Genomic DNA, 115,343 nt, shown 5'->3' with positions numbered 1-115,343 from the left:
ATTTCTCTGGGTCATAGCCGCATCGGTATCATTACGGGTCCACTCCATCTCACCACCTCGCGCGCACGCCTGGCCGGGTACCGCGAGGCGCTTGAGCGCGCGGGCATCCCGATTGATCCCGCCCTGATCTGCGAGGGCAACTATCTGCTGGGCGACGGCATACAGCAGACATATGCCCTGCTCGATCAGCCAGAGCCACCCACGGCAATCTTCGCGGGGAATGACGCACAGGCCGCAGGAGTCTACCAGGCCCTCTACCAGCGCAACATTCACATCCCCGATGCCATGAGTGTGATCGGTTTCGATGACGTGACGTATAGCGCCCAGATGTCTCCGCCCCTGACGACCATTCGCCAGCCGCTGGCCGAGATGGGTAAGATGGCGGCTACTATGCTGCTACGCCTCATCGCCGGGCAGCAGCTTGAATCCAACCATGTCGAACTTTCAACCTCGCTCGTTGTCAGAGCATCCTGCGCGCCCCCGCGCCCAGGGCCGCTCACGGAAAAGTAACACTGGTCAAAAGATAGCAAGGAGGCTATTTTGATGAGCACTGCAATCACGCGCCTGGCGCGAGTTTCTGGCCTTGTCGCCTCATTTCTGGCGCTCCTCGTCGTACTGAGCGCCTGCTTCGAGGCCAGCAACGCAGTCAGCGCGCCACCAGTCTGGAAAAACCAGCGTACCCAGCTCTTTTCTATTGACTATATGAACAACTGGAATATCTCAACCAAGGACCTCTACCTCGGGGCCAGCTCACCCCAACTCGAAATGCTCCAGGGGACGCTCTTCACGAGCGTTGAGGGCCCAGCAGCCTCACTCCACGTCTTGTATGCCGCACGCCCAGACAATACCGTATCCTCACGCGATCTCATGCTTAAATTCTTTCTTGGCTCTTCACAGCACCCCCTGCAAGCCTCCAGCCTGAGCACCATCACCCTCAATGGCGAACGCTGGTACCAGGGGTCAATGGAGAAGCAAGTCAAGCAGAGCGACGGCTCAACCCTCACGGTCAAAGAAACGGTACTCGGCATCAATCACACCATCAGCACCAACAAAGCAGAACTCTATTTCATCATCTACCAGGACGCCACCAGCAGCTACGCAAAAACGTCCCACGATTACTTTGAGCGCATGGTAAAGTCCTTTCGCTTCTCGTCCTAACCCAGAGGCACCACGTTGACAGGCACCAATTCCCGTTGCCCACCTATGCAGGAGGGCAAGGAAGTGCTTCTTTGCCGTAATTACTCATCAAATGAGCATAATCGGCACGCCGTGAACGTGGCGTCTATGCTGGAAAAATGTGGCTTTTTTAAGCAGTGACGCTTACCTCTTGCTTCATTCCCGCCTCGTAATGACCTGCCAGGTAACAGGCAAACTCGGGATGTGAGCCTCGCGTCGATGTGGGAAAGTGGAGGCAAACATAAAGGCCAGGGCCGGGATCAGGTGTGCGCCACGCTTAAACATGCTTTTGGCGGCGGCAATGGCGGCATACGAGCAGGATGAACTTGTGGCGCCAAAGCCTGCCGCCAGCGCGATCTCTCTCATGCCTGCGTGCCCAAGACCTTACTCATACCTGCACGGCTCACATAGGTCTATCATACCCGAGACCAGAAAGCCCAGCATCAGGCAGGCTCCATAAGACCTGCCAGGCCATTCCCACGGCGGTCAGCAACGCCTGGCCAGGTATTGTTAGAATTGACATATCTCTCCCCCACTTTCACCATACAAATTAGCGTTGTAGGGCCATGCTGGCATAGACTGAAGGCCGATATCCCCACACGAGGTCAGTCGCTTCGCTCGCAGTCCATGCCAGCATGGACTCTACTTCAGTGGTAAGGCTTTGCCGCGATTGGCAAAGGACTGCTTCTGGACGGGATAGCCCGCCTCGGACAGCTTCGCCTCAGCCTCCGCCAACGATAAGGTCTCAGCGTCATAGGCCAGGTATACCGTCTTTGTTGGCAGGTCGACGTTCACACTTTCGACACCAACTAGATCGCTCAAGGTCTTCGTGATGGTCTGCACACAGTGATTGCAACTCATCGCCGGAATAGATAAGGTTGTCTCTTTCGCTATCGCCATAGATCACACTCTCATTTCTTGCTAAAAGGCATCTATACCCTTACCCCTTGGGGAGGGGTGTACAATATGCAAAGTATATGCCCTCGTGGAAACATATGTCAAGAAGATATGGAATGATTCTTCATCATATGACGTATTCTCCTGTAGAGAAATCAGTCACAGTAGCGTGCTTCTACTATATTCTCTTGCAGATAGCGTATGGCTTGCAAGCAAGAAAGATTTTGAGGGAAACGACGATGAAATCTACTTTTACCAGAGTTTATCTCCTTGCTGGCCTCATCGTTTCGTTGCTTACCGGGTGCGAAGGAACATGGCAGGCTGGAGAGGCAACAAGCCCAAATGTTTTGCATATCGTCCGCACTAACCCGTTACCAATACCAGGTCATCATTTAGCGCCTCTCAACATGGTTATCCACGATGCGACACAAATACAAAATCTTTACGATGCTGCTCATACTCTGAAAAAGATTCCGTCGGGCGCGATATTTTCCTGTCCTGCTGATTTTGGTTTAGCATACCATTTAGATTTTTTGCGCGCCAATACATTGATCCAGCATATGGATCTCAATGCGATGGGGTGCCAGTTTCTGACAATCGCGCCTCACGATACACGTTATACAACGCCTTCATTCCGAGCGCTACTCGCTAAGATACTCAATCTTCCGTCGCTTCTCCCACCAGATAAACCTTAATGGTTTAATTTTGCAATGTCGTACAAATCTCCAGTTTTCTGAGATCTAAGAGAGAGAAAGAGGAAGATTCTGATCTACCTGGCCGAGAGGGAGACCCAGGCAGCCTCAGCCAGGGGTTCACGCGCCTCCTGCATTTCGCTGGCGACGCGCTCCCTGAGCCAGCGGCGCGTGAAATCACGGCTGGGGCCGATGACGAGCGGGAAGTAAACCTGCTGAGGGAGGCGCTTGATTGCGCCCGCTTCAATAAAGGGAGCAAGCTATTGGAAGAATTGCGCGGGAAAGTTCTCCTCTGGAAGCATGACCTTGATCTTCTGGCGTAGCACTTTGACGTACACATCCAGGTGCTCAGTATCGCTCGCCTCCATAACATACTGTCCTAAATCAGGATGTTGCTCAAACCATCGCAGATAAGCATAAACCAGGCCCATAATGCCCTGGTGCGGATCACTGGTGGCAATGGCGGCAAAGAAGGCTTCGTGAAGGGATGTGCGTCCCTCCAGGTACAGAGCGCGCGCCAGTATATCTTTATTCTCAAAGTGATGGTAGATGCTCCCCATGCTGGCTCCTGAGCGATGGCGAATATCCTCCATCGTTGTCTCAGTGAGACCTTTTGCCAGAAAGAGAGTAAGCGCAGCACCAAGAATACTCTGCCGCCTGGACTCGGTCATCACGCTACGCTCAAAACTATCATCCATCACAAAATCTCCTTTTTCTCTAATCTGTCTGTGAACACAATTATAGCACCTCTTGACTAGAATGATATTCTCGTCAAGGCAAGATACAACTTTATCAATGATAGGCGCTGTCAGCGACAACCCTTCTAGAAAGCGAAAGGCATGGTGGCACAAAGCATTGCGAGGCAGGAGGAGAAGCGGGTTCCACGTAGAAACAGGCCCGTTTCGCCACGCTATAAATGGATTGCGTTAACAAATACGACCCTGGGCGTGCTCATGGCGACAATCGACTCCAGCATTGTCCTGATCTCACTCCCGGTCATCTTTAAAGGTATTCATATTGATCCCCTGGCACCTGGGGAGACTGGCTACTTCCTCTGGATGCTGATGGGCTATATGGTCGTGACAGCCACGCTCCTGGTCACGTTCGGGCGCATCTCTGATATGTTTGGGCGTGTCAGGTTCTATAACCTGGGTTTTCTTATCTTTACGATTGGCAGCATCTTGCTCTGGCTGACTCCAGGTACGGGGAATGCCGGGGCATTAGAACTGATTCTCTTCCGCTTCGTGCAGGGCATTGGCGGTGGCTTTCTCCTCTCCAATAGCGCGGCGATCATTACCGATGCCTTTCCCGAGCACCAGCGCGGCTTTGCCCTGGGCATCAACCAGATTGCCGCCATTCTCGGCTCAGTCATCGGGCTAATTCTGGGCGGTATCCTGTCATATTTTGACTGGCGCCTGGTCTTCCTGGTGAGCGTGCCTGTTGGTATTGTTGGTACGATCTGGGCCTATACCATGCTCCGTGAGACCGTGACGCCCCGCAAACGCCAGCGCATCGACTGGTTGGGAAATATCACTTTTGCGGTTGGGGCGACGGTCCTCTTAATCGGTATTACCTATGGCATCGAGCCCTACGGTGGCTCGCCAACGGGCTGGGGCAATCCCCTGGTGCTGGGCGCGCTCGTCCTGGGCGTGCTCCTGCTCGCGGCCTTTGTCTGGATCGAGTTGCGTGTCCCCGATCCTATGTTCCGCCTGGACCTCTTTAAGATTCGCATGTTCGCGGCGGGAAACGCGAGCAGCTTCCTGGCCAGTATCGCGCGTGGTGGTTTGCAATTCATGCTTATCATCTGGCTGCAAGGTATCTGGCTGCCGCTGCATGGCTACGACTACGAGGTCGCGCCCCTCTGGGCTGGCATCTATATGATCCCGCTGATGATCGGCTTTCTCTTGATGGGGCCGTTAAGCGGCTGGCTCTCGGATCGCTTTGGCGCACGCCCCTTCTCGACATTGGGCATGCTCATTCAAGCCCTGGGCTTCTTCCTGCTGACCATTCTACCACTGAACTTTGACTACATCTGGTTCGCCCTGATCCTGTTTATGTTGGGCATCGGGCAGGGAATGTTCTCTTCGCCCAATACGTCGTCCATCATGGGCAGCGTACCACGCGAGCAGCGCGGAGTCGCCTCTGGCATGCGCTCGACCTTCCAGAACTCAGGCTCGATTGTGAGCATCGGCATCTTCTTCAGCCTGATTATACTGGGCCTGGCCTCCTCCCTGCCGACGACGCTACTACGCGGCCTGACAGCGGCGGGTGTTCCAGCGAGCGTGGCGGACCGAATCGCGCACCTGCCACCAACGTCAGCGCTCTTCGCGGCCTTCCTGGGCTATAACCCTATGGCACAACTGGTGCCGGGGAAGGTACTCAACGCCCTGCCTGCCGCCGATAAGGCCAACCTGCTGGGCCATTCCTTCTTCCCCAACCTGATTTCATCGCCCTTTGCGGTTGGCCTGCACAGCGTCTTCTACCTGTCAGCCGCCATGTGCCTGGTCGCGGCCCTCGCCTCCGTGCTGCGCGGCAAGCAACGGCTCGCTCGCCCGGTCGAAGTAAGCCAGGAAGAGGCAGAAGCCAAGATTCACGCCACAGCAGACGCAGACTAAAATAGAAAGAGAAAAACATGACAAACATAACGCTAAAAGATGAAAAAACCGCCCTCCTGATCATGGACTATCAGAATGACATCCTGGCCAACCTGGGCGAGAGGAAGGCCCCCCTCCTTGACCGGGCCACAGGCGTACTGCAAGCGGCACGCGAGGCCCATCTCCCCATTATCCACGTGGTTGTCCGCTTCCGCGAGGGCTATCCAGAAGCCAGCCCACGCAATCGCGGCTTCTCGGCTATTCGCCAGACGGGCCGCCTACTTGAGGGAACCCCTGGCGCGGAGATTCATGAGCGAGTTGCGCCCCTCTCCGGCGAGAGCGTCGTCACCAAGCGGCGGGTAGGCGCGTTTAGCACTACAGACCTCGAAGTCATCCTGCGCTCGCTGGGCGTCACACGCCTGATCTTGCTGGGTGTTGCCACAAGCGGCGTCGTTCTCTCGACCGTGCGCTGGGCTGCTGACATGGACTATGAACTGGTCGTCGTCGAAGACTGCTGCGCCGATGGCGACGAAGAGGTCCATCGCGTCCTGACCCAGAAGGTATTTCCCCGCCAGGCCAGCGTCATCTCCTCCCAGGAGGTGCTCGCCGCCCTGTAGGGTCCATGCTAGCATGGACTTAAAATCGCGCCCCCGTGAGATGCAATCCATAAGGCAGACATCTCACAGGGGTTGCATTAGAGTTCTTGCCAGCATGAACCCTACAAGTGACGCCGTCAAGCCACAATTCCCATATACTGTCCCCCCATTAGCTCATGTATACTAGCCAACAGTATTCTACCGCAAAGACATCAATATACTGATGAACCAGGGAGGGAAATAAGTATGGACGGCCCCGGCGCAAGCGTGCTCCCACGCGAATCATTGACCCAGGAGCAGACAGAAGAGCTAGATGCATGGCTACATTCCATCGCACGCGAAATAGAAGTAAAAGGCAAACTCTTCAATACACGGGAGCGAACACTCTGGCTCAAACCCGATATTTTTCCTGAAGAAGTTTCTTTTTGCATAATCAAGTAGCGAACCCAGGGAGATTTCCTTTCCTAAAAGGGCGCTTTCTGTGCCACGTTTTGGTGCCTCATCCGATATGCTCTATGAGATCTCAAACGAACGAAAGGGGCACACCATGCACCAGGGCCATGCCACTGAAGAACAGGACGCGATACATATCGCGCTCTATGATCGCCATATCTCCGCGCTCCTGCCCTACCTGGCCCGGCTTATAACGAGCCGCCAGGATGTTGAGGATGTACTTTTTGACGTCTTTGCCGCGGCCCTGACAAGCCAAGCCTTCGCGCGCCTCACCGATGAGCAGCAGCGTGCCTGGCTCTACCGCGTCGCGCGCAACAAAGCTATCGATCACTATCGCCACCACACCGCCCTGACGATTGTCCCCCTGGAGGAGACGCGGGACAACCGGGACGAGGAACCAACACCCGAACAGCGCTTCCTACGCCAGGAGCGCCATGTCCTCCTGCGCGAGGCTATCGCGCAACTCTCTCCCCTCCAGCAACAACTCATTCATCTACGCTATCAAGAAAGCATGCGCTTGGTTGATATCGCAGCCCGCTTACAGAAACCTGATGGGACGGTACGCAAGATGCTGGCACGCACCCTCAAGCAGTTACGCATGCTCTATGAACGCCAGGAGAAAGGAGACAACCATGAAGCCATTTGAGGACATCCTGCCAGAAGAAGAGGGGAACGACCTTGTAGGCCTGCTCCAGCAAGATCCCCACACGTCCCTCAACCTCACCCCTGCCGAACAGGAACAGATCACCCAACGCGTACGCGAGCGCCTACTGCAAGTATCGCCTGATGCCCTTCCCGCCAGGGAATATGAGCCAGGCCAGATCCTCATGGCGCCTGTTTTACGCACACCAGCCACGCGCCGCCAGCGCCTCGTGCGATTAGTCAGCAGCCTCGTCGCTATCTTAGTGGTAGGTGTGATCATTACATCAGCGCTCTTGCTCTTCGTCCCGCAAAAAATAATTGTGAGCGGCCCAGCAATTGGCCCGGTCAGAGCACCCGGCACCACATCTGTCCAGGCTGGCGGCTTCGAGATGACGCTCGGTATCACCCCAGGCCCCTACTTTATCGGCGAAATGCTTGAGGTCAACATCACGCTTACCAATCACACTTCAAAGGTACAATGGGTAGCCTCGCCCTTCGGCATCAATCCCTGTGGATATGCGACTGGTATTGATATGCAAGAAGATTTAAAACCCGCCTTTGAACTTCCACTTACAGGTCATAGCTGTCCAGCAAACTTTGGGCAGCCTTTGCAGATTTCACCAACGCAAACACTGAGCACGCAAAAATACTTCGTCTTGCAGTGGAGTGGTTCCATTACCTTGACGAGCGCAATAAGGTTTCTCGAACCTAACAAGGATCAGTGGTATCAGCCCATGAAAAGCCCCCTTGAGGGACACTGGCCAACATTGCACATTCATGTCGCTTCCCAGGTTCCCCAGGATCGCCAGCTTACAGCTCATGTCATGGACAATTCTATCACTGTCGATGCCCCAACGCAGGTACACTTGCAATACCTCTTCGGCGTTTCCTGCACCAACGGACCCGGCTCCGGCTCCGAAGAGACTGGTAATTATGGCTGGCAACCTCTCAAGAGCAGCACCGTCAACCGGCCCGCCTGCTCCATGAAACATATTACCTGGAGCTATGCCATTGGTGCCCCCGGCTACGCCATCGCCTCTGGCAAAGCACAGTTAGATGCTTAGAGCAACCTATCCAGGCCACGCGTGATCTCGGCGAGCGGTTCGCGTTGGCTCTGGTAGAGCACGTAGTAGCTGGAACGTTCCGGGCGCACAAAGCCCGCGTCCTGCAAGAGCTTCAGGTGTTTTGAGATACCGGCCTCGGTCAGATTCAAGATGCCTGCAAGCTCTCGCGTGGAGCGTGGGCGCTGGCTGAGCAATTGCAGGATTTGCAGGCGCGTCATATCGCCTGCCGCACGCAGCAACTTGAGGAGGCGCTCCGGTGGCACTGGCGCGCTCCCCTCCTCCTGGAATTGCTGAATTGAGTAGACAAGGGCGACCAGCATATCAGTTTACCTTATCCTATGCAAAGAAGACAATATTTATGTGAGTAGATCAATAAAGGATGGAATCTATGCAGAGCATTGATACAACACAACAGACTTTTTCGCCTCAGGCAATTATTGAGGAGCTGCTGAAGCAGATGGGAGAGATATATGTCTTCCCTGATGTGGTGTCAGAGGTTGCGGCCGCGCTCCGCCAGAATCTCGCCACGGGGGCCTATGCGGATATGCGCGATGGCGAGCTCTTCGCGCAGACGATCACGGCACATCTGCGCGAGGTCACGCATGATAAGCATCTATGTCTCTTCTACCAGGCGGAGGGAGTTCCCCAGCACATCGACGAGCATGAAGACTATACGCTGGAGGAGATTGAGCGCATCCGCCAGAAGAGTAAAGAGAACTATGGCTTAAAGAAGGTCGAGATTCTAGATGGTAACATTGGCTATCTACAATTCAATAAATTTGTGCATCCCCACTTCGCGGGCGAGAGCATGAATGCCGCGCTGACCTTCCTCGCGTATACACGCGCCATGATCATTGACCTACGCACCAATGGCGGGGGCGATTCGTTGATGGTCCAGTTCCTCTGTAGCTATTTCTTCGATGCCTTCGCCTCCGAAAACATCCAGCTCAATGGGCTGTATGATCGCAGAAAAGACCTGCTACGGCAGTCCTGGGCCCTCTCCTATGTTCCAGGCAAGCGCTACCTGGACCGCCCCCTCTATATCCTGACGAGCCAGCGCACCTTCTCCGGGGCGGAAGAGTTTACCTATAACCTGTAACAGTTGAAGCGTGCCACTGTGATTGGTGAGACCACGGGCGGAGGGGCGCACGCGGGCCTGCGCTATCCTATCTCTAGCCACTTCGAGGCCTTCATCCCCAATATGCGCGCCATCAATCCAACCAGCAAAACCAACTGGGAAGGCGTCGGTGTGCAACCTGACGTGCCAGTGGCCCAGGCCGATGCCCTGGAGATCGCCTACCAGCGCGCACTCGTCGAAGCCAAAGCATAAGCCATTGGATGAAAAGGAGCGAGGCTGGGCCCCGCTCCTTTTCATCCAATGTATTGAATATTTCTTCTATTGCTTTACAAAACCCTCAATGTGGCATACACTATATAAGCACCGTACGAATTCATAATTTCTTCCACATATATACGCGTCTCTCTGTCTATTACTGCGTAAATATCGGCTTCACAAGAAGGAGATTCTTTCTATGCAGAATGACATCCGAGAACAGAGCGCTACTATCCTGCTCCGATTAATGTAGGAAAACGTATGCAAGCATCGCCTTCCAGATCTTTCGTTGTTGCTGCTTCACTCGTAGGTGCCTCAAGACCGGTTGGTCTTTTTGGTCTTACCCCGCGTCCACAGCCAAGTTTACGCCATCGTCCGAGCCAGTACCGGTGGCGACTTGATCTATGAGCCCGATCAAGCGTAGGGCTTCCCACAGCACATTCTGAGCGGCATTGTGATCCCGATCTTGCGGAAATTGAGAGTACGGACATGAGGGATTCTGACAAGTAAACACCCGGTCTTTGAGCGTCATGTCTTCCCATGTCCACCCGCAGCAGTGACAGGTTTTGACTTCCAGGAAAGAAGCGGCCCACCTTGATCATCTGTCCCCCGCGTTGCGCGACCTTGGCCTCCAGCAGACGCCTGAGCGCGCCCAGCGAGGCATCAGAGAAGGAGCGAGCCAGGCGTCGGTTCTTGAGGAGTCCCTTGAGGTTCAAGGTTTCCACTCCCACGATCCCATAACTGTCCGCCAGTCGGGTGGTCAGTTTCTGGAGCGCATCTTCGCGTAGACAGGCAATGCGGTAGTGCAGGCGTGCGACCTGCCTGCGGGCTTGCTCCCGGTTGTTTGATCCTGGTTTGCGGCGATGCAGGCGCTTGTTCGCCCGGCGCAGTTTCCCCAGAGCCGTTTTGAGGAAGGCTTGGTTCTCGACTCCCTCTCCCGTACTCAAGGTCGCCAGGTGGTTGAGCCCCACATCGATGCCCACCGCCGCCGATTTCTTCACCGGGATCTCATCAGGCATCTCCACCTGGATCGAGACAAACCACCAGTCCGCGGTTTTGGTGATCCGAGCACTGGTGACCTTGCCAGCAAAGCGGAGATTCTCGGCCATATTCACCCATCCGAGCTTGGGAACCCACATGCGATGATCCCCAAGTTCAAACTGATCGTTGGCGAGATAGAAGCTGGGTTTACTGCGCTTCTTGCTTTTCAACTTCGGGTGACAGGCTTTGCCTTCAAAAAAGGCTGTAAAGGCTTTTCCCAGGTCCAGGAACGGCTGATCCGAGGCGTTCTTGGTGACCTCCCAGGTCCAAGGGAATTGCTCACGCCGGATTTCATTGAAGTGCTTCTTGAGTTTCAAGGCGGTCGGTTTCTCCCCCGCCTCATACTGCCGATTCCATTCGGCCAGCGCCCAATTCCACACGAATCGTGCAACCCCTGCTGCTTTCGCCAAGTAGACGTGTTGTTCTTTGGTTGGATGCAGGCGTATTTTATGCGCACGAATCATGTGTTCACTCCACTTATTCTACACTAAACTATCTCATGCCCTTTTTATTATAGAACACTTATTCTTCTTTGTCAAGGAAAAAGCTTTGTCTGCTCCTTGATACCCTCTCAATACATTTTCTTCGCTTTTGGTCAACTGTTAAATTCTCTTTGCTCGCCCCAGGATGCCGATTACCTCATGCAAAGACTTTATTACCTTTCAGCCCTATCAGCCAAAGTATCCCTGGCCAATTGAGAATCTGTTGGCGCCTGGTCTGACGCTGCTCACAGGAGCGCCACGCTCGGGGAAGACCTCTCTGGCCTATCAGCTCATGCAGCATGTGGCGCACGGCACCCACGCCTTTGGCCAGTCTGAGCAATTTCATACACGCCAGCACTCCGTCCTCTACCTCGCCCTGGATACGCCTACTACAGGCCTCGTTCAGCTCCATGAGCGCTATAGCGCGAGCCATTCTGGCCAATCACCCAGCGAACGCTGTCACCTGACCAATACCTGGTCGCCCCTGACCGAACGCGAGGGGCTTCAGGACCTGGAGACCTGGCTCTCCGTGCATATGGATGCTCGCCTGCTCGTCATCGATAACCTGGCGGCCCTCCGTACGCTCTTCAAGGGCAACGATCGCGAGCTACTGGGCATCCTGCGTCGCCTGGCTGAGCGTCTGCAGATCGGTATTCTACTCCTACATACCTGCACATCCTCCTCGCCCCTGGTGGCCCACGTGGATCACCATCTACATCTCAAGCGCTTAAAGACACCATCCTATTATCGCCTCGATGTCCTCGGAACACTGCTCAAACCCGCCTCGCACCTGCTCTACTGCCCAGTTGATGCCATGCAATTCCAACTCGCTGAGCCGGAAGATACCTTCGCCATCGAGACCCTCAACGCGCCCAAGGCCCTCTCGCCTGAGCGCCTCACCATTCTACGCCTCTTCCACGAACAGGCAACACCACTTACCCCCGCGCAGATCACCTCGACCCTCGCCATGAGTCCCGTAAATGTCCGCCAGTTACTGCACTCTATGACCAGTAGCTATATGCTGACCTCACCCTCGTATGGCCACTACGCTCTCGCGCCCTCTATCGTCCCGCTCCTGCCTGAACTCCTGGAGCACCACGTCACCATAGGCAAAAAAGCCAACGCTCACACTTCTCCTGCTGCGGATACGACTCCGGAACCTTTCAGCACCGCACCTGATGCTTTGACTTCGCTCACAGACATACACGCCAATACGATACATCACACTTCTACAGCCTTCCCAAACAAGCAGAGCGCGAGTAAGGTGTCTCCTCCACAGCCGCCAATCATCACAAACACACAACATAACCCACCAGCCTCCCCCTCTCACTTTGGCTTCATCCAGCTCAATCGTGCTCAGCGTCGCGCGCTCAAGCACTGGGGCTAAAAAGGTGCATACAAAAGAGAACTAGCTCACAGTCAGGGACTCGATTTTCTGTTACCCTGTCATTAGTAGAGATTGTTATGAATACTTTCTAAACCCATCTAAGGGCAGGAAAGGATACAACGCTAATGGAAGATCGAGATGTTGCCAGGCGGCTCACCTCACTGCAAGCCAGAATGAACCGGATCGAAAACCTCATGCAGCAGTTGCTGCTCACCCTGACGAGTTCTCATGCCCATATGGAACAAACACAGCTCCTGCGCAACATACTGCAGGAACTACGCAGCGACCCAACTCCACACACACCGGAGGTTGGTCTTCCAACAAACAGTCCATCACAGGAACGGCCAGAGCTTGTTGCTATTCGCCAGGCCTTACTGGCAGGCCAAAGGTTGAAAGCCATTCAGCTCTATCGCAGTTTGTATGGTGTCAGTTTACAAGAGGCCCAGAACGCCATTGACACCATGTAGAGTTGGTCAGTACATCCTTTCTGGCAACGCTCTGCGTGATAACATACAATAAAAGAAATACATCACGTTCGCTTAGAGAAAGGATGCACTCATGGACCCTGCGATCAAGAAACAGGTGTTGCGCCTGTTTACGTACGGACTCTACGCGGTATCCTGCGCCGAGGGGGACGAGGTCAATGCCTTTACGGCCAACTGGCTCTCCCAGGTCTCGTTCGAGCCACCACTCGTCGCCGTTTCTATCGAGAAAGATGCCAAGTCCCTACCCATGATCCAGCGCAGCCAGAAGTTCGCCATCAATGTGCTACGCACGGGGCAGCGTGAGCTTGCCGGGACACTCGGCAAGTCTGGTTTTAAGTATCCCGATAAGCTCCAGGGCATCAGCCATGAGCTACGCCCCGATGGCTACGTGGTCCTGCACGACGCCCTGGGCTGGGTTGGCTGCGAGGTGCGCAATAGCATGGACGCCGGGGACTCCATTCTCGTCCTGGCGGAGGTAGTCGACGTTGGCTTGATCGTCGAGGGCCAGCCCCTCAGCATGGCCGAGGCCGGCTTCCGCCACGCAGGATAAAGTGTCTGTTGAATGGGCATGTGGCAGGGACATTCGCCCCTGCCACATGCCCATTCAACAGAACTCTTGCACAGTGCAAGGCAATATGGAATAATTAGCGCTTAAGAGCAATGAAATTATAATAGCTGTTATCTTATAAGGAGCCCCTGCATGCAACAAGGGAGCAGCATCACGCAAGCTGATGAGAAGAGCTGCACCTTCTGTCATAGCGCGGCTATCGCGCCATATATTCTGAAGGAATCGCAAAACTTTCGTATCGTTACCGATCACGCCCCCCTTGTCGAGGGCCACCTGCTCATCATACCGAAAGAGCACTATCGCTGCTATGGCGACGTGCCCGCCGCGTTGGATGAGGAGCTTTTCACACTGAAGGACGAGGTCAAACGCTTCTTCGAGCGCTTCTATGCCCCCATCATCTACTGGGAACACGGCATCTTCCGTCAAACGGTCTTCCATGCCCACCTGCACTGCTTCCCCTTTGGCGAGATCGTTTACGACCTCTCACAAGATATGCACGTACAGGTCGTTAAGCAGCAGGACGATATTCGCCAGTGGTTTCATCACCAGGGGCACTACTTCTACCTGGAAGACACGCATCACGCTATGCTCTTCCCACCAGAGCTTGAGCCTTATACGCGTATTATTCAGGATGTCCTGCGTCCAGGCGCCCTTGGCCGCAATGGACACACACAGTGGCGGTCCGTTCCCCAGCGCATCGAAGAGGGGAAGACCCTTATTCGCTCAACAATCGAGCGCTGGCAGATATTTCAGCAGCAAGAACAGGAGGCAGGGTATGCCAATTGAACCACTCAAAAACGGCCTGGTCGCATGCGACGAGATCACGCTTCACTATGTCGAATGGGGCAAGGAGGGGACGCCTATCATCTGCCTCCACGGCCTGACCGCCAATGCCTACTGCTTTCAAGCCTTCGCCGATGCCTTCGCCTCCAATCATCGCGTGATCGCCTATGATCTGCGCGGACGTGGCGACAGCGACAAACCTTCTACTGGCTATAGCGTCCCTATTCACGCGCGGGACCTCGCGGCGTTCATCGACGCCCTTCAGCTTGAGCAGCCCATCATCATTGGGCACTCGCTGGGCGCACTCATCGCCCTCTACTTCGCAGCCCATTACCCCGATAAGCTGAGCAAGCTTGTGCTTATCGACGCGGGCGCTCCCCTGCCCTGGAGCGGGCAGGATGATATGCCCACCTGGCTTACCGCCGCCATTTCACGCCTGGGCGTTACCCTTCCCTCCTACCAGGATTACCTGGCCCGTCTCAAGCAGGCCCCCTACCTCGCTCCCTACTGGAACCAGTACATCGATCTCTATTTCGAGCACGATGTACGTATTGAGCAGGATGGCTCCGTCATCTCTAAGGCCTTTGCCCACGGCATCCTGGAGGAGGGCCTGAACTATCCCCAGGCCCAACCCGAGGCCCAGTGGGAACAGGTGCAGGCGCCAACCCTCTTATTACGTGCCGGGCAGGGCCTCTTCAGCGAGAGCGACCAGCTGCTCTCCCAGGAGGATGCTAAACGCATCCATCACACTATCGCCAACTGCGCCTATCGCGACCTCCCCAACCTCAACCACTACACCATCATCTTTGGCGTCGATCCCGTCCCCGCCCAGGAGATCCAAAGCTTTATCGAAGGCTAAGAAAAAAACCAAACAAATTGTAGGGTCCATGCTAGCATGGACCCTACAGTCTCTTTTAGTCTCCTTTTATCCACTCATATCACAGCTATCCGCCAGGCACAAAGTAGAGTATACTATCAGCGAACAACACCTGCAAATACGGTATGAGGTAAACGTCCATGTCTCTCAAGATGTCCCTGCTTCGCGCCCTCCTTCCGCCCTTTATCCTGAGCACCATACTGACGCTCGTATTTACCCTCTTCCATCAGCTTACACTGCTATGTTATATAGCGAGCGCTTATGCAATATTGCTGGTAATAGCTATGGCTTTCCGTACGCTTACTATAGGAAAATCTATGCACGAGGCCCAGAAAAAAGGGGAAGATACAAGTGGTTTTATATATGTAGCCGCGCTATTCCTCCCACTTATAACGTGGCTTTTCTTTCTATCAAATCTCATATCTCTCCCTGACAAGATAGAAAATAGCCACTCGCCAATATTTAGCATTATTTTCACTATCCAGACCTACTTAACGCTTATTTTAGGTCCCCCAACTGAAGTCGCTTTAACCCTGTCTTTGCTGGGAAGAACAAAACTGGTTACCAAATATTTCGCATTCTTCGGGATACCCGCCTCCACAGCAGAGCCATCTGACGCTGAAGAGGCTCTCCAGCCCGGTAGGGACCAGCTTTAGCGCGTCCGAACGCCATTCATGGCAGTGCGGCGCAAGCCGGTTCTCCGAAGAGATTGCGTTCATCTCATGATAATGCCAATCCTAACGTTTGGGGCTGCGCCTGCATGCGATTAATCGCCTTTGGACGCGCTAAAGCTGGTCCCTACCGACTTTTGGAGCAGATTCGCGCGATGGGGTTGATTAATTTAAATCGGCGCCGTAACCCTTTAAAGGGGACACGGCACGGCACCCAGTGAAGGGGGCTAGGCTGCAGGGCGCATTCGCCTCGCAAGCCAGTTTTGTGATACATTAGTACACGGTGGCGAGAGGATTATCCTGCTCGTTTTCAGAACCTACGCTTTTATTTTGAAAGGAAGATTCGATGGAGATTCGTAAAGTAGGTGTCATTGGGTGTGGCCTTATGGGGAGCGGGATCGCGCAGACGTGCGCCCAGGCTGGCTATGAAACAATCGTGCGCGAGGTCGCGCAGGACTTTCTCGATAAAGGTATGGCACGTATCCAGGGTGCCTGGGATATGATGCTTCAAAAGGGCAAGATCAACGAGGAGCAAGCTCGCGACTATAAGAATCACCTGCGCGGCACCCTCGATACCAAAGACCTGGCCGACTGCGATCTCGTCATCGAGGCGGTCATCGAGAATATGGAGGAGAAGCTCCGCCTCTTCCCAGCCCTCGATAACGCCCTCAAGCCCGAGGCCCTGATCCTCAGCAACACCTCCTCGCTCAACATCACGCAGATGGGCGCCGTCACCAAGCGCGCCGACAAGGTCTGTGGCCTGCACTTCTTTAATCCCGCACCCGTCATGAAGCTCGTCGAGATCGTGCGCACAATTTCTACCTCCGACGAGACCGTTGAGACGGTGCGCGCCTTCGCCAAGTCGCTGGGCAAGACACCGGTCGTGGCCAAAGATACGGCAGGCTTTATCGTCAACTTCCTGCTCATCCCCTACCTCCTCGCCGCCATCCGCATGTACGAGAATGGGCTGGCAAGCAAAGAGGATATCGATACGGCTATGAAGCTGGGTTGTGGCTATCCTATGGGTCCGCTGACCCTACTCGACTATGTGGGTCTCGATACCACACTCTGGGCCGCTGAGGCGCTCTATGAAGAATTTAAAGAGCCGCTCTACGCGCCATCCCCCCTCCTGCGCCGCATGGTCAACTCCGGTATGCTTGGCCGCAAGAGCGGGCGCGGCTTCTACGAATACTAACCCTCATCAAAATAAAAAAGTCCGGCTTCCCCACGAGGGGGAAGTCGGCCCTCCTAAGCATCGCAGCTAGAGGCACCTCTATTTTACCACGTCCATAAGCTCCGCTCCAACACCATTGAAACCATCACCAAACCTGTGGCATTCCTTTTGTGAGGAGGGAGGCAGGGAGCATGCTTGCATGCATGCTCCATCTGTTTTTACTTCCTTGACATGCGCCTGACTATTCTGCTATACTTCAGCTATGAAAACGGTGATGACAGCAAAACTCAAGCTTCATACGACACCAGCGCAGTTTCAGCTCTTGCGCGCGACCCAGCTTGCCTATCGCGATGCGCTCAATTCCGTGAGTCGCTATGCTTTCGAGCATGGCAAGATAAGCAATGCTGTTCGCTTGCAAGAGGGAACCTATGATGAGATCCGCACTCGTTTTCATCTGCCCTCCCAAATGACCTGTTCCGTTCCTCGCCAGGTAGGAGCCACCTACAAGGCCCTCTGGACGAAGGTCAAGCAGAATGCGCAGGCCCGGCTGGCTGGAAAGACCAGGAAGCGCTACAAAGGGTTGGATCAGCCTCCCACCTTTGTGTCTCCCACCCTGACCTACCAGTACGGCAAGGACTATAGCTTCAAGAAAGGGCAACAGGTCAGCATCTTGACGCTTGCGGGACGGGTCGTGCTTCCCTATACCGGCTATGACGAGCATACCGCCCTCATCCAGAAGGGGGCCGAGATTGGCTCGGCCAAGCTCTGGTATGACAAGCCCAGGAAACAGTTCTATGTGCTCGTCTCCCTGAAGCAAGCGATTGCAGACCCAACCCCAGAGACTCACAAGCAGGTGGTGGGAATGGATGTTGGGATGCGCTACCTGGCCGTCACCTCAACGGCGACCGGAGAGACGACCTTCCATTCGGGCAAACGCCTGGTGGCCAGGTCGCATCATTACGCCCGACTGAGAAAGCGTCTTCAGCACAAAGGCACTCGTTCCGCCACGCGCAAACTCATGCAAATCAGCGGACGAGAGAGACGGTTAAAGCAAGACGCCAATCATGTCGTTTCCAAATGCATTGTGCACACCCATCCTGGCAGTCTGATTGGCTTGGAGGATCTGACCCACATCCGTGAGAGGACTAGGCGCAAACATGGCAAGAAGGCCTCTCGCAAGCAGCGCAAAGCCAACACCGCGCACTCCAAATGGTCGTTTGCCGAGCTGCATGCCATGATCGCCTACAAAGCGCTGCTTCACAAAAGCATGGCCATCAAAGTGGATGCCCACTACACGAGCAAAGCCTGCCCCCGGTGTGGGCATACCTGTGATGCCAATCGACCCAACAAAGGCTTGTTGTTTGTCTGTCAGAACTGTCAGTATACGCTGCATGCTGATCTGGTGGGTGCCAGGAACCTTGCCATGCGGACGTTGCTCATTCGACAGGATTGGGTGAGCACGGGGCTCTTGTCAGTTGCCCCTGATGTGTCGGATCGTGAAGCCAAAGCAGCACGCCTTCGCCGGTATGCCGAATTGCGGTGGAATCCAGATACAAGCTCCCGTGCTTTCGCCGGGGCATCTGACATCTCCCAAACATACCACGCTTTAAAAAAGCGGGTGTTGTCGGCATGCTTTTCGCGTATACCGGCAACACCCGCTTTTTTACAAGAAATACCATAAAAATAAGGGATGCAAGAGCTGCTTACATCCCTTAGGGCCTGGCCTCGTTACCTAGCCATTGGCAGGTAAAGGTCTTCTGCCGCGAGAAACGACCTTGCGGCGCTCACCCACAAACTTCTGCGGGATGGGTGACACTTCTTCGTGATGGAACGAACCACTGGCATCGGTATTGATACCAGGATAGTTCGGGCCATAGTTGTAGTGTCCCGTCTGCGCAGGAGAGAGCTGCCCACGTCCAAACAGGGGGGTCCCGTTTAAGGACGGTAGCACGGGTTCAACCGCGTCGTCATATAGATCATCGGGAACCACATCGAGACCTCGATCCAGCAAGGTATCCTCGCTGACATTCAGGCGTACAATGCTTCCTTTGATGATCTCCTCAACAGCCTCATGAGGCACATAGAGCACTTTAGCGAACACATCTCCACGTTCGGCCAGAATATAGCGACCAAAACGCGCCTTGACGGTGCCAAGCCACTGCCCGTTCTTGTCCAGGACTTCCTGGCCAAGCTGGAAACGAGCGTTGGGATTGAAGACCTTGTAGCGCTCCTTGGGTGCCGCCATAGGATCTTCCAGGGCCCAGCCCATGATACCGACGATGATAAATGGTGCGCCGATATAGGTGAGCAAGGCACTATCAGGAAGGCCCAGCAATCCAGCGACTGTGACAAGAATCGCTGCACTCAGAATGAGTGGCCACAGGCTTGGATTGGGCAGGTGGATGTGATGCTCTTCTTCCGCGCTCTCAACCTCCGCCTCCTCAATGGCTGCGGAATGCTGCTTCAGCTCATCTGCTGTGAGACTAGCACTGTGAAGAGAACTATCCATAAGCTCCACTTTCCTCAAAGAATTTTCTACCGCCGCCTCACCAGCCCCAGGCAAGCCTGCGCTTACTCGTAGACGCATACGCGTCCATGCTGGATCTGCCGCGACAGGATATAATCCGTGAGGACGAAAAATTCCCTAGTGCATCTACCCTTGACCTCTTCGGTTCCTGCCGGGTATACTCCACTTAAGAAGAATGGTTTTGAGCGGCCTGGCGCCAGGGCGCAGGCGTGTTCTCACCACGCTCTCAAGGAAGATGCAACTAGAACTGTCCTATAGGTAAGCATAGCACAACTCTCCAGATTTGACCAGATCGAATACAATCGTCTCCTCATGCCTACCTGTTATATACACTTATGCAAGTATGGTAATATCCGAAGGTTAAAAGGCGGGAAATCACTATGTTCACTGAGAAGCAACGCGACCACGTACGTAATTACGTCGTGGAAATGGCGCAGGTGACCCGCGAGTCACAGGGGGCGCATTGAGCGCCGCAAACCCTGGCAGGCTGCATACTGGATCAGTGAGATTCGTAATCACGCGCTTGCCCTTGCGTGCATTCGCCTGGGAGAGAGCGCGGCCCACGGACGCGGCATTGATAAGCTTCCCGCAGTCGTCACCAAGCCGTTCGCAGATACGCTGGTGCGCTCACTCGATGAGCAAGAGTTACGTCGGGCTCTCGCGGCAGCGACAATGTGCCTGATCGCTGAAATAGAGCAATGGGACACTACGCTCTGCGCTCGTCTTCAACCACTCCTGCAAGAGTTTGGCACTCCCCAGGTCAAGGTTTAAGAGCAGGGGACTTTTGTGTAATGTACATAGCTAAAATTAGCACCCTAGTTGTAAAAGAGTAGTTCGATCTGCTATCATCAGGTGAATGTGTCTTTTAGAAGGGCTGGTGAAGTGTGCAGGATTTAGAGCAACATTTAAAGCATTATTTTGGCTACGAGGCGTTCCTCCCCGGGCAGCGCGAGGTGATTGAGCAGGCGCTCTCAGGGCGAGACGCCTTCGCCTTGATGCCAACAGGCGCGGGCAAATCCCTCATCTATCAACTCTCGGGACTCTTACTCAATGGAGTCAGTATCATTATCTCGCCCCTGATCGCGCTCATGCAGGACCAGGTCGACCGCCTGAAGACCAATGGTATTCCTGCGACCTTCCTCAATAGCGCCTTGAGCGCGAGCGAACGCTCACAGCGCGAGCGCGAGATCCTTCAGGGCAAGCTCAAACTCGTCTATGTCGCGCCCGAGCGCCTCCTGACCCAGACCTTTCTGATCTTCCTCGACGAAGTGCAGGAGCGCGTCGGCCTGGGCCTGATCGCCGTCGACGAGGCTCACTGTGTTAGCGAGTGGGGACATGACTTCCGCCCGGAGTATCGTCAGTTGGGGCGTTTACGTGTACGCTATCCCCATGTCCCGGCAATGGCCCTGACCGCAACCGCGACCGAGCGTGTACAAGAGGATATTCTCACACAGCTCAAACTGAACGATCCTTATGTGGAGGTCGCCAGCTATAACCGCCCCAACCTCTACTACGAGGTGCGCCAGAAGCATCAAAATACTTATAGCGAACTGGTCCAGTTTCTGCGTGAGCAGTCCGACGCACCAGTGATTATCTACTGCCAGAGCCGCAAAAACGTCGATACCATCGCTGATTCGCTGCAACACCACGGCATTCGTGCCCTCCCCTATCACGCGGGCCTGAGCACCGATGAGCGCACGCGCAACCAGGATAGCTTTATCCACGACGATGTCCCCGTGCTGGTGGCGACCATCGCCTTTGGCATGGGCATCGCCAAGCCGGATGTGCGCGCCGTCATTCACTACGATATGCCCAAGAGCCTGGAGGGCTACTACCAGGAGTCAGGGCGTGCCGGACGCGATGGCCTGGAGGCACGCTGCATCCTCTTCTACCAGCATGGCGACCGAATGAAGTACGAATTTATCCTTGCCCAGAAAGAGGATGAGCACGAGCTTTTGAAGGCCCGCCAGCAGATTCAGCAGGTCATCACCTATAGCGAGAGTACCGACTGCCGCCGCAAGGCCCTGCTGGCCTATTTTGGCGAGAATTTTACCGAGGAGAACTGCGGCAACTGCGATAACTGCCTGCGCCCGGTCACTCTAGAGGATCGCACCATCGACGCACAGAAGTTCCTCTCTTGCGTCTCCCGCACCCAGCAGCGTTACGGCATGCGCTATATCATTGAGATCCTGCGTGGCGCGAACACCAAGAAAATTCGCGAGATGGGCCACGACCAGCTCACCACCTATGGCATCGGTAGGGACCTGAGCGCCGACGAATGGACGCGCCTGGGACGCGCACTCCTGCAACAGGAACTCATTAGTGAGACCCAGGATGGCTATCCCGTGCTCAAGCTCAACAGGCTCTCCGCCGAGATCCTGCGCCGCCAGCGCACGGTCGAGATACCCGCTATAGCCAGCGAACAGCGCCAGGGCAGCAAACGCAACGCGCCCCAGGTCGAACTCAAGCCCGAAGAGTGGGGCCTCTACCATCACCTGCGCGAGCTGCGTAAGCGCCTGGCCGACGAGTACAACATCGCCCCCTATATCATCTTCTCCGATAACAGCCTGCAAGTCATGGCTCAGCAGCGTCCACAAACACAGAAACAGTTCGCCGCCATCCCTGGGGTAGGCGACCGCAAGCTGGAAGCTTTCTTCTCGCCCTTCACACGCGCCATTGAGGATTACTGCGATCAACATAACATGGAGGTGGGCCTGGAGATCGTCGAGGAGCCCAAGCCCGCCAGGGAAGAAGCGCCCGTCGTCCGCAAGCGCAACGCCCTGGATAGCCACCGCGCCTCCCTGGAGCTCTACCGCCAGGGATATGGCATCGAAGAGATCGCCCAGCAGCGCGGCATCTCTACCAGCACGATCATCAACCACCTATCGGCCCTGATCGAGGCAGGCGAAGAGGTCGACGTCTCGCCCCTCATTCAAGCCGGACACTACGAAGACATCGTCAACATCTACCAGCAGGTCGGCATGGAGGTCCTCAAGCCCGCCAAAGAACTACTGGGCGACGCCTATAGCTACGAAGAGCTACGCCTCGTGCGCGCCCTTATCCGCCGCGAACAAGAAACCCTCCAGAACACCTCAACACCATAGGATAAAAACACCATCGTGGTAGGGGTATCTAGTGATGGACTGGCGAGGCCAGTCCATCACTAGATACCCCTACCCCCCTGAGCACCGCAGGCGCGAAGGCGCTCCTCAGCGCCCCTTCTTTATTGACAGATAGCTATATACTAAGAAGCATCAGACTCAGCAATAGATTAAAAGGGGAAACAAACGCATGGCAGCGAAACTTAATCAAATTATCGCCGTTGAAAAAGGCACGAAAAGTCGCACCTTTCAGGAGTTGACGGAGGCACACCACGCACTCCAGAAGCCAACCCTGCTCTCTGGCATCTCCAGAACCTACCGTCCTAAGGATGAGGAGGGTGAACAGCTTCCACCGGAGTCGACCCGTGTGCAAGTCAAGGCCGAGGACATCATCCGCAAAACCATCGAAACGCTCACCAAGCTCTTCGACGTCACCGCGACCAAAGACTGGGCTAACTGCGTTGCCAAGGCAGATGTCGTTGTTGATGGCCAGGTCCTCCTCGCGCAGGTTCCCGCGACCTACCTGCTCTTCCTGGAGAAGCAATTGGTGGACCTGCATACCTTTGTCAAAAAACTGCCCGTTCTGGACGCCTCCGAGAGCTGGAACTTTGATGCCTCCGCCGACAACTGGGCGACCGAACCAGTTCAGACCACCAGGACCAAGAAGGTGCCACGCAACCACGTCAAAGCCGAGGCCACGGAGAAGCATCCCGCGCAGGTCGAGGTCTACTATGAGGACATCATCGTGGGCTACTGGCGCACCGTCAAGTTCTCTGGGTCGCTACCTGCCCGGCGCGTCAACGAACTGCTTGCCCGCGTCGAAAAGCTCCAGGAGGCAGTCAAATTCGCGCGTGAAGAGGCTAACAGCATCGAGGTCAGCGAGCAGAAACTCGGCGAGAAGGTCTTTAACTACCTCTTCGCCTGATTCGTCTTATTTACTCATGAAAAGGCAATCGTGAACGCCGCTTCGCAGCGGCTAGCTTCGCTCACACGATTGAAATGAAGGCTTGCATTTTCGCGCCCCTTGCATTAGACTGGGAGGCGGAGTACAGACTGAGACTGAAGTTCATATTGATAGATGCAGACGTCACAGGGCAGGTTCGAATCCTGCACCCGCCATATCGGGGCGGGGTAGCCCAGCGGCAGAGGCAGCGTCGGCGTCGCCCCAGAATGAGATTCTCACTCCAGCCTCAGTATTCATCGCCGAACCTCAAGTCAAGGGTTGAGGCCGCTAATCGTCGGATGCCCGTGCAATTCTGGCCCGCTCCGCCATATCTTCACATGGGGCGGTAGTTTAATAGTAAAACACGACGATCTTAAACTGAGCCTGCAACTTAAACGTATTGGGGTGCGCAATTGGGCGATACACGCGGGACCCAGGATCGGCTACTTCCTGGGTCCCAACCCTTTTTGGCCTCTCCATCGTACGCGTTCCTCTGGCTTCCCAGGCGCTTTTATGCGGGGTAACCCGATCTTGAAAACTTCGCGTTTTTCGGGTTTGACGGTAGTTCTGACGGTAGTTGGAAAATGTTACGAATTGCCTTGTTTTACACGACTACTGCGCTTCACCAAGCACACTCTTCCACCCACTCATTGCCTCTTCATGCATCGCGGGCAACACATGAGCATAGATATCAAGCGTTATCCGGCTCGAACTATGTCCGAGGATTTCGTGGATCACTTTAAAGTGCACCCCCATGCTCAGCATGATCGTGGCGGCGCTATGCCTGAGGTCGTGAAAACGGATATGGGGAAGGTCGGCCTTTTTTAGCAGTCGAGCAAAGAGTCGCGAGAGATACCGCGGATCAAGATAATCACCACGCTGATTACAAAAAACCAGATCACGCTCCTCCCAGTTATTTGCAACCTTCGATCGCTGCTCTACCTGTTGCAGACGATGCTGCCTCAATTTGTCCAGTGCAAAAGGAGGGAGCGAGATCAGCCATCTTCCTTTCGCCGTTTTCGGCTCAGTCTCTATATACCCACGTCCCTCGATATAACTGACAGTGCGCCGGACACGAACGTACTGCTGCTCAAAATGAATATCTGACCAGCGCAATCCAAGTAGCTCGCCTTTGCGCATACCAGTGATAATAGCAAGGAGGAAGAGAGCTTCCAGGCGATGGCCTTGCAGCGATGCTAAAAATGCTTGCGCTTGAGTCAGCGTCAGCGGCGTGATGTCGTATTTTTCCGCCTTTGGGGGCATCACGACATCGCACACATTACGCGCTACCAGATTCCAGCGAACCGCATCTTCTAGGGCCTGGTGGAGCACATTATGAATGGAGATGATCGTTCGAGCGTGGAGTCCATCTTCTAGCTTCTGGTTGTGAAACCGCTGCACGTGCTGAGGAGTCAATTTTTGCAGCGGTATTCTTCCTAACGCTGGAATGATGTACGTATTCATCAGTTTTCGATACTTGAGATGGCTGCTCACCTTGATCACAGGTGGTCTATGTACTTCTTCTAACCACTGCGTCAAGTATGCTCCGAGCAGTTGTTGGGAAGCAGTAATGAGTGTGCCTCGTTGCTGTTCGAGAAGCGCGAGTTTCATTTTCGCTTACACTTCTTTGCGGGTCTTACCGTAGAAATTTTTCCGCGACGGGGGTTGCAGTCGGCTGGTTCCTCTCCACACCGGCTCTGAGCTTCCCATCACGCAAAAAAGGCGGTGAGGATCTCATCCAGGTGTTTGCCGTTCACCCTTGCCAGCACATTGCAGTATGTCATTTGGCACGGTATTGTCTTGCGGTGCAGCTTAAAGTGCTCGGCAAACTGCACGGCTCGATGACGAACCCATTGCGTTGCTCCACTCAACGACGTTTGCCCTGCCAATTTCGCCAGAACGACCAGGCAGAGGATGAGCGCCAAGGAGTAGCGTTTCCCTTGTCCCCGCCGTGGATCAGGTAGCTTTTGCAGAGCTTCGTACAGCGATGCAACGACCACTGGGGCAAGGGCAGTTTCCCCACCCGGTGGCACCGTCAGTGTGGTATAGTCCATGAGCGTTTTCCTCGTAGATCTTGTTTTTTTCTACGTCGGCAAACCTGATCTGAACCGGCTTATCTTTCTCACAAAATGCCCATCATCATGTCCATTGCGTTTTTCGCCCCGCGTATCAATTGGCTCGCTCTGTGTCGCATTTTTGCGATAATTACAGATGCCTCGCCGTAACATGCTTGACGTCTGTGAGAAGTCGCAACGTGAGCAAAAAAGTGGTGTAATCTCCCCTAAAAAGTCAGAAGAAAGCCTCTTGACTTTCACCCTACCTGAACGTTGTATGCTGGTGACAAGAGTTGTTCACCTCTCTGCAAATGAGCAGGATGGAAACGTTCTGACAGAAGAAGATGTCCTTGCGTCGGTCGTTTTTTTGCTGGCTTGTGGCTGAAATGTGTTGGTCGTTTGTGTTGGAGAGACAAAAAAGGAGAAACCGAAATGGGAAAACTTGATGGAAAGGTCGCGATCGTGACCGGAGCGGGACGAGGGATAGGGCGCGCGATTGCGGAGGCATACATACAAGAAGGAGCATCAGTGACCGTCACGGCTGCGCGTGAACAGGCCGAACTCGATCAACTCGCGAAGCTGGATGGGTCTGAACGGGTGTTGGCACTGCTCGCAGATGTGACGAATCCAGAAACATGTGAGCAGATCGTGGACCAGACCACGAAGCGGTTTGGGCACGTCGATATTCTGGTCAATAACGCCGGTCGAGGTATGAAGTATGTCAGTGCTTCTTTTCTGACGGAGCCCACTCGCTTTTGGGAGGTTGAGCCTTCGGTTTGGCGTATGATTGTAGAAACAAATGTCGATGGGCCATTCTATATGGCTCGTGCAGTGGTGACACGTTGGCTTCAACAGCAGCGCGAGGGGAGCATCATTAACATCGGGGTGAGCTATGAAACGATGAAGCGGCGCGGGTTTTCTCCCTATGGGCCGTCGAAGGCTGCGCTCGAGGCAGCCTCGGCCATCTGGGCACAGGAGCTGAGCGAGGCGCGTATTCGGGTCAATATTCTGCTGCCGGGTGGCGCAACCAATACGGGGATGGTCCCCGCCCAGACGCCAGCGGATCTCCAGGCACGTTTGCTCCAGCCGGAGATCATACAGGCTCCGGCGGTGTTTCTCGCCTCCGACGCTTCGCGAGAGCTGACTGGTCATCGCTTGATTGCGACGGAATGGAGTGCGGAGCGTCAAGAGGGCAGAGCTATTGTGGAGGGAATTGGCTAACTCTTCCGAGAAAATGAGCAAGTACAGCAGGAAGAGATGAGATGTTAAAGATTCGCGATTTTGCCAGGCTCGCCGGGGTATCGATGACCACCCTGCGCTACTACGATGAGATCGGGCTCCTCAAGCCGATCTCTGTCGATCCTGAGACCGGATATCGGTTCTATACGATGGATCAGTTACCGCACCTGCATCGTATTCTGGCGTTCAAAGAGCTCGGACTGGGACTCACACAGATCGCCGAGATTCTGGACGAAAGCGTTTCTCCTCTCGCATTGCAAGGGATGCTGCGGCTCAGACAGGCACAACTCCAGCAGCAGATCCAGGCGGAACAGGAGCAACTCGTGCGCATCGAAGCGCGCCTGCGCGCCCTTGAGCAAGGCAGTTCTCTGCCGGTCTATGACGTCGTGCTCAAAGCGGTCAGGCCAATTACAGGGGTCTCACTGCACCCGACGAGGGGTGATCTGGCGGATCAAGCGTGCTGGATCGACAGCATGCTGAAGCGCTATGGAGTCAAACCCATCGATCATCTGCTCGTCGTTCATACGGAGCGTGATGACGAATGCACTCCAGGTTCCGTGGATATTGTCGCACCTGTTGATGGCAGAGACGCCGATCGGCTTTCCACACGCAGTGAGGGACGGCTGACACGGTGTGAGTTGCCAGCTTTTCCCCACATGGCCAGTACGCTCTATCATGGACATCCAGCGCTCGCGCTCCCGGCCTATCAAGCGCTGGGAACCTGGATGGAAAACAATGCCTACACCATCGTTGGACCACGCCGCAAGATTCGCCTGCGTCGGGAAGAGAATCTTGACGACGCGCTCACCGAGATCCAGTTTCCGGTCGAGAAAGCGCTATGAGCTGTCGTGCGGGATGGGACGTTCGAGCTACAGAAAGGAGAGAAGAGCCACTTTTTTGCTCACGTTGTGACTTTCCACAGACGTCAAGCATGTTACGGCGAGGCGTCTGTAATTATCGCAAAAATATGACACAGAGCGATCCAATTGACCCCTTAGGCTCCCCTCTGTCTGTCAAAATCGGCCCCCCAAAAATCTCCAGTCACAAGACCACCTCTGGAGGTTCGTCATGGCCAGAAAGCAAGCTCGCCCGAAAGCCGAGCCGCGTGTTACCCTTTCTCCACTCCAGGTTATCTGCCAAGCATGTGGATGTTGGATGAGGATGGGGCACCATAGCCACCGAACTGTCACCACGTTACAAGGCGTGACGAGGTTAACCCTCAAAGTGTATCGCTGCCGCAAGACGGAGTGCGCGCGCTTCCATCAGCCAACGCGACCAGAAGAGGAAGGCGGATGGGCTTTGCTTCATGGAGAATTTGGTCTCGATGTGATCGCCTTGGTGGGAGCACTGCGCTACCAGCAGCAGCGCAGTATTCCGCAGATCCACGAAGAATTGCAGCGACGGGGACTCCACATGGCTGAGCGTACTGTCACAAACCAGCTTTATCGCTATGAAGAGCTGCTTACGCTGCATCTGGCCGATGAAACGCGGCTGCGGCAGCGATTGAAAGAACACAAGCAGGTGATCCTGGCGCTCGATGGGCTACAGCCCGATGTAGGGCACGAGGTCTTGTGGGTGCTGCGCGATTGCTGTTCGGGAGAAGTGTTGGTAGCACGGAGTTTGCTCGGAGCGACAGAGAAGGATCTCGGTCCGCTCTTGGAGGAAGCAGCGCGGGTGTGCCAGACGCTCTCGATCCCAATCAAGGGAGTGATCACCGATGGGCAGCGCTCGGTTCGCAAGGCCGTGGCGAGCGCCTTGCCAGGTATTCCTCACCAACTCTGCCATTTTCATTACCTGCGTGAGGCAGCCAAGCCGATTGCTGCCGCCGATCTGCATGCCAAGAAAGAACTGAAAAAACGGGTGCGTGGGGTGCGCCCAATCGAGCGGGCGTTGGAAAAACGCACCGATGAGGAAGCCGAAGCGATCCGTGGCTATTGCTTGGCGGTCAGAAGTGCCCTCACTGATGATGGACGACCACCTTTGGATGCCGATGGATTACAGCTCAAAAAACGTCTCCAGGACATTTCCGACTCCATCGCTCGTGTGGAGCAAAAAAGGAAGCTCCCCGGCGAACTGAGCTGTCTTCGACAACTCGTGCAAGCAGGATTAACGGCGACAGAGTACCTCTGGCCAGCCATCGAGCACGCCTATGCGTGGGTCCATCAAGCCGCGCACCTGCTTGCCAATGCCGACCAACACGATGTGGATGCCTTGAAACAGAAGTATCAACAACTCTTGTCTACGATGGCGCAACAGCACGAGCAGCTCGGAACTCTGGCCCCTGCGGTTGAGCACTTCCAGAAAGTCACGACCAGCTATTGGGATGGTCTCTTTCAGTGCTATCAGGTGAAAGACCTGCCTCGTACCAACAATGACCTGGAACATTTCTTTGGCACTGCCCGCCATGCTGAGCGGCGCGCCACCGGACGCAAGCGGGCCTCACCAACGCTCGTCGTGCGTGGCTCAGTGCGTGTGGTTGCCGCAGGTGCCAGCCGCATCCTCTCCATTTCGGCAGCGGATCTTCGCCCCTCCAACGTGACCGCTTGGCGGGCACTTCGCCAAACCCTGGACTATCGACAGGAGGGTCGTCGTCGCCAACTCCGCTTCCGTCGTGATCCACAGACCTATCTCGCCTCGCTGGAAGAGCGTCTCTGCAGATCAGGTTTGCCGTCGTAGAAAAAAACAATGAAGAGAATAAACAAGCTCACTTTTACAGCGAACATTGTGTTTGGGGTGGGAATGGTTTCTGGAGTTATTGGCCTGTTCTACGTTCCTTACAGCAGGATATTTATGTCCATTGCAATAGCCTATTTCATTATTAGTGGTCTCATCCCCTTGCTTGGTAAGATCTTGTTCGGGAAAAAAGGGGAGCCAATAGTGTGAAGTACTAAGTACCAAAGCTTCATCAATGAATCGAGAAAGATTTTTCGACCAATGACGACAAAGAAAGTAGTTGATCTGCTGGAATGGCTTCTTCTTTTCCTGATTTCTACAGCAGTATTTTGCCTGCTTCCTGGATTTTTTACAATAAGCCCATCTATTCCTATGTCTCCATCGTATGTGTGCTCATAGCGATTCCTGTTGCACTTCTTGTGCGTATTTTGGAAAAGCGCATCATTCAAGCCTTCTCTCTATCCCTCGTGATCGTGGTAGTATTTGCGGTTGTTAGCACTCTGATGTGGAAGGATTCCCCACAATTAAGAGAAGCAGGTAGTGCGACATTTTGTGGTCTCCTCTCATAAAGACCCTCCTTCCTGTATCCGCTGCCATAACTCACGGGACTCCTGGCTGTGGTACAACTGCATGAAATCAAAGACCGAGCCGCCATGCTGCCAGACATGACAGTACCAGCGACACATATCCGAGGCCTTAGGCTCCTAGTACTGGTTCAGCATGTTGCCACCGGAGACCTCGCTCCAGCGTTTGATTCTGCTGGCCCATGCGCGTTGGGTCATCGAGCAGTTTTACGAAGATGCCAAACAGGAATGTGGCCTGGATCACTACCAGGGACGGAGTTGGAAAGGACTGCATCGACATCTGGCCCTCGTCATGCTGGCCTACAGTTTCCTCATGCTTTATCGATTCACACTGCCTCTGCCCGCTGGAGAGGCCTTTCCCCCCCTCCGTGACGCGAAGCTCGCTGCCTTCCGTGCATCGCCAGGTGCTGCTCTGGCTCTTCCAGGATCTCGTCTTCTGGCTGCTCCACACTCAGCAGATCGAGGCCTTCCGTCCCAGAAGAAACTAACAAAGTAGTACAAGAGCGCCGGTCAAGAAAGGTGAAGGGTGGATAGACAGATGGGAGAAAGCATGATACTCAGAAGAAAAACTGTGAAGAGATTCTCTTCTGAGGAAACGGTCATTCCCAAGTGCTTGCTTCGTGGAAAATCGAAGCCGCAAGCTGTGAACAGTACTGAGCTATCTCTCCAGGAGAATAAGGTCTTCCCTGTTCAAGCCACCAGGTAATTGCATCGACAAACAACGAGGCCAGCAGTGTTGGCAGAAATCCATTCACAAACACACGACGATCAGCTATGGGTTGCTTGTTTGGAACAAGTGTATGTTCCTTGACCAATTCAGCTAAAGAGGCTCGCATCTTCATGGCAAACCAGGGACTCCCTTTTCCCCCAAGCAGCACACGATAGAGTTGTTCGTATTCCGCCACATGCTCGAAGAGATTTACCCATTGTTGCGGAGGGCGTTCTGGGCCGAAGTTACCCAATGCGCTCATCAAAATGTGCATCTCATCCTCGAAGATCTGCTCGACCAGATCATATTTATCTTGATAATTGCGATAAAACGCTGTCCGACTCACCATGGCCCGCTGGATAATCTCGCTCACAGTGAGCGCGTCAAAGCCTCGCTCCTCGATCAAATCAAGCAACGCCTCCCGCAACAGTTTTTTCATGCGTCTCACGCGTAAGTTCTCCGTGTTTTGGGTCATTTTATGCTCATTTGTTCCATTCAGAACAAATCCTCTCGATTGTGACTTGTTTCTTCATACTCTGCTGACTATACTTGCGAAAAGACAGGATATTCCGTCTGGAACAGTATGTTCCGAGTAGTAAGTCCTGTCAAGAGGCAAATCTGAGCCGTCTATGGGGCAATGAGAGAGTCGCATGGATGGTACTGTCACAAGCCAAAATCACAGAAAAAGATACAGGAGATGACTCATGCGTATTGTAAAAGTTCGCCAATTTGGCCTCCCCGAAGTGTTACGCCTTGAAGAGAGCGAAGAGCCGCAGGCTGGCCCCCACCAGGTCGTGATCGTCGTAGAGGCGGCAGGTGTCTCTTTTGGAGATACATCCATCCGCGCGGGAAAGTACCCCTTCCCGCTCCCCTTTGCACCCGGATGGGCGGTGGGTGGTCAGATCAGATCAGTCGGACCAGACGGTGACCTGACACTCGTGGGAAAGCCCGTGGTGGCGCTCACCAAGGCGGGTGGTGGTTATGGAGAGCAAGTGGTTACTGATGTGACCAACGTTTTCTCTCTTCCAAAGGATCTGTCTGTTGAACAGGCGTTGGGCGTGTTCCTGGCAGGAGGAACTGCCATCTCCATCCTGAAAACGGTGCAGATCGAACCCGGTGAAACCGTTTTGATCACGGCAGCAGCGGGCAACACTGGTTCGCAATTGGTCCAACTGGCGAAAGCAGCGGGCGCAGGCACCGTGATTGGTGCAGCGGGGGGGAAAGAGAAACTCGCGGTCGTTTCTCGACTTGGGGCCGATGTGGTTATCGACTACGGTGAGAATGACTGGGTGGAGCAGGTGCGAAACGTCACAGGAGGCAGAGGGGCCGATGTGGTCATTGACGCAGTGGGAGGGACCATTGGTCGTCAAGCCTTTGAGGTGACAACGAACGGGAGTGGTCGGTTGGTGGTGTACGGCTCTTCCTCTGGCACCGAGGCGACGATCTGCCTGCATGACTTGGCGATGCGAGGCATTACGGTGATTGGCGCCCTTGGGATGGCGATGGCCAGGACAGAACAGGAAACACGCGCTCACATGGAGACCGCATTGCAAGAGGCAGCAGCTGGGCGACTGGTAGCCGTGATTGGGCAGAGATACCCGCTGGAGCGTGCCGCTGATGCCCATGCAGCCATTGAAGCGCGACAGGCGATTGGCATGGTGCTGCTCATCCCTTAATGCGCGAGGGCAGCAGACCTGTATGGAGTTGCGAGTCTGCTGCCACATTTCGCAATGCGTGTCACATCAGCCTGTCAATGCTTTGAAGAAGTCGGCGCCTCATGCAACGCGAAACATCAGACGGGAACACTTCTCATTTCTCTCTGACCATCGAACAAGAACTGGCCGAGCAGGCATGCGCTCATGGCCCAGGCAACGTTTGCCATCCTTGAAAAAGATGCGCAAAGGAGCACACCATGCGTCCCTCACCATGGCACCCTCCGGTTACCCCAACGCCTTTGGAGCAAACCATTATCACATGCATCAAACGAGCGAAATTGTTTGTCTTTCTCCGGCATCACCGTTCTGACGCTTTTCAAGAAAAACTGGCCACACTCTATGCACCAGGTTTCCGAGGTCAGCCACCCATCGCTCCAGCATAACTGGCACTGGCAACCATCGTGTAAGCCTACACAGGTGTCTCAGATGATGAGGTCATTGAGGCGACGCTCATGGATCGGCGGTGGCAGCTTGTCCTGGATTGCGTCGATACGGAAGAGGCACCTTTTAGCAAAGGAACACTGGTAGCGTTCCGCAAGCGGCTGATTGAGGGGCAGATGGACTGACGGCTCATCGAACGAACGATAGAGATTGCAAATCAAAGCCAGGCATTTGGGTCACGGCCATTGCGTACTGCATTGGATAGCAGTCCATTGTGGGGAGCTGGACGAGTTGAGGATACATGTAATCTGGTGGGTCACCCGCTCAAAAAGGTCATGCGCGTGGTGGCTGAGCAACAGGAGCGAGCTCCGGTCGAAGTAGCGAAAGAGGCAGGAGCAGAGTTGATTTGTGGGAGCAGTCTGAAGGAGCGTTGGATCGCGATTGGGATCAACAAATCCAGAAAGATGAGGCGTTGGCACTGGTCTTGAACGTGTTACAAGCCGTGGAAACCTGGGTGCAGACCCTGCAACAGGAAGATGCGCAACTGGCTCAGTCATCTCTTTCAGTTGCACAACAGGTCAAGGCGCAAGATGTAGAAGTCGATGAGAATGGAAAGGCAAGCCTAATCAAGGGGGTGGCGAAAGACCGGCGCATCAGCATAGAAGATGAGCAGATGCAGCATGGACGTAAAAGTCGCAGTGTGCGGGTAGATGGCTACAAGCGCCATGTGCTCCACGATCTGGACACGGGTCTCATCCGTGCGGCAGGTTTGACGCCAGCGAATATGCCGGAAGCCAGTGTGACGGAAGCGATCAGCGTCGATCTGGATCGACAAGAGGTCTTTTTGAAGGAACTGCACATCGATCGGGCGTATTTGAGTAGCCATTTGGTGCGTGAGCGCAGCGACGATCTGGAAGTGTACTGGAAAGCCTGGCCGGTTCGCGAAACCAAACGTTTTCCCAAGCAGGCGTTTACCCTGGACTGGGAGCAGCAGATCATCAGGTGTCCTGCGGAACAAGAGAGGAACTCCCCACGCGATGCGCAACGAGCTGTACATTCCAAGCAAAATGGCTCAGGAGGGCTCTTCAGTCGGCTTACTCTAAAAAGAACAAAATGACCTTCGCCCTCTGATCCATTCAGCGGGCGAGAACCTCTGATCAAAAATCTCAGCGTGCTCGTGCCTCCTTTGTCAATTCGCCACTAAAAAAGAGGGGACTCCAGCGACAGTAACACGCAGTCGTGGTGGTCCGAACCCAGCATTGCGTGCAAGTCGGTCACGCCAGTTCCAGCGGTGACGGGACCGGACGGCACGCGGTGGGCGGGGGGAAGGCAAAACCTCTTGCTGGGTCTTCTCTAAGGGAAGAACTTCAACGTATTGACGACGCCAATGGGCTGTCCAGGTGCGGCGAAGCGTGCGACCGGCCACATCCACCCACTGCATCGATCCAAGGACGACGGGTTTTCGTTCCACTGAGGAGGATACAGGTAAGAGGCGACGGACGGCACTGACACGACGAGCCCGGTTGCCTTTGGCTCCTGGTGCTAGACACTGTTCTCTGAGAGCACAGGGCTGACAATCAGTCTGGTATGCCAGATAGACAGCACGCTTCAGTAAAGGCATTCTCTTGACGTACTTCACTCAACCACAGGCTGGCTCCTGCTGGACAACGTAGCTTCCCGTCCTCTTGCAACACAAATTCCTCGCCGGCAATTTGATTGCGTGCTCGCCCCACATCTCCAGCCAATTGCCACGGACCATACTCTTCTGGTGTGGGTTCTGGAGTTGGCAAAAGGAGTGTTGCTTCTTTGAGTGGTGCCCATTCGATCTCTCGTGACGACTCCCCACGGCTACAAGCCGGGGGCTTCTGGAATGACGCGGCTGTGTCGTCCCACAGCCTTTAAACCTTCATCTAAAATATTTTTGCTGCCATTGTGATCGCGATCGATCACGAGTCCACAGTTGGGACATTCGTAGATCCGTACGCAGAGCGGCATCTCTTGCACATGCCCGCAGCAGGAACATCGCTGACTGGTGTAGGCTGGGTTGACTTTGACCACTGTGCGGCCAGCTTCTTCCGCTTTGCTGCACAGAAACGCAAAGAACTGCGACCACGCTGCATCTGCGATGGATGCGGACAGTTTCGGATTCTTGACCATGTTGCGCACGATCAGCGCCTCTACGGCGATCAGGTTGCAGGTGTTGACAATCTTGCGCGAGTGCTGGTGCGCAAAGTTCTTGCGGCGATGCTTTGTCCGTTCGTGGACGCGTGCCACGCGTTTCTTGAGCTTCTTTCGTTCTTGCGATTGTTTCGGGGCTTTGTCTCGCTTGCGTTGTGCCTTCGCCAGGTTCTTTTCTTCTTGCCTGATGAAGCGTGGATTCTCAAGAGACGTGCCATCGGAGAGATAGGCAAAGGTTTTGAGCCCGACATCGATGCCGACTTCTTTGTCTGATTGAGGGACGTTTCCCTTTGGCACATCTTCACACGAGATCGAGACAAACCATTTGCCTGTAGGCGTCCGCTTCACAATCGCTGTTTTTGGCGTTCCGGCGAGGGGCCGATGCATCACCATTTTCACCTGGCCCAATTTGGCGAGCACGAGCGTTCCCCGGTTCTTTTGAGCGCTCGCTGCAACGTCGAAACTATTGCCGTATTGCTTGAACGTCATGCTATCATAGCGAACATGAGACTTGTATCTGGGATAGCCTGGCTTCTCTCCACTCGCACATCTCTGGAAAAATCGATCAAAGGCAAGATCCACGCGTTTGACCGCATCTTGGAGAACTTGGGAAGGCACCTCAGCCAGATCGGGACGCATGTGTCTGCACTCGGGCAATTCGGCGCACTGATGGGAAAAGCCGATCGATTTCCCCGCCATTCTATAGGCATCCCGGCGTTCTTGCAAGGCGGCGTTGTACGTCTCACACAGCAGTTGTAGCCAGTGGGTGAGGGTCGTCTCTTGCTTTTTTGTCGGATAGATCCGGTAGTGAAAGGTCTTGTGAGACATGGTTTTGTTGCTCAATAGACTGCTTGATGACGCTCAAGGAAGCACCACCTGATGTGCTGACACAAGAGGAATTCGTCCACAACGTGGGCAATGCTCGCTTGAGTTGCGGGAACTCCTGTCGCAAGCATCGAGAGGAACGATCTTTGATGCGTTTCACCAGCCGATGGATCCCAAACTGGAGGTCCATATTGACCCGCGAGATGCACATGATCTGGCATCACCTCTCGCTCTGCTTGAAGCTCTTCGCAGACCTGGCAAATGATCTGCTTGAAGCGGGTTTCGATGGTCCCGACAAGCAGTGTGCGTCGATAGTTGGGACACCAGACCACATGAGAATGGCACGCAAAAACCACGTTCCGATTGCTTCGATGCTCTTGAACATGAGTTCCAGTGTACAGCACTTTTGTATCTCCTGTCAAGAGGAGAATACCCCAACGCGTTGCTCTTCTTCCCCTCTCCAAAAAGGAACGCGTCTTTCATCCCCATGGCTGAAGCCAGGGGCTTTCAGACGCGGTTATGGGTAATTGATCTCCCTGCATCAGCTTTCCAAGCGAGAGACGGAGGTTCCACACCCATTGACACACAATTTGCCAGAGTTCCTGACCACACGGTGTGTACGAGCACCAGCGATCGAGATCTTCTTCAATATCTTCGTCGCCGAGGACAGCTTCAAAGGCCCCACGTCCGTGATACAAGTCGAAGGCATCCTCGACCAGGAACCCCTCGATGGGCAGCGTGGTGATGAAGAGCTCATACACCCATTCGCTCACTCTCTTGCCTACTGTGACTTTTTTGTCAGGCGGAGGGGCAGCATGTCGAGCCACAATCACACGTACCTGGGGTGCGCCCTCGTCAAGGGGAAGCCAGCCTCCATCAAACAACTCAACGACGTCACCAATATTCGTCGCAGTCACACGTGCGCTCGGTGGATGGGCGAGCACACGCTGGAGCTGCGGACGCTCTAGCATTCGATACGTTCGCCCTCGCGTGATCAGGTAGACTCCGGCCTCAATGAGTTGGGCAATTACAACTGCATCGCCGTATTGTCCATCGAGACGAACTAAAGCTGTCTCTGTTGTCAGTGCGAAGTGTGCTAAGTAGGTCTTGATGGATTGAAGCGCCGAAGCCAGTTCACCCTGATAGTCGCCATTGCCTTGCCCCCATACGTGCCGATCCATTGACGAGTATGCATCTGAAGGGCAGCGGTACGTGTGCGTACAACCTCACCCCGCTTGCGTCCCTTGTAGCCTGGCGCACAGACCGCATCGAGACGACGGCGTGCGGCAGGAAGCGTTGGACCGCAGGGTAATGCGCGTTGTCGTGCTGCTTGGCGTGTAGCATCCACATCAAAGACAATGTAACGACGTCCCTGTCGATCGAAGAGGCCACCAATGGTTTCCGAGGTCCATCCTTCGGCAAAGCTGAGCTGCCCGAAAAGCGTGCGAAAGGCTTCTAAGCAAGGGTGATCCACGTCGGCGAGGAAACGGCTCAAACTAGAGCGATGGGGAAGCTTGGCACGCCCAAAGAGGGCCATGAACGCTGCCCCAAAGGGAGCTAAGCGTTCAAAGAAATCAGCCAGTGTCCTTTCTCCGCTGATAGCATAGCCGATGAGAAGCGCAAGAAAATCAATGGGCTCATAGGTGCCGAAGTGGCCACGCACCAGGCGAATCTGGTGCGTGAAGGACTCCAGAAATCCTTTTGTGGTGAGGTGCTGGGAGAGGATAGCGACTTCGGCGAACCAGGGAGGGACCGAATTGCTCAGAAGCACACTGCACGCCCCCTCGCCGACGTCGAGTCGGCGAGGGGGCGTGCAGTGTGCTTCTGAGAGCTTCACCTGGATTCAATTCGACCCAGTGGATTGGGACTTTCCATCAAAGCCTTGCGCGAGGCCTTCCAACTGGAATCCTCGGGGTAGAGCGCGGTGCGCAAGTAGGCCCAGGTAAGCTGCTGGATCAGGGCGACGCGTTCAGGGTTCTCGTCCATCGTTTCCGTGACGTTGTACCCGGTAATTCCGCCAAGCGAGTGCTCTGCTCCGAACAGCGTCAGGAGGCTCTTGCCACCTGGACTCAAGAAGTACGGGTCAGTAAACCAGTCCGGTCCCCGCACGGACAGGGGGGACTGGTCGTGATCTCCCGCGATCACGAGGGTCGGCGTGTTCATGTCCGCGAAGCTCGGATTCATAAACGAGAAGTGCTCGGCTGCAAACGGAGTCAGGTCAGCTCCGCCCAGGCCAGGCGTGGCAAGCAGCACACCCGCTTTGATCCGCGAGTCGGACAGGTCCTCTCCCGTTCCGCCCTCGGGACCCTTGACTCGCGCGCCCAGCAGCATGCTCGCCGTCTGGCCGCCCCAGGAGTGTCCGGCGGCGGCAATGCGGCTTCGATCGAGGCGACCACTGAGGCCGGGAACGGACGCTTCAAGCTGATCAAGCTGATCGAGAATGCGCTTCATGTCCTCGATGCGGAAACGCCAGATCAGCGGGGTACGGGGATCGTCAGGAGGAAGGCTCAGCGTCCTGGAGTCGAGATGGGTGGGTTGCATGACCACAAAGCCGTGAGCAGCCCAGAAGTCGACCAACGGGCTGTAGCTGTCCAACGACAAGCCAAAGCCGTGCGAGAAAACAATCAGGGGCAATTCGCGCCCAATCGCGGGCGCAGACACGCGCACGTGCAGATCCTCACCACGGCCTGGGGATGAGAGCACTATCGGCTTCACCGAGACGACTGAAGTGGGCGCGTTGATGGATACGTCTGTCATCGCCATGTCTAATTCGTTCATAGAAAGATCTTCCTTCTAGCTCTTTCTCATATGGTATGATATAATATTAGCGGAGCAATGCTCCGCTAATATTATATGGAACATTGTTCCGTTTGTCAAGCGATTGTTTTGAGGGAGGGAATGAAGCGATGACCACCGTCGACGAGGGAGCGGGGCAACCAGTCCGAAAGATTCGGGCCGACGCGCAGCGCAACGAGCAGGCGTTGCTCGCCGCCGCCGCTCAAGCTAGCGAGATCAGCGCCGATATTGATGCCCTCGAATTGATGTATGGCATCGGCAACCTCTGCGTTGGTGCCGACAACGACCCGCGCTACAATGCCCGCCGCATGGTTGAGCTGCTCATCGCGGGACTCCTCCAATCGCGCTCGACTTGATACTGCTGATCCAGAGAAGAAGCATCTGCAATACCTCGATACGGTTGGTCAACGCGCGTCACAGCGCCGGAGTTGTTGAGCGTGGCTGTCGTTTGGCTCATTTTCTGCCGAAAGGGGCTTTTATGGGTCATGAGTCAAAACTGAGGATTGGCTTTGCTTCATGGCCTCTCTACCCACTTGCCATCCCTCAATGTCTCTGGGTTGGAAGCCGAGGACTGGTAAAGGTCGCCGCTGCTTCCCTGACAATGATTGGCGGCAGAAGTGGGCTCCGGGACCATATCTTCGCCAGATTGACGCAGATCATCGCCCATTTTCGCTGATCTGCCGTGATTTTCAGCGGGATATCGATCATTTTCTGTGCTCGCCAAATTCGGCGGGGTTATGAGTCAATTTAGGATTTGGGCGAAGTTATGCGCCGGAAAATCTATTGTTGGCTCATCCATTCAAGCTCACTAAACTGGCGAGATTATGAGTCAGAACCGGCGAATTTATGAATCTTACGCAACCTTGCTGATGAGTAATGTGGTATACTAAAAAGTTGAACATTTTTTCGCTTTTTTAGAGCTTTTTTGAGGATTCAAAAACCATTCTATGATCATTTTTCCAGACCTTCCTCACGTCGAAGTAGAAGGAGTAGAAATAGCTGAGGAGATCACCCTGACCTTACGGACGACCTCCCCAACTGCTCCTTGCCCCTCATGTGGGACCGTATCTTCGCGCATCCAAAGTCTCTATTCACGTGCACTCCGTGATCTTCCTTCGGTTGGACGTCCGCTTCGTCTCATTCTGCATGTGCGTCGTTTCTTTTGCAAAAAGAATACCTGTGCGCAAAAGATCTTCGTTGAACGGCTTCCAGAGCTTTGTCACCCTCACGCTCAGCGCACCAAACGGCTCCAAAAGGCCCTCTGTGAGCTCGGACTCAAAATCGGGGGCCAAGCCGGAGCGGATGTGGGAAGTGAGTTGGGCATCAGCGGAAGTCGCGATACCATCTTGCGTCTGGTTCGCCAATCACACCCGTCAGCTCAATCAGCCCCACACGTTATTGGGCTGGACGACTGGGCACGCAGGCGCAGGCTGCGCTATGGAACCCTGATCTGTGATCTGGAATTGGGCCTGCCCATTGACCTGCTTCCCGACCGCTCGGTCAAAACGGTCTCCACCTGGCTGCTCAAGCATCCCTCCATCAAGGTGGTTAGCCGCGATGGGTCCTCGGAATATGCGTCAGCTATTCAAAAAGGGGCCCCCCAAGCTGTACAGGTAAGTGACCGCTGGCATTTGGTGAAGAATCTAGCTGCATGTGTCTCAGTGCAATTGACCCAAAGCCTGACGCAACTGCGTCGTGCTGAGCAGACAGAAGCCAAGACCCTCGACGGGCAGCAACCCTCACCTGAACGTCAAAGTCATCCCAGGACACGCGCTGAGAAACGAGCACAACACGCTCGTCAAGCGGAGCGAACAGCTCGTTACGAGCAGATGATGGCACTGCAACAGCAAGGGATGAAAAGCATTGAGATTGCGGCTCACATGGGTATGGCACCACGAACCGTTCGGGAGTGGCTTGATCGCGGAGATATTCCTTATTCCGGTTCTCGCAAGCCTCGAACACGTCTCATCGATCCCTACAAGACCTATCTCCTGGAACGCTGGCAACAAGGGTGCCGCCAGGGAGTACAACTGGAAAGAGAACTGAGAGCAAAAGGGTATAAAGGATCACCACGAGCCATCTATCGCTACCTGGAGACGGTAGATGCGTTGAGCTTTTCTGCCCGCAAAAGCGGTTCCCAATTAGCGACGAAACCACTCAATCCCCTCTTGACTCTCTCGGCACCACAGGCCACCTGGCTCTTTTTCCGCAAACATGAGGATTTGAAGGAAGAAGAACGGGAGACCCTTCAACAGTTAAGGCAGATGAGCCCACACCTTGAGACCGCCTACCAACTGGTAGAGATGTTTCTTCACATGGTCCGTGAGCGTACAGGAGAACAGCTTGACGCCTGGCTGGCAGCGGTGAAAGCCAGCCATCTTGAAGCGTTTGAGTCCTTTGTGACGGGTGTGCAACAAGACAAAGATGCCGTTCTTGCGGGATTGACGTTACCTTGGAGCAATGGTCCTTTGGAAGGAAATGTGAATCGGCTTAAGCTCATCAAAAGAAGTATGTATGGTCGCGCCGAAATCGATCTGCTCAAGCTTCGTGTGCTCCATCACAGCAAAAAGAGTCAGGAGAGAAAAAGGAAGCAAAAACAACAAGTGGCTCATTTGAAGAAACCGAAGAGTATGAAAAATGGCGTAATTTCCCAGCATACCACAACTGCGATCAGCAAGGTTGCGTAAGAATCAAGTTATGGTCTTTCTGACAAGTATCCTGATGGGCAAGCTATTCGGAGGTAGCTTGCCCATCAGGATACTCCTTGTAAAAGCAACCAGTTTCATGCTGGGATTTACAGTGAGAGCGCGCGTCAGCGAAACAGTCTTTTGCTGACTTGACGCGTCGAACCGCCCTTATTCGCCATGAGCTTCTTCGCTGAGATCTTTAAACGTATCCCACTCAGTCAGGCGCTTCTCATACTCAGCATGGACCATGTCATGTGCGCCCCTCCCGAAGAAGATCCGTAGTGGAGGCTGCTCCATATCGACCAGTTTCAGCACGACCTGCCCGGTGGCCTCTGGATTGCCGCGAAGGGATGTCCCTCTGCGAGCACGATTGGCTTCCCGTACATGTTCATAGGCCTGCAGTTCTCGGGCAAACTTGGCGGAAGGGCCAGCCCAGTCCGTGGCATAGCCAATTGGCTCGATCAGAGTCACCTTGATACCCAGCGGCTGCACTTCCTGGTTGAGCGCCTGGCTAAACCCTTCAAGCCCCCATTTGCTCGCGTGGTACATGCCGATATTGGCGAAGGCATTGACTCCACCAATACTGGAAACCTGGATGATGTGTCCGCTGCCCTGCTCGCGCAAGTACGGGAGCGCCGCCTGCGTCACCCACAATGTGCCAAACAGGTTCGTCTCTAACTGGTCACGCGCCTCCTGCTCGCTGATCTCTTCTACTGCGCCAAACAGACCATAGCCCGCATTATTGATAATGACATCGAGACGACCAAAGTGATCGTGTGCCCGTTTTACCGTCCTCTCCACGGCAGCTTTCTCGGTCACATCCAGAGCCAGCGTCAGAACGTTCTTGCCATATTTTTCGTTGAGATCTTGCAGTCCCTCCACGTTACGCGCGGTTGCCGCGACCATATCGCCGCGTTCGAGTGCCGCCTCGGCCCAGATACGTCCGAACCCCTTCGAGGTCCCAGTAATAAACCATGTTTTCGTCATAAAACCTTCTTTGCAATGTGTTACTTCAACTCTTTGGCGATTTCCCGATTGCGAGCAGCGATCTGCGCTGACAATTCCGTATCGCCTTTCATCTGTGCATCCCAGTATGCCACCTTACCATCCAGAAAACGTTGCCGTATTTCAAGTTGGCGGATCTCTTCCGCCACTTTTTCGGCGTGTGTCTGGAACAGCGCTTTTTGCTCTGCGGCCGCTTCACGACCATATTCTCGTAACCGTAGATACCGCCGCATATCGTCGAGGGAAAGGCCACTGGCACGCAGACAGGCAAGTGTCTCCACGACCTGTACTGTCTCCGCACTATAGCGTCGATGACCGCTGCTCTCATTGCGTGGAATCGGTTGGATGAGCCCGATCTTCTCATAGTAGCGCAGCGTATATTCGCTCATGCCGCTTCGGGCGGCCATTTGCTGAATGGTTAAAGTTGCTTCTGGTTCTGTTGCAGTAGTAATATCACGTGACATGGCTCTAGTATAAAATACTTAGAGTGCTCTAAGTCAAGAGGTTATAGATCCTCTTTCTAAGTTGGTGTCGCCTGGTATCGAAGTTTGACCCAATTTACCATTAAATCCCAGTATGAAACTGATTGTTTTTACAACGATAGAGATACTGAGCAATGAGATGGTTGTGGAAATGCGAGCGAAAGGCCAGATTGATCTGAATGTTTCAAAGTGAATTTACAACCATCAGGAACTATGATCCGCTCCTGAGGCGGGGTCTCTGGCATTGCATGGTTGTGCTGCTCAAGATTGGGGGCAAATTGCCCACCCAGAGGAAAAAATCTGCTCACTTTCCGGCTCATGGCCAACTTTGGTGAAAGCCCTTCAATAAAAGAGACTAAAACTCATTAGTTTACGCTGCAGAGAGCAGAGGCTTTTCTTCCGATAACCTCATGATTCACCAAACCTGGCCATGAGCCACTTTCCAGGGCATTTCTTCTGGAAGTCTCAGAATAGATGACTTTCATCCGGGGTGGTGCACCTTCGATGCATGCCCTCTTACCAGCTGCACAGGCCATCAAATGGTTCATGGATTTGAGCCTGGCTGGTCTCTCGCGCAGCTCGCAAGCGCTTTCAGGAAAACGCCACATATGGCCGCTTTCCGTATGAATGGACCGGAATGCAACGCGAAACCCTCGTGTTGTATTCCGGTCCATTCATACCGTGCGAGCATCGCCCAACATACTCAGAGCTCTCGCGACCACCGCACGGATGTCAGCATCAGCATCGTCTAGCACGGCGATCAGAGGATCGACAGCACGGGGGTCGCCCAAGATGCCCAGTGCTATCACTGCCGTCTTACGAATCCACTTCTCCGCATCGCCGAGCAAGGCAATCAGAGGATCAATAGCCCGAGCATCGCCCAACATACTCAGGGATATGGCTGCCTCCACACGGACCGCCATCACCACATCGCCCAGTTCGGTGATCAGGGGATCAACGGCTCGGACATCGTCTAACCTACCCAGTGCCGTGGCCGCCACCTTACGAACATGCCAATCCGCATCATCTAGTGCGGCGATGAGAGGACCAACCGCGCGAGCATCTTTCAACGCCCCCAGGGCTCTTACTACCTCTAAACGGACCGATTCTTTCTCATCGCCGAGCACGGTAATCAAGGCATCAACGGCGTGGACATCACCCAACCTACCCAGGGTATTGGCCACCGCTGCACGAACATGCCAATCCGCATCATCTAGTGCGGCGATCAGGGGATTGATAGCGCGGGCATCACCCACTCTCCCCAGGATTCTGGCGACTTCCTCACGGACGGATCGGGTCTGGTCGTGGAGGGCGGTGATCAGGTGAGGAAGAGCTTGCTTGCGATCCAACCGCGCCAGCGCGTAGAGCGCGCGCAAGCGGAGACGGGAAACATGGTGGGTCAGCAGCGGTATCAGCGCGGGAATCGCTCGCGAATCACCCAGATCGCTCAAAGCCTGGATGGCGGCTTTGCACACCTGATACTCAGGATCGTTGAGCAGTGCAAGCAAGGAGGCAAAGGCTTGCCCTCGCTCGTTGCGGCGACGCATGATGCTGATGATTGTTTGCCGGCGCACCAGGCTGTCCGGATCTGCCAGCCTGGCAAGCAGGGTCTGGAAGGGAACGGGGGATGGCTTCATAGAATGTTTGGTATTCCTATTCTCAACAAATTTCCCTGACGTATTCTCTCCTACAGCACCCTTTCTGGCAAGAAAAGAGGACTATCATATGGTCCAGCTTTCTTTTCTCATCGGCAATGACAGATCCGGTTCGATAGGGCCGTAATCCCATATCGACTCGAATGGCTCTGTGAGCCATATTGTGGCAGCAGAACTGTCCACCGAAGAGGCAAACGGGTGCATCAGGACGTGCATACTGATCTTGAGAATCGTTTTATCTCATGTGCGTTCGGACCAGGCCAGGACTGCTTTTGTACAACAGCCACGACTCAAAATGGTCTGTGAATCATAATATGCCGATACGCTTGTGAAGTATGAATTGGCCCGAACTGCCAATATATGGCTAAGTTTTCACCATGCCACCAGGTTACTAGATCTCGCGATCATAGTGGAGTGTGGTCCCCTCAACGCGCACGTTGTAGTACACCCAGCGCTCGTTATCCAGGCCCACTTCTGCGCGGTCTGCCTGTGTCTGCCCAATTGCAACCAAAGCGAACGCCAGAGCGCCCAGTGGCATCGTTGCGACCATGGGGATCGTGGCAAAGGATTGCTCATCAGTAGTGGATCCAAACAGGCGCACCTCATAGGTTGGCTTCATATGTGGTCTCTTCCCCATGTTTCTCGCCTTCTTATATCATATGCTCCTTCGTGCGCTATCCTTTGATATCTTTGAGCTTCTTCTTCACCTGGTCGCGGCTCACCTGGACATAACGAATAGTGGTCGCGATGGCAGGGGTCCCGCTTTTTGTCACGTGGCCCAGGTAGTAGGTTATCTCTTCGAGCGACCACCCGGCCGCACGGGCGCGATGGGCAAAGTCATAGCGCAAATCATGAAAGGTGACATCGGCGATGAGTTCGTACTCGGCCGCGCGTGCCAAGGATTTGAGTTGCTGCCACCACTGATGGATGCCGTCCTCGCTCCAGCGCCAGCCGTCAACCTCTCCAGTTCCAAGGCGTTTCTTCGCACGCTGGCTGGTAAAGACATAGGCACTCGCTTTACGCATCCCCTGCTCCAGGTATTCATGGAGGGGGCGACGAGCACCGTTGGTCAAATCGATAGTACGTATCTTACCGCCTTTATGCCCAACTGTGATGACCCCTGCCTTCCCGGTCACATGCACCTGGTTGAGCAGAAGCCAGGACACATCACTGACCCGGCAGCCTGACCAGTACCCTAATGCGAAGACGGCCCGTCCTCGCAGATCGGCCTCGCGCTCGATGAGATTGGCCAGGACATAGCGCTGATCGTCGGATAACTCGCGTGGCGCAAGCAGCGCCTGCACAGGAATGGCGATATGGCGCGTGGGATTGCGGTCAAGCAACTGCTTCTCTTCTTGTAACCAGGTGCAGAAGCCAGAGAGGGCCGCTTTGGCCTGCTTTTTCGCGCTGGAGCTGGACAGCGTGGCTAGAAAAAACTCAATGGAGGTCCGGGTGATCTCCTGCGGGTGGAACTGCGCATAGTTGCCTGGACGTTGGGCAAGCCAGGCCACGTACTTGCGCAGAATGCGGGTGTAGGCATCGATCGTCGAGGGATCGCGACTGGCCAGCACCTCCTGCTGGTAGGCGGTGATCCAGTGGTGAGCATCCTGGCCGGGAAAAGGGCGAATTACGGATAAGTTCTCTGCCATTCCTGGTTTCCTTTCATTGCGGAGGCTGCTGCTGTGTGAGCTTAGACACAACTGATGTGGTCACAAGAGACCGCGGCGTGGGTGACACGAGTATCACTTTTGCTCGTCTCCCACAAAGGGAAATTCTCCGATGGTGAAGAACCCATCATCCTGCATTGTCTTCTGCTCAGCTTTTTTCACCGTGTTCGTAGTTGTATCGTAGTCCTCATCTGGGAGAAGGATGTAGTTCTCCTCCGCGCTACAATCTAAATTAGCCATGAGTGCGTTCGTGTTGCCGTATCGGAGGTGAAGACCAGTACTGGTTTCTTTGAGCTCCCACGAGTTCCAAAATTCGATGCTTGTGCACAGTTGGCGCTCCCTCTCATTCCAGACCCATTTTCCCGCTAGGTCATAGGCGAGTCCGACGATCAACAGTCGGGGCTTCTCGTTCACCTGGCGGACAATCCCACCACGTTCCTCAATGGCGGCTTTAGCCCCGTCACTGACCAAGCCCACCAGCAACCAGTAGTGTGCTCTTGGTGTGCTCATATGATGGTTCCCTCGCTTTTCAAAAAAGGAATCACGAGCTTATCTCCCTAACATTCTCTCTGGCGAACGCTCACCTGCTTTGCAGGAGATTTTGGAGTGCTTCTGCTTCAAGCGATGACTAGCAGCGAGATGCTCGTGTGGCTTCTTGCTCTTGCTAATGGCTGCGCTGTTCCTGGTGACCGTTTCCGTCAAGAAAAGGATGACCTCATTACCACGTCTCAGCCAGGGTCTCTCTCGCAAAAAAGTTATGCCGTGAGTTTTTGGCGCTGATTGTGTGAGTAGGTGATAACGATCGGGCCACCCTCACGCTCACTATGAAGATAAGGCCCGTGACCACTTTCTTCAAACTCACCACATAACTACTATTATGCCGTGAGTTTTTCTAAGGTTGAGTATACTCGCTTTGAGCTTGCTTGTCTAGCACTTCATACCAATGTGTGACGTCTTAGCAGGATCTCTGGCCAAAGTGTTTTTTGCTCATGTAGAGTGGGATTCTTCCTCTCTGCCTGAGCGCCAGTTTAGGAGGGAGTCTCATTCTACATGAGCACAGGCCGCAAGTGGCCTGAAACCCTGTATAGATAGTCCTTCGCTACGGAAGCCACTATTCATAAATAGTGGCTTCCGTAGCGAAGGGCCTTGTTAACAAGATCAATTCTATTCCCTAAACGGCCAATTTGGGAACCGATCTCAGGGTATTCACCTCGATCCCATAGCTCGTAGGAGGTTGGCATAATTGTTCCGTGTTTCTTGGGTGAGCTGATGGTCGGGACCCAGGCTCTGTTCCCTGATCCGCAACGCTCGCTGGTAGAGGGGCTCCGCCTTGGCATACTTGCCCTGCTCTCGATACAGGATCGCCAATCCATTGAGGGGATATGCCACATCAGGATGGTCGGGACCCAGGCTCTGTTCCCTGATCCGCAATGCTCGCTGGAAGAGGGGCTCCGCCTCGGCATACTTGCCCTGCTCTTGATACAGGATCGCCAGGTTATTGAGAGGATGTGCCACATCAGGATGGTCGGGACCCAGGCTCTGTTCCCAGATCCGCAATGCTCGCTGGTAGAGGGGCTCCGCCTCGGCATACTTGCCCTGCGTAGAAGCATCCACCGCAACCAGGCTCATCAGATGAGCAGCCTCCTCCTGCTGCTCAGCCAGGACTGCCTCATCTAACCAGAACAACACATGTGGTTGCCAGAGTGCATATTGTAAATGTGATTACTTGATGGCGGCAAAATTTGATAATTATCTGGCATAATACCAGCATTGCCTTTTTCTTCCCTTAGTGATGGAGAGAGCTTTGCCGGCTGATCTAAGCTCTCTTCATGGAAGAGAGCTGTTTATGATATACGTCATAGAATTATCAAAAAAACTACGCCATCAAGTAATCACATTTACAAAATGTAATGACCCCTATTTGGCCAAATTTTACGTTGGTACGGTTTTATAGAAAACTCTCTCCTATGCGCTGAAAGAAACCCACAACTCGTTTCACCTTGCTAGAGCCTACGTGTGGCTTCATTGCATCCGTGAGCTGCTTAATAATCGTTGCCATGTCTTCAATCTTGAGATTCGGCCCTTCAAAAAGATCAATCAGAGCATATCCCATCCAGAGGGTAAAAATCCCATTAAGTCCCGCATTGATACCACTGCCAGTCACCCAGCCAACGACAGGAATTTTCGCCAAGATCCAGGTAAAAAGCTTAGAGCCTGTCCAATAAGCTCCCGCCCCGGCGATAACGCTCAAGGCAACCTTTTTGGATACTTCTCCATTGAATACACCCTGGCCTGCTTTCCGAGCAACGGCTATCATCATGGTTGACCACACACCAGCAATTACCAATGTGTCTGCACCAGGGATCGGAGAGATAGCCAACGGTCCCGCCGCAGATGCAGCCGCAGCAGCAGTACGTAGAATAGTATCGTAATCCTTATCAGCCATAATTTCTCCCTGCCGTTCTCAATCACCCTAAATTTTTGTCGCGTGGCAAAAGCTCCGCCCCTGTTTTGTGACCTCGGTGCAGGTTGGCTGCACAGCCAACCTGCACCGAGGTCGCTTCTACTCATGCTCTTCCATAATAAATTCGCCTAATTTATCGAGGCCCATACCGACCACATTTAAGGGTCCGTGCGCATGATCTCTGACCAACCCGCTGCCGGGAATCTCAAAGGTATCCATCGTATTCGCTGCCAAATCAGCGAGATGCTCAGATCCATTGCTCACGCCATTGCCAACAATGCGCAAGAGCCCGCCAACGACAAAGCGTCCGAACTTAAACGCACCTTCCAGTAATTCTTCATCCATGACGATGTCCTCTTTTCTGGCTCAAGATTACCCGACAAGGGATGTCAATGTCACCACAAGTTCCTGTCAACAAATTGACAAACCCTACCAATGGCGATCATAGTGATGTTTGCAGCCACTTCTCGAACATGTGTAACCACTGCCATAAAAACTGGGACAGCTACAATCGGCACATTTTCCCGCCCCTGGATACTCCGGCGGAGCGGAGGTCCTCTGGGTGAACGCAGCATTCACGATCTGCAAATGCTGCATTTTCCTGGCTGTGTTCTCTCTGCTTGCTTGCTTTTCGCGAATTGTTTCCGTTATCATCAACAATTTGCTCCTGTTCCGACGAATCTTGTCATTTTTCTAATAGCAGTGATAAACTCAAATGCACAACTCTTTGAGCGTCTTCAGCGCCTACTTCTCCAGGAGACCCTGAGCCTCTATCCAACATGTATCAACCAGCTTCTCTTCGCATTCCGTATTGTTTACTTGCTCACCCATTTAATACCTCTCCCGCACTTTGTGTGAAAGCTCTAGCATATGTAAAGAAGCCAGGGTCATGGTGAGACGCGCGCAACAGGCTTTCCCTTTTGGCTGTTTGCCACAACCGGTTCAGAATCACACAAAGTGCAGGAGAGCCATTAAATTCTAAAATTTACATGAAGACAGATCGCTACGTTAATCATCATGATCATCATCGTTGTGGATGGTTTCGATAATCTCTCCAACTGCTGCGCTCACTGCAGTCGATACCGTGGACTTTACTGTCCTCACCACTCCTTTACCTATTTTCTCTCCATCTGCTTCAACAACACCCACTACTACTTCCACCAAACCTCTAAGAATCCCAGTAGCACCCATAAGTCACCTCTCTTGCTTAATTCGAATCGCCTGTATAACGATCCATTAGGTCTCCAACTTCGTGTCCTATAACCGCAGATAGTACACCGCCAAAGACTGCTTTACCCAGATCCATAGCCCATCCTCCAGCAGTTTTTTCTGTTTTTTTGTAGTTGCACGAAGAACACTGGTACGTTTTTGTGCCAATACTTTCGTGAACTAGCTCTAAAGCACCATGACCACGAGAACATTAAAAGCTGCTCAGATGTACCTTCTTGAAAACATAGACTATTCAAGAATAGCCACATTTTCCTTATCGAATCTGTTGTTCAGTCGTTGGGTCAAGATCTGGAATCATCATTAGATCTGTGGATCCTGGGTTCCAGCGGGCCTCAATCCAGGTAATCAGATGTGCTAGTGTATCGAGTTGGGCCACTTCTCCCGACTGAACGTGTTCGATTTTAATGTGGTGTTTGCCTCCCTCTCGTCGCCAGCAGCGGATCAAGAAAGATGTGTACTGCCCGGACATGTCACCCTCCAGGACCTCACAATGTTTCTTTGTTCTGGTATAAGAATAGCTGGCTTTTCTTGGGTCTGACTTACCAGGAAGCACATTTTTCGGAGAAATTTTCACAGCGGAAACAGCAGGGAGCGAAGTACGTATACGTACTTCGCTCCCTACGGAGATGAGGGACGCTACGGTTCGATCAACCCGTGTGCGATGGCCCAGGTTCGGACCTGCTCTCGTGTTTTCAGGCGTAATTTCCCCAGAATGTTGGTCACATGGGTATCAACCGTGCGAGGAGAGAGGGTGAGGCGCTCGGCGATCTCGCGATTGGTCAGCCTTTGCGCCAACAAGCTAGCCACTTGGCGCTCACGCGGGCTGAGGGACCCAGGTTCAGGCAACGTGGCGACCTTTGAGGGCAACTCCTGTGGTATTTCAGGCGCCCAAGTTTCTTGCTGGTCCTGCTGCTTTTCCGGATCAGGGCTGGCTTTATCATCCGCTTCCATAAGCACATCTGGCAGTAATTGCGTGAGAAGGAGCGATTGCCCGGCCTGCCATACGTGCTCCCAGCTCACTTCATCCATGCAGGCTTGCGCGCGCTCCAGGTGCTGATCGTAGCGGGATCGATTACAGGGCGGCAGGATCGCCCCCGTCTCCTCGCGCAATGCGGCAGCAGCCCCGAAGAGCCGAGCAGCCTGTAGTGGATTATCCTGTGCTGCTGCGAGAGCAGCTAGTCCCTCCAGCGCCTCGGCCTGGATCGCTCGGTCATGCACCTGATATCCGAGTCGCAGCCCCTGCTCATAGTGCGTTCTGGCCTCCAGAAAGCGCTCTTGGACTGCGTGCAGCGTTCCCAGAGCGATCAGCACCGCTGCCTCTTCCTGCCTCCACCCTACCTTACGTTGCAATCTCAGGCTCTGCTGATAGCACTCCTGCGCTTCCTGATAGTTGGATTGTCCATAGGCGCAGAGCCCCAGCAGATACAGCTCCTCGGCCAGGCCCCACTCATCCTTGAGTTCCTGGCTGAGCGAGAGCGTCTCCTGAAGGACCTGCCTCGCGCGTTCGTACTGCCCCTGCCGCTGCGCCAGTCTGGCCAAGTTTTGCAGACCATCGAGGATGCCCATCTTATGGTGTTTCTGTCGCAACTGGGCCACAGACTCCTCAAACAGGACCGTCGCCTGAGCGAACTCACCTTGCATCATCAGCAGAATCGCCAAGTTATTGAGGATCCCGGCAGCATTGTTCAGGTCGCCAGCTTTGCGGAAGAGCGCCAGACTCTCTTCGGTCAGGGGGGTTGCCTCTCGATAGCGGCCCTGATCTTTGAGGAGCATTCCCAGGTTGTTGAGGACTGTGGCGGTTCTCCAGTCATCACCGGATTGCCGGCTGAGGGCTAAGGCTTCTCCGTAGAGAGCTAGCGCGCGCTCGTGTTCACCCTGGTAGTGCGCCACCATCCCCAGGTTACTGAGGACCGCAGCTGCGAATAGCTTCTCGCCAGTCGCCCGGTAGAGAGTCAGCGCTTCCTCATAGAAGGCTACTGCCTGGTCAACATCGCCGAGCAAGTAGGTAAGGATGCCAGCACCATTCAATGCTTTGGCCCGGGCCGAAGCGCTGATGGACCCGGCCTCGCTTTGCCCTGCCAGCGCGCGCTTGAGCACATCGAGGCCCTCGCTGAGGTAGCCCCGTTGGTGCCAAAAGCGCCACAACGCCCCGGCAAGCCGCACTTCATACGCAGCGGCCTTCCGCTCGTTCGCTCGGCGCAGGGCGGCCAGCAGGTTCTCGTGCTCAGCCTCCAGTCGATTGAGCCATGTCTCCTGGTCCGTCCCGAACAACGCCGGCTCGGCGGTCTCAGCTAACTGAAGGTAGCAGGCAGCATGACGCAGGCAGAGGGCCTTCCACTCTCCTGCCGCTCGACATTTCTTTTCGCTATACTGCCTTATCACCTCCAGGAGTCGATAGCGTTTGGACGAGTTCTGGCACGGCGAGGTTTCCACCATGCTTGCGTCCACCAGCTCTGAAAGCCACCCCAGTACCTTGCGTTGCCCACCTGGCTTCTCGACACAGACCTGTTCGGCCTCCTCAAGCATCCACCCTCCGGCAAAGACAGAGAGGCGTCGAAATAAGACTTGCTCGGCGGGCGAGAGCAGACTATGGCTCCAATCGATGGCCATCTGAAGCGTCTGGTGAGGCGAGAGCGTCGCACCTTTTGCGGGCGCTAGTGCGGCAAAACAATCATCCAGACGCACAGCAATCTGATCTACTGAAGCGACCTGTACCCGCCTGGCAGCCAGCTCGATTGCCAGGGCAATACCATCGAGACGATGACAGATAGCGACAATGGCCGGAGCATTCTGAGAGGTCAGGTGAAAGGTCTGGCCCATGGCACCAGCTCGCTCCAGGAAAAACTGGATCGCATCATAAGTCGGCAACTCCTCTAGGGGAGGGAGCCGCTCGGGGTCGGGCGTGCTCAACAGAGGAATGCGCCAAATAGTTTCGTTCAGAGTCTTGAGGGGCCTGCGACTGGTCGCCAGCACAGTCAGCCGAGGGCAGCTTTCGAGTAGGGTTGTGATCAACTGGGCGCAGGTTTGGACCTGATGCTCACAGTTGTCCAGCAGCAGCAGCATATGCTTGCTCTGGAGCTCATTGACCAGTGTCTCGATGAGGGGTTGCCCAGGGTGTTCCTGGATGCCCAGGGCAATCGCAACAGCCTGCGGGACTAGGTGCGAATCTGTCACAGGGGCTAATGCAACCAGCCAAACCCCATCTGAATAGGTGGTCATGCAGGTCTGAGCCACCTGCTCGGCCAGGCGCGTCTTGCCGCAGCCACCAGGCCCGGTCAGCGTTAACAGGCGGGTGGTTGAGAGCAGCACCTCCACTGCTTCGATCTCCTTTTGCCGCCCGATGAAAGGCGCTGCATGGGAGGACAGATTGGTACGCTGCTTATCCAGCACGATGGCAGGCGAAGGCTGCTGCATGGGGATTTTTCTGTCTATCACCAAACTCGGGTCTGGAGCTATGCGTCCGGTACCAATATCGTTATAGAGCGTTGTGGTTAATGGATCAGGAGCCCATTCATCTTTCGCGAGAGCCTCCTTCAACTGCTGATAGCTGCGTCTGGCCTGGTAGCGCTGGCCGGACACAGCATACAGGCGCATCAGCTCCCGCTGCATATCTTCCTGAAACGGGTCACGTACTACCAGACGTTCAAGCACTTGAATGGCTAAAAGAATTTCTCTGCGTGCTAAGTGCAATTGTGCCATTTCTCTCAGCATATCCAGGTGCAGCAAACGAAGCCGATCACGGTGACTGGCAATCCAGTCTACGTAGACGTCCTGGGGAAGCAGATCATCTGTATAGAGAGCGAGTGCGTCAGTGTAGTGGGCAGGGTCTTTGGTCTTGCGCGCCTCCTTGCATCGAGCCTCGAAGGTGGTAGCATCTACCCAGAGATGGTCGGGGGAGCGCAGGACCAAATGGTCATCCTGCCATTGCAGATAGGCCGATTCTGCACCACTGGTCAGACCTGGCTCGAGTACTCGCCGGGTATCAAAGAGTATACGATGCAAGTTATTCATGGCCTTGCCATGCTCCGCTTCTGGCCAGAGCGCCTCCATCACCTGTTCACTATGACGGCGATGTCCTGGGCTCAGTGCCAGCAATTGGAGCAAGGCTCTGACCTTGCGCTGCGACTGCCACACTTGATCCGCAATCATCTGTGAGTGAACGGAGACCCTAAAGCCTCCCAATAACCAGATTTGCAACCCCGTTCTTACCTGAACCCCAGAAATACTCTTATCAGCATCAATGTGGCTGGCATGAATATCACCCATAGTGGTGTGAATATCGTCCGCGTCATCGTTCTTTGAAGTCACAGTCCCCTCCTAATGATGACTTCGTTATGGTGAGTGTGTCTTCATGCTTATTTGTCTTTATAGACGCACGGATGAGAAGATTTTGGGAGTGCAAGATCCAGTAATATGTAAAACGCTACGAATTGCAAAGTAGCGAACAATACGTGTGAATGTGCTGTAAAAAAACAAGAGAGAAAACGCATCCAGCTAAGCTTGATATAGAGGAAGGCCCAGGATACATGTAAAATCGCTCGTAGTGATAGATTTTTACATGTATCCTGGGCCTTCCTCACATAGTGTATAATGGAGAAAGCAGAAAAAAGATGCTACTCGATCTAGGAAATCGAGCAGCCTCTCTTGAGTAGTCTCAGCTACTTAGGCGCTCCGCTTTTTTCCAGCGTCGGAGCGTTTCTTGCGCCAGGTGCCATCATTGTTGCGAGCGCGGGGGAGCTTCCCGTTGTTCACATATGGCCCTTGACGTGGACCAGCTCGCCGATCAGCCGTATCGCGCGAGCTTTTATTTTTGCCTTGTGTCATCTTCTTCTTCACCTCCTTTCATATATTGCTGTTTCGAGTATACCCAATCAGCCAGTGTTATTCAAGACCAAATGGGACCGAATTCTCAACATGTTGTGTCGGTGAATAAATTGTCACACAACATATTGTGGTTTGGGGATCGAGTGTTACCTCATCTATACCTATTCTTTTTGCCGGTTCTGGGCCTACCTCTATCACGCGGATCTGGGTATCGGCTGCTTGTTCGCCTGCAATGGGCAGGAAACTTGCCACAAGGCATCCATATCCCTTTGTCTAAAGCGCGGAGCCGCAAGTGGGTCCAGGTAATCAGACAGGTAAGCGGCACGGGAGTCTCTTAGCAGCAGTTGATCAGGAAGAATACCTAGCTGGTTCGGTAGTGTTGCAAAAAATTTAAAACTCAGCAAATTGAAGTACACACGAACATATCTCGCTGGGAAAAGATGCAGAACATGCACTTTTTCTCCGTGGAAATAATTCTTGTGCCGTAAGTACCCGATCCATTTTCTCAGCTCAAAATTTTTTGCAACACTACCTGCATCTCTGGCATATGATAGAGATGTATTTACGAAAGAAAGTACCGATCAGCCATGTCACCACATGCATATAGCTAGCGTTAAGCACAACGCTGGAGCATCCTCTTCTACACCTGTTTTCTCTCTGCTTTTTGCGCTCACCTTAGCTCATTTCAATTTCCACTCATTGGCAACAAGTTGCCATTTTTCCTCAGAACGCTTTGCCTCCTGTCCCCATCTCAAAGCAAGGGCTGCGTCGCCCGAACATCCCATCTCGCTTCCCTCTCTCTTCCCTCCTCCCTCTCACTGGAAACCACGTTTCCACCCCCAACCAGCCCCTCATCTGCTCTTCTTCCACACACGCTTCCCTTTCCCGCAAAAACACGCGCTCTTGCATCCCCATCTGCTTCGCGACCCGCAAAAAAAGAGCGGGTCGCAACGACTCACTCTTTCGACGAAACCATGGATTCAAAAGCCCTATCTGCTCGTGGGTAATGATAAGTAGTATAGATCACTTCCATGCGCTTGTCAGGGTCTCACGCCACAACTTGTTGCTGTACATCTAGAAGTAGACATCTTGCTTGAGCTATCTACTTCTAGATGCGCAGGGGTGTCTACTGGAGTGAAGCCCTGATATACAGTCTGAGAATTGACTCTGGGATGACCCGGCTACGACTTGAGGAAACCAGCCGGGTCATAAGGATCGAACCTCATACACCAGCCGCAAGGTAGCGGGTATGGCCTAATTTATCGCTCGATAGATGACATATCAATTATTAATATATTCCATGTTGCAAAAACGTCGTAATCCGATGTATAATCATACTCATCCATATAGATATCTATCGTTTTAAGATTGGAGAGTACAGACTGTGACCAATAATGACAATCAAAATGACAATCTGAATCCTTATTCTCAACCAGTATCACCATACACTAATCCACAGGGACAGGAACAGGGACAGGGACAGCAACCACCATCGAACCCTGGACAGCAGCCGTGGGGACAGCAACCACCATCGAACCCTGGACAGCAACCGTGGGGACAGCAACCACCATCGAACCCTGGACAGCAGCCGTGGGGACAGCAACCACCAGTATATCCTGGGCAGCAACCACCATCGAACCCTGGACAGCAGCCGTGGGGACAGCAACCACCAGTATATCCTGGGCAGCAACTACCAGGATATCCTGGGCAGCAACCACAGCCACCACAAAAGTCCGGACCTTGGGCGTGGTATAAGCGGCAGCGAGGGATTGGTAAACTCGGTATTGGCTGTGGCGCACTGCTCGTGCTCATGATGGCTTGTGGTTTGTGTAGCACGATGGTAAACACCGCGACGCAAACAACTGCTACAAGTAGCACCACACAAACAACATCGACACAGGCACCAGTCACACCGACGCCAACACAAAAGCCTAAGCCAACACCTACACCTAAACCAACACAATCTCCGGCACAGATCAAGGCTGCCTATAAAGCGAAGACAGCCAATACAACCGTCACCAATATTGATAAGATGGGGAACGGCTATAAGGATAAGGACCTACATTTTACAGCCGTTATCGATAACTTCGTCAAAGATTCAGATGGTAACACGGCTGGGGCCAATGTGAGCGATACCGACTCTGGCTCCAGTTCAGTTATCCAGATTGGGTTTGCCCCTGGAACCGATCTGACAAAAATCAATCAAGGAGATACCGTTGAAGTGTGGGGACGGGATATAGGTGTCTCATCTGGAAAGAACGCTTTTGGTGGGGATGTCCAAGAGGCAGGAGTGGCAGTCGCGTTCATCACCGACCAAACCACAGGCTATCAAAAGTAACAGACATTCACAACACCCAAAGCCCCGCCCCTTGATTTTATGGGGCGGGTCTGTTTTTTTGCATGAGGCAAGCAGGGAGTCTGCCCACAGGAAAACCTGCGCATCTGAAATGAGACTGGGAAAGCCGATTACTGCTCACCCTTCTCATTCTAGATGCGCAGATGATCGACTGGCGTGAAACCTAGTAAATAGGGCAAAATCCGCAACACTTTTGAGGCGACCGTGAAAGAATCAACGCGAATTGTAGGAATTCGCCATCCTGGATCTGGAGAAACGGCTCCTCATCTGAGGTTTCGGCGTAAAATGTTGTAAATAACTTGAAGAGAGAATGTATAAACAGAAATATGGTGGAGATGGGAAAAGAGGTGTGAATGTGAAACGAAAAACCTGTTCCATTCGTGAAAAAAGCACGCCTTTAGCGACCACAATGGAAAGGACCACGACGCACAATGCAAGCACCTGATGCTCCCTCCTCCCAGGAGGAGGACCCTCCACCTATCAAGACCATCCTCATCATCGAGGACGATCCTGATATTGGCGGGATTCTCGTGCAGTTCTTCAAAGATGAGTTCCCCTGTCAGGTGATCCTCGTTGGTGATGGATTTGCCGCCCTCAAAATCACGCGCACGCTTGTTCCCGATGTCATTCTTCTCGACTATCTTCTGCCCGGCATGGATGGATTGGAATGCGTTGACGCACTTCGAATCTCCAAAGGCCTTGAGCAGACGCCTATCCTGCTGATGAGTGCTAGTCTTCCGAAGCGGGCCAGAGAGCGCAAAGATCTCATCTTTGTTGAAAAACCGTTTGAGTTAGATCGCTTGCTTCGTCAGGTACAGGAACTCTTCGCGTAAGTGCCAGCTGCCTTTGAGCCTTGCTTCCACGCTTGATTTTTGCTACAGTGATGTAGGTATATGCGCAAGAGTGATTTGACAAGAGAAGCGTCCCCGGCATTCTGTGAATGCCGGGGACGCTTCTCTTTGAATGATTGCTCCACGAGCCTCACGTTATTTACAGAAATTTCTGCTGGCACCTCAGATGAGAAGCGGCTTCTCTAGATGCTACATGTTAAATTCCTACAATTCGCGCTGATTATTTCACGTTCGCCTCAAAATTGTTGCGGATTTCACCTTATTTACTAAAACCCTGGCAAGCTTAGCGGAAAACATCAGGACTTCTTTACGACTTGCTCGCCCTTAGCGGAATCTATCGGGGAAATTATGTCGGGACCCCATTATAGATCAAACTATTTCTGTGTGCCCCACCTCTGGTGGTTCCGCTTCGGCTCACTTCGCCTGCCAGACCTGAACTGTATGATCCAGACTTCCTGATGCGATCATCTTCCCATTGGGTGACCACGCGACACATAACACCGCATCATCTGGAGAATGGCCACGGTAGACAAAGACGTTGCCTCCGGTCTTTGCATCCCAAAGCTGAACAGTTGAATCGGGATACGCACCTGCTGAGGCAATCCGTTTGCCATCGGGTGACCAGGCTACACCCCATACTCCGCTGGAATGCTTGCTGTAAGTAAGATGCGTCTGGCCTGTAGCCACATCCCAGACACGAGCTGTGTAATTATCGCTTCCTGAAACAATCTGCTTTCCATCGGGCGACCAGGCAACGCTTTTGACAATATCATGCTCACCATAACCTGTATGAATCAGATGTTTGTTTCCACTCGCCGCATTCCATATCTGCACCTGCTTATTATTGTCACTAGAAACAATCCACTTGTCATCGGGCGACCACGCCAGGGCATTGATGTCCCTGTTATGCCCATGATATGTCAGCAACGTTTTCCCTGTCCGGGCATTCCAGACGCGTATCACTTGCTGATTATTGTCACTCCCTACTGAAGCAATACGAGACCCATCATGCGACCAGGCTAGAGAAGAAACAAATCCGTCACTTGAAGGGGCATACGTAAATGTATGATGTGCAGTGGCCGCATTCACAATTTGCACTGTTTCCCCGTCTCCGAATGCAATACGAGATCCATCGGGTGACCAGGCAACCGAATCTACATAAGGTGAAAGCTTAGCTTTGGCCTGAGAGATCACAATGTTTTTACCCGTGATCGCGTCCCAGGTCTGGGCGGTACCGTCGCTACTGCCAGAGACGATCCGCTTGCCATTCGGGGACCATGCTACCCCATTGACAGAACTCGTATGTCCCCGATAGACCACGAAGACGGTCGTGCCATTCTTGTTGGAAACCGAGGCATTGATAACCGGGACATCAGAGTCTGAGGCAGTTGGGTCACTGCATGAGGTCCAGACTACCCCTCCTCCAGTCAGGGCCAGGCCTGTCAATCCCAGCTTTATCAAGGCGCTCCGCCGGGAAATATGTCCTCTCCCGGCTCTCTGTTCTGCTGCTTTGTTCCCATCTTCGTGTGAGTGTAAGTCCACTGATCGGGTCCTTTCATCTGTGTAATTCCCTACTTTTTGATGTTGTGCCAGTTCTTGTGCGGGACTGGATTGAGAACACCATGCTGTATTGTTTAGCTCTTGTTCTAGTTTAGCCGTTCTCTGGGGAGAATCAGATAGCAATACGGTATCATTTATGTATCAAAAAAGCTGAGGGAAGAACGTAGAAAATCGTGTTCACTTTTCGAGATGTAGTTGGTAAATGGCACGAAAACCGCAAAATTTTTGAGGTGAAATTGGCAAAATCAGCGCGAAAAGTCGAAATTGACCATCCAGAACCTGGAGAAGGCGCTTTGAAAGCGAATTGTTTCGCGTCGTTTTTGTTCATTTGAGAGAATAGTATGGAGTGCATTACGTTCAAAACTATCACCAGCCCATACATACCAGGGCGCTGATGGTGCAATAGGGCTTCCTGACTCGCATTGCCTCCTCATTTTGTGCTGATTTCGCGCTGATTTTGCCAATTTCACCTCAAAATGTGTGCTGATTTCACACTTATTACCAGGAGCTTGTGGGGCGTGAGGTCCCGCCGGAGGCATGCCGGGCTTGCGACACTGCCGCCCTCCGGAGTGCTGGCGTCAAGCACCTGCTGTCCGAAGGATCGGAGCGTAGCGGAGACTCTTGCGCCAGGTGATAGACTGCGCGGACCAACGCGGGCGGGCGGAGCAGCGAAGCTGCGTCTGCCCGTGTCCGCGTTGAGGTCGCTTGCAGGCGTATCACCTGGCGCAAGAGCAGCAGGTGTAGCCAGCGCTCCGGGCAATGCCGCAATAGCATCTACAAAAAGAGATATTTCCGCTTTCCGTATCCTCTCAAAGAATGCAAAGATGTGGGCTTGTGATATCTTGTGCAGAGACACAATATGTTTTGTTAAAAGCTTGACAGGACAACAGGACGGTAGTATACTACATCACAGTAAAGCACAGCGTTTCTTGGCGTATCCAAGACCCAATGGAGGGAACTGACGGTGCTGTACAACACCATTGAATAAGAATATGGAGATTTTTGTCCACGCATGGAAGCCACTTTAACTGTTGTAGACAAGCCGTCTACAGATAGTGCCCATCTAACCGACACCTACACTATTGCGGGGCTGATTGGGGTCCTACCAGAAATTCACTTTTATCAGCTTCTTCATCAAGAGAATATTGTCGAGACACGCCCCATCGAGGAACTCCGTAAGTTATGGCTGACGAGTCAGGAGCATTTTTCTCAATCGTCTCATGCTTTGTCCAGTACGTCTATCACCTTTCTGCCAAAGTCCCTGGAAAAGCGAGAGATGGAACTGCGGCGAGGACGTACCTATACGCAGTACTTTTCAGAGTATCGGTTCTGCCTTGCTCCGGTCCGCCAGCTTATTACCCCACAATGGTATGTTAACCTGGATTATCTCCAGACGCTTCAACCCATTGTCCCAGCACCAGGTCAGTTTCAGCAGGCACTTGACTTTGCTTGTGACGAGGGAACGTCGGAACTGGCTGAGCCAAGTATGAGCAATGTTGCTGGTTCACCTTCCCTGGCCTTCCGGACACCACTTTTCCGTGACCTCGCATTTACCTTTTCTCCTCTTCTCCCCCTCAAGGCCCAGCGCATCGATTCACGTAGATTTGCGGTGACTACCCATGTCGAGGTTGAGTTGAAGCCCAACTACCTGCATGTTGCGAAGATCGGTTCACGCCTCCTCATTTTGAACGGCGTCCATCGCTCCCTTGCCTTTATGCAGGCAGGGTGGGAAGCTATACCGTGCCTCGTTCGCGATTTCCCGAACGTTCGTAGCCTCGCCGAGGTTGGTTTTCTGCCGAACCAGCGGTAGTGTTGCAAAAAATTTTGAGCTGAGAAAATGGATCGGGTACTTACGGCACAAGAATTATTTCCACGGAGAAAAAGTGCATGTTCTGCATCTTTTCCCAGCGAGATATGTTCGTGTGTACTTCAATTTGCTGAGTTTTAAATTTTTTGCAACACTACCTAGAATAGTGTACGGTACCCCTGAGGAACGAATTGCGTCCTCAGCTTTCCCATGATCGCAGAGTAATGGACTGAACGATTGAGGGTCCGCCCCTATTTCAGATTGTTTGACGAGGTGACGTATACCGGCTTTTTTACTTTCCTGCGCCCATAGCCCCTCGGTTTCTAAGAGATGCTCTTCGACCGGCGTAATGAGATAAACGCTCTCGATTCCCTGCAGCGCCTGCGCAACGCTTGCTTGCTTCGTCATATCACCTAAAAAAGCTTCCACCCCCTGAGCCTGGAGTTCCGCGGCATCAACCGGTTTACGCACGAAGGCACGTACTGAAACCTGCCTTGCCAGAAGCTCTTTGATGACGGCCTTCCCAACAGCACTTGTCGCACCTGTCACAAGAATCATCGCTCCTATTCCTCCTCCACTTCATCATGAACGCGCAACACAATCTTGCCTCTTGTATGTCCCTTTGTTCCCTGCTCGTATGCTTCACGGGCCTGGGCCAGAGGGAACACCGTGTCAATGATAGGCTTCATCTGCCCAGCATCGATCAATTTGCCAATCCGGATCAGTTGTTCGCGGCTGGGCTCAACAATAAACCAGACGCAATGGACACCATACGCCTGTGCCTGCTCAGTCGAAGGAGGTGTGGCAATCGCGACAAGCACACCACCCTTCTTGAGCACTGACCAGGAGCGCTCCTGCGTATCTCCACCAATCGTATCCAAGACAATATCAGCGTCATGGACGACGTCCTCAAAGCGTGCGTTGGTGTAGTCAATGATCTCGTCTGCACCCAGTTCGCGCAAGAAGTCGTGATTGCGTGGAGATGCGGTTGCAATAACATGTGCCCCGGCCCAGTGGGCCAACTGCACAGCAAAGACTCCAACGCCTCCCGCCGCACCATGAATCAGGACAGTTTGCCCCGCAGACAGTTTGGCGTGATCAAAGAAAGCCTGCCACGCGGTCAGGGCTGCCAACGGCACGGATGCAGCCTGTCTATGGTCGAGGGAGCGCGGCTTGGGGGCAAGTTCGCTGGGGAGAGCAATTATATATTCCGCCGCTGAGCCATCCCGCTCAAAGGCCGTAAGGGCATAGACCTCAGATCCGACGTTGATATCAGTGACGCCAGGACCAACTTCTTCTACCACACCAGACATGTCATGTCCGGGAACAGGGAGAGCGCGTTTTTGCCCTGCGTTTGTTTGATAGGTTGGCTCCCAGGTTAACTCTGGTGCCATAACTCCTGCCGCATAGACGCGGACCAGTACTTCTCCCTGTGCGGGATGTGGTTTTGGGGCTTCCTCGTACACGAGTGTTTCTGGACCACCACGGCCATGAATATGGATCGCTTTCATTTTATCTCATGCTCCTTTTCTTTTACATGTGTGTTTATAGTATTGGAGTTTAGATAAAATCGGTAAGAATTGGCTTGTAGAGCCGTTTTATACCACCTTGTCATAAAATAGGCCAAGCCGCTTCTGGCCTGGCTCCATACGAATTTTATCTAAACCCCAATGTGTTAATATTACATATATATTTTGTTTAAGGTAATTTTTGTAAGACGGACGCTAAGTTTTTTGGTAGAGAGAGCTCCACTATTCGGTGGTTGAGCACAACTGCCTATTGCGGAGATGACTGTCAAAAAGACCATAAAATGGGACTCCGTCAGGTTTGGTGATCTCTGACCGCTTGCTGGCTGAATCAAGAAACATTCCCAAAGTGCAAAAATGAGGTATACATTAGCCGAGAATGCTTTAACTGTAAATACGATAATTAGATAGAGGCAAAAATCGTACAATTATCTGCGGTAATACCGCCTTCGTCTTTTTCTGCCATCGCTGCTCAAAGCCCTTTGGAGGTCAGTAAAGCTACATTGGCGCGGCCGAAGAGTTCCTTGCTTTACCTCAGATAATTGTCGAAATTACCTCATGGAATTTCAATATTTACACCTTCCTTGACAATAAAAATGAGAGTATCTACCTGAAAACTTATCAAATTTTGTATAGTGCTCCTTAAATAGTAAAATGGTTAGAATAGTATAAATGACTATCCTAACCATTTTGGCGATTACTGTTCCTTGTCTTATCCTCTTGGTCCTGGTGGTGGGCATGTCCCTGTTTCAATCCAAGACGTTAAATCTTTAAGATGAGCATCCCACGCTTTGCCGATAGTGGCATAAGCCTCCCATCCTTCTCCCTCACCAATACCGCTATGGGTAAATGTTAACAGCGTACCATCTTTTTCTGCCCTTAATTCAAAGGTAAGGGTTGTCGGGGTAGGAGAAAATGCTCCTTCCCAAGTAAAACTGAACAACTGAGACGGCTCCACTTCTTTTACTTTTCCATGTTCTCCCATACCAGGCGCCCAATTTGTACGAATTGTTCCGCCGGGTTTCAATTCAATGTCAGCTTCTTGCACAAACCAGCGTTCTAATTCTTGCTTTTCGGTAAGCGCTTTAAAGACTCGTTCTGGTGTCGCTTTAATAAATTGTTCTTTTTTAATTGTTTTTGTCTCCATTTGTGCTCTTTCCTTCTCGATGAAGCGTTTCAGCAATGTGTTTTATCTTTTGTAGCCGTTCATCCCAGAGCGTTGCAGCCCGTGACAGTTCCTGGACTGCAGCACTGAGTCCTTCTGGCGAGAGGCTAAAACGTACCTCTTTGCCCGTTTTGCGCTCTTTGACGAGACCTGCCCTTTTCAGAACAGCGATGTGTTTACTCACTGCTTGGCGGCTAAACGGCACTTCATCCGCCAGCTTGCTTGCAGTCGCTTCACCTTTGAGAAGCAAAACCTCGATGAGCTTCCGTCGGCTCGGTTCAGCAATGGCAAACCAGAGCTCTTCATTAAAAGGGGCAGGTGATGACATAGCTACGCCTTTGTTGGGATATTCTGGGCACAACGCTGCAACTTGGACAGAAAGTCCTCCCAGCCAGGGGTATGGTTGGCAATCAGAGTGGCCTTCTGTTCTGCCGTAATCTCCAGTTTCTCGAAACCACTTTCTGTTAAGCATACCTTTGTCTCCGCACCATCCTCTGTCAGCCTGAACGCAACCAGGGTTTGCTGCTGGGTTGGTTTGGTTTCCTCATCGGGTGCGACCCACAGAAATGAGAAAAGATGCGGCTTCTCTACCTCGACAATTTCCAGGGGGGCTTCAACGTCCTCGCCCCAACTCAGTTTGCCTTTTCCACCTCGTCGCACGTCTATTTCGACCTGACTGCCAAACCACTGGCGAATGTATTCAGGCTTTGTGATGACTTCCCATACGGTTGCTATCGGTGCCTGAATGCTGATTTCTCGCTCAATCTTCTCGGTCATCGAAATTCTCCTGACGTCATGTCACGTAACCAACTATTTCATAGTAGAGCACATATATGCAACCTTTGGTTGCATATGATACTCTTATTGTAATGAGAAAGAAGAACGTTGTCAAGAGGAGAGCAGGCTGTTTTCAAAAGTGGACAACGTCAGGTTGAACGTGCTTGCTCAAGAGGACTATGCCCTCACCAAAGACGAGTTAGCGGCGCTTTCTCCCTATCAGAGACAACACGTGAAGCGTTTTAGACATTACGAGCTTGATCTTCAGACGATCCCTCAACCCATAACTGATGACTTACTCTTCGAGATTGTTCTTCCAAATAATCCTCTGCCACAGCTGCTTGGTATGGAAGCAACCTGTACGGATAGGTAGGGACTTACGTCCTTTCCCCCGTCCAAACGCAGCAGGCGAGTTTCCCCGCACTGCGCTTTCCAGTACTCGACATGACCTATTCGGCCCTTGCGTATGAGGTGGTGGATTTGGGTTGCCCCCGTGAAGCGCACCAGTTTGAGCACAGCACAACCTGTTGCATGGCATCCCCCACTCTGCTGGAGAACATGATGCCACTACTCCAACCGTCATCTGCTTTCCTCACTGCATCCATTCTTCCTCTCGTCAAGCATCTTTCCCTGGCGGACCTTCACCATGTCCTCGCCATTACAGCGTGGCGTTCGGTTACTATGCCGCCTCCGCCCTCTCTGCCGCACGCTAGCATTCTCGCGTCTCTGTCGAGTAAAGCGGTTTGAGAGTTCCCCCATTCCAAGTAAAGAAGTTCTAGTGACCCTTAGCTCGCCTCCTATACGCCGGGCGGACTTCGGAGCAATTCCAGCCATAATTTACACATAGCCGGACAGCCGCCATCCCATTTTGGGTCGGGTGTGTCAGCCATTTCACCCGTCTTATCTAACGACGCTTCGGACGAAGGTTTCTCTCGTCGGCATAGGTCACAGGGTTCGGTCTTGGGTCCTTTCGGCTAGGATCACAAGCTCCTTTGTCAGCGGGCTTCACACCTAAAGCCTTGCTGAGGCTTTACGCATGCCGCTCAACCCTTATGCCATTACTCAAGCATATCTCTTTTGAGAAACTCCTTTACCCGTGAAAGGGCGCACGTAAATACGATAATTAGATAGAGACAAAATGGCTCATGCGCACTTTGTGTGGGAAGCTCAGAAGTGATACAATACAGGAAGTTTTCTTGCCGTTTTCTTCCTCTACATGAAAGTACCAATGAATTCCCTAGCAAGCATATTGTTCCCAAATAGCCCCAATGTGGTTATCGAAGAGATAACTCGTGAGGGCAACGTACTCATCTTTTCCATTCGATCAACCAAGAGAGCTGTTCCATGCCCTGTGTGCGCCTCTCCATCAACACGGCTGCATGGTTCCTACGTTCGCAAGCCTGCGGATCTTCCTTGCCTGGAATACACCGTCCGGTTGCATCTGCGTGTCCGTCGGTTCTTGTGCCAGAAGCCGACGTGTCAACGCCAAACGTTTGCTCTCGCCATTCCCAGATCTAGTCGAGGCTCACTCACGGCGAACCATCCGCCAAACGAAGCTGCTGCGTGCGTTGGCTTTTGCCTTAGGTGGCAAGCCTGCATCCCGTGTGGCTGAATCCTTTGCATGTTCTGCCAGCCGTGATACCTTGTTACGTTTGCTCCGTCGCTCCCCTTTACCTGCTGCCCCGGTTCCTCGGGTCCTTGGTCTCGATGACTGGGCCTGGCGCAAGGGACGCCACTATGGAACCATTCTCTGTGATCTGGAGCGACATACCCCCGTTGACCTTCTTCCCGATCGGGAAGCTGATACCGTGGTTGCCTGGCTCAAGGCCCATCCTGGAGTGAAGATCATCAGCCGAGATCGGTCTACTGAGTATGCTGATGCCGCCCGCCGAGGCGCTCCTCAAGCGCTTCAGGTGGCAGATCGCTTTCATCTGATCCGCGAACCTGGGCGATGACCTCGAAGCTCTCCTCAAGCACTACCGCGATTGTTTTCACTTCAGAGATGAAGAGGGAACTTCACCATTGCTCGTCCAAGCCCAAGAAGATCTTCCATTGCCTCAAGACATCCGTCCTGTTCCGGCGAAGCAAGCAGAAAAGGTCCGTTTGGCTCACCGAGAAGAGCGACGCCAGCGCTATGAGCAGGCCGTTGCTCTCAAGGCGCAAGGACTCACGATCGGGGAGATTGCATCTCGTTTGCACGTGAGTCGAAGCACCATCGAGCGATTTCTTGCCGCTGCGTCTTTTCCTGAAAAGAAACGCAGAAGAAAAGAAAAGACCAAGTTGGACCCGTATCGCGTCTCTCTGTTTGAGCGCTGGCAGGCAGGATGTCACAATGCCGCACACCTGCATCAAGAGATCGCTGGGCGTGGCTATCAGGGTTCCTATGCATCCGTTTCTGCCTACATCAGATGCTTACGCAAAGGGGCCAGCTTGCCAGAAACACCGATACCACCGTCTGTTCGGCAGCTTTCGCGGCACTCACGTCCACTTTTTGTTTCTGCGCCATCCAACGGATTTGAAGCCAGAGGAACAGAAAGATCTCGGCGAGATCCTTCAGCGCCATACTGACCTGGCAGCATTGTATCAGCTCGTACAACAGTTTCGAGCATTGATGCATGCTCGTTGCCCGGAGCAGCTCGACGATTGGGTACAACAGGTCGCGAAGACCTCGTTCCCCGAGCTTCACCATTTTGTCAGTGGGTTGCGTAAAGACTGGGATGCCGTCAGAGCCGCCTTTACAGTCGAGTGGAGCAATGGAATGGTTGAGGGGCAGGTGAATCGACTCAAGCTCCTCAAGCGACAAATGTACGGGCGTGCCAACTTTGATCTGCTCCGTCTACGGGTGCTCCATCGTGATGAAATTTCCCACACAAAGTGCGCATGAGCCAAAACTACGCCATTTAGTCATCACATTTACACCCAGAGGTGTGTTGTTTGAAGCAATAAAATGCGTTTTCACAATCGCATCACTTTTCGTCTGACGGCGGCGCACCGCTTCCCAAGCGGTGTCATTTTCTGCCCAATAACTTTTCGCATCAACGGAGAAACGACCGTTTGCGCCATTTTGAGGTAGAACTAGGAAGGCCGTAAAAATCTGTCACGAGGTATCTTTGTTCTCAATGGAGCTTATTTCTTCAAATCCTCAAGAGTATTGAGCACCACATCAATCTCTTCGATGGTATTGTAGAAATGTGGTGAAATGCGCACAGCACCGGCACGTGCCACTACATAAATTTGCTGGGCAGCTAGCCCACTCGCTATCTGCTGGTTCGTCATATTCCGGTACTCAGGATGTGGCAGAAAGCACACGATCCCTGAACGCTCACCCTTGCCCTGTGGCGAGATGATCGGGTAGCCGAGTCGCTCCAGCCCTGCCAGAAGGCGGCCGGTAATGCCCAGGACTCGCGCCTCAACTGCTTGCATTCCACCATTAAGGCTCTCGAAGACCTCCAATGCAACATCCAGTCCTACGATAGGGAAAGCGTTGGGCCAACTGTACTCTAAACAGGCTGCCCCTGCTTTCAATGGCTGTTGATAATTGAAGTAGTCAAATGGTTCCTCCATGCTGTACCAGCTCTTGCGCCTCATATGCAGCTGCGGGAAGAGATTGTCGGAGACGTAGAGGATACCGGTGGTGCGTGGACTGAGCAGCCACTTGTGCGCTGCCGCAGCGACATAATCAACGTCCAGTGCCTGCACATTCACCTCCAATGCACCCAGAGCTTGTATCGCATCAATACCGCACAGAATGCCACGCTCATGGCAATATGCAGCGATAGGAGCAATATCGTTGCGGAATCCTGTTGAGAACTCGACAAGGCTCAGACTGACGAGCCGTGTGCGTGAAGTAATACTGGCAAAAATATCTTCGGCGACAATGTGGTGGTTGCGAGCAGGTACAGTGTGGACCTGTACACCCAATTCTTGCAGATTCAACCACGGGTGGACATTGCTGGGAAACTCGTCCTCCGCGATAATAATCGTATCGCCTGCTTGCCAGTCCAGGCAGTGGGCAATCAGCATCAGCCCATCGGTGGTGCTAGCAGTAAATGCAACCTGGTCAGGCCTGGTACTGATCAGGTTGGCGAGGCGACTATGGGCCGTATGTATGTGCTCCATCTATTGACCTCGTGAGAGAGAGCTAAAGTTTGAGCGGATCGAGCCGATTAAAGGAGGCATGGGAGCACCAAAGAAAGCCGATTGGCGAGAAGAGAGGCGCAAACGCGCCTGGGAACTGAAACGACAAGGATGGAAACAAAAAGATATCGCAGGAGCTCTGGGGGTCACGGAGGGAGCGGTGAGCCAGTGGATGACAAGTGGAAGAGAAGGAGGGGAAGAAGCGCTTAAAGCGCATCCGGCGAAAGGAGCCACGCCCCGCTTGACGGCAGAGCAGCAAGCCCAAATCCCAGCCGTGCTGGCGAAAGGAGCGTCAGCCTATGGATTTTGCGGGGATATCTGGAATAGCCGGAGACTGGCGGTGGCGATCAAACGAGAGTTTGGAGTGAGCTATCACCCCGATCATTGTGGGTATCTGGTACGTAAGCTGGGTTACAGCATGCAGAAACCGGTCGAACGAGCCACCCAACGCGATGAGCAAGCGATCAAGTGCTGGAAAACGCAGCGCTGGCCCCATCTAAAAAAAAGCCGAGCAGGAACGCCGCACGATAGTCTTTGTCGATGAAGCGGGCTTTTATCTGTTGCCGATGGTCGTGCGAACCTATGCTCTGCGAGGGCAGACACCAGTGCTGCGTGTGAGGCTGACGCGCGATCATCTCTCCGCCATTGGAGGGATCACAAAGACCGGACGGCTCTTCATGCAGATGCAAGAGCGGGCATACAACGCCGAGGATGTCGTGCGTTTTTTGCGGATGTTGTTGCGCAAGATCTCGGGCCCACTCCTGGTCATTTGGGATGGATCTCCCATCCACCGCGCAGAGGTGGTCAAGCAGTTTCTTTCAAGTCCGATGGGCAAACGGGTGCATCTGGAACGCTTGCCTGGCTACGCCCCTGAGGTGAATCCGCAGGAACAGGTGTGGAACCTGCTCAAACGTCGCGAACTCAAGAATCTGTGTTGTCGGGATCTGGCTCACCTGCGTCAGGAACTCGTGCGTGCCAAAGAGCGTCTTCGCCATCGACGAACCATTCTTCAACACTGCTTTGCCTATGCTCTTGATGAGGTTTAGTTGTTTCTCACGAGGTCAATAGTGTGTATCATGAATGTTGGAGTTGACCCAGTTTGGTGTAGCCGACGAGGGAAAAGGAGAAGAAGAACGGAGTTCTTGTTCTCTCATCTATTTTCTGCAAAGGTCTATCTTCTAAGGTCTATCTTCTTCAGAAAAGCCTCCCTTTGGCATTGCAAATGGTAGACCTTTCTGAAGAAGAAGACGTTTCGAGATGATAGAGATCTTTCAGCAGCCGGTAAACCTTTCATGCCCACAGGAATGGTAGACCCTTCGGCAAAAGGTAGACCTTTCACAGGCACGTTGACGCAGCGTTTCGGGATTCGTTTGCCCGGTTGCACATGCTTTCCAGTCTCATCATCAAAAGGACCATGACGTTGCTCGTCGGAGAAGGGAATGAAAATGGTTCATGCACTTAGCGGGCTCCCCATTTTCATAGAAGTGCGTTTGAGCCTTCTTCAGAGAGAACTGCACAAAAGAGAAATCAACAGATATCACCTAACCGCTGATTAAAAGCCGTTTCAGGCCTATTTATTTGACGGTAGTTCTGACGGTAGTTGTGCCGTATTACCGCGAAAAAGTGCGAATATCGGCGACCAATGTCTTCGCGCTCACTCCGCCTGGGGAGCCATTTCCTACCTCGAAATAGGCGTTAAGGGAAGGCGGTCGATGGATCGGCTACTTCCTGGGTCCCAACCCTTAAAGTCGCCTGTAAAATCCCTTCACGAGAGTGTCCTTCACGAGAGTGTCTAAGACATAATGGTTCTTTCGCTGCTGGTGCTGCTATGGTTGACTCAGGTCGAGCGGGAAAAGCCCCTATCGGGCGTCAACAAAGTGGCAATGAAAGAGGCCCTGGATTACTTCGTCAGCGAGGAAAGTGCAAAAAGGTTAGGGCGGCGGCTATCGTCTCCGTCCTCGTTGCCATCTGCACCAGTGGGAGTGTGCTCTTGTCACTCGTCGGGTACGCGCTTGGTGGTCCCCATGCCTATGCCATGCTTATGATGGCAAACAGTCTGGGCAACTTGATCATGACACTCGTATAGGCCTTACAAGGTGAGAAGAAAGATCCCTCCGTATACGGACTAATCGGATGGTCCGCCGGGAAGGAGAACTGCTCCAATTAATGTAGTAAAACGTATGCACGCATAGCTCTACTACACCTTTTGTTGTTCCTGTTTCATCCGTAGGAGCCGCCAAGACCGACGCCTTTTTGGTCTTACCCCGCGTCCGCAGGCAAGTTTACGTCCTCGTCTGAGCCAATACCGGTGACGACTTGATCAATCAGCCCGATCACGTGGAGGGCTTCCCGCAGGATATTCTGGCCAGCATTCTGATCACGATCTTGCGGGAACTGATAATAGGGGCATACCGCATTCTGGCAGCGGAAGACGCGGTCTCCGAGCGTCATTGTTTCCCACTTCCAGCCACAACAGTGGCAGGTCTTACTCGAAGGAAAGAAACGCCCCACCTTGACCACCTGTCCACCACGCTGCGTCACCTTTGAGTCGAGCAGGGAGAACAGTTTGCCCAGTGCGGCATCTGAGAACGCACGCGACACACGCCGATTCTTGATCAGCCCCTTGATGTTGAGGTCTTCAATCCCAATCATCCCGTAGCAGTTCGCAAGCCTGGTGGTCAACTTGTGGAGCACATCATCTCTCATGCAGGTGATTCGGTAGTGCAGGCGGGCCACCTCTCGGCGTGCTTTTTCCCGATTGTTCGATCCAAGCTTCCTGCGATGCAGCCGTTTGTTCGCCCGGCGAAGTTTCCCCAGAGCCGTTTTGAGGAAGGCTTGGTTCTCGACTCCCTCTCCCGTACTCAAGGTTGCCAGTCGGTTCAGTCCTACATCCATACCGATAGCCCCTGGTCTCTTCACCGCGACAGCATCAGGCATTTCGACCTGGATGGACACAAACCACCAATCCGCCGACTTCGTGATCCGCGCTCCGGTCACCTTGCCGGTAAAACGCAGCTTCTCCGCCATATTCACCCATCCGAGCTTGGGAATCCACAGACGATGATCGCCCAGTTCCAATTGATCATTGGCAAGGTAGAAGCTCGGTTTACTTCGTTTTTTGCTCTTGAAGCGTGGGCGGTGCGCACGACCTGCAAAGAAGGCTGTGAACGCCTTGCCCAAGTCCAGAAATGGCTGATCAGAGGCGTTCTTGGTCACTTCCCAGGTCCAAGGAAAGTGCTCCCGCCTGATCTCGTTGAATTGCTTCTTGAGCTTCAAGGCGGTGGGTTTCTCCCCGGCTTCATATTGGCGGTTCCACTCAGCCAATGCCCAGTTCCAGACAAAGCGTGCGGTCCCGGCGGCTTTGGCAAAGTACACCACCTGCTCCGCTGTAGGATGGAGTCTGATCTTATGCGCCTTGATCATCCCTCACATCCTTTCACAGAACTGCTGCTCGAAGAAGGTTGTTGCTTAAAACATATGTTCCATAACTACATCTTAACCTATTTTCCTCGCTTTTTCAATACTGTTGAAACCTCTTTTTAGTCGGTTGAGAGATCCCATTGAATGCCTGCAAAGTTTGCACCCGATTGCAGGGTAAGGTCCATGACGATCAGCCAGGGGATGCCGCGCAGGTCGGCTTCCTGGAAGTCCGCACCTCTCACAGTGACCTGTTCCAGATTGGTTCCCTGCAAGAGGGCTTGGGTGAGCGTTGCGTCGTTGAGGTTAGCCCCGCTCAGATTGGCTTCACGCAGGTTGGCATTGCCCAGGTAAGCGTTGCTCAGGTCAGCCCCGCTCAGGTCAGCCTGGTTCAGCTGGGTATAGTCCAGCTTGGCCCGGTTCAGCACGACGTTGGTCAGCCGGGCTTCGCTCAAGTCGGCTTCGCTCAAGACGGCTCCGCCCAGGTCTGCTCCGTCCAGGTTGGCTCGGGTCAAGCTGGACAGGTTCAGCCGGGCCCGGTTCAGCGAGGCATTGGTCAGCTGGGCCTGGTTCAGCTTGGCCCGACGCAATTTGGCATCACACAGCTTAGCCTTGCTCAAGTCCGCGCCGCTTAGGTCAGCGTCACTCAGGTCGGCATACTCCAGAATGGCCCCACTTAGCGAGGCACTGGTCAGCCGGGCCTGGTTCAGCTTGACCCAGCGCAGGTCTGCCCCACTCAGGTTGGCCTCGCTCAGATTCGCTCTCATCAGCTTGGCACTGATCAGGTTGGCTCCGCTCAGGTCTGCCCCGCTCAGATCAGCATCACTCAGATCGACCATCACATCTGGATATTGCTCTCGCCATTGGTTCCACCCCGCTACTCCTTGTCTCAGCCAGACAACGAGTTTCCGGTTTGCCATGAAGGGCTCTCCTTTTTGCTTTCTCTACCCGGAGTATAATGGCGCATTTGCAGCAAGTCAAACTGGCAGAACCTAGTACTGATGTTTGGCAAGTTTCCGACGCCATATCTTTTCGTTTTTGAGGGGAGCAAAATCAAGCGGGCACTATTTCACCAAAGCTGTGTATGAACCCAAGTGTTCTGAGAAACGTCAGCAATGCTTCCCCTCGGCTGCTGCTCCTCTTCTGCCTAACAACTCTCCTCTCCACATGACTCTACTAGAGATGAGAGAGGAGAATGTCCAGAGCGTTTTCCCTGGTACATATTTCAATGGAAATTGAGTGGAGAAGCGTCTGACGTAAATTTTGGCCCAATTCGTGCCCACGTGCTCTCGAAAACAAGAAGCTCACCAGAAAAAGATGATAGCCTGTAGACCTTACAACCAAGCGAAAGAGATTGGGACGCATCCGCCAGATTGCATTGAACCAAAGTGCTCCCTTAGGGCCAGTTTTACTCCGTCCTTTGCAGACTCTTGTGGCTCCTGCGCATGTAACCATGCATTTGACCCCAACTGAGATTCAAGGGAACTGGAGTCCAAAGGCTTTTCTCAAGCCTTCCCGGCCATGCTTGGTCACTTGCACCGTCCTTTCAGAGGAGCGTTTCTCCAACCAGCCTAACTGGAAGAGCCGCTCACAAAGAGCAGCACCCAGCGCGCCAGCAAGGTGATCGTGCCGCTCGCTCCAATCCAGGCAAGGCCGGGCAAATGCACGACGTTGATGCCGGAGCTTTTCCAGGCTGATGCCGAAGTCCGAGAGGAAAGCCACACCCGGTTCTGTGACCTGATAGCACGGGTTCTGTTCCTCCAGGTGCAGGATCTCGGCATCCAGCAACGCCTGGGTGAGGCTCACACCAAGTTTGCCAGCAAGGTGATCGTAGCAGGTGCGGGCAAAATGGAGGTGCTCTGCAATGACTGAGGCTCGCAGAGAACGCACTCTCGTCGGGGAGCAATGACCGCCAGGGCTTCCAGCGCGTGTGCTACTTCTGGACCGCTCAAGGCATAGTAGCGGTGCCGCCCCTGTGTCTTGAGGATGAGCAAACCACCATCGACCAGTTTTGCCAGGTGAGCGCTGGCCGTCTGTGGCGAAATGCCCGCGCGATAGGCCAGTTCTCCAGCAGGGAGCGCTTGCTTATTCAACAAGGCATCGAGCATCACCGCCCTGGATGGGTCGCTGATGAGTGCCGCGACAGCGGCAATGTTGACGTCTTTAGGGGTATCATTCATACTTCGATTATAGACGAAATATTCCAATGGTACAATGGGATCTGCTCAAGAAACAAGAAGGAGATCCCTATGCATTCTGAAATCCACTCACTTCATGCTGAACAAGAAACCTTGCTGAAACAACTGGCTCAATCTCGCGCCCAGGTGCTCTCGCTGGCCCAGGAAGGGAAGCTTGAGATGACCCGGTTCCAAGAGCTTACCGCTACAGAGGCGGCCTTGGCCGCGAAGCTCCACCTTTGGCCGCTTGACCCAGGTGAGCATCTCCTCGCCGCTCATGCCTATGCGCGTCCCTACCTGGAACGTCTCGTTCAGCATGATCCCACTCATCTCGTCCTGGTTGATACAGAACACAGCTATACCCCCCGCAAAATCCTGCGCCGGGTTCTGGATCATGCGCTTGATCACCTGAACCAGATCGATCAATGGCTGGCCTGGCAGCGGCAGGGCATCATACCAATCCCCACCGATGGCTGGGCCACTTCCGCAGAGACGCTGCCGGAAGACCTGCAATCTCTGTCTACGGCAGAACTGCAAGCGTGGCTCTGGCGCATCGATCTGGTGATTTCGCTCGTGGCACAACGTACCCAGCAACTGAGTATGGGAGAGCTTGACTGGACTCCTCCAGACGGCGGATGGTCGCTGCGCCAAGTACTGCACCATCTCGCTTTGGCGGAAGTCTTTTATGCTGTTTGGATGGATGAAGCTCTTCCAGAGGAACCTCTCGCCCGCTACAGCGAGGCAAACAGCCGTTTCACTCAACGCTTGTGCCAGGTATCTACCGCTTTGGCAGAGGAACAGGGGGTCCTCTTCGGCCCATCCAGCACCACAGTTACAATGCAACAATTGAGCGAGTTAATCCTGACGGAAGAGCGCATTCTGACTGGGGAACATGCTCTTCATCCCTGAGCCACTGGACTCCTTCACTGTCCTGGGAAACCTCGTCCTGAAAACGGATGAGGTCCAGGGTTGACCATTCCGAGGAAGACGATAGTCACCACAGAGTGAGCTTCGTGCCACTAATTCCTCTTTTCTTGCCAGCGCGTTTGAGCGTGATAGTTCCCGCATGCAGACTATCATAGCAGGTTTTACAGAGCGTTACTAAATTGGCCTCCTCATCACTGCCGTTCTGGCTACGGAAGATGATGTGATGCACTTTAAGTCGTGTCTCCTTTGATTTCCCCTTGCAGTGCTGGCAGGTGTAGTCATCACACGTGAGCACATAGGCTTTGGTACACGAAGGGAATCCGACTTCATCTCGACAGTGTTCAAAAGGCTTTTTGCGCCTGAATCACAGGACCTTTCCTCAGCCCTACTTAAATCCAGGCGACAGAGCAGCGGTCTGATGCGTCAACCGCAGGTGTCATGACCTTTCAAACGGTCTCATCATTTCTGATGAGGAGTCTGGTGAACTTGAGCTTCCGAAAAAGCTCCCAAACCGCAGACCCGACGACTTCTGAAGAAGCCGCTGCGTCTTCAGCTCAGTGGTAGTTCACATTACCATATAACGCAGACCACTTGCTCGTCTGACAATGAAGAGTTGATGCTCAAAACCATTATATTGTCCATTGTTACCACTAGATCGTCAATTGTAGGCAGATACTTTCAACGATACACTAACAACAAATCGCAAAATCGCGCATGTCAATTTTTAGGAATAGGATGAACTTATGGCTGCTTCCTAATGGTGCATCCAGCACAAAGGGGAGGTGCAGAAGGAACCCCTCTGCCGAGGCGTGGGGTGTTTCCCCCACAAATTCACCTTCTCACTTGCGGATGCACCACTAACAACCATAAGGAATTCTTCATTGTGAAAGGAGTTATCTTCTCCGAGAACGTAACTACTATTCTCATCATGTAGACAACACAAGCGGACGACAGTTCATCATTTGGTACGGGAAGATTGTTGTTGAAAGAGTGCCACACTTCTTCTTTCTCTATGAAAGAAGAATTCCCTAATGGAATCATTGATCATGGATGATCAGTGCACCACGTACCTTGAAGGAAAGAGAACGTGAATATTGTACCTAAACTATCGAGCAGTGCCCGCACGCTGTGTTTTAGACCACGCGCGGTAGTGGGTAGCCATGTAGTTCGTGCCGCTATTTCAGTGAGCTTGGCCCTAGCAATCGCAGTGCAGTTTATGCTCTTTGGATCGACACAGTCTGTACAAGCTCAGATCAACCTGGACAACGGTCTTGCCATCACCCCTTATATGGGATGGAATACCTACTATGGACTCGGCAGTAATTTTAATGAGCAGACAATTGTCAGTATAGCCGACACGATGGTAAGTCGTGGATTAGAGGCTGTCGGTTATCAGTACGTCTGGATCGACGGTGGTTGGTGGTCTGGTACGCGTGATAACAACAACAATATCACTGTTGACACGACGCAATGGCCTCATGGCATGCAGTGGATTGCGGACTATATCCACTCTAAGGGGCTAAAGGCTGGCATCTATACCGATGCAGGAAGCAATGGCTGTGGCGGTGCCAATCAAGGCAGTTACGGCCACTATCAGCAGGATGTAGACCAGTTTGCTGCCTGGAGATTTGACGCGGTGAAGGTAGACTTCTGTGGCGGTCATGAATTGGACCTAGATCCAGCTACGGCATATGGTCAATTTCGTGATGCACTCCTGAATAACAACAGCCATAGGCCTATGTTGTTCAATATCTGCAATCCATTTCCGCCAAATGTCTTCGGTCAGAATAACCCACCTCTACAAAAATCCGCATATTACTCCTACTCATTTGGTCCAAACACTGGTAATTCGTGGCGCACAGACACTGATGTCGGTTTTCCCAACAGCGTGCTCTGGCCCGATGTGCTGAGAAACCTGGACCACGATGCGGCTCATCCCGAAGCTGCCGGCCCTGGGCACTGGAACGATCCCGACTATCTTGGACCAGGGCTTGGCATGAGCGATGCTGAAGCGCAGGCTCAGTTCACTATGTGGTCTATGGTTGCCGCCCCCTTAATTGTTGGGAGTGATATTCGCAGCATGTCCGCGACAACCCAGGAAATGTTGACCAATCGCGATGTCATAGCTGTGGACCAGGATGCGCTTGGCGCGCAGGGAACTCGAATTAAGCAAGATGGCAATGGTGATGTCTGGGTCAAACCTCTTGCCAACGGTGATCGTGCTGTTACCCTCCTCAATCGAGGAACAAGTCCCTTGACAATCACAACCAGCACAGATGCTCTTGGTCTCGCTCACGCCTCCGCTTACACACTGAACAATTTGTGGACACACCAGAGTACAGAGACGGCAGGGCAAATTAGCGCAACCGTTGCGCCGCAGAGTGCCGTTCTTTATCGTATTTCCCCAAAAGCTGGAAATGATATTCCTCCTTCAACTAGCCTATCAGCTCCAAGCACGCCTGCGGCCTATCCTGGATCGAGTCTTTACCTGGCTCTCCCTGGAACGGGTATGACTATTTCCTCGACGTTTGAGAACTATGGACGTAAAACTGTTAATGATGTGCGCCTCGATTTCTCAGCCCCGCAGGGATGGCAAGTGAAACAGCAACCTGCCGGTACCCATACTGTTGGAACTGGGGGGCAAGTCAAAGGGACCTGGCTCGTAACGCCACCAGCTGGTACCCTTCCTGGCAGTTACACGCTCTCGGTGACTGCGACATACCAATGGGGTAATCACCATAAGGAGAGCACAAGCACCCAATTAGTAGTAACCGTACCATCAGCGCCACCATCTGGTACCGGTTACCTCAGCGATCATTACTGGCTCGATGCCAGCAGTAGCTATAGCGTTCCATTCCCCAATGCAAGCGTGGAAGGATACCCAATTACGTTACAAGGACATGCCTATTCTAAGGGCATTGGTGTTGTTCCACAATCCGATGTTGCGTACTACCTGGGAAATAATTGCACACACCTGTCCGCGACGGTTGGGATCGACGACATTGTGAATCAGATTAACCCACAAGGCGGTACAGCAATATTCCAGATATTCGCTGATGGGACGAAGATCTACGACAGTGGACTCGTCACCCGAGCCGCAACCAAATCTGTTGATGTCAACCTGACTGGAGCAAAGGTGCTCACTCTACACGTCGATGATGCAGGTGACGGTAACTACAATGATCGCACTGACTGGGCAGATTTACAGCTGATATGCGGTGCGCCGGTCAATACTGTTCCCAATGGTCCCTGGACGCATTTTGTGCCGCGGTCAACTCTGAGTGCGACCGCAACGAGTGCCCATGATGGTTACCCAGCCAGCTCAGCCATCGATGGTAATCTGAATACGATCTGGCATGACGAATTTACTCCTCAAGCTCCGCTGCCTCAAGCAATTACCATTGACCTTGGGAGCGTTCAGAGCATAGCTGGGCTGACCTACCAACCACGCCTCGACACATCTACGACAGGAAACATTACTGGCTATAATGTCTATGTCAGCACTGATGGGACGACGTTCACAAAGGTCGCGAGCGGCTCCTGGTCGTCCGACCGGTCTCTCAAATCCGTTAGCGTTAACATCCAGCAGGCACGCTATGTCAGGCTCGAAGCCACAAGTGGTGTCGGTGGCTACGCATCTGCCGCCGAGATCGATGTGGCTAATATACCTGCCTCTTAATGCCAAAGCAATGTAAAAGCCAGCGCCCCATACCTCTGAATGCCGCAACCACTCACGGGTATGGGGTATTCAGTGAGAAAAGTGGAGAGATTCCATGTCAGGCAAAATTCATGTAGAGGAAACCGAGATCCAAGGTTTCCGCGCACTGCACGTAACCAATCAGATGCTATCTCTGACGATCATCCCAGATCTTGGTGGAAAGATCAGCAGTATCCGCGATTTGCGCAATGGACGGGAATGGCTCTGGACGAACACTCAAATTCCATATCAGCTGCATGATTATGGAACCTCGTATCAGGAGGCCGATACAGGTGGGTGGGACGAATGTTTCCCCACTGTGAGCGCGTGCTCCTATCCCCTTCCCCCCTGGAAGGGCCGAAGCATACCAGATCACGGGGAGATCTGGCCTCTGCAATGGTCAATAAAGAGCGATAGTGATACTGAGGCCACTTTGATAATCAACATGCAGGCCCAAAGCATTGGTCTCTCATATGTGTTCCAACGCATCATCCGCATCACCGTTGACTCACCTAGCCTGCGATTTGACTATCGCGTCGTGAACCAGTCTGATAACGACATTGCATTTATCTGGAGTAGCCATCCGCTTTTCGCTGTCGAGCCCGGAATGCGCATACAGTTGCCAGACAACACACGTATGAATACATGGGTGAGCATGCCTGCCCAACTTGATCCTCAATCTGGTGAACAAGCGTGGCCCATCCATGCCAGGCTAGGTGAGCATGAATGGGATTTGAGCTACATGCCTGACGAGACTGCGGGTATCGGGATCAAGCTGTGGAGCCAACCTCTTGCGCGAGGCTTTGCTGCACTGATAGCAAGCGACGGGGAATTTCGCTTCACCTTTGATACTGCCCAGCTTCCGCAGCTTGGAATATGGATGAATGCCCGGGGCTACTCAGGCACGGGTAGCACCCCCTACTACAACCTTGGTCTAGAGCCATGTATCGGAGCACAGGACTCGCTGGAAGATGCGGTCGAGAAATATCAGCGATATGAGATATTACCCGCCAATGGTATGAAAGAGTGGTGGCTTGAGACTCATCTCGGCACACGCTAAAAGATGTAAGCTCAGGAGTAGGGGGATAGTGGTGTGGGGGCTGGCGGATGCCAGCCCCCACACCACTATCCCCCTACTCAAAGGCGATGGGAAAACTGTATCAGGCCTCCTTCGAGGAGATAAAAAGTAGCGCGGGGTCGCTACATACTGCAAGGTGAACCTTCGCGCCTTGATGATAGCTTTCTAAGCGCAAGACATGCTCGAAATGCGTTCTGGCTTGCTCGTACTCCTGAAGGCCAAGATGCCCAAGCCCCAGCATATAGTGACAGTGAATCTCATTTTGCTTATCCTGATCACTCTCAAAGACCAGGAAATCGGGCAACGAGACGGCGAAGTAATCAATCTTGACCGCATCGAAGAGATGTTGCTCGCCATAATCGATCAGTTTATGGAAGCGACTCCTGGCTTTCTGTTGATCCTGGAGCTGGAGTTGCGCAAGTCCTTGATAGAAGATCATATCTGGTGGCTGATCGTTGTAGAACATCGCGCTAGTGGGTTCTTCGAGTCCATGGGCTGCGCGTTGGAAGCACCCTCTCGCATTGTCTACTAGTCCCTGTTCGGCGTAAGCACAACCCAGGTAGTAGTAAATATTATTCTCCAGTGTGCCCGTCAATTTCCCTTCCGCGAGGTTCTCGGGATAGATGAGTGCCTGCTGAAGCGTGTCGATGGCTTGCTGGCTATCTCGCGTCAGGAGCGCACGCTTCCCTAACTCGACATGCGCGAAGATATATTGCCGGGCGACCTGCCCTTCTCCGCCTTCCCAAGGATGGAATATATGCTCAGTAAGTAGCGCCAGTGCCTCTTCATAGCGTTGTAAGGTATTCAGCAAGGTGACGTATTCCAGGTAGAGATCATCACGCTCGATGACGAGTCCTCGATGCTTCTCCAGGCTTGTGAGCCTCTCTTCAGAGGCAACCCCTATTTTTTTGCGGAGCTGGTCTAACTCGTAAAGCACGCGGGCATCGGTCGGATCACACGCAAAGGCCGTTTCGAGTGAGCGCAATGCCTGCTCTGGTTGGTGCAGCGCGTTGTAGTAAGCCAGGGCCAGATTACGATGGACCGTCGCGAAAGCAGTGTCGAGCGCTCTTGAGGTCTCCCAATGATGGATCGCATCTGTATGCCGCTTCTTGTCATAGAGCAAATTGCCAAGATAATAGTGGGCTTGGGCATCACTCGCATCGGCATTCGTGATATGTTCAAGGACGATCAGATCATCGAGGCTGTTGGGGAAACAGTAGTCTGTAGGCGCCTTCCGGCCTGCATGGCGATAGATCTGTGCCTGCTCCTGTTGCCCTGTCTGGTCATGAAAATAGGCGAGGTAATAGTAGACCATGGGCGAGAGATTTTCACGGCTCTCGCGTGTCAGGTGGGACAGCAGCGCGATACTTTCCTCATACAGTCCACTGTGTGCGTAATCGGTTGCCAGGGCAATATAGTTATGCGCATCTCTGCGCATCAAAGCGGTCAATTGTTCTTCGTTCTCCCGCGCCAGCGCCTCTTCACCTTTTGCCGTATGAAGCAGAATGCGCTCATACGGCGCGCCAAAATCGGCAACATCGAGCCGCGTCGTTTCAATGGCGAAATGCATGGCCTCGTCCACATGCCCCTGCTTACGCAACAGCGCCGTTTTGAGATGGCGAGCTTTGTAGTTATAGGTATGGTGTTGCAGTGAGAGCTCAACCAATTTCAGAGCCTCGGTATATTGCTGGTGCATACAGGCGATCTGGGCGAGGGTGAAGTAGCCCGCGCTCTGCCAGGCCTCGGACCAGGTAGATTTATAAAGTGCGGCGAAAGCTTCATCGAGTCGTCCCTGGAACTTTAAGGCCTGGCCAAGCTGATAGTAGGCTTCGCTATCGTAGGGATTGGGATGATAGCGAGTAAGGGTTGCAATGGCAGTGCGGAAATAGCTTTCACTTGTCCGAAATAGTCCTCTTTGGAGGAGGAGCTTGCCGTACGCGACGTTAATACGGCTATCACCGGGATCGCGTTTAAGCCCCTCCAGGTAGTAAGGGTCGGGCTCAAACGTCGCGTGGCGATACTGTTCCAGGTGCTGTCCAGCCAGGTAGAGGGCCTCATTATTGCTCAGTGTTTCAGGTGTTCCAAGTGGAGAGGCGGGCTCCGGTAATTTCGCAATCTCCGATTGGACTGGCGTATAGGCTACCAGGAGACGCCCTTGCGCGTCTCTGACCGTAATGGTGACGTCATTCGCCTGTTCTTCATGGTTGAGTGGTACCGTGGTAGTAAAGGTCTGAATAGGCGAGAGCGTCGTGACTTCGCGCAGATAGTGCTGATGCTTGCCTCTCAGGTCGATCACGGCACCAGAGAAGAGAGCTGTGGCGTAGACCTGAATGCTAGCGAGATGGTTCGCATCATCAATTTCCAGGTTGACCGCGGCATCAATCGAGGCATTTTTGACGAGCCCAATGTTTTTATAGGGCATAAAATACTGATTGAAGGATTTGGTTTCGTAGGGCTGGAGCCAGGAGAAATCGGGCTGGTTATCGGTGAAGACGCCAACCATGAGTTCTACATACGGTCCATCTTCATCGGTCAGATTACGATCCCAGGCCTTACCAAACTCGCCATTGCCCCATGTCCATTGTTTTTTCCCCGGTGAAATATGATGGTTCGCGACATGAAGGAGTCCGGCTTGTAGGGCGTGATCATATCCACCAATAAAGTCATAGCGTGACTGGTACGCCATATAAGAGGTCGGGACAGGAATGTTTTTATACCATGAAATGTCCACTCCTGCGGAATAGTCCATTTTGTAATAGGTGCCAGTGGCGATGGGGAAGCGGGAGACATCCCGTCTCCCATGATCGAAGACGGCATGGACATCGGGAGGGAAGACAGACTGGGTATGCTCGTTGACGGCGAACGCGGGATTGGCCCACCACAGAAAGGTCTGCGGTTGGGGTGTGCGATTATAGAGCTGCACCTGGATTTCCAGATAAGCTTTGCCTGGATGAAGTGTAAAACCAGCCGTCATCTTCGTGCCATACATACGGTCTATTTCGCTTACCCAGATGGTTTTACTCTCGTCCTGGTTATGCGTAATACGATATTCGACCGGGCCATACGTATTTGGTCGATGGTGTTGTGGCCAGTTAAACTCGATGCCACCAGAGATCCAAGGCCCGGTCAGCCCGACGAGAGCGGGCTTGATGACGCGATTATAGTAAACAAAATCGTAGTTGTTGGTCTTGTCGAGTGCGCGATAGATACGACCTCCCAGCTCGGGCAGAAGTTCAATATGCAGATATTCATTCTCAAGGCATAAGAGGTGATAGGACTGAAGCGTCTTCTCATTCTCAATCTTGCTGATGACCGGGTAGGGATAAACCTTGCCCGAGCTCCCCTGGTACACCCGTTTTTCTAAGAACATTGGATTTTTATCCGGTTGACCAGTGGCATAGGTGGGAATGACAATATCTTCTTCCCACACACGTACCTGTGAACTGGATTGTTCTTCCATATGTATCATCCATCCTGGTACTACTAACTATAGTTTTGATGTTAGTGTACTGGCAGGCAATTATATTGACAATTGACGATATCGTGATTATGATGGACTATATAATGGTCTCTCCTAACGCTGCCCGAAGGTAGGGCCGGTCCCTCTGATTGTTTTGTATGGACCAAGGAGCCGAGGCACGATGAAGATAATACAAAAGGCGGATGGCTTTGAGGCGCAGAAGCTCATTGTTCTTCCAGAGGCTTTCCTGGAAGATGCCTCGCCCCATTCACTCTTGAAGCCCCTGTATGTCACTGATATTGGCTTCTTTCCCCATGCGCGCTACCATTACCGCGAGCGATCAAATGGCTGTGATGAGCATATTTTTATCTATTGTGCAGAAGGTGAGGGATGGGTCATCCTGGAAAGGGGCAAGAAACAGCGTATACCCAAGGGCAGACTTCTGGTGATTCCGGCCAAGACGCCGCATATTTATGGCGCAAGCGAAGACGATCCCTGGAGTATTTACTGGTTTCACTTGAAGGGCGAGGCGGTAGTGAATTTTGTTCAACAGTTTGATATGCTTAACGCAACGCTCCATGTCCCCTCCACTCAGGCCACAAAAATTATCAACCTCTTTGAGGAGTGTTACAGTATTCTACAGTATAAAGGCTATTCTTTGCGGCACTATCTCTACGTGTCGCAGGCGCTGCACTACCTGCTAGGAATGTGTATACTTTTGCATGGGGACGCACAGGAGGATGATAACAAGAAAGAGGTCATCGAACGCGCCATCCAATACATGCTTGAACAGATACAGTCCTCCCTCACGCTCGACGACCTGGCCCACCATGTCAACCTCTCCAAACCTCACTTTATTCACATGTTCAAACAGGTGACTGGCTATTCCCCGATTGATTACTACCTGCGTCTCAAGATGCAACGCTCCTGCCTCTACCTTGACATGACGAATGCGAGTATCAAAGAGGTAAGCAAGAGCGTTGGCATCCACGATCCCTATTATTTTTCACGCGTCTTTCGCAAGGTGATAGGTCAATCCCCTAGTGACTATCGCCGGTCCCGGCAGGGCTAGCAGGGTTCTACTGGCCTTGCCTAGAATTTCCGTTAACCTTTGACCGCGCCAGCGGTGAGACCACTTACCAGTTGTTTCTGGAAGAGGGTGAAAAGGATCACAATCGGAAGCGAGACCACGACGCTGGCCGCCATCATATCGGGCCAGCGGTCCTGGAACTCACCCACGTAGGTGCCGATAAAGCCAGCTGGAATGGTGCGCATATCTGGGCTGGTCGTCAGCGTGACTGCGTAGAGCAGCTCATTCCAGGAATTGAGGAAGGCAAAGAAGCCAACCGCGACCACGCCAGGAACGATTAAGGGGAAGACAATACGCACCAGGACGCCCACACGGCTCAATCCATCAATGCGCCCCGCCTCTTCAAGGTCGGTAGGCAGCGTATCGCAGAATCCCTTAACCATCCAGATACTAAAGGGCAAGGAAAATGTGGTAAAGGCCAGCACCAGGGCGGGATAGGTGTTTAACATATGCAACTGGCGAAACAGGGTGTAGAGTGAGATCAAGATTACCGCGTATGGAAACATCTGTGTCGCCAGGATCACCAGTAGCACCGCTCGAACGCCGCGAAAGTGGAAACGCGAGAGAACGTAACCACCAGGCACAGCTGCTAGCAGTGTTAGCAGGCATGTGCAGACGCTGACGATCAAGCTGTTGGCGAAGTAGTGTACAAAGCCTTGTTGGTCCGCTGGGAGAATCTGGTAGCTATGCGGCGTGAATTGATGCGGCCAGAAGGTTGGCGGATAGAAGAAGGCTTCCCCCTGAGACTTAAAGGACGTGGAGAGGAGCCAGAAAATGGGAAAGAAGGCGTACAGTAGCAGCGCGACAAGGAGCGCGTAGGTCACAATGCGTATGAAGACATACCTTGTGCGGTGGCGCTGCGCATCGGCGTGGCGCGAATGTTGCTGTTCCGCGCTCATTACGCTCTGTGCGCGCGCCTGTCCTTCATTCGCCTCTTCCAGAGTAGTGATCAGCGGTTGACGGTTAGAGATGTCTTTACTCATTGGGACCCAGCCTTCCCTTCCATGACACGGATATAGAAATTAGTAAGGAGGAGGAGCATGATCAGCCAGATCGTGCCCATGGTAGCTGCAATGCTGATATTCTGGTTCATGAAACCGGTGCGATAAATATTGACAATGATGTTATTGGTGGCATTGCCAGGACCGCCCTGGGTCATTGAGTAGATGATGGTGAATTCGTTAAGGCTCCAAATGAATTGAAGCGTCGTGACAACGACAATAATGCCACGAAGCTGTGGCACGATAACATGCCAGAAGCGCCCCCACATTCCAGCACCATCCACCGTCGCCGCATCCAGTAAGTCCTGCTGGACAGTTTGCAGACCCGCGAGCAACATCAGCGTAAAGAACGGGAACTTGTTCCAGATGCTTGCGAAGATCACGGCGACGACGGCCAGTTTCCCATCGCCGCCAAACCATGCTAGTGGCTGAGGGAAAGGGTGCCATCCCAGGATATTGATCGAGGTCAGAAGCTGATTGATGATCCCGTACTGAGAGTTATACATGTAGAAGAAGAGATAGGCGACCACGACATATGGAATGACCCAGGGAATGAGGGCCAGGCCGCGCCAGAGCATCTGAAAGCGCAGGCGCTGGTTAAGGATGATCGCGAAGAGAAAACCAATGACAAACGAGGCGCAGGTAGTGACGACACTGAAAAGGAGGCTAAATCCAGCGGAACTCCAGAAATTATAGGTTGGCCGTGTTAGCACATCGACATAATTTTTCAAGCCCACCCAATTATTATCAAGAGGATCGGCCAGGTTCAGCGATTGGAATGAGAGCAGAATCGTGTTAAAAAGGGGGTAGAAGATGATGCCAATGAACAGGATCAGCGATGGTGTGAGCAGAACCCAGAAAAGCAATGGGCCGTTAAGACCACGTCCATAGTATGGCCGATTCCTGAAAGCATGTGACTTCTGCACCCGAGTGTTGATGAGAGACACGTGGCCACCTTTCTTCTCGTTATGCTAGAAACAAACATGCGAGAATGCAGGCTGTTTATCGAGAACAATCTCGATAAACAGCTTGTATTCTCTCTCCACAATGATATATGCGTACGTTATATATCCATTTCGTGGTGATAGAGCGCCTACTGCCCAAAGACGGTTTTCACATCTGTGTTCAATTGCGCAAGACGTTTGGGGACATTCGCGCCACCTGCAATATCCTGTAACGCGGTCACGACATAGGTCGCGGCCTGGCTATACTTAGGATGATAGGCTGGCGGACGCATGGTTGGGAAGACTTTGTTGATAAAAGCCTGGCTGATATCGTCTGAGAAGAGATTGGCATACGGGCCGCCGCTTGTAACCTGGCTCTTATGAGGGAAGACACCCTCTGTAACCAGATAGTTGGTCAGTACCTGCTTGTTGGAAGTCAGATAGTCAATAAGCTTCCAGGCCAGATCTTTATTGTTGGAGTTGGCCGACATGCCCAGGTTGTGAATATCGGCGCAAGTTACAGGAGCGCTTTGTCCCGGTCCAACTGGCGTGGTGGTCACGCCCCAATGTGTATTGACATCAGCGACAGACTTATAGACGGATGGATTATCGCTCTGGAGGATACCAGTCAGGTAAGGGCCATCGAGCTTGAAGACCATCTGGTCGGTCGACATCAACTGGCGCTCAGCTTTGATGGCTTGATCGGGCGGAGTCCAGTTTTTCTTTACCGCATCTTGCAGCCACTGGAAGGCCTTCACCGTTCCATCATCTGCCCAGTTGATGGTAATGTTACCCTGGTTGTCTTCGTGCATAGGATCACCTCCAAAGGTCCAGATCCAGGGCCAGAAGCCAACGAGTGCATATTCGGTTTTGGATATATCAATACCGATCGGATGAGCATTAGCGGGCAGCTTGGCCCGTAGCTCTTCCATTACACTGTTGAGTTCATCTATGGTAGTGGGGGGCCTATCGGGGCTGAGGCCATACTTCTGCAAGATGGTTTTGTTATACCAGAAACCATGTGGCGAAATACTGAAAGGAACTGCGTAGACCTGACCTTTGTAGGAACCTACCTCAAAGGTGTTGGTAAAGGCATCGTTACGCCAACTCCCAGCATAGGAATTGAGTGACTGGAGCGCGCCGCCGCCGCCAAGGGCATAGGGCCAGTTTCCGCTAAGCTCCATGACATCTGGAGGATTACCGCCAGTGGTCATAGTCTGCAACTGCGTAAGCATGTTATCGAAAGGAATGGCAATATTCTCGACCTTGGCTTTAAACTGCGTCTCAAAACCTTGCAACGCCTGGTCGATCTGCGTCTTCGTCGCTGATTCAGCTGACGCCCAGTTCGCGTACTTTACGGTTGTGGAGCCACCACCGCCACTACCTCCCTGGTCTCCTCCACAGGCCACCAGTAAAGCCTCAAGACTGCCCGCAGTCATACCGACCATCAGTGCCCGTGTCAGGAGATCTCGGCGCCCAATTTTGCCTTGCATGATGTCCTGGAAAATATTACGCTTTTCCGTATTGGCCATATGGACGACACCTTCCTCTCGTCGTTGTGTAGAAGCAACACTGCCTCCATGCTATGGGTTTAAATTAAAACAACCTTCAGTGAAAATACCTGCTGTTAGTATAAAATTGACACACCTTAGGAACAATTGACGATATGGTGATTAGAATGGACAATATAATGGTTTCTCTTCTCTGGCGTTGTGATCTCATTCGATGGACAGATCGCAGCCGGGGCACTCATAGATGTGGGCCGAAAGGGGCATGGGCTGGCTATGAAGGTGCCCTCAGAGAGCGTGGCGAAGGTCGTTAGCCCGACATCCACGCTCACACTTTCCCTTAGCCAAAGCCTTCCATCTGAGCGGGCGCTGCACAGCACTATCGCAGCATTCAAAAAACTAGAGCAACCGTTGCTTCTTCAGAAAGTCAGTAGCGACGAGGGTGATCGCACGGGCAGTGGAGACACCCTCATTCTTCCTTCTGTTGGCCACATCGGTCTGCAATTGAATACTCCCCTCGGTGGTCAATTTAGGAGCCAACGGATTAAGCACGTTGGGAAGAGTAGGATATTTTTGCAAAACACTATTACGCACAATAGGTGCCGGATTGAAGGCTGGAAAGCCATTCTTGTCATCCTTCAAGAAGATGAAGCCACTCTGTGGAACGGTAGCATCAGTGCCGTAGCAGGCAGTAATCTGTGCTTTATTGCTTTTCACCGCTTGGAAGCTGAGCCCATAGTCAAGCGTCCGTAGGCTCTTAAAACTCTTCGTTGTGATGTGGTAGGTGCGCTTCAAACCATCGACAAAACGAACTCCGTCGCCAGGTGAGGTGAGAGCGAATTGTGAAATCCTGGGCAACATTTCAGAAATAGAGAAGATCCTATACTTCTGGGCATTTTCCCTTGACGTACAGAGCTCATAGCCGTCGTTGAGAGGGGCCATTGCAAGCCAAGTAATCTGATATTTTTTATTGAAGCCTTCCTTTACCAGTTGGTAGTCCTTTTGGGGATCATAGGTAGAAGGGATCTTTAGCTTATTAAGGCCTGTAGCGGTAAATTCGGGATACATATCAATCGCTCCATTTTGCAGAGCTTGAAATATGATCGCGCTATTGGCAAGTGCAGCCTTCTCCTTGACACTGTACCCATTTTTTCGAAGCAAAAGAGTATACATCTTGGTAAGAAGTTGTGATTCAACATCAAGTTTACTGGCGACGCTGAGAGCGCCCCTCGAATTGCCACTGTTACCACAAGCAGGGAGAGAAGGCAGAAGGAGAAACAGCAGCAGAAGGAGAAGTATGCTTTCTGGCCAACCTTTTTTTCGCACAATCTTCCTCCCTGGAAGAAATTTACGCCCCTCACATATGTCAAGAGGCAAGCAGAGCAAAGAGGCTGAGGCTATAGACGATCCGTTTGTCTCGTTACACGCAATACCAGCACGAAAAAACGATCACCAATGTAACAGCCATCTTTTCATTAGATCCTCCGCCTCTTTTATTCCGCAGATGCCTGCTGACATCGAATTGATCCCCATTTCGCGCACGGTGGGCGTGGATCGCATCGTGGATGAAATGGTGGTCCGCCTGACGCACTCAGTCGACATGGACTGGTTTCTTCCTGGTATCCCCGCGACCGGAAAACGGGTCGAATTTCCGATGGTGGTGATTGTCCAACGCCGTGATGGCAAGATGGCTGCTGAACGCATTTACTGGGATCAGGCCAGTGTGCTGGTGCAACTTGGCCTGCTTGATGCGAGCACGCTCCCTGTCGCCGGTGCTGAGGTCGCACGCAAAGTGCTTAATCCCTCCCTGCCTTCCAACGAACTGATAAGGCGAGCACGCAAGCGGTGACCATTCCCATCTATTGGTGGTGTCGCGGAATCCCCAAATGGACAACCGGGATCTTTGCTTTCCCGTGAATGTACAACCATCGAGTCAGGAACAACAGACACAAGCAATGCAATTACCGAAACCACCCTTCTGGAGCTAGGAGAAAGACGACTCCACCCGTCTTTCTCCCAGATTTTCACCAGCATCCAGCTGCTTTCTTGCTCCTCAGACGAGAGGTGGTTGCCTTTCTCTTCTCTCCGACTGGTAGAACTTGCTCGTTCTCTGCTTCTCTTCGCATACAAAAGTGGGTAGCGCTCAACCACGTGGGCATCCATTCCACAGTCAGGCCTCCCTCCTCGTGGGAAGGGTGATCGTAAAGGTCGATCCTTTTCCCACGTCACTCTCCACCGAGATGGTTCCCCCGTGATGCTTGACGATCTCCGCCACAATGTACAAGCCCATCCCCAGGCCGGGAATCGCTCTCTGCTTGGCACTAAGGACTCGATAGAAGCGCTCAAAAATCTTGTCACGCTGCTCGCGCGGGATGCCCAGTCCATAATCGTGCACACGGATCGTGACCATCTCAGCGGAGGCGGAGAGGTCCATCTCGACGGTCTGTGCACTGGGAGAATACTTGATGGCATTGCTGAGCAGGTTGATGAACACCTGTCCCAGCCGATCTCGATCCCCCAGTAGACTGCTGTGCGCCGCGCCATGTACCACGATGGTATGGCTGGGATGCGTATACTGCATGGTGTCGGTGATTTCCCGCAGCAACGCGTCGAGATCCACCGGCTCCTGCCGATACTCCAACTTCCCCGCCTGGATCTTGGAGACATCTAGCAACTCTTCTACGAGTCGAGTAACTTTGTTGATCTGTGTCTCCATGCTCGAAAGGGCTGAAACTGATACCTGTGTGCCCTGCTTTGCCAGTTGCCTGTGCAGCAAGGTGGTCTGTAGCTTCAAGGCCGTGAGTGGGTTCCTCAGTTCATGGCTCGCCATGCTGATAAAGTTATCCTTGCGCTGCTCTAACTCCTTGCGCGCGGTGTTATCCAGCACAAAGCCGATTGTGCGGAGCAGCGGGTCGCGTCGTAAGGCCACGGCTCCCACAATCACGGGAAGGCGACTGCCATCTTTACAGACATATTCTTTCTCATAAGGGGTTCCATATTGTTGAACAACGAGTTCCTGGCGTGCTTGCTGAGTGCGAGTCAGATACTCTGGAGGCGTCATGCGCATCCAGTTGATGCTCCCTTCACACAGATCTTCGCGGGTATAGCCGATCATGCGCAGATAGGTGTCATTGGCATCCACAATCTGCTCTCCTTCGGCGAAAAAGATCCCGATAATACGGGAGTTCATCAGGATGTTGACGCGTTCCTGGCTCTCTCGTAAGGCTTCCTCCGTCCGTTTCCGCTCCTCGATGTCGGTACTGGTCCCCAACCATTTGACGACTTGGCCTGTTTCATCGCGTACTGGCAAGGCCCGGTCTAAAAACCAGCGATACGCTCCCGTTTGGTTCTCCTTGAGACGATATTCGATCTCATAGGGTTCCCCTGTTTCAAGCGCGTGACGCCGAACAGCCTCAACACGCTCATAATCCTCCCGATGCAGGAATTGCTGCCATTCCTCGCCCAGCATGGATTCAGGAGAAGCACCAAGGTAGTTGTACGCTCGCTGATTGGCGTACTCAAGACGACCATCGGATCGCACGGCCCACACCAAGTGTGGCACGGTTTCGGCTAGCACCCGCCAGTTCTCCCGGCTTTCTTTGAGTTGCTGCTCGGCTCGTTTCTGGTCTTCAGTGTCGGTACAGGTCCCCAACCATTTGATGATCTGGCCTGTTTCATCACGTATTGGCATGGCGCGTGTTAAAAACCAGCGATAGGCTCCGGTCGCCCCATGACGGATGCGGTGTTCCGTTTCATACACCTCGCCGGTCTTGGCGGCGTGCTGCCATAGGAAGCGATCGCGTTGCCGGTCCTCAGGATGGATCCATCCCCCTCTCTGGCCCTCTTCGGTGCTCAGGCCAGTATAGTCGCGCCAGCGTTGATTAAACGAGTCAACAGAGCCGTCCGGTCGCCCGATCCAGACCTGCTGAGGGATGGCATCGATGAGGGCATGGATTTCCCCTTCGGCTCGCTTGCGCTCGGTGATGTCAGTTCCGACATAGACGAGGTACTCGACGTGGTGGTTCACGTCCTTGTGGGGAATGACCGTTGCCTCAAGGTGAAGGTCCATCCCCTCTCTGGGGTGAACCAGCGTCTCGAAACGCACCGTTTCTCCCCTGCTGGCGCGTGCGATGGCTGCGCGTAATTGGTCTTGACTCGCGGGATAAAAGGTCCACCAGGGGGTTTGGGCAAACGGTTTGCCAATCACCTCCTCGCGTCGGATCTGCGCATCTGCTAACGGAGCCTCATTGATGTCCAACAAGATTCCCTCGGGCGTAAGAAATCCGACTCCGACATACATGTTCTCCAGGACATCAGCGGCGAGGTGTTCGTCTGGGAAACATGTCTCCTGGCGAGGTAAAGGTTCTCTTTTCTCGTGGACATGTAACACCAGTCCCCCAACGGTCGGAGTGAGCTGCACGTGTAGCCAGTTGCGGGTCACGAGAGAAACATACTCCACTTCCGTCGATTCTCGGGTCTGTTTCGTCTTGTGCGCGGCCTGGTAGAGCGCGGGGCTCACCAGGTGGGGAGCGCTGCACCAGAAGTTGTTCCCATTGACATCCTCCCCATGGCTCAAGCCAGGGGATTCCTCGAGTCGCCTCTAGGGTTTCCTGCTTCGCTGAGTCTTGCCTGAACGAGACAAAGCCCGTCCAGGTCTTACAGACTCTCCACAGGCGTTAAGGACCGTGAGCCCCACGGCCACAATGTTCTTTGCTGCGTTGATATCGCGGTCATGATGGACCCCACATTCTGGGCAGTCCCATTGACGGACATCAAGCGCTAAGGAGTCGAGGAGATGACCACAATCGAAACAGCGCTTACTGGAAGGATACCATTTGTCAATCTTGACCACGTTTCGACCATACCAGTTGGCCTTGTATTCGAGTTGGGACACAAACTCGCTCCATCCCACATCGCTGATCGCTTTGCTGAGGGTTGGGTGCTTGACCATGTTCTTGACTGCCAACGACTCGACACACACCACTTGGTTCTCGCGTATGAGTCGGGTCGAAAGTTTGTGCAGGCGCGTCACGGCGGCGATCAGCGATACGGGCATGAATGCGTGCTACGTTGAGACGTGCCTTGTCTCGGTTTTTCGAGCCCTTTTTCTTCCTGGCATGACAACGTTGGGCTTTGGCCAGTTTCTTTTCATCCTTGTGGAAGAACCTGGGATTGCCCACCACTTCACCGGTCGAGAGGACCACAAAGGACTTTAAACCAAGATCAGCTCCAATCGCCTGCTCATTGGCAGGCACATGCTCAATCTCGTCTTCCACAAGGATGCTGATGCGCGTAGCGATTGGCACAGTCTTTGGAGATGGTCACACTCGAAGGGGGTGCGTCTTTTGGCAGAGGGCGCGACCAGCGTATATCAAGGGGTTCGTTCATCTTGGCGAGTGTGAGAGCTCCATTGTGCCAGGTAAAAGCATTGGCGGTATAGGTGGCGGATTGCTTGTTGCGTTTTTTGTGGAAGGTGGGGTACTTGGCACGCCCTTCAAAGAAGTTGAGAAACGCTTTGTCCAGGTGACGAAGAGCTTGCTGCAAGGGCACGCTAGAAACGGCGTTCAACCAGTGTGTCTCTTCTTGCTTTTTCACGTCAGTCAACAGGAGACTCAACTCTTTGTAATAGAGTCGCTGATGGTCGTTGTAATAGGCATCGGTTTTCTTACGCAATGCCCAGTTATAGACGCGCGCGACAGCACCCAAAGGTTTGAGCAAGGATCTGCTGTTGTTCTGGTGTGGGATACACGCGGTACTTGAAAGCGCGTTTCTGTTTCATAGGATACATTATAGCAGTTACGGTGTAAAAATGCAACAATTTGCACTGCCCTATCCGCCCCAAGAAAGGAGCGCGCCATTCATCCCCATGTTTGCGCAACAGGGGTCTTCTGGCGCGGTTAGATAAGTGTCTCTGGTGATGCTCCTAGCATGGCCTGCGCGCTTGCATTGATATACACAATCGTTGCGGTCTCATCGAGCACAAACAATGCACCAGGAAGTGTCTCAAGAGTCGTGATGAGCGTCTCATTGCTGTCTCTCATGAGACGCTGCTTTGTCTGCTTTATCTTCAACATACGGTGGTAGCTCTCCCTTTCACATATCCCCATCCCTGGTAGCAAAGCTACATCCCTGCTCTCACCCCAAGACGTCTAGAAGAACGCATTCTCTCTCCACCCTTTCCTCTCCGTAGGCCAGTGTAAAGAATCACTGCTACGAAGTGCTCCTACAACAGGTAACACATGCGAATATGTTCTCAACGAGAAAAAGCTCATTCAAACAGCTTTCATTGAGTACAAAAGTAAAGCATATGGGGTCTATCTGGCAGCTTAAGCGTTGGTTTGAAGAAGGCGTGGAAGGCAGACCGTGAAGATCGGCCTGGTCTCTCGACCGAAATATCATCTACCCATATCTCATCCCCTCTACGTGGGCACTTCGTAGCAGTAGACGCTCGTACTGGTGGGCCTCAATGGTAGTTGCATATCTATCGGATGAGACATCTATCTTCTCCTCTCTGTTGATCTGGTATTTACTGGTGATGTTGCGTCAGGAGCATACTTACAAGCTAGCGTGCAGTTTGTGCCGCATTCACATTCTTCTGCGTTAACGCTGTGGCAATAGCGCCATCCATCAGCAGGCAAATCTGTGAAGCAACGCGGTCAATGTCAGCCAAGGTCGCCGCCTGAGCTAACTGCTTCACGTAGTCATGGACCAGTTGTTTATGTTCATTCACGATATCACGCACAAAACGTTGCTCGTCGTTAAATTCGGCGGCAGCATTGATGAAACCACAGCCGTGAAAATCGGAAGAGTGAAACCATTCGTCGAGCACATCAAAGATAGCAAGAATGCAGTCTTCAGGTGTCACACCGATGCGATGCACCGCCTCTTCTAACCAGGCTCGCCAGCGAACATCCCGCTTTTGTAAGTAGGCGATCACCAGATGGTCCTTTGAGGGAAAATACTTATAGAAGCTCATCTTGGCAACACGGGACTCTTTCACGATGCGATCTATTCCTGGTGCGTGAATACCTTCCCGATAGAATAACCCTGACATCGTCTCGATGAGACGCTCGTATGGTGTGAATGCACGATCATTCATGAGACGACTTCCCTTCTGCAAAAAAATCTCTGTATTTGCACTCAAGAATAATAGACAGACTGATCTGTCTATTGTCAAGGGTAGAGCAAATTATTGTCAGGGCGTTCAAATTAAAAAGAGGCATGCTCTGCGGAGCACCGCCGCGAATGAACCAGGGTATACTTGGAGGGAAAGATTCCAACGTGCAGGATGGACTTTAAGCTTGATAAGCACTCTAGCTTGGTGACGACTCCCCACGGCTACAAGCCGGGGGCTTCTGGAATGACTCGGCCTGCTCGTCCACAGGCTTGACGTGCATTTGCTAAGATATTGAGGCTTCCATTGTGGTCGCGGTGGATGACCAGACCACACTGGGGGCACTCGTAGACCCGCACTGACAGCGGCATCGGCTGACGACAACCGCAAGCAGAACAGGTCTGGGACGTATACGCCGGGTTGACTTTCACGACCTGCCTCCCAGCTTCTTCCGCTTTGGCGAGCAAGCGCATGAAAAACTGTGACCACGACGCATCGGCGATCGATTTCGCAAGGCGCGGGTTTTTGACCATATTGCGCACGACGAGCGCTTCCACAGCAATGAAGCCAAAGCGGGCGACCAGTTTGCACACTTCTTGCTCAATGAAGTTTTTGCGTCGGTTGGCAATCCGCTCGTGCGTGCGCGCAACAATTTTGCGTTTCTTGTCGCGCTCTTTGCTTCCCCTGGCAGCTTTGGAGAGTTTGCGTTGGGCGCGCGCCAGCCTTGCTTCGTCCTCGCGAAAAAAGCGGGGATTGGCGATCTCTTCCGCTGTGCTCAAGTAGGCAAAGGTTTTCAAGCCAACATCAATGCCGACTTCTTTCTCTGAAGGCGGCATGTGGCTCTCCTGGGTCTGTTTCGGAGAGCCTTCCACTGTGATATTCACAAACCATTTGCCCGTCGGAGTGCGTTTGACAATCGCTGTCTTGGGGGTTCCTGTGATCGGGCGATGCAGAACCATTTTCACCTGACCGAATTTTGCCAGTTCCAGCATCCCTCGGTTCTTCTGGCCCTGGGTATGGATCTTGAAGCTATTGCCATATTGTTTGAAGGTCAGCGAATGATAGCGAAAACGTGATTTAAAGCGGGGAAAGCCCGGGGTTTTTCCTTCTTCGACACGCTGAAAGAACGCGGCAAAGGCCAGATCCACCCGCTTCACCACATCCTGGAGCACCTGGGAGGGCACAAGAGCCAGATCTGGGCGAACTTCTTTGCAGCCGGGCAACTCGGCACATTGATCCTCATACGAGAGAGACCTCCCTGCGATGCGATAGGCGCTTTTGCGTTCATCGAGAGCCGCATTATAGACTTCACAGCAGAGCGTCAGCCATGCTTCCAATGTTCGCTCTTGCTTGTGTGTCGGATAGAGCCTGAACTGGTAGGTTCTGGTCGGCTTTTTCTCTTTTGGTGGTTTCTCTCGCTTAGACATGCTTTTGTTGCTCAATATACTGCTTGATCAAGGAGAGGAGCGCTCCCCCAGTTGTTCCGACAAAATAGGAATTCGTCCACAAGCTCGGCAAGCGGCGTTTCAACGCAGGAAATTCCTGTCGCAGAACCCGGGAGGAACGTCCTTTGATGAGCTTTATGAGGCGGTGAATGCCGAACTGAGGATCGACACTGACCAGCAGATGCACGTGATCAGGTATGATTTCCAGTTCTTCCACCTCGGCCTGGCATTCCTGACACACCTGGGCAATGATCTCTTTCAGGCGTGTTTCAATTGGCCCGATCAACACGTTTCGCCGATATTTCGGGCACCAGACCACGTGGTAGTGGCAACTATAATACACGTTCCGGTTGCTCTTGTAGGTTTCACTCATCGCATACAGTATACAGCTAAGAGCTATCTGCTGTCAAGAACATTTGTTCGCATCATCTGTTTCCCTCCACACCCTCGCCCCGAAAAAGGAACGCCGCTTTCATCCCCATGACTGAAGTTCAGGGGCTTTCAGCGGCGGTATAGGGTAAAAAGATGTTCCTGGCTATCGAAATGCACCACAGCATGTTGCTCCTGGAGAGGAAGCACGAAGAGGAAAAAGCAAGTCACCGAGAGGAGTAGAGCGATGCCGAAGCACCTGCAAGCGCGAATGGCGCAAGATGGACGAGAAGAACGCCAGGTGCGTAAACTAGCCGGGAGCCGCCATGCGCCCGCCGATTGGAAGTTTCACGCCCACATGGTGGTGGAGAGCTGGGCAGGGAAGACGCCCCAAGAAATTGTCACCACCCTCTCATGCCATCCTCAAAAGGAACGGCCCTTCTATCCCCATGCCTAAAGGTAGGGGGGTTACGGGCCGGTTCGATAAGAAATTGTGGAGTACGTCGTCTATTTTGAGAACGCGAAAAGGATAATGTATTGCTACCAGGGATCAATACCCAGTAGTTTACGGCCCAACGGAGTCATCACACGAAGTTGTGCTTGATTATATTGATCAAGCGCAGCAGGCCTGGCTGGATAATGCGGATGATCCTCACGGATGAAGCGGGTAAATTGAGCTATTCGCGGCCTGGGCAGGTGGTTATGTGATGCCGCATGTGGCATCAGATGATGGAGTAAGGCAAAATCTCCCGCCTCCCCGGTTACCTCGACTGTTTCCGGGAAATCGGTAATGTTTTTCCATTTTTCATAAAGTTGACGTCCTTCTGCATGTGCTCGTGCTTTTTCCTCGACGAGTCGATGTCCCCCAGGAACGACATGGATACCACCGCCTTGCGGTTCAACAGTATTGAAATAGTAGCATCCCCCAACCTGTAATTCTTGTTGTGTAAATTGGAAGTTATTCACAGTGTTAGGTACAGAGGCATCAAGGTGAAGACGCTGACTCAGAATATTTTTTTCGCCTGCATTACGCAACGTAATGCCTATTGACCCATCCATCGATCGCAAGCGCGTCGAGCCAAGCAATTGGACTGCCGCTCTATAAAGTTTCTCATTGATCATCAGTGGTAAAAGTTCCGGCGTATCAATTGTCTGGCTTCCATTTTCATTCATTGGTTTGAGTCTACCATTGCGGGTGCCCCAATGGGCCGGGAGGGTCAAATCACGTGGGACTAGATTTAAAATCTGGCCATGGTAATAGGCGGCTTCATCCCGTGAAAGTACACCTTTCACGAGGACATAGCCAAGTTCATGAAATTGAGCAACCTCATCCTCGCTCAGGATCGGTTCAACGCTGCTTAATGTGGTCATGGCTAAAGTATCCTTTCCTTTGCTGTGTCATATGCAAAAAACATGGCTACGGATGAATAGTACTCTATAGCTTCTGGCTCAGAATAGAGGATTGTTAGCCCATGGAAAAGTAAAAACTCGTTACTAATCACTTTGTACCCCTTTATTATAATATTACCATTTTCTTGTTTAATGGCCGCAGCTATCGTATGAAAGAGCGCCAGGCAGATCATACAGGCGTCACTACTCAATCAGAAACGGCTCTGGCTGCCATTGGCGGACCATCCACCGACATTTGTTCATCGGCGGTAGAGACACCCGGTTCTGGCGCCGTTCTCTCAGCGTTTGCTAGTCGGCGCTTTGAACATTCTTCCTCTGTAAAAGAAGAGAGATTTGTCCTTCTCCCCTTCACTTCAGGCACTCTTCCAAATTGGGTCAACCCCACGTCCTGAAGTGAGCGCGGTAAGACCGAAGCGCGACCAGGTGCACTCCTGCAAGAAGACAGTGTGCATCCACCAGAAGTCCGATATCGTTGGGAAACGCTCTCTCTCCAATAGAGAGCTATGATACAATCATAATAGGCTTTTTTGATGATTGGAGAATATTATGCAAACACATATGAGTGGAAAAATCTGTATCGTTACAGGCGCGAACTCAGGGATTGGCAAGGTCGCGGCACGAGAACTGGCAAAGATGGGGGCGACCGTTGTGCTGATCTGCCGCAGCCGCGACAAAGGGGAAGCAGCCCAGCAAGAGATCAAGGCAGCGAGCGGAAGTAATGCCGTTGATTTGTTACTGGCCGACCTGTCATCACAGCAATCCATCCGTCAGTTGGTGGAGCAGTTCAAGAAAAGATACACTCAGTTACATGTATTACTGAATAACGCAGGCGCGATGTTCCCCAGTCGTCGTGAGAGCGTCGATGGCATCGAAATGTCGCTAGCCGTCAACCATATCGCCCCATTTTTGTTCACTAATCTCTTGTTGGATACCTTACAGGCCAGCGAGCCTGCCCGCATCGTCAATGTGAACTCCGGAGCGCATTTCAGCGGTAAAATTAACTTTGACGATCTACAATCGCAGAAAAAGTATGGCGGGTTGGACCTGCAGGCATATTCTCAATCGAAGCTGGCTAATTTGCTGGTCACTTACGAACTGGCCCGACGGCTCAAAGATACATCAGTAACCGTCAATGCGCTTCATCCCGGCTTTGTCGCCACCAATATCTCGCAAAATGCCGCACCCGGCCCGTTGAAACCATTCATGAGTGTTGTGGGTAGATTCATGGGTATCAACGTGGAAGCGGGCGCGAAAACCTCGATCTACCTGGCCTCTTCACCAGAGATCGAGGGTGTATCGGGCAAATACTTCGTCAAATGCGCCCCTGTGACTTCCAGCAAGCTCTCCTACGACGAAGAGCTCCAGAAGCGGATGTGGGAGGTCAGCGAGGAACTGACAAAGACGGCGGTTCACTCATAAGAGAAAAAAGAAAGAACCACGATGTATCGCGCATGGTTGAGGATAATGAATGTATCTATTACGTGTAAAAAACATTTATGATGTAGGAAATGATTATTATAGGATCCATATTGAGGATCACGGTATAAATTCACACAATCGAGAAGTTCGCCAATCTGTAAAGGACGCATTTGCTACCTTGCGCAAAGCCATCAATGCCTATCGCCTCCTCCCTGAGTATGCTGTGCTCTATCGTACTGATGAACGATATAGTGTCAAGGGGAATTACTGGTGTTTGCACAAGCAATTGCTCTTACACTTTGCAACCTGGCTAGAATTTTCAGCTCCACTTGAAACATTGTTATGGGAGGCCAGGATGCGCGCCGAACAGCAATATTCTAGCTTTCAAGAGCCATATCAGGTCTCTCGGGCTGGTATAGATAATGCATTGCGCTTCTTTGGCCTGGATCATACAGCCACACAAGAGGACCTGAAACGGCAGTATCGCCAGCTTGTCAAGCGCTATCATCCAGATACAGGCGGTGACGAAGCAAAATTCAAAACACTCCAATATGCCCATACTCTCTTGAAAACGTACATGAAGTCCGGTTCGCTTGTTGGCTAGAAAAAAGATCACTACTCAGGAAGGGCCATCAGGTCCTGTTAATACAGGAGTCATGAACCCCGGTGTTTCAAACCCGGGCTTACTCGACGGTTCGCCGCTGAGCAGGCCCTCATGAGCAGACTCAGTTCGGAGCACGCTCCGAACTCCGTTCGCGACGAAACTAGGTACCAGCGGGTGCGAGGCCAGCCCGCTGCTCTACGGTGATGGGTTAAACAGGCAGAGGGGTCAAGCCAGTGCTCATCGCGTCAAACCGTCTCTGAACCTTATCGAGGCCAACCGTACCTGCGCAAGCAGAGATCCGAAAGGATTCTTGGATGTCCAAGGTGTTTGTCATAGAGAGCTCTCACCAACCGCTGGATCCCGTGCATCCGGGTCAAGCGAGACGCTTCCTCAAGCAGGGGAAAGCCGCCGTGTGGCGCCGCTTCCCCTTCACCATCATCCTCAAGCAAGAGGTTAAGCAGCCCCAAACCGAGCCCTTGCGCCTCAAGATCGATCCAGGCAGCCGGACCACCGGCATCGCCCTGGTCCATGATATCTCGGGCGAGGTCGTCTTTGCCGCGGAGCTCACCCATCGCGGGCAACAGGTCAAGGAGGCCCTCGATACCCGTCGAGGAGCCCGAAGGGGGAGACGAGCCCGCAAGACGCGTTACCGCAAAGCCCACTTCCACAATCGCCGCGTCCCAAGGGATGGCTGCCACCCTCGCTGGAGAGCCGCCTGCGCAACATCCTGACCTGGGTCGGGCGCCTGTGCCGCTGCGCGCCGGTGACCTGCATCAGCCAGGAGCTGGTGCGCTTTGACATGCAGCTGCTGGAGAACCCCTCCATCCAGGGGAAGGAGTATCAGCAAGGGACGCTGGCGGGATACGAGGCGAGGGAGTACCTGCTGGAGAAGTGGGAGCGGCGCTGTGCCTATTGCGGCAAGAGCAACCTCCCGCTGCAGATCGATCACATCGTGCCCCGCGCCAAAGGGGGAACCAACCGCCTGAGCAACTTGACGCTGGCCTGCGAGCCCTGCAACCAGACCAAAGGGAACAGAGACCTCGAAGACTTCCTCAAGAAGAAACCGGAGCGCCTCAAGCAGATCCAGGCCCAGGCCAAAGCCCCCTTGAAGGATGCCGCCGCGGTGAACGCGACGCGCTGGGCGCTCTTCGAACGCCTGAGAGCGATGGGGCTGCCCGTGGAAGTGGGATCGGGAGGGCTCACCAAGTACAACCGCTCGCTGCGAGGCTTCCCAAAGACGCATTGGCTCGATGCCGCCTGTGTGGGTCGCTCCACGCCAACGCTTCTGCAGACGAGCGGGGTGGTTCCGCTGCTGATCCGTGCGCAGGGGCACGGGTGTCGGCGAGTGCGCAATGTCAATGCCCATGGCTTTCCCTGTTCGGCCCCTAAGAGGGCCAAGAAGGTGCAAGGCTTTCAGACGGGAGATATCTGTCGAGCGCATGTCACGACGGGAAAGAAGCAGGGCGTGTATAGCGGACGGGTGCTGGTGCGTGCGAGCGGCTCCTTTGATCTGACCACGAGGGCCGGGCGCATCAAAGGGCTGGACGTGCGCTTTTTTTACGCCGCTGCATCGATCGGATGGATACAGCTATCAGAAAGCAGGCGTACATTCCTCCCCGGCCTAAAGGCCTGACACTTACACACAAGTTTTGGCGTGCTGAAAAGAAAAGCGTGAAAAAGCCAAGGAGGAAGGCTCATGGAACAAGAACCTTTGCAGCATGCCGACGAATGGGCCGCCCAGACCTTCGGAGCAGCAGAATTGGGGGATCCACGACGCACAGATCGTTTGCTCAAGGTCTCCAGCGCGTTGGCAACAACCCCATCGGGTTCCTTGCCTCATGCGTTGCAGACCTGGGGCGAAACGCAGGGGGCCTATCGCCTGCTGAATCTGGACGCCATCACCTATCAGGATATCCTGGCTCCCCACTGGAGCCAGGTCTACGGCGAGGCAACCCAACACTTTTGCACCCTGCTGCTGGCAGACACGACCGAGTTTGACTTTTCGACCCATCATGCACTCAAAGGACGAGGGCCGATGGGCAACAGCAAAAAAGATATTGGCTTCAGTTTACACACCGTGCTTGCAATGAATCCGCACAACCAGCAGATCTTAGGATGTATGACGCTCTCACCCTTCATTCGTCAGCTTGCTCCCGTTGGGGAAACCAAGGCGGAGCGCAAAAAGAGAGAGCGAGAATCCCACGTCTGGGAAGAGAGCGTGCGGCAGATCGGGCGAGTGCCTGAGCATCATCAATGGGTCTATGTAAGCGATAGCGGCAGCGATGTCTACACGTTTTGGCAGACGTGTGAGGATCTAGAGTATGATTTTGTGTTGCGAGTGGCCCAGGATCGTAACGTGGAGATTTCCCAAGGGGATGCGCAAGCAAGGCTCGACGAAGGGCATCTCAAGGCCCTGGCTCGTGCCCTCCCTGGCGTAGATGCCCATCTGGTGCACATTCCTGCCCAGCATGCTCAGCCCAAGCGAGAAGCACTCTTACAGATGAATTTTCAAAAGGTGCGAGTCCAGCCACCTGTGAACGGAGCCTGTTTGCGCAAAACGGAGATTGTCGCCTGGGTCGTCCGGGTTTGGGAACCGTCCCCACCCGAAGGGCAAGAACCGTTAGAATGGATCGTGTTGACCACGCTGCCGATCACTTGCCCAAGCGAGGCATGGGAGGTGGTGCAATGGTATGGCTGGCGTTGGCTACTGGAGGACTTCCACAAGGCACTCAAAACTGGCTGTCGGATGGAGCAGCACAATCTGCAAAGCATGCAGGCCCAATGGAACCTGTTAGCCATCCTCACTCCCATTGCCTTGCGCCTGTTGCTGATACGACAAGCGGCACAGCAAGCCACCGAGATCCCTGCGGGGAATGTGGTTTCTCAAGAGGCTATCCAGGCCGTGATCTTGTTGGATCACCGTCACCGCAACATTGTGACGGCCGAGCACTTGTGGCGCGCAATTGCCCGTCTGGGAGGTTACCTCGACCGGAAGAGTGATGGACCACCAGGATGGCAGATCTTATGGAAAGGATGGATGCGGGTCATGGACGTCTTGGAGGGCGTTCATCTCGCCGCTCGTCTCCATCCTTCATGATTTGTGTGTAAGTGTCAGGCCTAAAGGCGCGGGGCTTCCTGCACGCATCTGTGTGAACCCCATGGACAACAAGCGAGGAAGACGGTTCTCAGATGGGCACGTCGTGTATCTTCCCCCAGAACAGGCTCTTGCCTTTCTCACCTGGCTTCACGACCAGATACCGCACCTGCCTGAGGTCCTCGCCGCTTGGCTCACACAGCAGCAACCACCCACCCCTAATCTCCCTGCTCTCCAACCTTCCTTCAGCACAGACAACATCAAGTTACGTTATTCTCCTCACGAGCGTTCCCTCAGTATTATGCTCTTCCCTATACAACAACATGATAATATTGTATATCAAGAGACACTCGATAAACACTTGGAACCTTTTCGAAGCCGATGATTAAGCGACGTAATCCGTTTTCTAGCATAACACAGTTAAAGGGGAGATTGCTGTTTTTGTCAGCAGCCTCCCACAAAAATAGAACGCTAGGGGGAAGATTATTTCTCCGCCTCAGCTTCCAGCGTCACTTTTTTCCCTTCAGTTGGAATAGTGCCATTTGTGTCTGTAAGCTGAAAGGACATGACATGGAGATGATGCTCATGTTCATGGCCGGACCAATCTACAAAGAGCGTATTGTTGCCATAGGTCAGACCAGAGACACCTGTACTTGTGGATTTTTCATTGAGTGTCACCTTCTGGCCCCAGTTTTCGCCATCCGTGGAAGACAGAATATTGAGCCGATCATCATGGCCTATCCAGGAGAGATACAGATAGCCATTACCAAAAGCAAGTCCTGGAGTAGCTGTATGGGGACTTTCCTCTTTTAGAGTCCGCTTGTCCTGAAAGCTTTTGCCATTCGTAGATGAAAGAATATTGATATGACCGTCGCGGCCCTGCCAGGCCAGGTAGATTTTGCCATTCCCTGCTGTTAAAGCAGGTCCTGACTCACCCGTCGCTTCCTCATCCAACGTCACCTTATCGAATGGAGCCAGCTCGCCATCATCAGCTACATTGAAGGAAGTGACATTGATGTGACTCTTGTGGTCGCGACCCGCCCAGGCCAGAAAAAGTTTATCCTCGCCAAAAGTGAGAGCAGGGACGCAACGGCGATGAGCAGTCTCGCCCATTCTCACCTTATCGCCCCAATTGAGGCCATCAGGCGATGAAATAACATTTACATATTCATCATGATCAATCCAGGCAACAAAGATCAGGCCTTTGCCAAAAGCAATGGCTGGTCGTGTGCTCTTCAGACTGCGCTCATGCAATTTATGCTCATTTTCAAAATCGCTACCATCTTTCGATGATAAAACACGTAAATATTCGTCGGTTCCTTCCCAGGCTAAGTACAACTTCTCGTTCCCATAAGCTAGAGGCATACTATTATTTTCTCCTCAATGTTTTGAACTATTATCGGCAAGTAGCCGCTTTGTCTACTACTCACCCAGTTATATAGACGTGGAAAATTCAAATTTTGTAACTGCTTACGCCTACTAAAATGGCAGAGTATATCAGATCATAGCTACCTCTTCTGACACCTCTAAGTCGGGATCTCTCTCAAGCAGATCCTCTATTTTGTTTGTGGACCAATGAGAGACTGTCCATGTACTACCAAGCAGCACAAGATAAACAACAATATAGACTGTTGTGAGAATAGGCGTAAAAATGCTTACCACAGCTAAACCTACAAAGATGAGCGGGTTGGCCAAAAGGATATATGAAAAGCGCTTGCGTCTCTTGGACGTGATATTCCTCTTTAAAAGACGATGTTCGTGTGTCTGACTTGTCTTATAGCTGGCGTACTGCCACATGGCCCATAATATTCCGGCTGTGAAGATCTGCCAGCAACTAAAGAGAGTGGCATAATGTTGAGAAGACATATGGCTGGTATACAGGCGCGCGGGTATTGAAACCGATCATTGAAGATATAGCGAATCCTTGACAATCACCGAGAATCCTGGTACACTTTTCCTATGAAACTCAGTGATTACGCAAAACAGCAAGGGGTCCGCTATGAGACGGCCTGGCGCTGGTTCCGAGACGGCAAGATTCAGGGTCGACGCGTGGGAGCGCACACGATCCTGATCGATGAACCTGCAAGATCCGCCAGCCCGGTGAAAGCTGTGACGGTGGTGTACACCCGCGTCTCCTCAGCCGAGAACAAGGCGAACCTGGACAGTCAGGCGGAGCGGCTCGTGGCGTACTGTGCGGCTCGTGGCTATCAGGTGAGCAAGGTGGTCAAAGAAATTGGTTCGGGGGTCAACGACAATCGGCCCAAGTTTCTGGCGCTCCTGGCTGATCCCAACGTCGGGCGGATTGTCATTGAACACAAAGACCGGGGGACGCGCTTTGGCTTTCGCTATATTGAGACGCTCCTCACCGCTTACGGGCGGGAAATCGAGGTGGTCAATCAGGCCGAAAATGGGACCGAAGATCTGCTCACCGACCTGACGAGCATCATTTATAGCTTCTGTGCCAGACTCTATGGGCAGCGTCGAGCGAAACGAAAGACCGAGCGCATTGTCCAGGAATTGGAGGCGCAAGATGCACCTGGTTGAAAAGCATGTGATTGCGCAGACCGATCCGCGCTTTGCCTGCGTGGATGCAGCCTGTTTTGCCTCCAAGAATCTCTACAATGCCGCCCTCTATGAGTTGCGTCAAACGTTCTTTTTGACCAACACCAGCCTCTCCTATCCTGCGCTGGATAAGCGGATGCAAGAGCACGAGGCATACCGGGCGTTGCCTGCCAAAGTCGCGCAACAGGTGCTCAAGCAGGTCTGCACCGCCTGGTCGAGTTTCTGGGCGGCGCTTCTGGTGTATCGAGAGATCCCGGCAAAGTTCGTGGGGCGTCCTCACCTCCCAACGTACTTGCCCAAGGCGAAGGGGCGTAACCTGCTCGTCTATACCATGCAAGCGGTGAGCCGGGGCAAACGGACCCTGGATCGGGGGATCATCCAGCCCTCGCAACTGGGCATCCAGGTGAAAACCCGGCAAGACCCCAAAGCCATCGCGCAGGTGCGCATGGTTCCCAAAGTGGGCTATGTCGTGGTCGAAGTCATCTCTGAACACGAACCCACCGTCACGGCGGTTGATCCTGATCTGCTCGCCGGACTCGATCCGGGTATGGATAATCTGGCCACGCTAACTTCAAACAAACCAGGCTTTGTACCGGTGATTGTTAACGGGCGCGGCATCAAGTCCTGTAACCAGTATTATAACAAACAACGAGCAGTGCTCCAGAAATCCCTCGGACATCCTGGCCGAAGTCGGCGCGTGGAACAGTTGACGACTCGACGCAACCGGCGGATCGAGCACGACCTGCATACGGCCAGCCGCTTCCTGATTGATCTTTTGGTCGCCGAGGGGATCGGGACGTTGATCATCGGCAAGAATCCGTTGCAAAAACAAGAGATCCGCTTGGGGAAGCGCACCAATCAGCACTTTGTGCAGATCCCGCATGCGCGCTTCATTGAGATGCTGCAGTATAAAGCGGAACTGGTCGGCATTCGCGTGATCCTCACCGAAGAGTCGTACACGAGCAAAGCCAGCTTGCTTGATCTCGACCCCCTGCCCTTGTATCGCAAAGGCGAGCAGGTGGCCTACCAGTTTAGCGGCAAGCGCATCGAGCGGGGACTGTATCGAGCAGCCGATGGGCGAGTCATCCATGCTGATGTCAATGGCGCAGGGAATATTATCCGCAAAGTAGCTCCTGGAGCTTTCGAGCGCAAGGGAGTAGAGGATGGGGAGTGCAGGGTCCATCTGCCGGTAGTCCATCCGGTGAGGAAGTCATTCCCTCACAAACCCGCTCGCGAGAAAATCCTGGCTCCTGTCAGGATTCGCTAGTCGCGACGGAACTATAAACATCAGGATGATCAGAAGAAGGAAGACAAAGTCGAGCACAAGCAGCACCGAATCGTACCTCTTGATAAACCTGAACAGATGATAATGGAGCAGCCAGTACACACCCATAATGATAATCCGTAGTCTCTACGTGACCGTAGGCTCCGAAGGTATCCCTTGCCGCGTGATCGTGGCGACCCATCCAGCTGACAAAAAGAAGAGCTCCATTGGCGTCACGCGCCCAGGAGTCATCTATGAACTCTTTCTTTACGGATCTGCCGCAACAGGCGCTCACCGCTTCGAATGTTGTTGAATTGTATCTACATCGTGGGACCTTCGAGCCTGCGCTCTCCGACGAAGATCAGGAGATCAACTCAGATTGCGAGTGCAGCCACTCGGCCTCTTGTTAGATGCACAGAGAGCGGCGCACAAAACGATATTTTTCTTCGTCGTGAATGAGACTGCCACCTTCATGCCCATTGTAAGGATAGACCTTCAGCTCCTTTTCGCAGAGTAGGTGATTATAGACTGCAAAACCAGTCGAGGGGGGCAAATAGTATCGAGCAAGCCGAGCGAGAGCAGAACGCGACAGGTAATGAGCGGTGCGAGGTTCAAGCAGTCAAAATAGCTTAGTGTATGAAAGCTCTCCTCAACACGCTGAGGGTAGGTCTTCCAGTAATCGACCAGTTCCTGGAGAGGACCGGCACTAAAGACTTCGACTGCGCGCCGTAAGTGGCACAGGTAGGGCACATCGGCGAGAGCCGCAACGATGCCTTTCTCTCTGGCAAGCGCCGCGACCGCCAGCGCCAACCCGCCTCCCTGGCTACCGCCGTGCAGGACAAGGGGGCCAACCTCCGGAAAGGAGCGTACGGCCTCAATCGCGCGCACACTGTCCATATAGACAAAGCGATAGTAGTAGTTTTGTGCCTGAAGGATACCCCTGGTCATACAGCCAAGCACAGACCCGCGGTCGTAGTTATTGTTATCAGGTGTATCGCCATTCTGCCCGCGTACATCAACGGCAAATACACCATACCCCTGTAAGGCCCAGTCGAGATGAAAGCCTGGCAGACGCTTGCTGGCGCTATACCCATGATAACGTACAAGTGTGGGCATTTTTCCATCAATCGTCAGGCGATACTGCTTCTTCGGAAGAAGATACCAGCCGGCCACACGAGTCCCCTGACCAAATCCATCGTAGGACACTTTATATACTGTCACGCGATCAACGGGGTAATCCTGCTCTTCTCTGGTGATATTGAGGGGCTGGGACAAACTTTCCGCCAGGGTTTGTTGCCAGAAACTCATGAAATCATCTGGCCTGGTGAGCGGCGGTCGATAGCGTTCAAGCTGGGCCAGAGGCATGTCAACAAGCATAGCTCTTTTCCCTTATCTAAATATCAATACAATGATGAGGGCTCATGAGAAGAAGGAGAAAGTCAAGTTGGGTGCTGCCCCAGACTCATACACATAGGTATAAGTCTGGGGCAGCACCCAACAACGATCTGCGCCCTTTTTCATTCGCCGCTGTAGAGCACATCTAAGAGGAGTGATGCCGTCCATGAGAACTGGTCTGTTCCGTGTCCCTGACCACTGAACGGGTTATAGTATTCGAAAAAGCCATGCCGTTGAGGCAGATCAATTATTGTCTGGCGCAAACGCCGGGCATATTCGTGGTACCCGTAACGGTGTAAGCCATGAGCGAGCAGCCAGTTCATGTTGATCCAGACTGGGCCTCGCCAGTAGCGATTGGGGGAAAATTCAGCTGTCAGCCTGTCATAGCTTGGCACGGCGTATATCGCTTCATGCAAGGGGCTGAAAGCCTCCGAGTTGAGATAGGTATACATCCGCTGAGCACGAGCCTGGTCAGGGATACTCGCGAAGAGCGGTACAAAGCCAGCAACGCTATAGGCATGGATCTGTTCATTCGCCACAAGGTCGAAATCGAGATAGATCCCGTGTTCGTCATCCCACAGCTTCTGGTTGATAGCCTGGGACGTCAGTTCGGCCCAGGCCTGAAATGGCACCGGGTCCTCGTTCAGGATTTGCGCAATCTCCGCGAGATCTCTATTCGACTGGCAGAGTAGGGCATTAAACAGCACATCTTGCACCAGAAAAGGGCAATCGCGGCGGATCTGTGCTTCATCGTAGTTCCGTGCGGCAAAGAGCTTGACAAGATAGGCATAGCGGTCGTATTCCATCTTGGTAGGCCGATCCTCGGCATTCACAAGCTGAATATCCACACGCTGATATGTTGGAACCTCTTCGGCTTGAAGCTGCATACGCTGGAGAATAGCATCCCAGACCGGTGAGTTATCCAGTGATTCCCATGGATGCTGGATATACACGAGGCCTTCTCCCTGCGCGTCACGTTCCTGATAGAGATATGTGTGCCAGGCTTTCAGGTGGGGAAACATCTCAGCCAGGAAAGCACGTGCCTGCGCGGTATTCTGCGCGTGACGATACATATGTAGAATAGCCGTCGCGTGCACCGGTAGCTGGACAAGGCCCGATGTCTCTCGATCACGAGGCGCGTAACGATAGCGCTCAACCTCCCAGAACTGTAACCTATCCTGGTAGTTGCTCGCCTGGGGATTGAAGATCATGTGCGGGAGCATCCCGTTCGACCATTGGCCCGCAAAGAGGGTGCGTAGCTCTTGTTCGGCGCGATCCTGATCATAATGGATATAGCCCATGGCAATAAAGGCAGAATCCCATGACCACTGATGGTGGTAAAGAATGGAGCCAGGTCGTGTAAAGGACCCGGTCCAGTTCCCCTGGAGCACCTTGATTGCCTCCTGGGCGAGTTGTTCATATTCGTGTTTCATAGCAGATGACACCTCCCTTTATCCTTTGAGACCCGTGAGTTGGATGCCTTGAATAATATGCCTTTGAGCGATAATATAGACAAGCAAAATGGGCAGGACAGCAAGCGCTGAACCTGCCATCAGCAACGTCCAGGATGTGGTGTACTCACCTTTGAACAGATTGAGCATTAATGGTACCGTGTACAGATTGGAGTTGCTGAGCATAATGAGTGGCGCAAAAAAGTTGTTCCACTGGCTCAGGAAGGAGATAATACCTAGTGCAGCCAGGGGAGCCTTGAGCAGCGGAAGGATCACACGCCAGAACAACGTCCAGCGATTGGCCCCGTCCATGATGGCTGCCTCTTCCAGTTCTATCGGAATCCCCTTGATAAATTGACGCATCAGGAAAACGCCGAAGGCATTCAATAGAGCATAAGGGACGATAATAGAGAGATGCGTGTCGATCCAGCTCAGTTGTTTCATGACGAGAAAGAGCGGGATAATCGTGACTTGCAGCGGAATCATCAAGGTAGCTAAAAACAGAATGAAAAGGGGACCACGCAAGGGAAAACGAATGCGGGCAAAGGCATAGCCTGCCATGGAGCAGGTCAATAATTGAGATGCAACCACAACGAAGCAGATATAGATACTATTGAAGTAGGCAAGGCCAAAAGGAAGAGCCTGCAAGGAATCGGGGTAATTCTGCCAGGCAACCGGATTGGGAATCCAGGTCGGCGGAACGCTAAAGGCTTGCGTCGCCGTTTTGAGCGAAGTCAGAATCATCCATAAGAATGGCGCCGCCATAAGAATGGCGCCCAGAATTAAGAGGAGATGGATAACGATAGATCCCACCTTAATGGGAGATGTACGCTGAGTACGCGCTTTTGCAGCTTGCAAATCGACGCGCTGGCCGCTAGCATCCTCTTGTATCATGGATTTCCCCTTTCTAATTATTCTATCCCTCGTAGTAGACCCAGCGGCGCTGAAGTGTGAACTGGAGCAAGGTGAGAGCCAGCAGAATCGCAAAGAGGACCACTGCCGCTGCGCTGGCACTGCCAAACTCAAACTTTTGGAAAGCAAGCGTGTAAAGGTGATAGACGATAGTATAACTGTCTTTCCCTGGCCCGCCACCTGTCATGACGTAGGTTTGATCAAACACCTCAAACGAATGGATAATAGAAATTACCGTAACAAAAAACAGGGTGGGCGAGATCAGCGGCAATGTGATATGCCGGAAGAGCTGGAACTTATTGGCTCCATCGATTTTTGCAGCTTCTAGGTAGGATCCGGGAATACCTTGCAGCCCGGCCAGAAAAAGGAGCATGTTGAAACCCAGACCCCACCAGATACTGACGATGGCAATCGAAGGAATTACCAGATGAGCATCAACCAACCATTGGGGACCCTTAATGTGAAACCACTGATCTAAGAGCACATTGATGAGGCCAAAATTGCCATCCAACAACCAGATCCAGATGACTGAGACGGCCACTGAACCGGTAATTACCGGCATGAAATAGATCACGCGATAAATCGTTTTGGCACGGACCTTGTTGACCCCCATGGCGACAAGCAGCGCTAAAAGGAGACCTGCCGGAACGACAAGTATAGTGTAGTAGACAGTATTGATGAGCGCTGTTCGAAAATCCGGATCGGCAAACTGGTTGAAAAAATTCGCCAGGCCGATGAAATGCATGGGGCCTAGCCCATCCCATTTCACCAGGCTGAGAGCGAAGATAGAGACAAGTGGAATGAGCGCAAAGGCAATCAGCCCAATGAATTGGGGAAGCAGAAAGACATACCCCCAAAGAGCTTCCATAATACGCCTTTTCCGTGCCGGATTTGAAGCTATGCGCTTGCCCAGGTGTCGTTCCATTTTAACATTGGTCTCCATATGGTACTCCCTTTTCTCATGAAGGGCGACAAAAGTGTATTACTGGCCGGATTTGGCCTCTGTGATACGCTGATTAGCCATGTTGGCAACCTTATTGAGTGTCTGCTGCACATCTGCACCTTGTAGCCATACGGGTTCCAACTCTTTCAGAATATCTGTGGTTAATCCAGGAGTGCTATCCTCAGCCTGAAATTGTGCATACCCAACGTTGCGCGTATCAATGAAGTACCGAGCGTGCTCAGGAATATTTCCGCTGGTGGCAATCTGGTCAATACCCTGGATTGAGGGCATTGAGCCGCCCGCGCCCTGGATTCTAAATTTTTGTCCCGCAGTAGAGACATACGATGTGAGAAATTGGAAGGCCGCATCGGGGTACTTCGTCTTGCTGTTCACAGCCATAGACGTCACTGGCACTCCGGCGGGTTCAAGGCGCTTTCCCGTGTTTGGTGGGAGAGGCACAATGTCATACTGAAGATTACTTGCCTGCCTGAAGGCAGGGAGGTAATATCTCCCCGCGCTTACAAACGCTGCCTGGTTGCTGATAAAAGCAAAATCAGCTCCCTGGCCTTTAGGAAGAACTCCAGCATAGACAATCTTTTTTGCACGTATATTATTTGCCAGCCACGTGAAGGCTTCGATGGACCTGGGTTCCTGATTGGCGACGAACTTGCCACGACCGTTGTTGTCGTATACCATGCCTCCATTGGTCGTCACCCAACTCCAGAGCATAAGCGTCGCATTGGTGAGAATATAGCCGGTTTTGCCTTTCGCAGCCACTTTGTCGAGCATTGATGAGAAGGTCTCTCGGTTCCATTTCCCCTGTTCATACAGGTCGGCTGGCATTTGAGTTATTCCCGCTTCTTGCAAAACTGTCTTGTTATACCAGATGACATACGGATTACAATCCACCGGGACGCCATAGATCTTTCCGTCGGGCGTTCTGGAAACTCCCCACAGTTTATCAATGTAGTCACTTGCCTTCTCCTGACTCTTGGGTCCATTTAAGAGCGGAGTCAGATCGGCAATCACCTGGTCCTGGATGTATTGAGTCATTGATGAATTAGGGACATAGAACACATCTGGTGCCACTCCGCCAGTGAGTTGCGTCAGGATCTTGGCCCCATAATCAATGTCGGTTGTGGGAATCGGCTTGAATTGCGCAGTAATGTCAGGATGGCTGGCATTAAACTGGTTTGTATAGTCAAAAAATAACTTTAAGCGCGCGGCATCTCCCCAGGTCGACCAACTGATGTTGGCCTTGCCGCCTGCGTTTCCACCGCTTCCGCATGCTTGCAGAACCGCCTCTACCCCACCGAGGGTTATGCCCAGCGCGAGCGCCCGGCCGATAAAATTGCGGCGATCGATCTTCCCCGCCAGGAAATCTTTGACAAGCCCATGTTCCTTCTCCATTGAGAACACTCCTTCATCACATAAATAAGCGAGGCGTTGACGACGTAGTCCCAATATAACGTTATAACGTTATTTCTAACTCGTTATAACGAGATAATAATATATCTTTACGGAATTGTCAAGAAATAAAATACGCAACTTCGCCAGCGCACTGTTGACCTGGTGAAACAAAACAGGGAAGATGGGTAACCAATTTTGCTTCTGATCATGGAGATTTTCTTTAGTTTGATTGTCGCTGTGGCGCAAGGTTACAGAGAACGTGGCGAGAAAGCCCTGGTCATTGATGCCAGAGATGAGTCGCCACATCCGCTCTCGTGCGCGAATAGAACAGCGTATTTTTCTAAAATAGAACTTGTGTTCTTCCGCTCGTTCTGGTAGAATAGGCATATCAGCACGATTCATCGGTGGGAATGGAGAGAAGGAGCCGACATGCCTGGACAACGCCAGAGACAGCAGAAGCCAAAACATCCCAAGGAGAAGCGACCGGCAACGCCTACCTTTCTGCTCGAGCTGCCCCTCGTCGTCGACCCAGGACAAGCCACTCGCTTGCGCGCTCACCTGGAAGCCGCTCGCCAACTCTACAACGCCATCCTCTCCCAGGGACAAAAACGCCTGCGCCGCATGCGAGCTGACGCTGCCTGGCAAGCGGCTCGCGATCTTCCTCGCACGCAGAAGACCCAACGAGCAGTCGCTTTCTCCGCCTTGCGCAAGCAGTACGGGTTCACCGAGGCGGCGTTGCATGAAGCCGTCAAAGGCTTGCGCGTGGGATGGATTGCCGAACACATCGATGCCGTGCTCGCCCAAACCCTGGCGACCCGTGCCTACCGCGCCCTCAACCGCGTCTGCCTGGGCCAGGCCAAACGCGTGCGCTTCAAGAGCCGAGGGCGTGGTTTCTCCAGCATCGAGAACAAGCGCAATGATACCGGCCTGCGCTTTGTCCTGCAGCCACCCGAGAAGGGAAACGCAGGGTTCCTGCTCTGGAACGGAGATCAGCTTCTTGCCTTCATCGATTGGAAGGACGAGGTGGCGACCCATGGGCTCAGGCACCGCATCAAGTACGCCCGCCTCGTCCAACGCCCCACCAGCAGTCCCAAAGCGGCCAGAGCCGATGCAGAGGGCTATCGCTACGTGGTGCAACTGGCCCTGGAGGGCAAGCCTCACCATAAGCCCAAACACAAGGTGGGGCAAGGGATCGTTGGGGCGACCTGGGTCCCTCGACCCTGGCTCTCGTTCCCCAGGAAGGGGAGGCGCGTCTGGAGGTGTTCTGTGCGGAACTGGCTCCCGAGACCCGTGCCATTCGCCGTTTGCAACGGCAGATGGATCGGCAGCGGCGAGCAGGCAATCCGGAGAACTACGACGAGAAGGGGCGCATCAAAAAGCAAGGTCACAGGAAGCTGCGGTGGAAGCAGAGCAAACGCTACCAGGCGACCCGACGACGCAAGGCGACCAAAGAACGGAAGCTGGCGGCGCACCGCAAGAGCCTGCATGGGCGCAAGGTGCACGAGGTGCTTGCGCTGGGCAGCACCATCATCATCGAAAAGGTCTCCTACAAGGCATGGCAGAGGCAATTCGGCAAGAGTGTGGGACTGAGAGCACCAGGGATGTTTGTGGAATTGTTGAGACGCACCGTTGCAAGCACGGGCGGCATCCTGGTTGAAGTCCCCACGCGTACAACAGCGCTGAGCCAATGGTGCCATGGCTGTGGCAGACGGGTCAAGAAGCCCCTCTCCCAGCGCTGGCATCAGTGCGAATGCGGTATCGGCCCCGTGCAGCGCGATCTCTATTCCGCCTTTCTGGCCGCTTATCTCGATCCAGCACA

General features: G+C 53.1%; 106 protein-coding genes and 10 pseudogenes (2 of these 116 running past the window's edge). 55 read left to right on the top strand and 61 right to left on the bottom strand.

Annotated elements, in window-relative coordinates:
* Both KTE_RS27985 and KTE_RS27980 read left to right on the top strand, forming a co-directional pair.
* A protein-coding gene (locus tag KTE_RS27985) for a LacI family DNA-binding transcriptional regulator (protein WP_201386823.1) crosses the window boundary here: on the top strand, positions 1-510 show its end. Its footprint begins 537 nt before the window's first position; only the last 510 of its 1,047 coding nucleotides appear in the window; the start codon falls outside the window, past its left edge; its stop codon occupies positions 508-510.
* A gap of 33 nt (positions 511-543) precedes the next feature.
* Positions 544-1,158, top strand: coding sequence for a hypothetical protein (locus KTE_RS27980; protein ID WP_201386821.1), 615 nt, complete (start codon positions 544-546; stop codon positions 1,156-1,158).
* A gap of 174 nt (positions 1,159-1,332) precedes the next feature.
* On the opposite strand, the gene KTE_RS27975 is transcribed toward KTE_RS27980, so the two are convergent.
* Together KTE_RS27975 and KTE_RS27970 are read right to left on the bottom strand one after the other, a co-directional pair.
* A complete protein-coding gene (locus tag KTE_RS27975) occupies positions 1,333-1,542 on the bottom strand; it encodes a permease (protein ID WP_201386819.1) in 210 nt (69 codons plus the stop codon).
* Between the two features lie 276 nt (positions 1,543-1,818).
* On the bottom strand, positions 1,819-2,076 hold the full coding sequence (locus KTE_RS27970; RefSeq protein ID WP_201386816.1) for a heavy-metal-associated domain-containing protein: 258 nt from the start codon (positions 2,074-2,076) through the stop codon (positions 1,819-1,821).
* Positions 2,077-2,189: 113 nt separating this feature from the next.
* Here KTE_RS27970 and KTE_RS27965 point away from each other — a divergent pair, with 113 nt between their 5' ends.
* Positions 2,190-2,768 carry a hypothetical protein gene (locus tag KTE_RS27965; RefSeq protein ID WP_201386814.1) on the top strand — a complete coding sequence of 193 codons (579 nt, stop codon included), beginning with the start codon at positions 2,190-2,192 and terminating at the stop codon, positions 2,766-2,768.
* Positions 2,769-3,025: 257 nt separating this feature from the next.
* Here KTE_RS27965 and KTE_RS27960 read toward each other — a convergent pair whose 3' ends face one another.
* The gene (locus tag KTE_RS27960) at positions 3,026-3,463 is read right to left on the bottom strand and encodes a TetR/AcrR family transcriptional regulator (RefSeq protein WP_201386812.1); all 438 of its coding nucleotides are present in this window, start codon (positions 3,461-3,463) and stop codon (positions 3,026-3,028) included.
* Positions 3,464-3,604: 141 nt separating this feature from the next.
* On the opposite strand from KTE_RS27960, the gene KTE_RS27955 reads away from it, so the two are divergent.
* The 5 genes from KTE_RS27955 to KTE_RS27935 all read left to right on the top strand — a co-directional run bounded on the left by KTE_RS27955 (position 3,605) and on the right by KTE_RS27935 (position 8,114).
* The gene (locus KTE_RS27955) at positions 3,605-5,380 is read left to right on the top strand and encodes an MFS transporter (RefSeq protein ID WP_201386810.1); all 1,776 of its coding nucleotides are present in this window, start codon (positions 3,605-3,607) and stop codon (positions 5,378-5,380) included.
* Between the two features lie 17 nt (positions 5,381-5,397).
* Positions 5,398-5,976 (top strand): cysteine hydrolase family protein, encoded by a 579-nt coding sequence (locus KTE_RS27950; RefSeq protein WP_201386808.1) that lies wholly within the window; start codon positions 5,398-5,400, stop codon positions 5,974-5,976.
* Positions 5,977-6,201: 225 nt separating this feature from the next.
* Positions 6,202-6,396: a hypothetical protein gene (locus KTE_RS27945; protein ID WP_201386806.1), complete on the top strand. Its 195-nt coding sequence runs from the start codon at positions 6,202-6,204 to the stop codon at positions 6,394-6,396.
* Positions 6,397-6,436: 40 nt separating this feature from the next.
* Complete coding sequence (locus tag KTE_RS27940; RefSeq protein ID WP_201386804.1) at positions 6,437-7,054, top strand: RNA polymerase sigma factor; 618 nt, start codon at positions 6,437-6,439, stop codon at positions 7,052-7,054.
* Positions 7,041-8,114: a hypothetical protein gene (locus tag KTE_RS27935; RefSeq protein ID WP_201386802.1), complete on the top strand. Its 1,074-nt coding sequence runs from the start codon at positions 7,041-7,043 to the stop codon at positions 8,112-8,114. Before KTE_RS27940 ends, KTE_RS27935 begins: the two co-directional genes overlap by 14 nt.
* On the opposite strand, the gene KTE_RS27930 is transcribed toward KTE_RS27935, so the two are convergent.
* The gene (locus KTE_RS27930) at positions 8,111-8,434 is read right to left on the bottom strand and encodes a helix-turn-helix transcriptional regulator (RefSeq protein WP_201386800.1); all 324 of its coding nucleotides are present in this window, start codon (positions 8,432-8,434) and stop codon (positions 8,111-8,113) included. The genes KTE_RS27935 and KTE_RS27930 overlap by 4 nt on opposite strands.
* A gap of 68 nt (positions 8,435-8,502) precedes the next feature.
* On the opposite strand from KTE_RS27930, the gene KTE_RS27925 reads away from it, so the two are divergent.
* Together KTE_RS27925 and KTE_RS49325 are read left to right on the top strand one after the other, a co-directional pair.
* On the top strand, positions 8,503-9,213 hold the full coding sequence (locus tag KTE_RS27925) for a S41 family peptidase (protein WP_201386799.1): 711 nt from the start codon (positions 8,503-8,505) through the stop codon (positions 9,211-9,213).
* 18 nt (positions 9,214-9,231) lie between these two features.
* Complete coding sequence (locus KTE_RS49325) at positions 9,232-9,444, top strand: hypothetical protein (RefSeq protein ID WP_201386798.1); 213 nt, start codon at positions 9,232-9,234, stop codon at positions 9,442-9,444.
* A 343-nt stretch (positions 9,445-9,787) separates the two neighbouring features.
* Here KTE_RS49325 and KTE_RS27915 read toward each other — a convergent pair.
* Positions 9,788-10,952 (bottom strand): annotated as a pseudogene (locus KTE_RS27915) (RNA-guided endonuclease InsQ/TnpB family protein).
* A gap of 163 nt (positions 10,953-11,115) precedes the next feature.
* Between KTE_RS27915 and KTE_RS27910 the strand changes: the two are divergent.
* From KTE_RS27910 to KTE_RS27875, 8 genes are all read left to right on the top strand, one after another.
* Positions 11,116-12,357 (top strand): AAA family ATPase, encoded by a 1,242-nt coding sequence (locus KTE_RS27910; protein ID WP_201386796.1) that lies wholly within the window; start codon positions 11,116-11,118, stop codon positions 12,355-12,357.
* Between the two features lie 125 nt (positions 12,358-12,482).
* Positions 12,483-12,824: a hypothetical protein gene (locus tag KTE_RS27905; protein ID WP_201386795.1), complete on the top strand. Its 342-nt coding sequence runs from the start codon at positions 12,483-12,485 to the stop codon at positions 12,822-12,824.
* A 91-nt stretch (positions 12,825-12,915) separates the two neighbouring features.
* Complete coding sequence (locus KTE_RS27900) at positions 12,916-13,392, top strand: flavin reductase family protein (protein WP_201386794.1); 477 nt, start codon at positions 12,916-12,918, stop codon at positions 13,390-13,392.
* 150 nt (positions 13,393-13,542) lie between these two features.
* Complete coding sequence (locus tag KTE_RS27895) at positions 13,543-14,196, top strand: HIT family protein (protein WP_201386793.1); 654 nt, start codon at positions 13,543-13,545, stop codon at positions 14,194-14,196.
* Positions 14,186-15,052: an alpha/beta fold hydrolase gene (locus KTE_RS27890; RefSeq protein WP_201386791.1), complete on the top strand. Its 867-nt coding sequence runs from the start codon at positions 14,186-14,188 to the stop codon at positions 15,050-15,052. Before KTE_RS27895 ends, KTE_RS27890 begins: the two co-directional genes overlap by 11 nt.
* 335 nt (positions 15,053-15,387) lie before the next feature.
* Positions 15,388-15,726 carry a hypothetical protein gene (locus tag KTE_RS27885; RefSeq protein ID WP_201386789.1) on the top strand — a complete coding sequence of 113 codons (339 nt, stop codon included), beginning with the start codon at positions 15,388-15,390 and terminating at the stop codon, positions 15,724-15,726.
* A 361-nt stretch (positions 15,727-16,087) separates the two neighbouring features.
* Positions 16,088-16,936 carry a 3-hydroxyacyl-CoA dehydrogenase family protein gene (locus KTE_RS27880; protein ID WP_201386787.1) on the top strand — a complete coding sequence of 283 codons (849 nt, stop codon included), beginning with the start codon at positions 16,088-16,090 and terminating at the stop codon, positions 16,934-16,936.
* A gap of 241 nt (positions 16,937-17,177) precedes the next feature.
* Positions 17,178-18,596, top strand: a complete 1,419-nt coding sequence (locus tag KTE_RS27875) for a transposase (protein ID WP_236600619.1) — start codon at positions 17,178-17,180, stop codon at positions 18,594-18,596.
* A gap of 51 nt (positions 18,597-18,647) precedes the next feature.
* On the opposite strand, the gene KTE_RS27870 is transcribed toward KTE_RS27875, so the two are convergent.
* Positions 18,648-19,424 carry a hypothetical protein gene (locus KTE_RS27870; RefSeq protein WP_201386785.1) on the bottom strand — a complete coding sequence of 259 codons (777 nt, stop codon included), beginning with the start codon at positions 19,422-19,424 and terminating at the stop codon, positions 18,648-18,650.
* A gap of 902 nt (positions 19,425-20,326) precedes the next feature.
* On the opposite strand from KTE_RS27870, the gene recQ reads away from it, so the two are divergent.
* On the top strand, positions 20,327-22,546 hold the full coding sequence (gene recQ, locus KTE_RS27865; RefSeq protein WP_201386783.1) for a DNA helicase RecQ: 2,220 nt from the start codon (positions 20,327-20,329) through the stop codon (positions 22,544-22,546).
* Positions 22,547-22,733: 187 nt separating this feature from the next.
* Positions 22,734-23,468, top strand: coding sequence for a hypothetical protein (locus KTE_RS27860; RefSeq protein ID WP_201386781.1), 735 nt, complete (start codon positions 22,734-22,736; stop codon positions 23,466-23,468).
* A 369-nt stretch (positions 23,469-23,837) separates the two neighbouring features.
* On the opposite strand, the gene KTE_RS48985 is transcribed toward KTE_RS27860, so the two are convergent.
* The 3 genes from KTE_RS48985 to KTE_RS27850 all read right to left on the bottom strand — a co-directional run bounded on the left by KTE_RS48985 (position 23,838) and on the right by KTE_RS27850 (position 25,540).
* Positions 23,838-23,966: a hypothetical protein gene (locus tag KTE_RS48985; RefSeq protein ID WP_255552955.1), complete on the bottom strand. Its 129-nt coding sequence runs from the start codon at positions 23,964-23,966 to the stop codon at positions 23,838-23,840.
* Positions 23,967-24,098: 132 nt separating this feature from the next.
* On the bottom strand, positions 24,099-25,097 hold the full coding sequence (locus KTE_RS27855; RefSeq protein WP_201386779.1) for a tyrosine-type recombinase/integrase: 999 nt from the start codon (positions 25,095-25,097) through the stop codon (positions 24,099-24,101).
* 98 nt (positions 25,098-25,195) lie between these two features.
* Positions 25,196-25,540 (bottom strand): transposase family protein, encoded by a 345-nt coding sequence (locus tag KTE_RS27850; protein ID WP_201386777.1) that lies wholly within the window; start codon positions 25,538-25,540, stop codon positions 25,196-25,198.
* Positions 25,541-25,972: 432 nt separating this feature from the next.
* Between KTE_RS27850 and KTE_RS27845 the strand changes: the two genes are divergently transcribed.
* The 4 genes from KTE_RS27845 to KTE_RS27830 all read left to right on the top strand — a co-directional run bounded on the left by KTE_RS27845 (position 25,973) and on the right by KTE_RS27830 (position 30,532).
* Positions 25,973-26,761 (top strand): SDR family NAD(P)-dependent oxidoreductase, encoded by a 789-nt coding sequence (locus KTE_RS27845; RefSeq protein WP_201386775.1) that lies wholly within the window; start codon positions 25,973-25,975, stop codon positions 26,759-26,761.
* A 41-nt stretch (positions 26,762-26,802) separates the two neighbouring features.
* Positions 26,803-27,621, top strand: a complete 819-nt coding sequence (locus tag KTE_RS27840) for a MerR family transcriptional regulator (RefSeq protein ID WP_201386773.1) — start codon at positions 26,803-26,805, stop codon at positions 27,619-27,621.
* A gap of 313 nt (positions 27,622-27,934) precedes the next feature.
* The gene (locus KTE_RS27835; RefSeq protein WP_201387275.1) at positions 27,935-29,455 is read left to right on the top strand and encodes an ISNCY family transposase; all 1,521 of its coding nucleotides are present in this window, start codon (positions 27,935-27,937) and stop codon (positions 29,453-29,455) included.
* 717 nt (positions 29,456-30,172) lie between these two features.
* Positions 30,173-30,532, top strand: a complete 360-nt coding sequence (locus KTE_RS27830; protein WP_201386771.1) for a transposase — start codon at positions 30,173-30,175, stop codon at positions 30,530-30,532.
* A 103-nt stretch (positions 30,533-30,635) separates the two neighbouring features.
* Here the strand turns inward: KTE_RS27830 and KTE_RS27825 are convergent, their stop codons facing one another.
* A complete protein-coding gene (locus KTE_RS27825) occupies positions 30,636-31,220 on the bottom strand; it encodes a TetR/AcrR family transcriptional regulator (protein ID WP_201386761.1) in 585 nt (194 codons plus the stop codon).
* 229 nt (positions 31,221-31,449) lie between these two features.
* Between KTE_RS27825 and KTE_RS27820 the strand changes: the two genes are divergently transcribed.
* From KTE_RS27820 to KTE_RS27805, 4 genes and pseudogenes are all read left to right on the top strand, one after another.
* Positions 31,450-32,421: a zinc-binding dehydrogenase gene (locus KTE_RS27820; RefSeq protein WP_201386759.1), complete on the top strand. Its 972-nt coding sequence runs from the start codon at positions 31,450-31,452 to the stop codon at positions 32,419-32,421.
* A gap of 236 nt (positions 32,422-32,657) precedes the next feature.
* Entirely contained in the window at positions 32,658-32,843 is a 186-nt protein-coding gene (locus KTE_RS27815) for a hypothetical protein (protein WP_201386757.1), read from the top strand.
* 42 nt (positions 32,844-32,885) lie between these two features.
* Positions 32,886-33,026, top strand: a pseudogene (locus KTE_RS27810) (transposase); the annotation flags it as partial.
* 221 nt (positions 33,027-33,247) lie between these two features.
* The gene (locus tag KTE_RS27805) at positions 33,248-33,958 is read left to right on the top strand and encodes a transposase (protein WP_201386753.1); all 711 of its coding nucleotides are present in this window, start codon (positions 33,248-33,250) and stop codon (positions 33,956-33,958) included.
* Positions 33,959-34,030: 72 nt separating this feature from the next.
* Here the strand turns inward: KTE_RS27805 and KTE_RS27800 are convergent, their stop codons facing one another.
* The 6 genes and pseudogenes from KTE_RS27800 to KTE_RS49830 all read right to left on the bottom strand — a co-directional run bounded on the left by KTE_RS27800 (position 34,031) and on the right by KTE_RS49830 (position 38,607).
* Positions 34,031-34,462 (bottom strand): hypothetical protein, encoded by a 432-nt coding sequence (locus KTE_RS27800; RefSeq protein WP_201386752.1) that lies wholly within the window; start codon positions 34,460-34,462, stop codon positions 34,031-34,033.
* A 227-nt stretch (positions 34,463-34,689) separates the two neighbouring features.
* The gene (locus KTE_RS27795) at positions 34,690-35,847 is read right to left on the bottom strand and encodes an RNA-guided endonuclease TnpB family protein (RefSeq protein ID WP_201386750.1); all 1,158 of its coding nucleotides are present in this window, start codon (positions 35,845-35,847) and stop codon (positions 34,690-34,692) included.
* Positions 35,762-36,245 (bottom strand): annotated as a pseudogene (gene tnpA, locus KTE_RS27790) (IS200/IS605 family transposase). Before tnpA (KTE_RS27790) ends, KTE_RS27795 begins: the two are co-directional and overlap by 86 nt.
* Before the next feature lie 78 nt (positions 36,246-36,323).
* Entirely contained in the window at positions 36,324-37,025 is a 702-nt protein-coding gene (locus KTE_RS47925) for a hypothetical protein (RefSeq protein WP_236600618.1), read from the bottom strand.
* Positions 36,941-37,615, bottom strand: coding sequence for a hypothetical protein (locus KTE_RS47920; protein ID WP_236600617.1), 675 nt, complete (start codon positions 37,613-37,615; stop codon positions 36,941-36,943). The genes KTE_RS47925 and KTE_RS47920 overlap by 85 nt, the downstream gene beginning before the upstream one ends.
* A 62-nt stretch (positions 37,616-37,677) precedes the next feature.
* Positions 37,678-38,607 (bottom strand): alpha/beta hydrolase family protein, encoded by a 930-nt coding sequence (locus KTE_RS49830; RefSeq protein WP_374226829.1) that lies wholly within the window; start codon positions 38,605-38,607, stop codon positions 37,678-37,680.
* Positions 38,608-38,825: 218 nt separating this feature from the next.
* Here KTE_RS49830 and KTE_RS27775 point away from each other — a divergent pair.
* From KTE_RS27775 to KTE_RS27765, 3 genes and pseudogenes are all read left to right on the top strand, one after another.
* Positions 38,826-38,996 (top strand): annotated as a pseudogene (locus tag KTE_RS27775) (TetR family transcriptional regulator); the annotation flags it as partial.
* 122 nt (positions 38,997-39,118) lie between these two features.
* On the top strand, positions 39,119-39,316 hold the full coding sequence (locus KTE_RS27770; protein ID WP_201386742.1) for a hypothetical protein: 198 nt from the start codon (positions 39,119-39,121) through the stop codon (positions 39,314-39,316).
* A 271-nt stretch (positions 39,317-39,587) separates the two neighbouring features.
* Complete coding sequence (locus KTE_RS27765) at positions 39,588-41,327, top strand: ISL3 family transposase (RefSeq protein WP_201386739.1); 1,740 nt, start codon at positions 39,588-39,590, stop codon at positions 41,325-41,327.
* Positions 41,328-41,495: 168 nt separating this feature from the next.
* Here the strand turns inward: KTE_RS27765 and KTE_RS27760 are convergent, their stop codons facing one another.
* The 13 genes from KTE_RS27760 to KTE_RS27700 form a co-directional block, all read right to left on the bottom strand.
* Positions 41,496-42,314 (bottom strand): SDR family oxidoreductase, encoded by an 819-nt coding sequence (locus KTE_RS27760; RefSeq protein ID WP_201386737.1) that lies wholly within the window; start codon positions 42,312-42,314, stop codon positions 41,496-41,498.
* Between the two features lie 20 nt (positions 42,315-42,334).
* Positions 42,335-42,796, bottom strand: a complete 462-nt coding sequence (locus KTE_RS27755; RefSeq protein WP_201386736.1) for a MerR family transcriptional regulator — start codon at positions 42,794-42,796, stop codon at positions 42,335-42,337.
* Between the two features lie 692 nt (positions 42,797-43,488).
* Complete coding sequence (locus tag KTE_RS27750) at positions 43,489-44,451, bottom strand: HEAT repeat domain-containing protein (RefSeq protein WP_201386735.1); 963 nt, start codon at positions 44,449-44,451, stop codon at positions 43,489-43,491.
* A 409-nt stretch (positions 44,452-44,860) separates the two neighbouring features.
* A complete protein-coding gene (locus KTE_RS27745; RefSeq protein ID WP_201386734.1) occupies positions 44,861-45,088 on the bottom strand; it encodes a hypothetical protein in 228 nt (75 codons plus the stop codon).
* 55 nt (positions 45,089-45,143) lie between these two features.
* Positions 45,144-46,118, bottom strand: coding sequence for a tyrosine-type recombinase/integrase (locus KTE_RS27740; protein ID WP_236600616.1), 975 nt, complete (start codon positions 46,116-46,118; stop codon positions 45,144-45,146).
* Positions 46,119-46,211: 93 nt separating this feature from the next.
* Positions 46,212-46,646, bottom strand: a complete 435-nt coding sequence (locus tag KTE_RS27735) for a hypothetical protein (RefSeq protein WP_201386733.1) — start codon at positions 46,644-46,646, stop codon at positions 46,212-46,214.
* A gap of 696 nt (positions 46,647-47,342) precedes the next feature.
* The gene (locus tag KTE_RS27730; protein ID WP_236600615.1) at positions 47,343-47,825 is read right to left on the bottom strand and encodes a tetratricopeptide repeat protein; all 483 of its coding nucleotides are present in this window, start codon (positions 47,823-47,825) and stop codon (positions 47,343-47,345) included.
* 259 nt (positions 47,826-48,084) lie between these two features.
* Positions 48,085-48,582 (bottom strand): hypothetical protein, encoded by a 498-nt coding sequence (locus KTE_RS27725; protein WP_201386732.1) that lies wholly within the window; start codon positions 48,580-48,582, stop codon positions 48,085-48,087.
* Positions 48,583-48,699: 117 nt separating this feature from the next.
* Positions 48,700-48,945, bottom strand: coding sequence for a hypothetical protein (locus KTE_RS27720; protein ID WP_201386731.1), 246 nt, complete (start codon positions 48,943-48,945; stop codon positions 48,700-48,702).
* A gap of 663 nt (positions 48,946-49,608) precedes the next feature.
* A complete protein-coding gene (locus KTE_RS27715; RefSeq protein WP_201386729.1) occupies positions 49,609-49,791 on the bottom strand; it encodes a hypothetical protein in 183 nt (60 codons plus the stop codon).
* 292 nt (positions 49,792-50,083) lie between these two features.
* The gene (locus tag KTE_RS27710) at positions 50,084-50,299 is read right to left on the bottom strand and encodes a hypothetical protein (RefSeq protein WP_201386725.1); all 216 of its coding nucleotides are present in this window, start codon (positions 50,297-50,299) and stop codon (positions 50,084-50,086) included.
* 167 nt (positions 50,300-50,466) lie between these two features.
* Positions 50,467-54,138 carry a tetratricopeptide repeat protein gene (locus tag KTE_RS27705; RefSeq protein WP_201386723.1) on the bottom strand — a complete coding sequence of 1,224 codons (3,672 nt, stop codon included), beginning with the start codon at positions 54,136-54,138 and terminating at the stop codon, positions 50,467-50,469.
* Between the two features lie 354 nt (positions 54,139-54,492).
* Positions 54,493-54,654: a hypothetical protein gene (locus tag KTE_RS27700; RefSeq protein WP_201386721.1), complete on the bottom strand. Its 162-nt coding sequence runs from the start codon at positions 54,652-54,654 to the stop codon at positions 54,493-54,495.
* Positions 54,655-56,038: 1,384 nt separating this feature from the next.
* Between KTE_RS27700 and KTE_RS27695 the strand changes: the two genes are divergently transcribed.
* Positions 56,039-56,992 carry a hypothetical protein gene (locus KTE_RS27695; protein ID WP_201386719.1) on the top strand — a complete coding sequence of 318 codons (954 nt, stop codon included), beginning with the start codon at positions 56,039-56,041 and terminating at the stop codon, positions 56,990-56,992.
* Positions 56,993-57,441: 449 nt separating this feature from the next.
* Positions 57,442-57,843 carry a response regulator gene (locus KTE_RS27690; protein ID WP_201386716.1) on the top strand — a complete coding sequence of 134 codons (402 nt, stop codon included), beginning with the start codon at positions 57,442-57,444 and terminating at the stop codon, positions 57,841-57,843.
* A gap of 432 nt (positions 57,844-58,275) precedes the next feature.
* On the opposite strand, the gene KTE_RS27685 is transcribed toward KTE_RS27690, so the two are convergent.
* Together KTE_RS27685 and KTE_RS27680 are read right to left on the bottom strand one after the other, a co-directional pair.
* The gene (locus KTE_RS27685) at positions 58,276-59,403 is read right to left on the bottom strand and encodes a WD40 repeat domain-containing protein (RefSeq protein ID WP_201386714.1); all 1,128 of its coding nucleotides are present in this window, start codon (positions 59,401-59,403) and stop codon (positions 58,276-58,278) included.
* 516 nt (positions 59,404-59,919) lie between these two features.
* Positions 59,920-60,195, bottom strand: a complete 276-nt coding sequence (locus KTE_RS27680; protein WP_201386711.1) for a hypothetical protein — start codon at positions 60,193-60,195, stop codon at positions 59,920-59,922.
* A 238-nt stretch (positions 60,196-60,433) separates the two neighbouring features.
* On the opposite strand from KTE_RS27680, the gene KTE_RS27675 reads away from it, so the two are divergent.
* On the top strand, positions 60,434-61,231 hold the full coding sequence (locus KTE_RS27675; RefSeq protein ID WP_201386709.1) for a hypothetical protein: 798 nt from the start codon (positions 60,434-60,436) through the stop codon (positions 61,229-61,231).
* A 54-nt stretch (positions 61,232-61,285) separates the two neighbouring features.
* On the opposite strand, the gene KTE_RS27670 is transcribed toward KTE_RS27675, so the two are convergent.
* The 5 genes from KTE_RS27670 to KTE_RS27650 all read right to left on the bottom strand — a co-directional run bounded on the left by KTE_RS27670 (position 61,286) and on the right by KTE_RS27650 (position 64,696).
* On the bottom strand, positions 61,286-61,786 hold the full coding sequence (locus KTE_RS27670) for an SDR family oxidoreductase (protein WP_201386707.1): 501 nt from the start codon (positions 61,784-61,786) through the stop codon (positions 61,286-61,288).
* 5 nt (positions 61,787-61,791) lie between these two features.
* Positions 61,792-62,739 carry an NADP-dependent oxidoreductase gene (locus tag KTE_RS27665; protein WP_201386705.1) on the bottom strand — a complete coding sequence of 316 codons (948 nt, stop codon included), beginning with the start codon at positions 62,737-62,739 and terminating at the stop codon, positions 61,792-61,794.
* Between the two features lie 727 nt (positions 62,740-63,466).
* The gene (locus KTE_RS27660) at positions 63,467-63,901 is read right to left on the bottom strand and encodes an SRPBCC domain-containing protein (RefSeq protein WP_201386703.1); all 435 of its coding nucleotides are present in this window, start codon (positions 63,899-63,901) and stop codon (positions 63,467-63,469) included.
* Positions 63,882-64,247, bottom strand: a complete 366-nt coding sequence (locus KTE_RS27655; RefSeq protein ID WP_201386701.1) for a helix-turn-helix transcriptional regulator — start codon at positions 64,245-64,247, stop codon at positions 63,882-63,884. The genes KTE_RS27660 and KTE_RS27655 overlap by 20 nt, the downstream gene beginning before the upstream one ends.
* A gap of 2 nt (positions 64,248-64,249) precedes the next feature.
* Positions 64,250-64,696 (bottom strand): SRPBCC domain-containing protein, encoded by a 447-nt coding sequence (locus KTE_RS27650; protein WP_201386699.1) that lies wholly within the window; start codon positions 64,694-64,696, stop codon positions 64,250-64,252.
* Positions 64,697-65,912: 1,216 nt separating this feature from the next.
* Between KTE_RS27650 and KTE_RS49825 the strand changes: the two genes are divergently transcribed.
* The 4 genes and pseudogenes from KTE_RS49825 to KTE_RS27630 all read left to right on the top strand — a co-directional run bounded on the left by KTE_RS49825 (position 65,913) and on the right by KTE_RS27630 (position 67,580).
* Entirely contained in the window at positions 65,913-66,308 is a 396-nt protein-coding gene (locus KTE_RS49825; RefSeq protein ID WP_374226791.1) for a transposase family protein, read from the top strand.
* Entirely contained in the window at positions 66,301-66,651 is a 351-nt protein-coding gene (locus tag KTE_RS49820; protein WP_201386690.1) for a transposase, read from the top strand. Before KTE_RS49825 ends, KTE_RS49820 begins: the two co-directional genes overlap by 8 nt.
* A 67-nt stretch (positions 66,652-66,718) precedes the next feature.
* Positions 66,719-66,919, top strand: a pseudogene (locus tag KTE_RS49815) (helix-turn-helix domain-containing protein); the annotation flags it as partial.
* A gap of 109 nt (positions 66,920-67,028) precedes the next feature.
* Positions 67,029-67,580, top strand: a complete 552-nt coding sequence (locus tag KTE_RS27630; protein WP_236600613.1) for a transposase — start codon at positions 67,029-67,031, stop codon at positions 67,578-67,580.
* Positions 67,581-67,822: 242 nt separating this feature from the next.
* Here KTE_RS27630 and KTE_RS27625 read toward each other — a convergent pair whose 3' ends face one another.
* Complete coding sequence (locus KTE_RS27625; RefSeq protein WP_201386678.1) at positions 67,823-68,815, bottom strand: aminotransferase class V-fold PLP-dependent enzyme; 993 nt, start codon at positions 68,813-68,815, stop codon at positions 67,823-67,825.
* 58 nt (positions 68,816-68,873) lie between these two features.
* On the opposite strand from KTE_RS27625, the gene KTE_RS47910 reads away from it, so the two are divergent.
* From KTE_RS47910 to KTE_RS27615, 3 genes are all read left to right on the top strand, one after another.
* Positions 68,874-69,377: a winged helix-turn-helix domain-containing protein gene (locus tag KTE_RS47910; RefSeq protein ID WP_236600612.1), complete on the top strand. Its 504-nt coding sequence runs from the start codon at positions 68,874-68,876 to the stop codon at positions 69,375-69,377.
* Positions 69,378-69,393: 16 nt separating this feature from the next.
* The gene (locus KTE_RS47905) at positions 69,394-69,879 is read left to right on the top strand and encodes a transposase (RefSeq protein ID WP_305068552.1); all 486 of its coding nucleotides are present in this window, start codon (positions 69,394-69,396) and stop codon (positions 69,877-69,879) included.
* A 782-nt stretch (positions 69,880-70,661) separates the two neighbouring features.
* On the top strand, positions 70,662-70,919 hold the full coding sequence (locus KTE_RS27615) for a hypothetical protein (RefSeq protein WP_201386676.1): 258 nt from the start codon (positions 70,662-70,664) through the stop codon (positions 70,917-70,919).
* Positions 70,920-71,092: 173 nt separating this feature from the next.
* Here the strand turns inward: KTE_RS27615 and KTE_RS27610 are convergent, their stop codons facing one another.
* The 4 genes from KTE_RS27610 to KTE_RS27595 form a co-directional block, all read right to left on the bottom strand.
* Positions 71,093-72,256 carry an RNA-guided endonuclease TnpB family protein gene (locus KTE_RS27610; RefSeq protein WP_201386674.1) on the bottom strand — a complete coding sequence of 388 codons (1,164 nt, stop codon included), beginning with the start codon at positions 72,254-72,256 and terminating at the stop codon, positions 71,093-71,095.
* A 116-nt stretch (positions 72,257-72,372) separates the two neighbouring features.
* Positions 72,373-73,170: a pentapeptide repeat-containing protein gene (locus KTE_RS27605; RefSeq protein ID WP_201386672.1), complete on the bottom strand. Its 798-nt coding sequence runs from the start codon at positions 73,168-73,170 to the stop codon at positions 72,373-72,375.
* Between the two features lie 556 nt (positions 73,171-73,726).
* Positions 73,727-74,056: a hypothetical protein gene (locus KTE_RS27600; RefSeq protein WP_201386670.1), complete on the bottom strand. Its 330-nt coding sequence runs from the start codon at positions 74,054-74,056 to the stop codon at positions 73,727-73,729.
* On the bottom strand, positions 74,053-74,430 hold the full coding sequence (locus tag KTE_RS27595; protein ID WP_201386669.1) for a helix-turn-helix transcriptional regulator: 378 nt from the start codon (positions 74,428-74,430) through the stop codon (positions 74,053-74,055). The genes KTE_RS27600 and KTE_RS27595 overlap by 4 nt, the downstream gene beginning before the upstream one ends.
* A gap of 69 nt (positions 74,431-74,499) precedes the next feature.
* Between KTE_RS27595 and KTE_RS27590 the strand changes: the two genes are divergently transcribed.
* Positions 74,500-75,336, top strand: a complete 837-nt coding sequence (locus KTE_RS27590) for a DinB family protein (RefSeq protein WP_201386667.1) — start codon at positions 74,500-74,502, stop codon at positions 75,334-75,336.
* A 115-nt stretch (positions 75,337-75,451) separates the two neighbouring features.
* On the opposite strand, the pseudogene KTE_RS27585 reads toward KTE_RS27590, so the two are convergent.
* A pseudogene (locus tag KTE_RS27585) lies at positions 75,452-75,661 on the bottom strand (HNH endonuclease); the annotation flags it as partial.
* A 780-nt stretch (positions 75,662-76,441) separates the two neighbouring features.
* Between KTE_RS27585 and KTE_RS27580 the strand changes: the two are divergent.
* Positions 76,442-79,033 carry an NPCBM/NEW2 domain-containing protein gene (locus tag KTE_RS27580; protein WP_201386665.1) on the top strand — a complete coding sequence of 864 codons (2,592 nt, stop codon included), beginning with the start codon at positions 76,442-76,444 and terminating at the stop codon, positions 79,031-79,033.
* Positions 79,034-79,127: 94 nt separating this feature from the next.
* Positions 79,128-80,111 carry a hypothetical protein gene (locus KTE_RS27575; RefSeq protein ID WP_201386662.1) on the top strand — a complete coding sequence of 328 codons (984 nt, stop codon included), beginning with the start codon at positions 79,128-79,130 and terminating at the stop codon, positions 80,109-80,111.
* Positions 80,112-80,211: 100 nt separating this feature from the next.
* On the opposite strand, the gene KTE_RS27570 is transcribed toward KTE_RS27575, so the two are convergent.
* Entirely contained in the window at positions 80,212-83,589 is a 3,378-nt protein-coding gene (locus tag KTE_RS27570; RefSeq protein WP_201386661.1) for a DUF5107 domain-containing protein, read from the bottom strand.
* A gap of 181 nt (positions 83,590-83,770) precedes the next feature.
* Between KTE_RS27570 and KTE_RS27565 the strand changes: the two genes are divergently transcribed.
* Positions 83,771-84,661 carry an AraC family transcriptional regulator gene (locus tag KTE_RS27565; protein ID WP_201386659.1) on the top strand — a complete coding sequence of 297 codons (891 nt, stop codon included), beginning with the start codon at positions 83,771-83,773 and terminating at the stop codon, positions 84,659-84,661.
* A gap of 32 nt (positions 84,662-84,693) precedes the next feature.
* Here KTE_RS27565 and KTE_RS27560 read toward each other — a convergent pair whose 3' ends face one another.
* From KTE_RS27560 to KTE_RS27545, 4 genes are all read right to left on the bottom strand, one after another.
* Positions 84,694-85,662, bottom strand: a complete 969-nt coding sequence (locus tag KTE_RS27560) for a carbohydrate ABC transporter permease (protein WP_201386657.1) — start codon at positions 85,660-85,662, stop codon at positions 84,694-84,696.
* Positions 85,659-86,627, bottom strand: coding sequence for a carbohydrate ABC transporter permease (locus KTE_RS27555; RefSeq protein WP_201386655.1), 969 nt, complete (start codon positions 86,625-86,627; stop codon positions 85,659-85,661). Before KTE_RS27555 ends, KTE_RS27560 begins: the two co-directional genes overlap by 4 nt.
* Before the next feature lie 146 nt (positions 86,628-86,773).
* Positions 86,774-88,156 (bottom strand): ABC transporter substrate-binding protein, encoded by a 1,383-nt coding sequence (locus tag KTE_RS27550; protein ID WP_201386653.1) that lies wholly within the window; start codon positions 88,154-88,156, stop codon positions 86,774-86,776.
* Between the two features lie 375 nt (positions 88,157-88,531).
* A complete protein-coding gene (locus KTE_RS27545; RefSeq protein WP_236600611.1) occupies positions 88,532-89,458 on the bottom strand; it encodes a glycine betaine ABC transporter substrate-binding protein in 927 nt (308 codons plus the stop codon).
* Between KTE_RS27545 and KTE_RS47900 the strand changes: the two genes are divergently transcribed.
* Complete coding sequence (locus KTE_RS47900; protein WP_236600610.1) at positions 89,430-89,981, top strand: ester cyclase; 552 nt, start codon at positions 89,430-89,432, stop codon at positions 89,979-89,981. The genes KTE_RS27545 and KTE_RS47900 overlap by 29 nt on opposite strands.
* A gap of 321 nt (positions 89,982-90,302) precedes the next feature.
* On the opposite strand, the gene KTE_RS27535 is transcribed toward KTE_RS47900, so the two are convergent.
* The 6 genes and pseudogenes from KTE_RS27535 to tnpA (KTE_RS27510) all read right to left on the bottom strand — a co-directional run bounded on the left by KTE_RS27535 (position 90,303) and on the right by tnpA (KTE_RS27510) (position 97,064).
* Positions 90,303-92,708: a PAS domain S-box protein gene (locus KTE_RS27535; protein WP_201386651.1), complete on the bottom strand. Its 2,406-nt coding sequence runs from the start codon at positions 92,706-92,708 to the stop codon at positions 90,303-90,305.
* A gap of 24 nt (positions 92,709-92,732) precedes the next feature.
* Positions 92,733-93,911, bottom strand: a pseudogene (locus tag KTE_RS49810) (RNA-guided endonuclease InsQ/TnpB family protein).
* Between the two features lie 118 nt (positions 93,912-94,029).
* Positions 94,030-94,206, bottom strand: coding sequence for a PAS domain-containing protein (locus KTE_RS27525; protein ID WP_236600608.1), 177 nt, complete (start codon positions 94,204-94,206; stop codon positions 94,030-94,032).
* Between the two features lie 488 nt (positions 94,207-94,694).
* The gene (locus KTE_RS27520; protein WP_201386645.1) at positions 94,695-95,231 is read right to left on the bottom strand and encodes a TetR/AcrR family transcriptional regulator; all 537 of its coding nucleotides are present in this window, start codon (positions 95,229-95,231) and stop codon (positions 94,695-94,697) included.
* Between the two features lie 239 nt (positions 95,232-95,470).
* Positions 95,471-96,673 (bottom strand): RNA-guided endonuclease TnpB family protein, encoded by a 1,203-nt coding sequence (locus KTE_RS27515; RefSeq protein ID WP_201380033.1) that lies wholly within the window; start codon positions 96,671-96,673, stop codon positions 95,471-95,473.
* A complete protein-coding gene (gene tnpA / locus KTE_RS27510; RefSeq protein WP_201386643.1) occupies positions 96,666-97,064 on the bottom strand; it encodes an IS200/IS605 family transposase in 399 nt (132 codons plus the stop codon). Before tnpA (KTE_RS27510) ends, KTE_RS27515 begins: the two co-directional genes overlap by 8 nt.
* A 243-nt stretch (positions 97,065-97,307) precedes the next feature.
* Between tnpA (KTE_RS27510) and KTE_RS27505 the strand changes: the two genes are divergently transcribed.
* Entirely contained in the window at positions 97,308-97,517 is a 210-nt protein-coding gene (locus tag KTE_RS27505) for a hypothetical protein (RefSeq protein WP_236600607.1), read from the top strand.
* An 83-nt stretch (positions 97,518-97,600) separates the two neighbouring features.
* Here KTE_RS27505 and KTE_RS27500 read toward each other — a convergent pair whose 3' ends face one another.
* A complete protein-coding gene (locus KTE_RS27500; protein ID WP_201386641.1) occupies positions 97,601-98,431 on the bottom strand; it encodes a phytanoyl-CoA dioxygenase family protein in 831 nt (276 codons plus the stop codon).
* A gap of 585 nt (positions 98,432-99,016) precedes the next feature.
* Between KTE_RS27500 and KTE_RS27495 the strand changes: the two genes are divergently transcribed.
* From KTE_RS27495 to KTE_RS27480, 4 genes and pseudogenes are all read left to right on the top strand, one after another.
* Complete coding sequence (locus KTE_RS27495) at positions 99,017-99,889, top strand: SDR family oxidoreductase (protein WP_201386632.1); 873 nt, start codon at positions 99,017-99,019, stop codon at positions 99,887-99,889.
* Between the two features lie 178 nt (positions 99,890-100,067).
* The gene (locus KTE_RS27490; protein WP_201386631.1) at positions 100,068-100,493 is read left to right on the top strand and encodes a J domain-containing protein; all 426 of its coding nucleotides are present in this window, start codon (positions 100,068-100,070) and stop codon (positions 100,491-100,493) included.
* 314 nt (positions 100,494-100,807) lie between these two features.
* Positions 100,808-102,118, top strand: a pseudogene (iscB, locus tag KTE_RS27485) (RNA-guided endonuclease IscB).
* Between the two features lie 71 nt (positions 102,119-102,189).
* A complete protein-coding gene (locus KTE_RS27480) occupies positions 102,190-103,590 on the top strand; it encodes an IS4 family transposase (protein WP_201386625.1) in 1,401 nt (466 codons plus the stop codon).
* A gap of 480 nt (positions 103,591-104,070) precedes the next feature.
* Here the strand turns inward: KTE_RS27480 and KTE_RS27475 are convergent, their stop codons facing one another.
* Positions 104,071-104,952 (bottom strand): hypothetical protein, encoded by an 882-nt coding sequence (locus tag KTE_RS27475; protein ID WP_201386624.1) that lies wholly within the window; start codon positions 104,950-104,952, stop codon positions 104,071-104,073.
* A 594-nt stretch (positions 104,953-105,546) separates the two neighbouring features.
* Here KTE_RS27475 and KTE_RS27470 point away from each other — a divergent pair.
* Both KTE_RS27470 and KTE_RS27465 read left to right on the top strand, forming a co-directional pair.
* Positions 105,547-106,131 carry an IS607 family transposase gene (locus tag KTE_RS27470; protein WP_201386623.1) on the top strand — a complete coding sequence of 195 codons (585 nt, stop codon included), beginning with the start codon at positions 105,547-105,549 and terminating at the stop codon, positions 106,129-106,131.
* Positions 106,118-107,416 carry an RNA-guided endonuclease TnpB family protein gene (locus tag KTE_RS27465; protein WP_201386622.1) on the top strand — a complete coding sequence of 433 codons (1,299 nt, stop codon included), beginning with the start codon at positions 106,118-106,120 and terminating at the stop codon, positions 107,414-107,416. The genes KTE_RS27470 and KTE_RS27465 overlap by 14 nt, the downstream gene beginning before the upstream one ends.
* Here the strand turns inward: KTE_RS27465 and KTE_RS49805 are convergent.
* Positions 107,360-107,542 (bottom strand): TMEM175 family protein, encoded by a 183-nt coding sequence (locus KTE_RS49805; RefSeq protein WP_201386621.1) that lies wholly within the window; start codon positions 107,540-107,542, stop codon positions 107,360-107,362. The genes KTE_RS27465 and KTE_RS49805 overlap by 57 nt on opposite strands.
* Positions 107,543-107,667: 125 nt before the next feature.
* Between KTE_RS49805 and KTE_RS47875 the strand changes: the two genes are divergently transcribed.
* A complete protein-coding gene (locus KTE_RS47875) occupies positions 107,668-107,823 on the top strand; it encodes a hypothetical protein (RefSeq protein ID WP_236600606.1) in 156 nt (51 codons plus the stop codon).
* Here the strand turns inward: KTE_RS47875 and KTE_RS27445 are convergent.
* The 5 genes and pseudogenes from KTE_RS27445 to KTE_RS27425 form a co-directional block, all read right to left on the bottom strand.
* Positions 107,820-108,778 (bottom strand): annotated as a pseudogene (locus KTE_RS27445) (acetylxylan esterase). The gene KTE_RS47875 and the pseudogene KTE_RS27445 overlap by 4 nt on opposite strands.
* Before the next feature lie 152 nt (positions 108,779-108,930).
* On the bottom strand, positions 108,931-110,241 hold the full coding sequence (locus KTE_RS27440; protein WP_201386616.1) for an amylo-alpha-1,6-glucosidase: 1,311 nt from the start codon (positions 110,239-110,241) through the stop codon (positions 108,931-108,933).
* An 18-nt stretch (positions 110,242-110,259) separates the two neighbouring features.
* Entirely contained in the window at positions 110,260-111,153 is an 894-nt protein-coding gene (locus KTE_RS27435; RefSeq protein ID WP_201386614.1) for a carbohydrate ABC transporter permease, read from the bottom strand.
* Between the two features lie 22 nt (positions 111,154-111,175).
* A complete protein-coding gene (locus KTE_RS27430; protein WP_374226828.1) occupies positions 111,176-112,039 on the bottom strand; it encodes a carbohydrate ABC transporter permease in 864 nt (287 codons plus the stop codon).
* Between the two features lie 114 nt (positions 112,040-112,153).
* On the bottom strand, positions 112,154-113,524 hold the full coding sequence (locus KTE_RS27425; RefSeq protein ID WP_201386610.1) for a sugar ABC transporter substrate-binding protein: 1,371 nt from the start codon (positions 113,522-113,524) through the stop codon (positions 112,154-112,156).
* Positions 113,525-113,953: 429 nt separating this feature from the next.
* On the opposite strand from KTE_RS27425, the pseudogene KTE_RS47870 reads away from it, so the two are divergent.
* Positions 113,954-115,343 (top strand): annotated as a pseudogene (locus KTE_RS47870) (AAA family ATPase) (its annotated part continues 244 nt past the right edge of the window); the annotation flags it as partial.

This window comes from Ktedonobacter sp. SOSP1-85, assembly GCF_016587415.1.
Classification (GTDB): domain Bacteria; phylum Chloroflexota; class Ktedonobacteria; order Ktedonobacterales; family Ktedonobacteraceae; genus Ktedonobacter.
This window is presented reverse-complemented; position numbering and strand designations above follow the sequence as displayed.

Coding starts and splice junctions, on each gene's coding strand:
- KTE_RS27980 (WP_201386821.1), top strand. CDS start 544: ATGAGCACTGCAATCACGCGCCTGGCGCGAGTTTCTGGCCTTGTCGCC.
- KTE_RS27975 (WP_201386819.1), bottom strand. CDS start 1,542: ATGAGAGAGATCGCGCTGGCGGCAGGCTTTGGCGCCACAAGTTCATCC.
- KTE_RS27970 (WP_201386816.1), bottom strand. CDS start 2,076: ATGGCGATAGCGAAAGAGACAACCTTATCTATTCCGGCGATGAGTTGC.
- KTE_RS27965 (WP_201386814.1), top strand. CDS start 2,190: ATGATTCTTCATCATATGACGTATTCTCCTGTAGAGAAATCAGTCACA.
- KTE_RS27960 (WP_201386812.1), bottom strand. CDS start 3,463: ATGGATGATAGTTTTGAGCGTAGCGTGATGACCGAGTCCAGGCGGCAG.
- KTE_RS27955 (WP_201386810.1), top strand. CDS start 3,605: ATGGTGGCACAAAGCATTGCGAGGCAGGAGGAGAAGCGGGTTCCACGT.
- KTE_RS27950 (WP_201386808.1), top strand. CDS start 5,398: ATGACAAACATAACGCTAAAAGATGAAAAAACCGCCCTCCTGATCATG.
- KTE_RS27945 (WP_201386806.1), top strand. CDS start 6,202: ATGGACGGCCCCGGCGCAAGCGTGCTCCCACGCGAATCATTGACCCAG.
- KTE_RS27935 (WP_201386802.1), top strand. CDS start 7,041: ATGAAGCCATTTGAGGACATCCTGCCAGAAGAAGAGGGGAACGACCTT.
- KTE_RS27930 (WP_201386800.1), bottom strand. CDS start 8,434: ATGCTGGTCGCCCTTGTCTACTCAATTCAGCAATTCCAGGAGGAGGGG.
- KTE_RS27925 (WP_201386799.1), top strand. CDS start 8,503: ATGCAGAGCATTGATACAACACAACAGACTTTTTCGCCTCAGGCAATT.
- KTE_RS27910 (WP_201386796.1), top strand. CDS start 11,116: ATGCCGATTACCTCATGCAAAGACTTTATTACCTTTCAGCCCTATCAG.
- KTE_RS27905 (WP_201386795.1), top strand. CDS start 12,483: ATGGAAGATCGAGATGTTGCCAGGCGGCTCACCTCACTGCAAGCCAGA.
- KTE_RS27900 (WP_201386794.1), top strand. CDS start 12,916: ATGGACCCTGCGATCAAGAAACAGGTGTTGCGCCTGTTTACGTACGGA.
- KTE_RS27895 (WP_201386793.1), top strand. CDS start 13,543: ATGCAACAAGGGAGCAGCATCACGCAAGCTGATGAGAAGAGCTGCACC.
- KTE_RS27890 (WP_201386791.1), top strand. CDS start 14,186: ATGCCAATTGAACCACTCAAAAACGGCCTGGTCGCATGCGACGAGATC.
- KTE_RS27885 (WP_201386789.1), top strand. CDS start 15,388: ATGCACGAGGCCCAGAAAAAAGGGGAAGATACAAGTGGTTTTATATAT.
- KTE_RS27880 (WP_201386787.1), top strand. CDS start 16,088: ATGGAGATTCGTAAAGTAGGTGTCATTGGGTGTGGCCTTATGGGGAGC.
- KTE_RS27875 (WP_236600619.1), top strand. CDS start 17,178: ATGAAAACGGTGATGACAGCAAAACTCAAGCTTCATACGACACCAGCG.
- KTE_RS27870 (WP_201386785.1), bottom strand. CDS start 19,424: ATGGATAGTTCTCTTCACAGTGCTAGTCTCACAGCAGATGAGCTGAAG.
- KTE_RS27860 (WP_201386781.1), top strand. CDS start 22,734: ATGGCAGCGAAACTTAATCAAATTATCGCCGTTGAAAAAGGCACGAAA.
- KTE_RS48985 (WP_255552955.1), bottom strand. CDS start 23,966: ATGGAGAGGCCAAAAAGGGTTGGGACCCAGGAAGTAGCCGATCCTGGG.
- KTE_RS27855 (WP_201386779.1), bottom strand. CDS start 25,097: ATGAAACTCGCGCTTCTCGAACAGCAACGAGGCACACTCATTACTGCT.
- KTE_RS27850 (WP_201386777.1), bottom strand. CDS start 25,540: ATGGACTATACCACACTGACGGTGCCACCGGGTGGGGAAACTGCCCTT.
- KTE_RS27845 (WP_201386775.1), top strand. CDS start 25,973: ATGGGAAAACTTGATGGAAAGGTCGCGATCGTGACCGGAGCGGGACGA.
- KTE_RS27840 (WP_201386773.1), top strand. CDS start 26,803: ATGTTAAAGATTCGCGATTTTGCCAGGCTCGCCGGGGTATCGATGACC.
- KTE_RS27835 (WP_201387275.1), top strand. CDS start 27,935: ATGAGGATGGGGCACCATAGCCACCGAACTGTCACCACGTTACAAGGC.
- KTE_RS27830 (WP_201386771.1), top strand. CDS start 30,173: ATGTTGCCACCGGAGACCTCGCTCCAGCGTTTGATTCTGCTGGCCCAT.
- KTE_RS27825 (WP_201386761.1), bottom strand. CDS start 31,220: ATGACCCAAAACACGGAGAACTTACGCGTGAGACGCATGAAAAAACTG.
- KTE_RS27820 (WP_201386759.1), top strand. CDS start 31,450: ATGCGTATTGTAAAAGTTCGCCAATTTGGCCTCCCCGAAGTGTTACGC.
- KTE_RS27815 (WP_201386757.1), top strand. CDS start 32,658: ATGCGTCCCTCACCATGGCACCCTCCGGTTACCCCAACGCCTTTGGAG.
- KTE_RS27800 (WP_201386752.1), bottom strand. CDS start 34,462: ATGCCTTTACTGAAGCGTGCTGTCTATCTGGCATACCAGACTGATTGT.
- KTE_RS27795 (WP_201386750.1), bottom strand. CDS start 35,847: ATGTCTCACAAGACCTTTCACTACCGGATCTATCCGACAAAAAAGCAA.
- KTE_RS47925 (WP_236600618.1), bottom strand. CDS start 37,025: ATGGATCGGCACGTATGGGGGCAAGGCAATGGCGACTATCAGGGTGAA.
- KTE_RS49830 (WP_374226829.1), bottom strand. CDS start 38,607: ATGGCGATGACAGACGTATCCATCAACGCGCCCACTTCAGTCGTCTCG.
- KTE_RS27770 (WP_201386742.1), top strand. CDS start 39,119: ATGGGTCATGAGTCAAAACTGAGGATTGGCTTTGCTTCATGGCCTCTC.
- KTE_RS27765 (WP_201386739.1), top strand. CDS start 39,588: ATGATCATTTTTCCAGACCTTCCTCACGTCGAAGTAGAAGGAGTAGAA.
- KTE_RS27760 (WP_201386737.1), bottom strand. CDS start 42,314: ATGACGAAAACATGGTTTATTACTGGGACCTCGAAGGGGTTCGGACGT.
- KTE_RS27755 (WP_201386736.1), bottom strand. CDS start 42,796: ATGTCACGTGATATTACTACTGCAACAGAACCAGAAGCAACTTTAACC.
- KTE_RS27750 (WP_201386735.1), bottom strand. CDS start 44,451: ATGAAGCCATCCCCCGTTCCCTTCCAGACCCTGCTTGCCAGGCTGGCA.
- KTE_RS27745 (WP_201386734.1), bottom strand. CDS start 45,088: ATGAAGCCAACCTATGAGGTGCGCCTGTTTGGATCCACTACTGATGAG.
- KTE_RS27740 (WP_236600616.1), bottom strand. CDS start 46,118: ATGGCAGAGAACTTATCCGTAATTCGCCCTTTTCCCGGCCAGGATGCT.
- KTE_RS27735 (WP_201386733.1), bottom strand. CDS start 46,646: ATGAGCACACCAAGAGCACACTACTGGTTGCTGGTGGGCTTGGTCAGT.
- KTE_RS27725 (WP_201386732.1), bottom strand. CDS start 48,582: ATGGCTGATAAGGATTACGATACTATTCTACGTACTGCTGCTGCGGCT.
- KTE_RS27720 (WP_201386731.1), bottom strand. CDS start 48,945: ATGGATGAAGAATTACTGGAAGGTGCGTTTAAGTTCGGACGCTTTGTC.
- KTE_RS27715 (WP_201386729.1), bottom strand. CDS start 49,791: ATGGGTGCTACTGGGATTCTTAGAGGTTTGGTGGAAGTAGTAGTGGGT.
- KTE_RS27710 (WP_201386725.1), bottom strand. CDS start 50,299: ATGTCCGGGCAGTACACATCTTTCTTGATCCGCTGCTGGCGACGAGAG.
- KTE_RS27700 (WP_201386721.1), bottom strand. CDS start 54,654: ATGACACAAGGCAAAAATAAAAGCTCGCGCGATACGGCTGATCGGCGA.
- KTE_RS27690 (WP_201386716.1), top strand. CDS start 57,442: ATGCAAGCACCTGATGCTCCCTCCTCCCAGGAGGAGGACCCTCCACCT.
- KTE_RS27680 (WP_201386711.1), bottom strand. CDS start 60,195: ATGCTATTGCGGCATTGCCCGGAGCGCTGGCTACACCTGCTGCTCTTG.
- KTE_RS27675 (WP_201386709.1), top strand. CDS start 60,434: ATGGAAGCCACTTTAACTGTTGTAGACAAGCCGTCTACAGATAGTGCC.
- KTE_RS27670 (WP_201386707.1), bottom strand. CDS start 61,786: ATGATTCTTGTGACAGGTGCGACAAGTGCTGTTGGGAAGGCCGTCATC.
- KTE_RS27665 (WP_201386705.1), bottom strand. CDS start 62,739: ATGAAAGCGATCCATATTCATGGCCGTGGTGGTCCAGAAACACTCGTG.
- KTE_RS27660 (WP_201386703.1), bottom strand. CDS start 63,901: ATGGAGACAAAAACAATTAAAAAAGAACAATTTATTAAAGCGACACCA.
- KTE_RS27655 (WP_201386701.1), bottom strand. CDS start 64,247: ATGTCATCACCTGCCCCTTTTAATGAAGAGCTCTGGTTTGCCATTGCT.
- KTE_RS27650 (WP_201386699.1), bottom strand. CDS start 64,696: ATGACCGAGAAGATTGAGCGAGAAATCAGCATTCAGGCACCGATAGCA.
- KTE_RS49825 (WP_374226791.1), top strand. CDS start 65,913: ATGAAAGTACCAATGAATTCCCTAGCAAGCATATTGTTCCCAAATAGC.
- KTE_RS27630 (WP_236600613.1), top strand. CDS start 67,029: ATGCCGCACACCTGCATCAAGAGATCGCTGGGCGTGGCTATCAGGGTT.
- KTE_RS27625 (WP_201386678.1), bottom strand. CDS start 68,815: ATGGAGCACATACATACGGCCCATAGTCGCCTCGCCAACCTGATCAGT.
- KTE_RS47910 (WP_236600612.1), top strand. CDS start 68,874: ATGGGAGCACCAAAGAAAGCCGATTGGCGAGAAGAGAGGCGCAAACGC.
- KTE_RS27615 (WP_201386676.1), top strand. CDS start 70,662: ATGGTTGACTCAGGTCGAGCGGGAAAAGCCCCTATCGGGCGTCAACAA.
- KTE_RS27610 (WP_201386674.1), bottom strand. CDS start 72,256: ATGATCAAGGCGCATAAGATCAGACTCCATCCTACAGCGGAGCAGGTG.
- KTE_RS27605 (WP_201386672.1), bottom strand. CDS start 73,170: ATGGCAAACCGGAAACTCGTTGTCTGGCTGAGACAAGGAGTAGCGGGG.
- KTE_RS27595 (WP_201386669.1), bottom strand. CDS start 74,430: ATGAATGATACCCCTAAAGACGTCAACATTGCCGCTGTCGCGGCACTC.
- KTE_RS27590 (WP_201386667.1), top strand. CDS start 74,500: ATGCATTCTGAAATCCACTCACTTCATGCTGAACAAGAAACCTTGCTG.
- KTE_RS27575 (WP_201386662.1), top strand. CDS start 79,128: ATGTCAGGCAAAATTCATGTAGAGGAAACCGAGATCCAAGGTTTCCGC.
- KTE_RS27570 (WP_201386661.1), bottom strand. CDS start 83,589: ATGGAAGAACAATCCAGTTCACAGGTACGTGTGTGGGAAGAAGATATT.
- KTE_RS27565 (WP_201386659.1), top strand. CDS start 83,771: ATGAAGATAATACAAAAGGCGGATGGCTTTGAGGCGCAGAAGCTCATT.
- KTE_RS27560 (WP_201386657.1), bottom strand. CDS start 85,662: ATGAGTAAAGACATCTCTAACCGTCAACCGCTGATCACTACTCTGGAA.
- KTE_RS27550 (WP_201386653.1), bottom strand. CDS start 88,156: ATGGCCAATACGGAAAAGCGTAATATTTTCCAGGACATCATGCAAGGC.
- KTE_RS47900 (WP_236600610.1), top strand. CDS start 89,430: ATGCTTTCTGGCCAACCTTTTTTTCGCACAATCTTCCTCCCTGGAAGA.
- KTE_RS27525 (WP_236600608.1), bottom strand. CDS start 94,206: ATGTTGAAGATAAAGCAGACAAAGCAGCGTCTCATGAGAGACAGCAAT.
- KTE_RS27520 (WP_201386645.1), bottom strand. CDS start 95,231: ATGAATGATCGTGCATTCACACCATACGAGCGTCTCATCGAGACGATG.
- KTE_RS27515 (WP_201380033.1), bottom strand. CDS start 96,673: ATGTCTAAGCGAGAGAAACCACCAAAAGAGAAAAAGCCGACCAGAACC.
- tnpA (WP_201386643.1), bottom strand. CDS start 97,064: ATGAGTGAAACCTACAAGAGCAACCGGAACGTGTATTATAGTTGCCAC.
- KTE_RS27505 (WP_236600607.1), top strand. CDS start 97,308: ATGCCGAAGCACCTGCAAGCGCGAATGGCGCAAGATGGACGAGAAGAA.
- KTE_RS27500 (WP_201386641.1), bottom strand. CDS start 98,431: ATGACCACATTAAGCAGCGTTGAACCGATCCTGAGCGAGGATGAGGTT.
- KTE_RS27495 (WP_201386632.1), top strand. CDS start 99,017: ATGCAAACACATATGAGTGGAAAAATCTGTATCGTTACAGGCGCGAAC.
- KTE_RS27480 (WP_201386625.1), top strand. CDS start 102,190: ATGGAACAAGAACCTTTGCAGCATGCCGACGAATGGGCCGCCCAGACC.
- KTE_RS27475 (WP_201386624.1), bottom strand. CDS start 104,952: ATGCCTCTAGCTTATGGGAACGAGAAGTTGTACTTAGCCTGGGAAGGA.
- KTE_RS27470 (WP_201386623.1), top strand. CDS start 105,547: ATGAAACTCAGTGATTACGCAAAACAGCAAGGGGTCCGCTATGAGACG.
- KTE_RS27465 (WP_201386622.1), top strand. CDS start 106,118: ATGCACCTGGTTGAAAAGCATGTGATTGCGCAGACCGATCCGCGCTTT.
- KTE_RS49805 (WP_201386621.1), bottom strand. CDS start 107,542: ATGGGTGTGTACTGGCTGCTCCATTATCATCTGTTCAGGTTTATCAAG.
- KTE_RS47875 (WP_236600606.1), top strand. CDS start 107,668: ATGAACTCTTTCTTTACGGATCTGCCGCAACAGGCGCTCACCGCTTCG.
- KTE_RS27440 (WP_201386616.1), bottom strand. CDS start 110,241: ATGAAACACGAATATGAACAACTCGCCCAGGAGGCAATCAAGGTGCTC.
- KTE_RS27435 (WP_201386614.1), bottom strand. CDS start 111,153: ATGATACAAGAGGATGCTAGCGGCCAGCGCGTCGATTTGCAAGCTGCA.
- KTE_RS27430 (WP_374226828.1), bottom strand. CDS start 112,039: ATGGAAGCTCTTTGGGGGTATGTCTTTCTGCTTCCCCAATTCATTGGG.
- KTE_RS27425 (WP_201386610.1), bottom strand. CDS start 113,524: ATGGAGAAGGAACATGGGCTTGTCAAAGATTTCCTGGCGGGGAAGATC.